Annotated in this window: 88 protein-coding genes and 1 pseudogene (2 of these 89 running past the window's edge); 30 read left to right on the top strand and 59 right to left on the bottom strand. The window is 71.6% G+C overall.

The genetic code is table 11. The features are described 5' to 3' along the window. The 6 genes from OG780_RS38220 to OG780_RS38195 all read right to left on the bottom strand — a co-directional run. Window positions 1-177 carry the 5' portion of a GntR family transcriptional regulator gene (locus OG780_RS38220; protein WP_328456029.1) on the bottom strand. 474 nt of this gene lie to the left of the window's left edge, so 177 of the gene's 651 nt are visible here — the first part of the coding sequence; its start codon is at window positions 175-177; its stop codon lies off the left edge, out of view. A gap of 347 nt (window positions 178-524) precedes the next feature. Beyond that, on the bottom strand, window positions 525-1,598 hold the full coding sequence (locus OG780_RS38215) for an Ldh family oxidoreductase (protein WP_328456027.1): 1,074 nt from the start codon (window positions 1,596-1,598) through the stop codon (window positions 525-527). A 20-nt stretch (window positions 1,599-1,618) separates the two neighbouring features. Then, entirely contained in the window at window positions 1,619-3,352 is a 1,734-nt protein-coding gene (locus OG780_RS38210) for a thiamine pyrophosphate-dependent enzyme (protein ID WP_328456025.1), read from the bottom strand. Between the two features lie 13 nt (window positions 3,353-3,365). Further along, a complete protein-coding gene (locus tag OG780_RS38205; protein ID WP_328456023.1) occupies window positions 3,366-4,226 on the bottom strand; it encodes an amidohydrolase family protein in 861 nt (286 codons plus the stop codon). 131 nt (window positions 4,227-4,357) lie between these two features. After that, on the bottom strand, window positions 4,358-5,569 hold the full coding sequence (gene lhgO / locus OG780_RS38200) for an L-2-hydroxyglutarate oxidase (RefSeq protein WP_328456021.1): 1,212 nt from the start codon (window positions 5,567-5,569) through the stop codon (window positions 4,358-4,360). 32 nt (window positions 5,570-5,601) lie between these two features. Beyond that, complete coding sequence (locus OG780_RS38195; RefSeq protein ID WP_328456019.1) at window positions 5,602-7,050, bottom strand: aldehyde dehydrogenase family protein; 1,449 nt, start codon at window positions 7,048-7,050, stop codon at window positions 5,602-5,604. A gap of 208 nt (window positions 7,051-7,258) precedes the next feature. Here OG780_RS38195 and OG780_RS38190 point away from each other — a divergent pair, with 208 nt between their 5' ends. After that, window positions 7,259-7,546 carry a putative quinol monooxygenase gene (locus OG780_RS38190; RefSeq protein ID WP_326789629.1) on the top strand — a complete coding sequence of 96 codons (288 nt, stop codon included), beginning with the start codon at window positions 7,259-7,261 and terminating at the stop codon, window positions 7,544-7,546. Window positions 7,547-7,597: 51 nt separating this feature from the next. On the opposite strand, the gene OG780_RS38185 is transcribed toward OG780_RS38190, so the two are convergent. The 12 genes from OG780_RS38185 to OG780_RS38130 form a co-directional block, all read right to left on the bottom strand. Beyond that, window positions 7,598-8,620 carry a methionine synthase II (cobalamin-independent)-like protein gene (locus OG780_RS38185; RefSeq protein ID WP_328456017.1) on the bottom strand — a complete coding sequence of 341 codons (1,023 nt, stop codon included), beginning with the start codon at window positions 8,618-8,620 and terminating at the stop codon, window positions 7,598-7,600. A 3-nt stretch (window positions 8,621-8,623) separates the two neighbouring features. Further along, on the bottom strand, window positions 8,624-9,211 hold the full coding sequence (locus OG780_RS38180) for a GlcG/HbpS family heme-binding protein (protein WP_328456015.1): 588 nt from the start codon (window positions 9,209-9,211) through the stop codon (window positions 8,624-8,626). Beyond that, window positions 9,208-9,990 (bottom strand): alpha/beta fold hydrolase, encoded by a 783-nt coding sequence (locus OG780_RS38175; protein ID WP_328456013.1) that lies wholly within the window; start codon window positions 9,988-9,990, stop codon window positions 9,208-9,210. Before OG780_RS38175 ends, OG780_RS38180 begins: the two co-directional genes overlap by 4 nt. Before the next feature lie 50 nt (window positions 9,991-10,040). Continuing rightward, window positions 10,041-10,412, bottom strand: a complete 372-nt coding sequence (locus tag OG780_RS38170) for a VOC family protein (RefSeq protein ID WP_326789625.1) — start codon at window positions 10,410-10,412, stop codon at window positions 10,041-10,043. Beyond that, window positions 10,409-11,206 carry a fumarylacetoacetate hydrolase family protein gene (locus OG780_RS38165; RefSeq protein ID WP_328456010.1) on the bottom strand — a complete coding sequence of 266 codons (798 nt, stop codon included), beginning with the start codon at window positions 11,204-11,206 and terminating at the stop codon, window positions 10,409-10,411. Before OG780_RS38165 ends, OG780_RS38170 begins: the two co-directional genes overlap by 4 nt. Window positions 11,207-11,211: 5 nt before the next feature. After that, complete coding sequence (locus tag OG780_RS38160) at window positions 11,212-12,660, bottom strand: NAD-dependent succinate-semialdehyde dehydrogenase (protein ID WP_328456007.1); 1,449 nt, start codon at window positions 12,658-12,660, stop codon at window positions 11,212-11,214. An 88-nt stretch (window positions 12,661-12,748) separates the two neighbouring features. Next, window positions 12,749-13,672: a VOC family protein gene (locus OG780_RS38155; RefSeq protein ID WP_328456005.1), complete on the bottom strand. Its 924-nt coding sequence runs from the start codon at window positions 13,670-13,672 to the stop codon at window positions 12,749-12,751. 151 nt (window positions 13,673-13,823) lie between these two features. After that, on the bottom strand, window positions 13,824-14,735 hold the full coding sequence (locus OG780_RS38150) for a LysR family transcriptional regulator (RefSeq protein WP_328456003.1): 912 nt from the start codon (window positions 14,733-14,735) through the stop codon (window positions 13,824-13,826). Window positions 14,736-14,961: 226 nt separating this feature from the next. Beyond that, window positions 14,962-15,927: a sugar ABC transporter substrate-binding protein gene (locus OG780_RS38145; RefSeq protein ID WP_328456001.1), complete on the bottom strand. Its 966-nt coding sequence runs from the start codon at window positions 15,925-15,927 to the stop codon at window positions 14,962-14,964. A gap of 110 nt (window positions 15,928-16,037) precedes the next feature. Further along, entirely contained in the window at window positions 16,038-17,051 is a 1,014-nt protein-coding gene (locus tag OG780_RS38140; RefSeq protein ID WP_328455999.1) for an ABC transporter permease, read from the bottom strand. Beyond that, window positions 17,048-18,628 (bottom strand): sugar ABC transporter ATP-binding protein, encoded by a 1,581-nt coding sequence (locus tag OG780_RS38135; RefSeq protein WP_328455997.1) that lies wholly within the window; start codon window positions 18,626-18,628, stop codon window positions 17,048-17,050. The genes OG780_RS38140 and OG780_RS38135 overlap by 4 nt, the downstream gene beginning before the upstream one ends. Further along, on the bottom strand, window positions 18,625-19,185 hold the full coding sequence (locus OG780_RS38130) for a carboxymuconolactone decarboxylase family protein (RefSeq protein ID WP_328458677.1): 561 nt from the start codon (window positions 19,183-19,185) through the stop codon (window positions 18,625-18,627). Before OG780_RS38130 ends, OG780_RS38135 begins: the two co-directional genes overlap by 4 nt. 233 nt (window positions 19,186-19,418) lie before the next feature. Between OG780_RS38130 and OG780_RS38125 the strand changes: the two genes are divergently transcribed. Further along, window positions 19,419-19,823 (top strand): cupin domain-containing protein, encoded by a 405-nt coding sequence (locus tag OG780_RS38125; protein ID WP_328455995.1) that lies wholly within the window; start codon window positions 19,419-19,421, stop codon window positions 19,821-19,823. Window positions 19,824-19,943: 120 nt separating this feature from the next. On the opposite strand, the gene fusA is transcribed toward OG780_RS38125, so the two are convergent. Both fusA and OG780_RS38115 read right to left on the bottom strand, forming a co-directional pair. Continuing rightward, complete coding sequence (gene fusA / locus OG780_RS38120; RefSeq protein WP_328455990.1) at window positions 19,944-22,046, bottom strand: elongation factor G; 2,103 nt, start codon at window positions 22,044-22,046, stop codon at window positions 19,944-19,946. 396 nt (window positions 22,047-22,442) lie between these two features. After that, window positions 22,443-24,452, bottom strand: coding sequence for a lectin (locus OG780_RS38115; protein WP_328455988.1), 2,010 nt, complete (start codon window positions 24,450-24,452; stop codon window positions 22,443-22,445). Between the two features lie 247 nt (window positions 24,453-24,699). On the opposite strand from OG780_RS38115, the gene OG780_RS38110 reads away from it, so the two are divergent. Next, complete coding sequence (locus tag OG780_RS38110) at window positions 24,700-25,449, top strand: MBL fold metallo-hydrolase (RefSeq protein ID WP_328455986.1); 750 nt, start codon at window positions 24,700-24,702, stop codon at window positions 25,447-25,449. A gap of 286 nt (window positions 25,450-25,735) precedes the next feature. Further along, the gene (galE, locus tag OG780_RS38105; protein WP_328455984.1) at window positions 25,736-26,791 is read left to right on the top strand and encodes a UDP-glucose 4-epimerase GalE; all 1,056 of its coding nucleotides are present in this window, start codon (window positions 25,736-25,738) and stop codon (window positions 26,789-26,791) included. Between the two features lie 187 nt (window positions 26,792-26,978). On the opposite strand, the gene OG780_RS38100 is transcribed toward galE, so the two are convergent. The 4 genes from OG780_RS38100 to OG780_RS38085 form a co-directional block, all read right to left on the bottom strand. After that, on the bottom strand, window positions 26,979-28,772 hold the full coding sequence (locus OG780_RS38100; RefSeq protein WP_328455982.1) for a glycoside hydrolase family 15 protein: 1,794 nt from the start codon (window positions 28,770-28,772) through the stop codon (window positions 26,979-26,981). Between the two features lie 119 nt (window positions 28,773-28,891). Next, window positions 28,892-29,869 carry a UDP-glucuronic acid decarboxylase family protein gene (locus OG780_RS38095; protein ID WP_328455980.1) on the bottom strand — a complete coding sequence of 326 codons (978 nt, stop codon included), beginning with the start codon at window positions 29,867-29,869 and terminating at the stop codon, window positions 28,892-28,894. Window positions 29,870-29,887: 18 nt separating this feature from the next. Further along, on the bottom strand, window positions 29,888-31,273 hold the full coding sequence (locus OG780_RS38090; protein WP_328455978.1) for a UDP-glucose dehydrogenase family protein: 1,386 nt from the start codon (window positions 31,271-31,273) through the stop codon (window positions 29,888-29,890). A 70-nt stretch (window positions 31,274-31,343) separates the two neighbouring features. Beyond that, on the bottom strand, window positions 31,344-32,663 hold the full coding sequence (locus OG780_RS38085) for a glycosyltransferase (protein ID WP_328455976.1): 1,320 nt from the start codon (window positions 32,661-32,663) through the stop codon (window positions 31,344-31,346). A gap of 324 nt (window positions 32,664-32,987) precedes the next feature. Here OG780_RS38085 and OG780_RS38080 point away from each other — a divergent pair, with 324 nt between their 5' ends. The 3 genes from OG780_RS38080 to OG780_RS38070 all read left to right on the top strand — a co-directional run bounded on the left by OG780_RS38080 (window position 32,988) and on the right by OG780_RS38070 (window position 39,250). Then, entirely contained in the window at window positions 32,988-33,737 is a 750-nt protein-coding gene (locus tag OG780_RS38080; protein WP_328455974.1) for a TetR/AcrR family transcriptional regulator, read from the top strand. A 415-nt stretch (window positions 33,738-34,152) separates the two neighbouring features. After that, entirely contained in the window at window positions 34,153-38,526 is a 4,374-nt protein-coding gene (locus OG780_RS38075) for an aminotransferase class I/II-fold pyridoxal phosphate-dependent enzyme (protein WP_328458676.1), read from the top strand. Beyond that, entirely contained in the window at window positions 38,510-39,250 is a 741-nt protein-coding gene (locus OG780_RS38070; RefSeq protein ID WP_328455972.1) for a class I SAM-dependent methyltransferase, read from the top strand. Before OG780_RS38075 ends, OG780_RS38070 begins: the two co-directional genes overlap by 17 nt. 72 nt (window positions 39,251-39,322) lie before the next feature. Here OG780_RS38070 and OG780_RS38065 read toward each other — a convergent pair whose 3' ends face one another. Next, the gene (locus OG780_RS38065; protein WP_328458674.1) at window positions 39,323-40,180 is read right to left on the bottom strand and encodes a GNAT family N-acetyltransferase; all 858 of its coding nucleotides are present in this window, start codon (window positions 40,178-40,180) and stop codon (window positions 39,323-39,325) included. A 351-nt stretch (window positions 40,181-40,531) separates the two neighbouring features. Beyond that, window positions 40,532-41,287, bottom strand: coding sequence for a chaplin (locus OG780_RS38060; protein WP_328455970.1), 756 nt, complete (start codon window positions 41,285-41,287; stop codon window positions 40,532-40,534). Window positions 41,288-41,555: 268 nt separating this feature from the next. Between OG780_RS38060 and OG780_RS38055 the strand changes: the two genes are divergently transcribed. Next, entirely contained in the window at window positions 41,556-43,133 is a 1,578-nt protein-coding gene (locus OG780_RS38055; protein WP_328455968.1) for an alpha/beta hydrolase, read from the top strand. A 92-nt stretch (window positions 43,134-43,225) separates the two neighbouring features. Continuing rightward, the gene (locus OG780_RS38050; RefSeq protein WP_328455966.1) at window positions 43,226-44,794 is read left to right on the top strand and encodes an FMN-binding glutamate synthase family protein; all 1,569 of its coding nucleotides are present in this window, start codon (window positions 43,226-43,228) and stop codon (window positions 44,792-44,794) included. Between the two features lie 29 nt (window positions 44,795-44,823). Here the strand turns inward: OG780_RS38050 and OG780_RS38045 are convergent, their stop codons facing one another. Both OG780_RS38045 and OG780_RS38040 read right to left on the bottom strand, forming a co-directional pair. Then, window positions 44,824-46,086, bottom strand: a complete 1,263-nt coding sequence (locus OG780_RS38045) for an arginine deiminase (protein WP_328455964.1) — start codon at window positions 46,084-46,086, stop codon at window positions 44,824-44,826. Further along, complete coding sequence (locus tag OG780_RS38040; protein WP_328458789.1) at window positions 46,083-46,298, bottom strand: hypothetical protein; 216 nt, start codon at window positions 46,296-46,298, stop codon at window positions 46,083-46,085. Before OG780_RS38040 ends, OG780_RS38045 begins: the two co-directional genes overlap by 4 nt. A gap of 202 nt (window positions 46,299-46,500) precedes the next feature. On the opposite strand from OG780_RS38040, the gene OG780_RS38035 reads away from it, so the two are divergent. Then, window positions 46,501-47,514 (top strand): Gfo/Idh/MocA family protein, encoded by a 1,014-nt coding sequence (locus OG780_RS38035; protein WP_328455962.1) that lies wholly within the window; start codon window positions 46,501-46,503, stop codon window positions 47,512-47,514. 72 nt (window positions 47,515-47,586) lie between these two features. On the opposite strand, the gene OG780_RS38030 is transcribed toward OG780_RS38035, so the two are convergent. Next, on the bottom strand, window positions 47,587-47,769 hold the full coding sequence (locus OG780_RS38030) for a hypothetical protein (protein WP_328455960.1): 183 nt from the start codon (window positions 47,767-47,769) through the stop codon (window positions 47,587-47,589). A gap of 240 nt (window positions 47,770-48,009) precedes the next feature. On the opposite strand from OG780_RS38030, the gene OG780_RS38025 reads away from it, so the two are divergent. Together OG780_RS38025 and OG780_RS38020 are read left to right on the top strand one after the other, a co-directional pair. Beyond that, entirely contained in the window at window positions 48,010-48,693 is a 684-nt protein-coding gene (locus tag OG780_RS38025) for a TetR/AcrR family transcriptional regulator (RefSeq protein WP_328455958.1), read from the top strand. Between the two features lie 282 nt (window positions 48,694-48,975). Beyond that, window positions 48,976-50,442, top strand: coding sequence for a PP2C family protein-serine/threonine phosphatase (locus OG780_RS38020; protein ID WP_328455956.1), 1,467 nt, complete (start codon window positions 48,976-48,978; stop codon window positions 50,440-50,442). A gap of 213 nt (window positions 50,443-50,655) precedes the next feature. On the opposite strand, the gene OG780_RS38015 is transcribed toward OG780_RS38020, so the two are convergent. After that, on the bottom strand, window positions 50,656-52,158 hold the full coding sequence (locus OG780_RS38015; RefSeq protein ID WP_328455954.1) for a DNA-binding protein NsdB: 1,503 nt from the start codon (window positions 52,156-52,158) through the stop codon (window positions 50,656-50,658). Window positions 52,159-52,217: 59 nt separating this feature from the next. Continuing rightward, complete coding sequence (locus OG780_RS38010; protein WP_158997174.1) at window positions 52,218-52,391, bottom strand: hypothetical protein; 174 nt, start codon at window positions 52,389-52,391, stop codon at window positions 52,218-52,220. Here OG780_RS38010 and OG780_RS38005 point away from each other — a divergent pair. The 3 genes from OG780_RS38005 to OG780_RS37995 all read left to right on the top strand — a co-directional run bounded on the left by OG780_RS38005 (window position 52,390) and on the right by OG780_RS37995 (window position 58,293). Further along, window positions 52,390-53,529, top strand: a complete 1,140-nt coding sequence (locus OG780_RS38005; protein WP_328455950.1) for an aminoglycoside phosphotransferase family protein — start codon at window positions 52,390-52,392, stop codon at window positions 53,527-53,529. The two genes, OG780_RS38010 and OG780_RS38005, sit on opposite strands and share 2 nt — an antisense overlap. Window positions 53,530-53,792: 263 nt before the next feature. Beyond that, window positions 53,793-55,763, top strand: a complete 1,971-nt coding sequence (locus tag OG780_RS38000; protein ID WP_328455948.1) for an N-acetylmuramoyl-L-alanine amidase — start codon at window positions 53,793-53,795, stop codon at window positions 55,761-55,763. A gap of 172 nt (window positions 55,764-55,935) precedes the next feature. Further along, window positions 55,936-58,293: a SpoIIE family protein phosphatase gene (locus OG780_RS37995; protein ID WP_328455946.1), complete on the top strand. Its 2,358-nt coding sequence runs from the start codon at window positions 55,936-55,938 to the stop codon at window positions 58,291-58,293. A 31-nt stretch (window positions 58,294-58,324) separates the two neighbouring features. On the opposite strand, the gene OG780_RS37990 is transcribed toward OG780_RS37995, so the two are convergent. The 7 genes from OG780_RS37990 to OG780_RS37960 all read right to left on the bottom strand — a co-directional run bounded on the left by OG780_RS37990 (window position 58,325) and on the right by OG780_RS37960 (window position 66,461). After that, complete coding sequence (locus tag OG780_RS37990) at window positions 58,325-58,822, bottom strand: hypothetical protein (protein WP_326789595.1); 498 nt, start codon at window positions 58,820-58,822, stop codon at window positions 58,325-58,327. A 125-nt stretch (window positions 58,823-58,947) separates the two neighbouring features. Next, window positions 58,948-61,839 carry an ATP-binding protein gene (locus tag OG780_RS37985; RefSeq protein ID WP_328455943.1) on the bottom strand — a complete coding sequence of 964 codons (2,892 nt, stop codon included), beginning with the start codon at window positions 61,837-61,839 and terminating at the stop codon, window positions 58,948-58,950. Between the two features lie 243 nt (window positions 61,840-62,082). After that, window positions 62,083-62,325: a DUF397 domain-containing protein gene (locus tag OG780_RS37980; RefSeq protein WP_037615767.1), complete on the bottom strand. Its 243-nt coding sequence runs from the start codon at window positions 62,323-62,325 to the stop codon at window positions 62,083-62,085. An 82-nt stretch (window positions 62,326-62,407) separates the two neighbouring features. Next, window positions 62,408-63,574 (bottom strand): thiolase domain-containing protein, encoded by a 1,167-nt coding sequence (locus tag OG780_RS37975; protein ID WP_328455936.1) that lies wholly within the window; start codon window positions 63,572-63,574, stop codon window positions 62,408-62,410. Beyond that, window positions 63,571-64,626, bottom strand: coding sequence for a thiolase domain-containing protein (locus OG780_RS37970; protein WP_328455934.1), 1,056 nt, complete (start codon window positions 64,624-64,626; stop codon window positions 63,571-63,573). Before OG780_RS37970 ends, OG780_RS37975 begins: the two co-directional genes overlap by 4 nt. Continuing rightward, a complete protein-coding gene (locus OG780_RS37965; RefSeq protein ID WP_328455931.1) occupies window positions 64,627-65,580 on the bottom strand; it encodes a Zn-ribbon domain-containing OB-fold protein in 954 nt (317 codons plus the stop codon). Window positions 65,581-65,660: 80 nt separating this feature from the next. After that, the gene (locus tag OG780_RS37960; RefSeq protein ID WP_328455929.1) at window positions 65,661-66,461 is read right to left on the bottom strand and encodes a crotonase/enoyl-CoA hydratase family protein; all 801 of its coding nucleotides are present in this window, start codon (window positions 66,459-66,461) and stop codon (window positions 65,661-65,663) included. A gap of 197 nt (window positions 66,462-66,658) precedes the next feature. On the opposite strand from OG780_RS37960, the gene OG780_RS37955 reads away from it, so the two are divergent. The 5 genes and pseudogenes from OG780_RS37955 (at window position 66,659) to paaK (ending at window position 73,264) form a co-directional block, all read left to right on the top strand. Further along, window positions 66,659-68,314 (top strand): acyl-CoA synthetase, encoded by a 1,656-nt coding sequence (locus OG780_RS37955; protein WP_328455927.1) that lies wholly within the window; start codon window positions 66,659-66,661, stop codon window positions 68,312-68,314. A gap of 481 nt (window positions 68,315-68,795) precedes the next feature. After that, window positions 68,796-69,172, top strand: a pseudogene (locus OG780_RS37950) (sulfatase); the annotation flags it as partial. A gap of 240 nt (window positions 69,173-69,412) precedes the next feature. Beyond that, window positions 69,413-70,372 carry a 5-dehydro-4-deoxyglucarate dehydratase gene (locus OG780_RS37945; RefSeq protein ID WP_328455925.1) on the top strand — a complete coding sequence of 320 codons (960 nt, stop codon included), beginning with the start codon at window positions 69,413-69,415 and terminating at the stop codon, window positions 70,370-70,372. Window positions 70,373-70,484: 112 nt separating this feature from the next. Then, window positions 70,485-71,819, top strand: coding sequence for an enolase C-terminal domain-like protein (locus tag OG780_RS37940; protein ID WP_328455923.1), 1,335 nt, complete (start codon window positions 70,485-70,487; stop codon window positions 71,817-71,819). Between the two features lie 137 nt (window positions 71,820-71,956). After that, window positions 71,957-73,264: a phenylacetate--CoA ligase PaaK gene (gene paaK / locus OG780_RS37935; protein WP_328455921.1), complete on the top strand. Its 1,308-nt coding sequence runs from the start codon at window positions 71,957-71,959 to the stop codon at window positions 73,262-73,264. 52 nt (window positions 73,265-73,316) lie between these two features. Here the strand turns inward: paaK and OG780_RS37930 are convergent, their stop codons facing one another. Further along, the gene (locus OG780_RS37930) at window positions 73,317-74,816 is read right to left on the bottom strand and encodes an acyl-CoA synthetase (RefSeq protein WP_328455919.1); all 1,500 of its coding nucleotides are present in this window, start codon (window positions 74,814-74,816) and stop codon (window positions 73,317-73,319) included. Window positions 74,817-74,956: 140 nt separating this feature from the next. Between OG780_RS37930 and OG780_RS37925 the strand changes: the two genes are divergently transcribed. Continuing rightward, complete coding sequence (locus tag OG780_RS37925; protein ID WP_328455917.1) at window positions 74,957-77,446, top strand: penicillin acylase family protein; 2,490 nt, start codon at window positions 74,957-74,959, stop codon at window positions 77,444-77,446. Between the two features lie 62 nt (window positions 77,447-77,508). On the opposite strand, the gene OG780_RS37920 is transcribed toward OG780_RS37925, so the two are convergent. Both OG780_RS37920 and OG780_RS37915 read right to left on the bottom strand, forming a co-directional pair. Further along, window positions 77,509-79,059: an acyl-CoA synthetase gene (locus tag OG780_RS37920; RefSeq protein WP_328455915.1), complete on the bottom strand. Its 1,551-nt coding sequence runs from the start codon at window positions 79,057-79,059 to the stop codon at window positions 77,509-77,511. Beyond that, entirely contained in the window at window positions 79,056-80,168 is a 1,113-nt protein-coding gene (locus tag OG780_RS37915; protein WP_328455913.1) for an NAD(P)H-dependent flavin oxidoreductase, read from the bottom strand. Before OG780_RS37915 ends, OG780_RS37920 begins: the two co-directional genes overlap by 4 nt. Before the next feature lie 171 nt (window positions 80,169-80,339). On the opposite strand from OG780_RS37915, the gene OG780_RS37910 reads away from it, so the two are divergent. Further along, window positions 80,340-82,145, top strand: a complete 1,806-nt coding sequence (locus tag OG780_RS37910; RefSeq protein WP_328455911.1) for a serine hydrolase — start codon at window positions 80,340-80,342, stop codon at window positions 82,143-82,145. 149 nt (window positions 82,146-82,294) lie between these two features. Here the strand turns inward: OG780_RS37910 and OG780_RS37905 are convergent, their stop codons facing one another. From OG780_RS37905 to OG780_RS37885, 5 genes are all read right to left on the bottom strand, one after another. Beyond that, window positions 82,295-83,860: a phytoene desaturase family protein gene (locus OG780_RS37905; protein WP_328455909.1), complete on the bottom strand. Its 1,566-nt coding sequence runs from the start codon at window positions 83,858-83,860 to the stop codon at window positions 82,295-82,297. Window positions 83,861-83,937: 77 nt separating this feature from the next. Next, the gene (locus tag OG780_RS37900) at window positions 83,938-85,083 is read right to left on the bottom strand and encodes an RNA polymerase sigma factor (protein WP_328455907.1); all 1,146 of its coding nucleotides are present in this window, start codon (window positions 85,081-85,083) and stop codon (window positions 83,938-83,940) included. Window positions 85,084-85,091: 8 nt separating this feature from the next. Further along, a complete protein-coding gene (locus OG780_RS37895) occupies window positions 85,092-85,499 on the bottom strand; it encodes a YciI family protein (protein WP_328458672.1) in 408 nt (135 codons plus the stop codon). Between the two features lie 163 nt (window positions 85,500-85,662). Next, entirely contained in the window at window positions 85,663-87,939 is a 2,277-nt protein-coding gene (locus OG780_RS37890; protein WP_328455905.1) for a serine/threonine-protein kinase, read from the bottom strand. A gap of 403 nt (window positions 87,940-88,342) precedes the next feature. Next, the gene (locus OG780_RS37885) at window positions 88,343-88,945 is read right to left on the bottom strand and encodes a TetR/AcrR family transcriptional regulator (RefSeq protein WP_328455903.1); all 603 of its coding nucleotides are present in this window, start codon (window positions 88,943-88,945) and stop codon (window positions 88,343-88,345) included. A gap of 100 nt (window positions 88,946-89,045) precedes the next feature. On the opposite strand from OG780_RS37885, the gene OG780_RS37880 reads away from it, so the two are divergent. The 4 genes from OG780_RS37880 (at window position 89,046) to OG780_RS37865 (ending at window position 94,075) form a co-directional block, all read left to right on the top strand. Next, on the top strand, window positions 89,046-89,675 hold the full coding sequence (locus tag OG780_RS37880) for a TetR/AcrR family transcriptional regulator (RefSeq protein ID WP_328455901.1): 630 nt from the start codon (window positions 89,046-89,048) through the stop codon (window positions 89,673-89,675). A gap of 162 nt (window positions 89,676-89,837) precedes the next feature. After that, complete coding sequence (locus OG780_RS37875) at window positions 89,838-91,496, top strand: isovaleryl-CoA dehydrogenase (protein ID WP_328455899.1); 1,659 nt, start codon at window positions 89,838-89,840, stop codon at window positions 91,494-91,496. 366 nt (window positions 91,497-91,862) lie between these two features. Next, a complete protein-coding gene (locus tag OG780_RS37870) occupies window positions 91,863-92,642 on the top strand; it encodes a hypothetical protein (RefSeq protein WP_328455897.1) in 780 nt (259 codons plus the stop codon). Between the two features lie 767 nt (window positions 92,643-93,409). Further along, complete coding sequence (locus OG780_RS37865; RefSeq protein ID WP_328455895.1) at window positions 93,410-94,075, top strand: DUF4389 domain-containing protein; 666 nt, start codon at window positions 93,410-93,412, stop codon at window positions 94,073-94,075. Window positions 94,076-94,219: 144 nt separating this feature from the next. Here OG780_RS37865 and OG780_RS37860 read toward each other — a convergent pair whose 3' ends face one another. The 6 genes from OG780_RS37860 to OG780_RS37835 all read right to left on the bottom strand — a co-directional run bounded on the left by OG780_RS37860 (window position 94,220) and on the right by OG780_RS37835 (window position 103,632). Next, window positions 94,220-96,838 (bottom strand): glycoside hydrolase family 78 protein, encoded by a 2,619-nt coding sequence (locus OG780_RS37860; protein WP_328455894.1) that lies wholly within the window; start codon window positions 96,836-96,838, stop codon window positions 94,220-94,222. Further along, a complete protein-coding gene (locus OG780_RS37855; RefSeq protein WP_328455892.1) occupies window positions 96,831-98,066 on the bottom strand; it encodes a family 1 glycosylhydrolase in 1,236 nt (411 codons plus the stop codon). Before OG780_RS37855 ends, OG780_RS37860 begins: the two co-directional genes overlap by 8 nt. A 50-nt stretch (window positions 98,067-98,116) precedes the next feature. Beyond that, window positions 98,117-99,100, bottom strand: coding sequence for an ABC transporter ATP-binding protein (locus OG780_RS37850; RefSeq protein WP_328455890.1), 984 nt, complete (start codon window positions 99,098-99,100; stop codon window positions 98,117-98,119). Beyond that, complete coding sequence (locus tag OG780_RS37845) at window positions 99,097-101,058, bottom strand: dipeptide/oligopeptide/nickel ABC transporter permease/ATP-binding protein (protein ID WP_328455888.1); 1,962 nt, start codon at window positions 101,056-101,058, stop codon at window positions 99,097-99,099. Before OG780_RS37845 ends, OG780_RS37850 begins: the two co-directional genes overlap by 4 nt. Further along, on the bottom strand, window positions 101,055-101,996 hold the full coding sequence (locus tag OG780_RS37840; protein ID WP_328455886.1) for an ABC transporter permease: 942 nt from the start codon (window positions 101,994-101,996) through the stop codon (window positions 101,055-101,057). The genes OG780_RS37845 and OG780_RS37840 overlap by 4 nt, the downstream gene beginning before the upstream one ends. Window positions 101,997-102,090: 94 nt before the next feature. Continuing rightward, complete coding sequence (locus tag OG780_RS37835; protein WP_328455884.1) at window positions 102,091-103,632, bottom strand: ABC transporter substrate-binding protein; 1,542 nt, start codon at window positions 103,630-103,632, stop codon at window positions 102,091-102,093. 129 nt (window positions 103,633-103,761) lie between these two features. Between OG780_RS37835 and OG780_RS37830 the strand changes: the two genes are divergently transcribed. Then, window positions 103,762-104,583 (top strand): IclR family transcriptional regulator, encoded by an 822-nt coding sequence (locus OG780_RS37830; protein ID WP_328455882.1) that lies wholly within the window; start codon window positions 103,762-103,764, stop codon window positions 104,581-104,583. On the opposite strand, the gene OG780_RS37825 is transcribed toward OG780_RS37830, so the two are convergent. The 7 genes from OG780_RS37825 to OG780_RS37795 all read right to left on the bottom strand — a co-directional run bounded on the left by OG780_RS37825 (window position 104,573) and on the right by OG780_RS37795 (window position 113,300). Beyond that, window positions 104,573-107,173, bottom strand: coding sequence for a family 78 glycoside hydrolase catalytic domain (locus tag OG780_RS37825; protein WP_328455881.1), 2,601 nt, complete (start codon window positions 107,171-107,173; stop codon window positions 104,573-104,575). The genes OG780_RS37830 and OG780_RS37825 overlap by 11 nt on opposite strands. Continuing rightward, the gene (locus tag OG780_RS37820; RefSeq protein ID WP_328455880.1) at window positions 107,170-108,132 is read right to left on the bottom strand and encodes an alpha/beta hydrolase; all 963 of its coding nucleotides are present in this window, start codon (window positions 108,130-108,132) and stop codon (window positions 107,170-107,172) included. The genes OG780_RS37825 and OG780_RS37820 overlap by 4 nt, the downstream gene beginning before the upstream one ends. Window positions 108,133-108,214: 82 nt before the next feature. Further along, on the bottom strand, window positions 108,215-109,696 hold the full coding sequence (locus OG780_RS37815) for a glycoside hydrolase family 43 protein (RefSeq protein ID WP_328455879.1): 1,482 nt from the start codon (window positions 109,694-109,696) through the stop codon (window positions 108,215-108,217). After that, entirely contained in the window at window positions 109,693-110,469 is a 777-nt protein-coding gene (locus tag OG780_RS37810; RefSeq protein ID WP_328455878.1) for an alpha/beta hydrolase, read from the bottom strand. The genes OG780_RS37815 and OG780_RS37810 overlap by 4 nt, the downstream gene beginning before the upstream one ends. Further along, on the bottom strand, window positions 110,466-111,749 hold the full coding sequence (locus tag OG780_RS37805; RefSeq protein WP_328455877.1) for an amidohydrolase family protein: 1,284 nt from the start codon (window positions 111,747-111,749) through the stop codon (window positions 110,466-110,468). Before OG780_RS37805 ends, OG780_RS37810 begins: the two co-directional genes overlap by 4 nt. Before the next feature lies 1 nt (window position 111,750). Continuing rightward, window positions 111,751-112,530, bottom strand: a complete 780-nt coding sequence (locus OG780_RS37800; RefSeq protein WP_328455876.1) for an SDR family NAD(P)-dependent oxidoreductase — start codon at window positions 112,528-112,530, stop codon at window positions 111,751-111,753. Window positions 112,531-112,541: 11 nt separating this feature from the next. Further along, the gene (locus OG780_RS37795) at window positions 112,542-113,300 is read right to left on the bottom strand and encodes an SDR family NAD(P)-dependent oxidoreductase (protein WP_328455874.1); all 759 of its coding nucleotides are present in this window, start codon (window positions 113,298-113,300) and stop codon (window positions 112,542-112,544) included. Between the two features lie 130 nt (window positions 113,301-113,430). On the opposite strand from OG780_RS37795, the gene OG780_RS37790 reads away from it, so the two are divergent. The 3 genes in view from OG780_RS37790 to OG780_RS37780 are tightly spaced (at most 10 nt apart) and all read left to right on the top strand, a layout consistent with a single transcriptional unit that may run on beyond the window. Then, window positions 113,431-114,006 (top strand): carboxymuconolactone decarboxylase family protein, encoded by a 576-nt coding sequence (locus tag OG780_RS37790; RefSeq protein WP_328455872.1) that lies wholly within the window; start codon window positions 113,431-113,433, stop codon window positions 114,004-114,006. After that, on the top strand, window positions 114,003-114,884 hold the full coding sequence (locus tag OG780_RS37785) for a fumarylacetoacetate hydrolase family protein (protein WP_328455870.1): 882 nt from the start codon (window positions 114,003-114,005) through the stop codon (window positions 114,882-114,884). Before OG780_RS37790 ends, OG780_RS37785 begins: the two co-directional genes overlap by 4 nt. Window positions 114,885-114,894: 10 nt before the next feature. Beyond that, window positions 114,895-115,343, top strand: the 5' portion of a protein-coding gene (locus OG780_RS37780; protein WP_328455868.1) for a fumarylacetoacetate hydrolase family protein. Its footprint extends 385 nt past the window's final position; the window shows 449 of its 834 coding nt (coding positions 1-449); its start codon is at window positions 114,895-114,897; its stop codon lies beyond the right edge, outside the window.

Genomic DNA, 115,343 nt, shown 5'->3' with positions numbered 1-115,343 from the left:
CAGCTCGATCAACGCCGCCCGCGCGCTGGCCCGGGTGACACCGAACTGCTCGGCGAGTTCGTTCTCCACCAGCCGCTGGGCCGGTGCCATCTCTCCGCGCAGAATCGCCTGCCGCAGCTGCACCAACGCGTGCTGCTTGGCCTGCTCGCCGGTGCCTGGACGGGCTTCCGTCTGCATTGCGCCCTCCCTGAGTGAGTGCCTGTCGAACGTAAATCTAGACCAACAAGATTGTCAACAATTTTGTTCGGCATGTTGCCGACCGTACGGCGGCGGAACCCTCGGGTCCGCCACCGCTCCGGAAGACGCAGGGTCCGTGCCGGAGCCGGGGCGGACCCGAGGCCGGCCGGAGGGGCGCTCATCTCGTGCGACGCGACCGCTGTGGGTCCGGCGCGTTCAGGTACAGGCCCGGCGCGTTCACGGCACCGGCCGGGCCGGGCGCCGGCAGCGGAGCGGCCCGGTGCCGCGGCAGACGGACAGCGTCTGCCGCGGCACCGGGCCGCCGGAGGTACGAAGACGTCCGGGAGCTACCCCCGGACCTCGGGCACGGTGATGCCGAACCCGGCCGCGCTCTCGGTCAGTTCGCGCCACACCTTGGCCGCCACGGGCACCCCCTCCCCCGCGCGCCGCGCCCCGACCGAGGCGCTGCGCTCCCCCGGGTAGAACACGCCCTGCGCTCCGTCCGCCGGAGTCAGCGCCTTGAGCGTGGCGAGCGTGGCGTCGACGGCCGCGGTGAACTCGCCGGCGTCACCGAAGGCCGCCGGGTCGATGGCGACGATCAGCGCGTTCTGGCGGTGCTTGCGGCCTTCGGGATCGTCGGAGTGGAAGGCGGCGAAGATGGGAGCGCCGACGAGGACGCTGGTCAGCAGCTCGAAGGCGAGCGACATGCCGGACCCCTTGGCGCCGCCCAGCGGCAGCGGCATGACCGCCTTGTCCGGATCGGTGGTGGGGGTGCCGTCCCCGGTGGCGGCGGCGCCTTCGGGCAGCGGGGTGCCGCTCGCCCGGGCCTGCCGGATCCTGCCCAGGGCGATGGTGGCGGTGGCCATGTCGAGAAGCAGCGGAGCATGACTCCTCGCCGGTACGGCGACGGCGAGCGGGCTGGTCGCGACCGCCGCGCCCTTGACCCCGGTGTAGCCCATGTTGGGCATGCCGGCGACGAACGCGATGCCGATCAGGCCCTGTTCGGCGATCTTCGAGACGTAGTAGCCGATGGCACCGGTGTGCACGGTGCGGCGCACTCCGACGGCCGCGACGCCGCTCGCCCGGGCCCGGATGACCGCCTCCCGGGCGGCGGCGGTGAGGGCCACCGGCCCTGGCGCTCGGTCGGCGTCGAGGACGGCGACGGCCGGGGTGCTCGACTCGACCGTGATCTCGGGACTGGCGTTGGCCACCCCCTTGGAGAGCAGCTCCAGGTAGGCGGGGACACGCGCGGTGCCGTGGGAGTCGACGCCGCGCAGCGCGGCCCAGACGAACACGTCGGCGGTGGTACGGGCGTGCTCGGGGCCGAGGCCGCCCTTCTCGAGGAGGGCCGCGGCGAATCCGCGGAGCTCCTCTGCGGGGACGAGCACCTTGCCCGGCTCGGGCGTTGGGGTGTCGGTCATGGTGGCGGGTGCCTCCTGGATCAGCGGGTGACGAGGACGTCGACGACGGCGGTGGTCCCCTCCGCCACCGCCTTGAGCGCGCGCTCCAGGGCGGGGGCGAGCGCGTCCGGCGCGTCGACGGTCTCGGTGTGCATGCCGAACGGCTCGGCGAACCGGGCGAGCCGGGGCAGCCGGCGCAGGTCGGTGCCGAGCCACTCGCCGGTCTCGGCCGCCGCGCCCTCGGGGTAGAACCGGCGATGGTTGAGGTTCATCGACTTGTAGACACGATTGTTGAAGACCACGATCAGCAGCGGCAGTCCGTACGCGTTCGAGGCGTCGTACGACGGGATGACCGGGTTGTACGCGAAGGCGCCGTCGCCGATCGTGAGGACCACGGGCCTTTCCCGCGCGGCGAGTTTGACGCCGAGCGCGACCGCGATGCCCTGGCCGAGTCCGCCCTGGACGTAGAAGTACGCGTCGGGCTCGGAGGTCTGCAGATGGCGTTTGACGACACGGCTGTGCGTGATCGTCTCGTCGACGACGATCGCGTCCTGCCCGTCCAGGAGCCCGCGCAGGGTGGCGGCGACGTGCACGGGGTCGACGCCCTCGGAGAGCGCCGCCTTCACCTCGGCGGCCGCGATGGCGGCCTGTTCGTCCGCGTGCCGCTCCTCGTGCTCCGAGCGGCGCGCGGTGACGGCGGCCGTGGCCTCGGGGTCCGTCGGCCGTGTGTGCGCCCGCTTGGCGAGCTGGCGCAGGGTATTGGCGACGTTTCCTTCCAGATAGCGGTCGGCGAAGAGGACTTGGTAGGCGACGTGCGGGCGTTGCGGAACCTCGTCGATGACGACGATCCGCGCCTTGGACGGGCGGCGCGACGGCGGATAGAAGGGGGCGCGGCAGTTGACGAGGAGGATGAGATCGGCCTCGTCCATCCAGGGGCCGATGTCCGAGCCCGCGTGCAGCGGGTGGGTGCGCGGGAAGTTGCCGCACACCGCCGAGTCGGGTTCGACGACCGGGAGGTTCCAGGCCTCGGCGAAGGCGACCAGGGCCTCGAAGCCGCCCGCCTCACGGCCCGCCGTCTCGGTGACGACCACCGGGACGGCCGCTTCGCGGATCAACTCGGCTACGAGGTCGGCCTCTTCGGGGGAACTGTGGGTCGAACCCGGTGGGACGACGGGCTTGGCCTCGCGGCCGTCCCACTCCTCCAGCAGGATCTCCAGCGGGACGTTGAGGTAGACCGGTCCGGCCGGTGCCCGCCAGGCCAGCTCGGCCGCCCGCGTGACCATGGAGGGCAGGGTGTGCACCCCGGCGGCCTCGTTGGACCACTTGGTGAACGGCCTTGCGACGCCGTGCGGTCCGCCCACGATGGACAGGTTGCGGTACCACTGGCCGCCGGGGTCCTGTCCGGGTCCGTCGCCGTAGGTGGTCGACTCCGAGGAGGCGACCACCATGGGGACGCCGGCCAGCAGGGCGCCGTGGACGGCCATGGAGCCCTGGAGCAGGCCGGGGGCCGCGTGCAGGAGCACGGCCTGGGGGCGGCGGGCGAGCAGACCGTAGCCGGTGGCCATCCCGACGGCGACCGTCTCGTGGGTGAGGTCCAGGTACTGGGGAGCCGGCTCGCCGTCGCGGTGGCGCCGGGCCAGGGACTCCCAGACCGGGGCCCATTCCGACCCCGACGAGCAGAAGACGTAGTCGGCGCCGACGGCGTTGAAGGCCGACACGAGCGCTTCACCGCCGTCCTTGCCGCCGGCACCCGGTGTGTTCTCGGTGTCCGTCATCTCCGGTACGCCCTCAGCCTTCGATCGGCCAGTCGAGGACCTCGGAGATGCCGCGGCCCAGAATCCACTCCAGTTCCTCGGGCGTGAAGTCCCAGTGCTGGGTGAACTGCTCGATGGTGTCGGTGTAGGTGATGCCGTGGCCCAGCAGACGGGTGATGTCGGTGCCGTAGAAGCACCGCCGGGGGCCCAGCTTGTCGACCATCTCGCGCACGTACTTCTCGATGTTCCTGTTCGGGAAGGGCTGCGTCGAGTAGCCGGGGAGCGCCGAGACCTTGACGTAGATGTTCGGGTGGACGGCCAGGTCGGCGGTCTCCTGGACCCAGTAGCCGATCGCGTCGTCCACGCAGCGGGCCATGATGCCCATGTGGTCGATGATGATCTTCAGCCCGGGGTGCTTGGCGGCGATCTCGCCGAGCTCGCGCTTCCAGATCGGGGCGTGGACCATGGTGGGGATGCCGAGTTCCTCGGCGATCGGCCAGTACCAGTCGTTGGTGCCGTCGATCATCCAGTTGCGGTCCTGCGGACGGTGGAAGGTGAGTCGGGTCCCCTTGATGTGCGGGTTCCGGGCGAAGTCCTTCAGCATCGCGGTGCCCTCGACGGCGTCGTCCTGCGGGACGCGGGCCATGATGCCGAAGCGGTCCGGGTGGGCCTCGCAGGCCTCGAGGGCGTAGTCGATGCGGTTGCCCTCCCAGGACGGGGGCAGGATCAGCGCCCGGTTGACGCCCGCCTCGTCCATCAGCTCGAGGGCCTCCTCGTAGGAGAACGGGTCCTCGCGGTGTCCGTTGAGGCGGATGCGCTCCCGTGCGCCGGGGACCCAGGGGCGGTCCGGGGTCTCTTCCTTCCAGATGTGGATCTGGGTGTCGACAACGAACATGTCATCTGCCGTTTCTCTGCGGAGGGGTACCGGGGTGGTGCGGAGGGAACGCTAGGTCGGCGAAAGGCCTTTGCCGAGCGCTGGGGGCGCAAGCAGTTCTTGCGCGGAAGTGCCCTGCGCACGGGGCATGTTCAGGTTGCGCGGGTGTCGCCGAGGACGGTGTCGGCGATGTGTTCCGCGATCGCCATCGAGGAGGTCGCGGCGGGCGAGGGGGCGTTGCGTACGGCGGTGACGCCACCGGCCTGGTGGATGACGAAGTCGTCCACCAACGAGCCGTCCCTGCCGAGCGCCTGGGCTCGTACGCCGGCCCCGCCGCGCACCACGTCGGCGGCGTGGATGGCGGGGACGTACGCCCTGGCGGCCTTCATGTAGGCGTCCACCGACAGTGAGCCGCGTATCTCCTTGACGCCGGTGCGCCAGTGTTCCCTGGCCAGACGCCACATGCCGGGGAAGCGGGCGATGCGGGCGAGTTCGCGGACGTCGATGTCGGAGCGGCGGTAGCCCTCGCGGGCGAGGGCGAGGACCGCGTTGGGTCCCACCTCCACGTCGCCGTTCACTCGGCGGGTGAAGTGCACGCCGAGGAAGGGGTAACGCGGGTCGGGCACGGGGTAGATGAGGCCGCGGACCATGTGCGCCCTGCTCGGGGTGACGGTCATGTACTCGCCGCGGAAGGGGACGATGCGCGGCTCGTCCCCGTCGTCGGCCAGCCGGGCGACACGGTCGCTCTGGAGTCCCGCGCAGAGCACCAGGCGGCCGGCGCGCAGGGTTTCGCCACCGGAGCCGACCTCGATGCCCCCGCCGTCGAGGCGGGTGACGCGGGTCACCGGGAATCCGAGCCGCACCTCGCCGCCGGAATCCACGACGTCCCGGGCGAACGACCGGGCGACGGCGGTGTAGTCGGTGATGGCGGTACGCGGTGAGTGCAGGGCCGCCCGGCCCACGGCGTACGGCTCGATCTCATGGATCTCGTCCGCGTGGACCCGGCGCAGGCCCGGCACCCTGTTCTCCAGGGACGTGGCGTACAGGGCCTCCAGACGCGGCACCTCGTCGTCCGTGACGGCGACGACGAGCTTGCCGCACTCGTCGTAGGGCAGGCTCCGGTCCTGGCAGTACGTCCGGATCATCGCCATGCCCTTGGTGCACAGACGGGCCTTCAGGCTGCCGGGTCTGTAATAGATCCCGGCGTGCACCACGCCCGAGTTGTGACCGGTCTGGTGGACGGCGACCTCGTGCTCCTTGTCCAGGACCACGACCCGCGTACCGGGCCGGCGCAGGGCGATCTCCCGTGCCGTGGCCAGACCCACGATCCCGGCGCCGACGACGGCGATCGTCTCGTCAGCCATCCGCTCTCCTCCTCTCACCGCTCACGGCCCCTTCAGGCACCGAAGTGGATGGCGACGGTCTTGACCCGGGTGTAGAAGCGCAGCCCTTCCTCGCCCTGCTCCTTGAACGGCGAGCCGGAGTCGCGGAAACCCCCGAACGGGTGGTGGACGTCCCAGCCGGAGGTGGTGGTGTTCACCGCGATCTGGCCGCACTCCACCTCGTCCGCGAACCGGTGGGCGGCGCCCAGGTCCTGGGTGAACACGGCGGCGGCGAGGCCGAAGACCGAGTCGTTGACCGCCTCGACCGCCTCGTCGAAGGAGTCCACCGCGCGCAGCGCGACGACCGGTCCGAACACCTCCTCGCGCCAGATGTCGAGGTCCGGGGCCACGTCCGCGAGCACGGTCGGGTTGACGTAACAGCCGTGGCTCAGGGCTTCGTCCGTGGGCCGGTCGCCGCCGGCGAGGACCGTCGCGCCCTGCTTGACGGCGCGCTCGATGTCGGAGAGGACGCCGTCCCGCTGCCGGGCGCTGACCAGCGGCCCCATCGTGGTGCCGGCGGCGAGTCCTGGTCCGACGCGCAGGGTGGCGGCCTCGGCGAGCAGCAGCGCGGTGAACTCCTCGTACACGGGCCGCTCGACGACGACCCTGCTGGTGGCCGTGCAGCGCTGGCCCGCCTGGGCGAAGCCGGCGGCGGCCACGGCCTTGGCGGCGGCCCCCAGGTCGGCGTCGGCGAGGACCACGGTGGCGTTCTTGCCGCCCAGCTCGCCCTGGAAGCGGACGTTCGTGTGGGCGAGCGCGGCCCGCAGGCCCTCGCCGACCTCGTTGCTGCCGGTGAAGGTGACCGCGGCGAGGCGCGGATCGCCGAGCAGTGCCCCGGAGATCTCCGCGCCGCGTCCGGTGACCACGCCCAGGACACCGGCGGGCAGCCCCGCGTCGTGCAGGGCGCGGGCCAGGTGCAGGGCGGCCTGGGGGGTGTCGGTGGCCGGCTTGAGGATCGCCGCGTTGCCCGCCGCGAGGCACGGGGCCAGCTTGCGGGCCGGGGTGATCAGCGGGTCGTTCCAGGGGGTGATCGCGAGGACGACGCCGACCGGCTCGCGCTGGTGGTGCGTGCGGGTGTCCGGGCGTACGTCGTGCACGAGCGTGCCGTAGCCCTGGCGGGCGAGACCCGCGTAGTACTCCAGGAAGTCGGCTGCCTTGAGGGTCTCTCCCGTCGCCTCGGCGCGGGTCTTGCCCATCTCGGTGCTGAGGTCCTCGGCGATCTCCGCGACGCGCTCGCGCAGCAGCCGGGCCGCGTCCGTCATGATCCGGGCGCGCTCGAACGGGCTGGTGCGCTTCCAGACGGAGAAGCCCCGCTCGGCGTGGTCGTAGGCGTCGGTGACATCGGCCGCCCTCAGCGCGGGAACGCGGGCCACGGGGGCGCGCAGATCGGCGGGGTCGTGGACGTCGATCCACGCGCCGGTCGCCACCCACTCCCCACCGAGGAGGGTTTCCAGGGTTCGCATCAAGATCACTTCTCTCGTCCGCCGCGGTGCGGGGCCGCGGTCAACCGGGTGGTACGGCCGCAGGGGCCGCACCGACAACACACGAGCGGGGGCCGGGTCGGCCAGTCCCGCGGCGGCAGACATTGCTTGCGCGCCGCGCGGGTCGCTCATCAGGGGATTCGTGCTGGAATCGGCGGGCCCGACGACCCCGCTCCTACGGAGGACACCCATGGCTCTCGCCGTCGTCGCCCACTACCGCTGCGCGCCCGCCGACGCGGACACCGTGCGCGCGGCGCTTCTGAAGATGCGCGAACTCACCCCCGGCGAGCCGGCGAACCTCGCCTACGAGGTGCACGCCGAGGTGGACCGGCCGGGGTCGTTCGTGCTCTACGAGCGGTACACGGACCGCGCGGGCTTCGAGGCGCACCGGGCGGCGGACCACTTCACGGAGTTCATCGTGGGCGTCGTCCTGCCGCTGCTCACGGAACGCACGGTGACGTTCGCCGAGGTGCTGTGAACCGCCGGCCGGGAGGCCTCTCGTGGCTCCCGGCCGGCATCGGTCACCGGGTCAGAACTCGTTGCCCCAGCAGTAGCGGGCGAGAGTCTCCACGAGGACCAGTTTGCGGCGCTGGTCCTCGGCGCCGAGGAGCGGTCGCGTCGCGACGTCGGCGAAGCCGCGGGACGGCGAGAGGGCCATGTCCTCGATGTCCTTGATCTCGGCGCCGGCGTCGATGCGGGCCAGCACCGTGTCGATCGCCTCCAGCTCGGGGGTGGTCGGGTCCACGACCCCGAGGCACGCGTCCCGGTCCTCCGGCAGTGCCCTGAGCAGGTCGAGTTCGGCGGCCGTCCCCTGGTCGTACGGGAGGATCCAGCGGTCGGCCGGGATGTCGCCGTACAGCCGCTCGGCCCTGGCCCGGTCCACCGTGCCCGGTGCCCGCCAGCCGGGGCAGACGCCGATCCGTACGCCCTCGGGGCGCTCGTCCAGGCGCACCGCGAGTGCCTCCACGGCGAGCGTGTCCTCGAAGGTCAGCGCGTCGGCGGTGGCCTGCTCGGCCCCGATGTGGCCGAGCAGCAGGGGGTTGTCGAGCTGGATCAGCCGGACCCCGCGGGAGACGAGCCGTCCGATCTCCGCGTGGATGATCTCCGCCAGTGCTTCGCCGAGTTCGCGGGCCGAGGCCGGACCGCCGGAACCGGCGAGAGCGGGGTCGAAGGTGGTGGCGGCGAGGTAGGCCGGGGACGGCAGGGACACCTTGGGCGCGATGACCGTCAGCTCGGCCAGCCGGGCCGCCCGGTCGGCCGGCAGGGGACCGTCGGCCTTGGGCAGGGACTCGGCCACCCAGCGGGACAGTCCGTCGGGTCCGGTGTCGCCGGTACGGCGGAAGCCGGAGACGGCGCCGAGGACGGCACCGCGGAAGTCCTCGCGCGGGAAGTCGCCGTCCGTGACGACGGTGGAACGCACCCTGCGCTGGAGGGCCACCGCCTCCTTGAGGGCGTCGTCCAGTGCCGCGGGGTCGTCGCCCCGGTCCGTGAGGCCGGCCGGGCGGACCAGGCTGCCGTGGTGGTCGATGCGGTAGTTGAACGTGTCAGCCATGGCTCAGGCACCCTTCTCGGTGTTCTCGGCGTTCCGTGCCCTCTCGGGGCCGTCGGCGTTCCGTGCCTGCCCAGCGCCGTCGGCGTTCCGTGCCTGCCCGGCGTGCTCGGCGCTCCGTGTCTTCCCGTGGTCGCCGGCCGCCGTGCCCGCGACACCCCAGGCCGCGAACTCCAGTTCGTAGCCGAGGGATTCGAGGACCTCGTCGGCGACCCGCTGGTCCTCGTCCGCGGTGCCGCCCGCGATGCCGAGTCCGCCGATGATCTCGCCGTCCTTCTTGATGGTGACGCTGCCCTCGGTGGCCATGATGGGCAGGGCGGCGCCCGGGAGCTGGGAGAGCTGCGCGAAGAAGACCGGCTGGCTCTCCTGCCACTTCTTCAGCATCTTTCCGGGGCGCTGCATCACGGCCGCGGTGTACGCCTTGGCGCGGGCGATGTCCGGGGTGAGGGGGCGGGCGCCGTCGCAGCGGCGGACACTGACGACGAAGCCGCCCGCGTCCACCACGGCGACGCTGACCGCCTTCCCGAGCGCCTGGGCCCGCTTCAGCGCGGCGGCGACGATCTCATCGGCGGCGTCGAGGGTGAGGCTGCTCATGCGGGTTCCTTCTGTCCGAGGGTGCGGCGCAGGTGCGCGACGGCCCGGTTGTAGGGGCCGGGTGTCTCCCAGTACATGGAGTGCGGGGCCTCCGGGACGATCTCCAGCCGGGAGCCCGGGAGCAGTTCGTGGGCGCGGGTCACGGTCTTCACGCTGAGCACCGCGTCCTTCTCGCCGAGCAGGAAGGCGATCTCGACGCCCGACGCCTCGATGTCCCGCAGCGAGGGGCCGTCCGTGTCGAGGTTGCGCAGGTCGGCCATCCTGGCGACGTTGAAGGTGCCCATCTGCTGGAAGAGGAAGGTGCGGTCGGCGTGCTCCCGCTGGAAGCGCCGGGTGAGCAGCCGGTCGATGACGGGCAGCTTGACGGCCTCGGCGCGGTCGGCCGCGGCCAGTTCGCGCAGTTCGGGGTGGCTGATGCCGCCGAGGGAATGGCCGAGGACGACGGCCCCGACCCGGTCGGGGCGCAGCAGGCCAGCGCGCAGGGCGGCCACCGAGCCGATGGACTGGCCCACCAGCATCACATCGGTGAGGTCCTCGGCGTCCAGGACGGCGAGGACGTCACCGGGGAAGTCCTGGCCGTCGAACTCCGGCATGGAGGAGTCGGACTTGCCGAAGCCGCGCAGGTCCATGGTGACGACGGTGAACTCGTCGCGCAGCGCGGCCACTTGCTGCCACCAGGCGGCGTGGTTGCCGCCGCTGCCGTGCACGAAGAGGATCACCGGACCGCTGCCGTGGCGCTCGTAGTAGAGGGAGGTGCCGTCGGAGTCGGCGAAAGGCATGGGAGGAAACTCCTGGAACTTCGGGGGAAGGGAATCCGGGCGGCGCGAACTCAGTCGGTGCGCCTGCCGTGGAAGACCAGCTCGATCATGGTGTGGTCGGGGTCGTGGATGTAGCAGAACTTGGACTGGTTCTCGGGGCGTTCGATCGGGCGGGTGTGCCGGATGCCCAGTTCCTTCAGATGGGCGAGGAACTCGTCCCAGTCGTCGACCTCGACGGCGAAGTGGTAGGGCGCCATGCGCTCCATCTCCTCGACCGGGGTGAAGTGGAGGTCGAAGTTGCCGCGGGTCATCAGGACGACCCGGGTGTTGGACTTGGGCATGATCCGCTTCATCCCGAAGACCTTCGTGTACCACTCGGCGGTGCGGTCGGGGTCGGTGGTGGGGAAGTTGACGTGGTGGATGTAGCGCGGGGCCTTGCTCATACGGAATTCCCTTCTGGATGTACGGGGTTGGAGAGCACGCCGATACCGCTGATCTCGATGTCGACGGTGTCCCCGGGCTCGATCCGGCAGGTCGACTCGGCGCCCATCCACAGCACGTCGCCGGGGCGCATGGTGACGTGCCGGGTGATCTCGACGATGTAGTCGTACGGGTCGAAGACCATGTCGCCGGTCGGGAACACGGCCCGTTCCTCGCCGTTGACCCGGAGTGTGGTCGTCTGCGCGAGGGCGTCGACGTCCGTCTCGATCCAGGGACCCATCGGCTTGAACGTGTCGCTGTTCTTGCTGCGCCAGAACGTGCGGTCCCGGTGCTGCCAGTCACGGGCGCTGACGTCGTTGCCGATCGTCCAGCCGAAGACCGAGGCGCGGGCCTCCTCGTACGTGGCGTGCCGCAGCGTACGGCCGATGACGGCGACGAGTTCGGGTTCGGCCTCGAACCGGCCGGACACGTCCGCCGGTTTGACGATGGGTGATCCGTGGCCGGTCAGCGCACTGTTGGCCCGGTAGCCCACTTCGGGGCGTGCGGGGACCTCGGCTCCGCAATGCGCGATGTGGCGTGGGTAGTTCAGGCCCACGGCGTAGAACACGGGCGGGACGACGACCGGCAGCCAGACGGCCTCGGCCCGGGGAACGGTGCCGATGACGGTGAGGCCGGGATCGTCGTACCCGTACCGGTCCATGGCCTTCAGGGGGGACCCGGACAGCAGCTCGATGTCCTCCTCCCCCACGCGGCCCCACACCGCCCGTCCACCGGCCGACACACGGGTGTACCTCATGGTGTTCAGCCCGCCAGGAGGTGGGAGACGCGCTTGGTGACCAGGTAGGCCTCCAGCGCCTCGGGCCCGCCCTCCCTGCCGTAGCCGCTCTCCTTGACGCCGCCCGAGGGCGCCTCGGGGACCGAGCCGCCGCAGTGGTTGACCGAGAGGATGCCCGCCTCCAGTTCGCGCACCAGGTGTTCGGCGGTGGCCGCGGACTCGGTGAAGGCGTACGCGGCGAGCCCGTAGGGCAGTTCGTTGGCGGTGCGCAGCGCGTCGTCGAGGTCGCCGAACGCGCTGATGGGGGCGAGCGGCCCGAACGGTTCCTCGCGCATCAGGTCCGTGTCCGGGGTCACGTCGGTGAGGACGGTCGGCGCGAAGAAGTAGCCCGCGCGGTCGAGCCGTTCGCCGCCGGTGCGCACGGTGGCGCCGCGGCGTACGGCGTCGGCGGTCAGCCGCTCCATCGCCCGCAGTCGGCGTTCGTTGGCGAGGGGGCCCATGGTCGTTCCTTCGGCCAGGCCGTCGCCGACGACGACCGCCTCGGCCGCCTTCACGAACTCGGCGGTGAAGTCGTCGACGAGGCTCTCGTGGACGAGGAACCGGCTCGGTGAGGTGCAGACCTGGCCGGCGTTGGCGAACTTGGCCTGGGCGGCGCGGCGGGCGGCGCGGGCGGGGTCGGCGTCCGCGCACACGATCACGGGGGCGTGGCCGCCGAGCTCCATCAGGGACGGCTTCATGACCTCGCCCGCGGCGGCTGCCAGGAGCTTGCCGACGGGCACCGAGCCGGTGAAGGCGACGAGACGGATGACGGGCGAGGCGATCAGGTGGGCCGACACCTCGGCCGGTTCGCCGAAGACGAGGTTGAGGACACCTGCCGGCAGGCCCGCGTCCACGAAGCAGCCGACGAGGGCGGCGGCCGTGGCCGGGGTCTCCTCGGAGGCCTTGATGACGATGGAACAGCCCGCGGCGAGGGCCGAGGAGATCTTGCGCATCGGTCCGCCCGCCGGGAAGTTCCATGGGACGAACGCCGCGACGGGGCCGATCGGTTCACGGCGTACGGACAGCAGGGTGCCCGGGGCGGAGGGGATGATGCGGCCGTAGGCGCGGCGGGCGTCGTCGGCGTGCCAGCGCAGGGTGTCCGCGACGCGGCGGGCCTCCCCGGTGGCCTCGGCCAGCGGCTTGCCCTGTTCGAGGGTCATGATCCGGCCGACCTCGGCGGCCCGCTCGGTGAGCAGGTCGGCGGCGGTGTGCAGGATCGCGGTGCGCCGGGCGACGGGGGTGTCGCGCCAGGTCCTGAATCCCCGCGCGGCGGCGTCGAGGGCGCGGTCCAGGTCGTCGGTGGTGGCGAGGGGGACCTCTCCGATCACCTCTTCGGTGGCCGGGTTGACGATCGGGGCGGTGCGTCCGGTGCCGCCCGGGCACCATTGCCCCGCTATGTGCAGGCGGACGGCGGGATATCCGTGGTCGGTGGTCATGGGTGGGAGCCCTCTCAGGCCGGCGGACGAGACGGTGGGAGCCCACGGCTCGGAGGCCGGGGCGGCGGGGCGGGAGGCGGAGCGCGGGTCAGGAGGCGGGGGCGGCGTCCTGCTGGTCGCGGTTGGTGCGCAGGGCCCAGATGTGGTGCGGCGGAGTGGCCGTGTGGACGCGCGTCTCGTAGGAGTCGTCGACGCGGTCCATGTCGGCGGCGTACTCGACGCGCCCGCCGCAGGGTGCGTGCACGAAGCGGAAGACGTTGGAGCCGACCGTGTGGCGGCCGAGTCTGCGGGCTTCGCGCCAGCCCCGGTCGATCATGTGGTTGCCGCCCTCGACGACGTCGTCGAAGCCGGGGACCTCGTAGGCGATGTGGTTGACGCCCGCCTTGTCGGGGCGGTGGCAGAGCAGCATGGTGTGCTGGTCGTCGTCGCCCGGTGCCCGCATGAAGACGCCCATGGGCTCGACGACGTCGGTCGGCCGGAAGCCGAGGCGGTCCACGTAGAAGGCGACGGCCTCCTCGCGGCCCTCCTTGGGGATGTTGAGCGCGACATGGCACATGCGGAGCGGGTGTACGCGGGTGATCGGCTCCAGCGCGGTGTTCCAGCGGGTGACGCTGCCCAGTGCGTTGGCGGGCCGGGGGGTGACGTCGGCGGGCCTGGGCCGGGCGAGGGTCAGACCGGCCCCGAAGCCGGTCTCGTCCACGGTGTGGAACACGCCTGCGGCGTCCTGCCGGACCGGGCGGTCGCGGCCGGCCGCGGCGACCAGGCGCTCCAGCTCCTGGGAGGTGTCGACGCCCCAGACCACCTCCCGCAGGGTGGGGCCGTCCTCCACCGGGGGCGGGAGCGGTGCGCCCGGCGCGGTGTCGAGGTGGAGGGTCTGGCCGGTGCGGGTCTCGAACACGGCGTGTTCGTCGGTCCGTTCCAGGAGGAAGAGCCCGAAGTCGTCGAAGAACCGGACGCATTCGCCGAGGTCGTCGATGCTGTAGGTGACCGATTCGATTCTCTGGATTCCCATGGGTTCCTCGTTTCGCGGGTCGCCTGGTGAGCGTAGGTTTCGGGCGGCAGCGGGTTCAACGGTCACGGCTCGACCGAATGCGCAATCGTTTCTTGCGGCCGGAGAACGCCGTGCGGACAGCTCCGTGCGGACAGCTCCGTGCGGACGCCTTCTAGGAACGGATCACCGGAATGGGATTCTGGGAGAACCAGGTGGTGAGGAAATCCAGGAATACGCTGACCTTGCGCGGAGTGCCCTGTCCGGGGCCGTAGATCGCGTACAAGGGACGGTCGGGGACCGCGAGTTCGGGCAGCAGGACCTGAAGGGCGCCCGAGATGAGGTCGTCGTACGCCGGCCGCTGGGGCAGCAGGGCGATACCGCGCCCGTGTACGGCGGCCTTCTGCAGGGCGATGTAGGAGTTCGACGAGAAGGCGACGTTGCGGATCTTGTGCAGGGTGGAGGCGTGGCCGTGGCCGATGCGCCAGACCGGGTCGTTGACGTGCACGAGGCACTCGTGGGCGGCGATCTCGTTGGGCTCGGTGAGCGGGCCGCCGCGTTCGAGGTACTTCTCGGAGGCGCACAGGACGAACGGCAGTGAGGCGATCTTCTTGAGCCGGACGCTGGAGTCCCTCAGGTCCCGGGTGTGGAAGGCCACGTCGAATCCGCTGTCGAGGAAGTCGTAGGTCCGGTCGGACATGCCCCCCAGTTCGAAGCGGACCTGGATCTTCGGGTGGGAGGCGGAGAACGCCGCGATGGCGTCACCGAGATCCAGACTCCCGATCCACTTGGGGCAGATGATGCTGAGCGTGCCCTCGGCGCGGTCGTGCAGCTGGGCTATCCCCGCGTCCTCGGCCTCGATCTCCTCCAGGATGCGCGCGGCGAAGTCGGCGTAGCGCTGGCCGGGTTCGGTGAGGCTGACGGAACGGGCCGTGCGGTTGACCAGCCTGACGCCCACCTGCCGTTCCAGTTCGGCGACATGGCGCGACACCAGGGAGCCGGAGGAGCCCAGCTTCTTGGCGGCGCCGTTGAAGCTGCCGACCTGCGCGACGGTGACGAAGCTGTGCATGAGGAGCAAGCGGTCCATGTTTCCTCCGGAGGCCCACTACGGCCAGGGGTGGGCCCCGGCGGCGGTGCCGGTCGTTCGGGTGTGCGGGCGGTGCTTCCTTCCCCGGGGCAGGCCTCACTGCGGTGCGAGCCTGGGTCGCGCCGGTCCGGAATGCCCTGACGAGCGGCTCGGTGAGGACATTCCAGGGACGACGGGACGGGCGGCTCGGGACGCACCGAGGAAGGCGCCGCTCACCGTGCGGGCGCTACGACGTGGGGCAGTACTGCGGGGCCTTGGTCAGGTTGTCCTTGGTGACCAAGAGAAGAGGAATGTTGGCAATCTTGTCAACCTTTTCTTTGCCCAGCAGACCGATGGCGCTCTTCACCGCCGTCCGGCCGATGACCATGGCCGAGTTGGCCACGGTGGCGGAGAAACGGCCGTCCTTCACGGCGGCCAGCCCCTCGTCGGTGCCGTTGACGGTCACGATCCGGACGTTCTTGGCGCCGGCCGCGTCGAACGCCTTGCGGACGGCGAAGCCCATCTCCTCGTTGGCGACGAAGGCGTAGTCCAGGTCGGGGTGCGCCTGGATCATGTTCTCGGCGACCTCCTGGGCCTTGACCGGGTTGAACATGCCGGGCTGGTTCGCGACGACCTTCACAGTGGACGGCAGCTCGTTGGTGAACCCGCCCACGAGAAGGTCGGAGGCGGCACCGGGCGCACCCGCGATCACACCGACCTTCACGTTCTCGCCGGCGGCGTCCTTGACGACCCAGTCGGCGTCCAGGGCGCCCACCTTCTGGAGGTCGACGACGGCCGCGCCCAGGATGTCGTTCGCGCCGTTGGGGGCGACCGAGGTCAGGTAGATCGGGACGCCGGAAGCCTTGGCCTTGGCTATGTCGCCGTCGAGCGAGTCGACATTGACGGTCTGCACGATCAGCGCGCTGACATTTCGGGAGATCATGTCCTCGATGTTGGACAGTTCGGTTCCCGCGTTCTGGTGGGAATTGGCCGTGTACACCTTGGCCCCTTCCGACTTCGCCGTCTCCTCGACGGCTTTCTGCAGACACGTGTGGAACGCGGTGTCGGCGCCATTGACGAATCCGATGGTGACGGAACCGGAACTCGCCCCGGCCGAACCGGTGTTGTCGTTCTTCGCGCAGCCACTCAGCACCAGGGTGGTGCCGGCGGCCGCGGCGATCAGTGCGCGGCGGGAACGGACGGAAAGTCTCATGGTCGTACGCCTTTCATGACGGGCGAGGGCAGGGGGGAGCGCATGCGGAAAACGGGGAGAGAGAAATCGCCCGCGGAAAACGGGGAGATGGATATGCGGTCGGGGCGGCGTCAGTTCCGCGCGGACCGGGACTTGTGGAACTCGTTGGCGACGGCCGCGACGAGCAGCACCCCGCCGACCGAGACCGGCTGGTAGTTGCTGGAGACCTGAAGGAGGTTCAGCGCGTTGGCCACGACGCCGAGGAGCACGACGCCGAGCGCGGTACCGGTCACGGTGCCGTGGCCGCCGGCCAGCGAGGTACCGCCGATGACCACCGCGGCCACGGCGGTGAGCTGAAGGGAGAGACCGCCCGTGCCGGGGCTGCTGGAGCCGAGCCGGGACAGCAGCATCAGGCCGGCCAGACCGGACAGGGCGCCGGTGAGGGCGTACAGCGTGAGCTTGCGCGCGGTGACGTTGATACCGCTGAGCCGGGCCACGTGCTCGTTGCCGCCGATGGCGTAGGCGTCGCGGCCGAACACGGTGAACCGCATGACCAGGGCCGTCGCGACAAGGACCAGGACGGCCAGGATCAACAGATAGGGGATGCCGAGGATCTTGTCGTTGCCCAGCGAGAACATCCTGGTGCCGATGGAGACGCTGACGCTGTCGAGCACCAGCAGCGCGACGCCGTCGAGCAGGGTGGCCGTGGCCAGGGTGACGACGAACGGGGCGACGTTCGTGAACGTCACCACCAGCCCGTTCACCAGGCCGATCACCGTGGCGAGAACGATCGTGGCGGCCACGGTGAAGACGGTGGAGTGGCCGTGCGACAACAGCTGCGCCCCGAGCGCGGTCGTGACGGAGACGTTGCTGCCCATGGAGAAGTCCATGCCGCCCGCGGTCATGAGCAGGGTCAGACCGGCGGCGATCACGGCGGTGACACTTACCTGCCGCAGGATGTTGATCACGTTCGTGTCGGTGGCGAACGCGTCGGTCCGCAGCACGGTGGCCACCACCACGACGACCAGAACGGCGGTCAGGCCGGTGTGCGGGGCGCGGCGCAGAGCACCGAGCCGGTCCCCCGGCCGCCTCCGGCCGTGCGGGTCGGCGACCCCCGGGGCATCGGGAAGTGTCTTGACGCTCACTGGGGTTGACCTCCGAGTGCGGTGGCGACGAGTTCGTCGCGGGTGATGGCGGTGATGTCGTGCTCGGCGACCGTGCGGCCCGCGCTGACGACGATCACCCGGTCGGCGAGCCGCATGACCTCCTCGGCGGACGAGGACGCGAGCAGCACGGCCGCGCCGCGGGAGGCCAGGTCGTCGATCAGGGCGTGGATGTCGGCCATGGCGGCGATGTCCACGCCGTTCGTGGGGTCTTCGAGGAAGCAGGCGACCGGCTCGGTCTGGAGCCACTTGGCGAGCAGCACCTTCTGCTGGTTGCCGCCGGACAGGGCGCTCACGGGCGGGTTGCCCGCGAGTGAGACGACTCCGTAGCTGCGCCGCAACGGGCGGGCGCGGCGGGCGAGTTCGCCACGGCGGTGCAGTCGCCTGCGGGCGAAGCGGTCGCCAGCGAGCATCAGGTTCTCGTCCAGGGACATGCCCGGGACCAGTCCGAGCGCCCGCCGGTCGCCCGTGACGCAGCGCAGACCGCCGGCGAGTGAGGCGTGCACCCGGCCGAACGGCACCGGGGCACCGTCGACGAGGAGTTCCCCGGTGTCGGGGCGGCGCCGGCCGGAGAGCAGGTCGAAGAGGCGGGACTGCGCGTCGCCGGCCGGTCCGAGCACCGCGACGACCTCGCCCCTGCGCACCTCGACGTCCAGGCCCCGGACGGCCCGGCCGTCGCGGAGAGCGCGCACCGCGAGGCCGATCTCGTCCTTGGGGGCGGGTCGTTCGGAGCGCCGCGAGACGACGTCCCGGCCCACCATGGCGCGCACCAGCGACTCCGGGTCGAGTTCGGCGGCCGGTGCGCTGCGCACGACGGCTCCGTCGCGGAGCACGGTGAGCCGGTCCGCGACGGCCATCACCTCGTCGATGTAGTGCGAGATGTAGACGACAGCGACGCCCTCGTCGCGCAGGGTGCGCACCAACCGCCTGATCTGCCGGGCGGCCTCCGCGCTCAGACAGGCGGTCGGCTCGTCGAGGACCAGGATCCGGCCGCCGCGGCGTACCTCGCGGGCCACCTCCACCATGGTCTGCTCGGCGACGGTCAGCGAACCCGCGGTCCGCTCCACGTCGATGCCGATGCCGAGCCCCGAAAGAGCGTGCGCCGCCTCGGACTTGAGGGTCCTCCAGTGCACGGCGCCGCGCCGGGTGGGCAGATCGCCCAGCATCACGTTCTCCGCGACGGTCAGGCCCATCGCCAGTTCGCGGCGCTGGGGGACCGAGGCGATGCCGAGCCGTCGCGCCCTGCGTACGGTCAGTCCGTGCTGGGCGTGGCCGTCGACCTCGACGGTGCCGGAGTCCGCCTGGTGCACCCCGGAGAGGATCTGCACCAGCGTCGACTTCCCGGCGCCGTTCATGCCCATCAGCGCGTGGACCTCGCCGGGGTACAGGTCGAGGTCCACGTCCGTGAGCGCGGCCGCCCCGCCGAAGCTCTTGGTGACTCCGCGGACGCGGAGCACGGGTCCGCGGGCGGTCCCGGCGTCGCCGGCGGGCGTCGTCGTCGGATTCCTCGGGGTCACGGCGGCGCCTCCTTGCGCGTCCCGGTCCGTGAGGGTGGTCACGGCCGCGGTCCGTCGTCGTGGCCGAGCCGCCCGTAGCCGCGGATGTCGGGGAACGGGGGCTCGCGGTCGGCCTGGAGGTCCACCTGGAAGGTGTTCAGGCACATCCCGAGCATGGTGAAGTTGCCGAGCGCGCCGATCGTGTCCACCAGGCCTTTGGAGCCGAAGTGGCCGAGCGCCCGGGCGAAGGTCTCGTCGCGCACGAAGTGCTCGTCGAGGACCTCCCGGCAGAACTGGTAGAAGGCCTGGTCGGCTTCGTCCTCGAAGACCGCCTCCCGCCTCTCGGCGACGGCCTTGACCGCGGCCTCGGGGACACCGGCCTCGATCGCCTGGTCCACATGCGCGTTCCAGGAGTACTGCGCGTCCCAGTTCCGGGCGGCCATCAACAGCGTGAGCTCGCGCAGGTGCTCGGGCAGACTGCAGTCGAACCGGGCAAAGGCGCCGAGGGATTCGGCGCGCTCGCACATCTCCGGGCTGTGCAGCCAGACCCGGAAGGGACCACGGACGGCGCCGCGCCGGCCGGCGATGCGGGCGGCCAGTTCCCGCTGGCGCGGTTCCATGTCCTCATCGGTCAGAACGGGGAGCCTCATGTGGCTGCTACCTGCCTTTTCTTTCCGGCGTGTTTCCGGCACGTACGGGAATGCCGTGCGATGCCAGCCGACGGTACAGCCGGGTGCGGGAAGCTCACCCTTCCCGGAATGCAAGGTAAAACTGCACGCCGGACGGCACCCGTTCACGGGGACGCGACCTAACGTCGGTCGACGCATCACCGTCGACGGGAGAGGAACTCCGGATGACCACGATCATCGAAGCCGCGTCCGTGCCCCTGCTGGACCGGGGCGGGGCCGTCGTGACGACGCCGCTCATCACGACACGCTCCGCGGGCGGGGAGAACCGCGTCACCAGCGGGATGAGCGTCTACCCGGTCGGCTCCGGAGCTCCTTTGCACTCGCACAACTGCGACGAGCACGTGACGATCCTGGAGGGCGAGGCGGAGGTGGTCGTCGACGGCGAGGTGACGAGGCTGAGGCGATTCGACACCACTTACGTCCCCTCCCCTGTCCCCCATCTCTTCAGGAACATCGGCGACCGCCCGCTGCGCATCCTGTGGGTCTACTCCTCGGGCCATGTGACACGCACCTTCACCGAGACCGGGAAGACGGTCGAACACCTCTCGGACGAGGACCAGATGGGCTGAGCGGCCGGAGGGGGATGCCGGCGGCCGCGCCCCGCGGGGTGCGGCCGCCGGCGGCAAGGGGCGGGGACGGCCCCGCCCTTGTCGGGGCGGGGCCGTCGTCAGGAGCGGGACCGCGCCGGGTTACCGGGCGGCCGCGCTCTGGGAGGGGGCCGGGGCGAGACCGGCGGGACGGGTGGTGAACACGCCCCGGCCCTGGGTCCGGCTGCGCAACCGGGTCGCGTAGCCGAAGAGTTCGGCCAGCGGCACGGTGGCGGTGATCACCGACGTACTCCCGCGGCTGAGCGAGCCCGAGACCCGGCCGCGCCGGGCCGCGAGGTCGCCGAGCACCCCGCCCACCGCGTCCTCGGGCACGGTGACGGTGACCTCGGCCACCGGCTCCAGCAGGACCATCGCACTGGCGCGCAGCGCCTCACGCAGCCCGAACCGGCCGGCCGCGCGGAACGCCGTCTCCGAGGAGTCCTTCACGTGGGTCGCCCCGTCGGAGAGGGTGACGCGCAGCCCGGTCACCGGGTGACCGCCGAGGGGACCCTCGGCGAGCGCGTCCCGGCAGCCCGCCTCCACGGCACGGACGTACTCCTGCGGCACCCGGCCCCCGGCCACCGCCGAACGGAAGACGAAGTCCGCCGCCGTCCCCTCCGGACCGCCGGGGTCCGTCCCCAGCGGCTCCACGTCGAGGACGACATGGGCGAACTGCCCCGCGCCGCCGTCCTGTTTGACATGCCGGTACACCAGACCCGCCACCCCGCGGGCCACCGTCTCCCGGTAGGACACCCTCGGCCGCCCGACGGCGACGTCGAGCCCGTGGGCGCGCCGGATCTTCTCCACCGCCACCTCCAGATGCAGTTCTCCCATGCCCGACAGCACCGTCTGCCCGGTCTCGGGGTCGGTGCGGACGACCAGTGAGGGGTCCTCCTCGGCCAGCCGGGCCAGCGCCGACACCAGACGGTCGGTCTCGGTGCTCCTGCGCGCCTCGACCGCCACGGACACCACCGGATCGGCGACGACCGGCGGTTCGAGGAGCAGCGGCGCCGCGGGGGCGCACAGGGTGGCGCCGGACCGGGCGGACTTCGGCCCGATCACGGCGACGATGTCCCCGGCCACCGCGCGCTCCAGCTCCGCGTGGCGGTCGGCCCGTACGCGCAGGATGCGGGCGATCCGCTCGGTGCGTCCCGTTCCCGCGTCCAGCACCGTCTGTCCCTTCTCCACCGTGCCCGCGTAGACACGCAGATACGTCATCCGTCCGGTGGCGGTGGCGTTCACCTTGAACACCAGCCCCGCGAACGGCGCTTGCGGGTCCGCCGCCCGTTCCTGCTCCGCGCCGTCGTGCGTGCCGCGGACGGCGGGCACGTCGAGCGGCGAGGGCAGGTAGGCCACCATGGCGTCCAGCAGCGGTTCGACACCGCGGTTGCGGTAGGCCGAGCCGCACAGCACGACCACGCCCTCGCCGGTTCGGGTCAGGTCGCGGAGCGCGGCCGTGAGGGTTCCCGCCGTCAGGGTGGAGCGGGTGCAGAACTCCTCCAGGGCCACCGGATGGAGTTCCGCCACCGCCTCCTCCAGCAGCCGGCGTCGCCGTCGGGCCTCCTCCAGCAGCTCCGGCGGCACCGGGATCTCCTCGGCCGACTCGGCGCCGTCGGCCCACACCAGCGCGCGCATCCGCAGCAGATCCACCACGCCCGTGAAGGCGTCCTCCGTTCCGATCGGCAACTGGACGACCAGGGGCGCCGGATGCAGCCGTTCGCGGATCGAGTCGACGGCGGTGTCCAGGTCGGCGCCGGCGCGGTCCAGCTTGTTCACGAAGGCGATCCGCGGGACGCCGTGCCGGTCGGCCCGCCGCCACACCGACTCGCTCTGCGGCTCGACGCCCGCCACGGCGTCGAACACCGCGACGGCTCCGTCGAGGACGCGGAGCGAACGCTCCACCTCGTCGGAGAAGTCGACGTGGCCCGGGGTGTCGATCAGGTTGATCCGGTGGCCGTCCCAGGCACAGGTGACGGCCGCGGCGAAGATGGTGATGCCGCGGTCGCGCTCCTGGGAGTCGAAGTCGGTGACGGTGGTGCCGTCATGGACCTCGCCCCGTTTGTGGATGGTGCCGGTGAGGTAGAGGATCCGTTCGGTCACGGTGGTCTTCCCGGCGTCGACATGGGCGAGGATGCCCAGGTTGCGGACGGCGGCGAGGGGGCTGGTGACAGAGCTGGTGAGGTGACGGTGCAGGTCGGTACGCACGGCCGAGGGCCTTTCGGACGATCCGGAATCGGGTCGGCGCGATTCCCGGACGACACACCTGGGATCAGGCGGTGGCGGAGCTCCGGCAAGCACGGGGCACGGCGACCGGGCGTGCGGTCGCCGCCGTGCGGGCGGAGGTCAGTGAGTCGTCGCGGGCGTCCGGTTCCGGCCGCGCAGCCGGTACCGGGCCCACGAGGACACGAGGATCACCTCGTACTGTGACGGGGGGACGACGACAGCGGTGCGGTAACGCACGGCCCGGCTCCCCTCGTTCGTCACGGCACACACGGCACTCGGAGTGCCGGTGTGTGATTCCTCGGCGAGTGTAGGGAACCGGGCGCGGTCCGGCACCGGGTTTTCCGGGAGCGGTCCGGTGGGCGGGTGCAGTGTGCCGGCTCAGTTGCGGCTCCACCGCTGGTTCGATCCGCCGTTGCACGACCACAGGACGACCGGTGTTCCGTTCGCCGTGCCGTTGCCCGACGCGTCGAGGCACAGGCCGGAGACGTTGCTGGTGACGGTGCCGCCGGAGGTGAGGGTCCACTTCTGGTTGGTGCCGCCGTTGCAGTCCCACAGGACGACCCGGGTGCCGTTCGCGGTCCCGCTGTCGTAGGCGTCCAGGCACTTGTTGCCGTAGACGACGAGTTCGCCGCGGGAGGTGGCGGTGAACGTCTGGTTCTGGCCTCCGCCGCAGTCCCAGAGTTCGGCCTGGGTGTTGTCGGCGATGGCACTCTTGAAGAAGTCGAGGCAGCGCCCGGAGCCGGTGCCGACGATCGCGGTGCCGTCGGTCCCGGGCAGGGCGCGGACCGTGACCGCGTCGATGTCGGGCACCGTGCCCGAAGCCGCCGCGAACTTCAGCGTGTTGGAGCCCTTGGCCGTCGAGGCGAGGACGGAGACGGTGCGGTACGTGCTCGACGACCCGGTGGGCGGGAAGGCGAGGGTCTGCGTGTACTGGCCGTTGACCTGGAGGGTCGCCCGGCGGGCCGTGGAACCGCCGTTGGCGTAGCTGATGTCGACCAGCCGTGTGCCGGCGGCGGACGTGCTGACGCCGGTGAAGGTGGGGGTCGTCGCCGAGGTGGTGTCCTCGTACGTCGTCCCGGAGCCCTCCGTGCCGCCGACGGTGAGCAGGACGGCCTCGCCCGCGGGCACGGCGGCGGTGTAACTCGTCGCGTGGGAACCGGCGTCGGTGGCGGTCCACACATTGCGGACGGTGGCGGAGGCCGCCGTCAGGCCCATGTCCGTCCAGCGTGCGGTGATGTTCGCGGCGGCGGACGTGCGGTTCAGCAGCAGGACCGCGCGTTTTCCGGTGCCGGAGAGGACCTTGCCGTAGACCTGAAGGCCCGTGGTGTCCTCGGCGACCTTGACGCCCTGGAGACCGCGCGGATCCTGGTCGACGGCGATGACCTCGGAGTTGGTGAGGACCGATCTGGTGGACGCGCTCATGGTGGCCAGGTTGTTGCCCGCGAGCAGGGGTGCGCCGGAGATGGCCCACAGTCCCATGTGGGTGCGGTTCTGGGCCGCGCTCAGACCCGTCATGCCGACGGTCATCATGTCGGGGTCGTTGTAGAAGCCTGTGTGCTGGGCGGCGGGGTGCAGCGACTTGTCGAAGTTCGCGAGGACGCTCGTCATCGAGGGGTTGTCGGGCCAGTAGACGATGTCGGTGCTGGTGCGCCACAGGTCTCCGGTGCCGGCGGCCCAGTTCCACGGGTTGCCCGTCCCCCATTCGCACAGGGACAGGACGAGCGGGCGGCCGGTGACCGCGGTGGCCGCGGTGTTCGCGTCGCGGATCGCCTTGTACGTCGTCTCCTGGTCGAGGCCCTCGGCGTCCCCGCCGCACCAGTCGACCTTGACGAAGTCGAAGCCCCAGTTCTGGAAGGTCTGGAGGTCCTGCTGGTTGTGGCCCTCCAGACCGGTGCCGGGGGTGGCCGGGGTCGTGGAGGGGGTCGGGTAGTAGTAGCCGCAGCCGTTCTTCCCGGCGTCGGTGTAGATGCCGGCCTTGAGACCCTTGCCGTGGATGTAGTCGGCGACGGCCTTCATGCCGCCCGGCCACTGGGCGGTGTCGACACTGATGTTGCCGCTGCTGTCGCGGGCGCCCTGCCACCAGCCCTCGTCGATGTTGACGTACGTGTATCCGGCGGCGGCCATGCCGGAGGAGACGAGGGCGTCGGCCTGGGCCTTGATGGTGGCGTAGTCGATCGCACTGGCGAAGCTGTTCCAGGACGCCCAGCCCATCGGGGCCGGGGTGACCGCTGCCTGGGTGGTGGCGACGGCGGCCGGAGTGGCCCGCAGCGGCGCGGCCGGGCGGCCGAGTCCGGTCAGCGCGGCGACGGTGAGCAGCAGGACGGCGCCATGGACACCGGCGCGTCTGAGGAGGCGTGCCAGACAGAGCATGTTCGAAAGAGGGGACATGCGGCTCTCCCTTGAGGGGTTTGTTCGCAGAGTCGAACAAAAGCGAACGCGGCTCGCCATATGGCAGCGCCTTGACCGCGCCACGTCAAGTCCCGTGCCGCACAAGGCCGTTCACCTCCGCACCTCCCTCCAGGGCTCGCAGTGGGGCGGGGAGCGACGGCCGTGCGCGGCCGGGAAGGCGCTCGCGATACCTTTCGCCCTGTCAGAGCCCCCTGGGCATCAGCAGTTGTCCGACGTCAGGATGGTCATGCGCGAGGAAGCGATCGTCGAAGCAGCGCCCGGAGTACATCTGGTGCACGGCAGCAACACGAACTGGGTGGTGCTGTCCGAGGGCGACTCGGTCACCCTGATCGACACGGGCTATCCGGGCGACCGCGAGAACCTCCTGGCGTCGCTGAAGGCCCTCGGGCACGCGCCGGAGGCGGTGACGGCCGTGCTCATCACCCACGCGCACAGCGACCACCTCGGCTCCGCCGAGTTCCTGAACCGCACCTACGGCACTCCGGTGCGGCTGCACGAGACCGAGGTGCCGCACGCGCGCCGCGAGTTCCTCCACCAGGTGAGCATCGGACAGGTCATGCGGCAGGCATGGCGCCCCGGCGTGCTGCCCTGGGCGGTGCACGCCATCCGCTCCGGCGGCACGGCGGACGTGGCCATGACGAAGCCCGAGGCGTTCCCGAACGAGGGTCCGCTCGACCTGCCCGGCCGGCCCGTCCCGGTGCACACTCCGGGCCACACGCCCGGCCACTGCGTCTACCACCTGCCGGAGGCCGGAGTGCTGATCTCCGGTGACGCCCTGGTGAGCGGTCACCCCACCTCGCGGATACAGGGGCCCCAGCTGCTGCCCAGGATGTTCGACACCGAGCGCGCCGGGGCGCTCGCCTCGCTCGACCGCATCGAGGCCCTCGCCGCCGATGTGCTGCTGCCCGGACACGGGCCCGTGCACCGCGCCCCGGTGCGCGAGGCCGCGCGTCGCGCCCGGGAGCTGGCCGGCTGACGGAGCCCGGCGGCGACGGGCGCCGCCGCCGCTTGACGCAAGGGACAGGCGGGGGCAGAGTGGTATATATACGTCGTAAACATACGTCGTCTGTCCATTGGTTTCACTCAGGAGCGTCGCACCATGGCGCACGGCAAGCCCAGTCGCGCGGAATCTTCCGGGAGCGGGGCCGCCGGAGCCGGGATCCCCGAGCACCGGTCCGCCCCTCCCCCGGGCACCGGGCCTGCCGTGCCGATGCGACGCTCGCCTTCCGATCGCCGCCCGCGCGCACGAAGGAGTCGGGCCCATGAGCGCCCCCTCGACCATTCTCGTCACGGGCGGCGCAGGATTCATCGGTAGTCACGCCTGCGTCGAACTGCTCGACCACGGTTACGAGTTGATCGTGGTCGACGACTATTCCAACAGCAGCCCCCAGGTCTTCGCCCGCGTGGAACGCATCGCGGGCCGTTTCCTCGGCACCGTCTACGAACTGGACATCCGTGATCGACGCGCCCTGTCGGCCGTCTTCGACCGCCACTCCGTGGACGCCGTCGTGCACTTCGCCGCGCACAAGGCCGTCGGCACGTCGACACGGATGCCCATCGACTACTACGACACCAACGTCGGCGGAACGACCGCGCTGCTGAACACCATGCACGAGCACGACGTGCACCAGCTCGTCTTCTCCTCGTCCTGCTCCGTGTACGGCGACGCCGGCCACGGACCGCTCGACGAGTCGACCCCGGCGCGGCCGACGAATCCGTACGCTGCCTCCAAGTTCATCTGCGAGCAGATCCTCGCCGACGTGTGCCACCGTCACCCCGAGTACACCGTGCTGTGTCTGCGGTACTTCAATCCGGCGGGCGCCCATCCCAGCGGGCTTCTCGGCGAGGACCCCGCCGGCTCCCCGGAGAACCTGCTGCCGAACCTGGCCCAGGTGGCCATCGGGCGACGGGAACGTCTCCGTGTCTTCGGCGACGACTACCCCACGGCGGACGGGACGGCGATCCGCGACTATCTGCACGTCATGGACACCGTCGAGGCGCATCGCGTCGCCCTCGACCGCCTCGCCGACGAGCAGGGCATGCGCGTGTACAACCTCGGTATAGGCAGGGGCAGTTCGGTCCTCGACGTGATCGCCGCCTTCTCCGCGGAGTGCGGCAGGCCCGTGCCCTACGAGATGGTCGCGCGCCGCCCCGGCGATGTCGCCGAACTCGTGGCGGACGCCTCGGCCGTGGGGCGCGCCTGGGGCTGGCACCCTTCGCGGGACCTCGCCGACATGTGCCGGGACGCGTGGCGGTTCCAGCAACTCAACCCGCAGGGCTACGCCGGGTCCGCCCGGCGCTCGTCCGGCAAGGGCTGACACCCGCCGGGATCCGACTCCGACTCCGCTGCTCCGGCTCCGACTCGGCGGCTGTGGCTCTTGCTCCGGCTCCGGTTCTCGTTCCGTGAAGGTGCTCCGGCTCTGTGGCTGTGGCTCCGACTCCGACTCCGACAGCGGGAATTCGGTCTCCGCCGGTCGCTCCGAGAGCGGGACCTCGGTCTCCCCGTCACTCCCCCGACAGCAGGAACGCGGTCTCCACCAGTGCGATGTGGCTGAACGCCTGCGGTGCGTTGCCCAGTTGGCGGCCCGCGTCGGGATCCCACTGCTCCGAGAGCAGACCGAGGTCGTTGCGGATCTCCAGCACCCGCTCGAACACCTCCGTCGCCTCTTCCCGGTGTCCGGTCGTGGCGAGCGCGTCGGCGTACCAGAGGGAGCACGCCACGAACGTGCCCTCGCCGCCGTGCATCCCGTCCACGCCGTGCGGGCCGTGCCCGTTCGGGGCGTACCGCCGCACGAACCCGCCGTGGGTCAGCTCCCGCATCGCCCGCACGGTGCCGAGCACCCTCTCGTCGTCGGCGGGCAGGAAACCCAGCCGCGGAATCAGCAGCGCCGAGGCGTCCAGCGCCGGCGAACCGTAGGACTGGACGAAGGACCCGCGTCCCGCGTCCCACCCCTCCCGGCACACCTCCCGGTGCACGTCGTCCCGCAGGGCCCGCCAGACGTCCGAGGGCCCGTTCCTGCCGAGCAGCTCTCCCATCCGCAGCGCGCGGTCGGCGGCCACCCAGGCCATCACCTTGGAGTGCACGAACTGCCGCGCCGGGCCGCGCACTTGCCACAGCCCCTGGTCCGGCTGACGCCACTGGCGGCGGAGTTGGCCCATCATGGCCTCCACCAGGCTCCACACATGGCCCGGCATGGGGATGCCGGCCCGCAGCGACAGCAGGAGCGCGTCGAGCACCTCGCCGTACACGTCGAGCTGGAACTGGCTCATGGCGGAGTTCCCGAAGCGGACCGGCCGCGAGCCCTCGTAGCCCGGCAGCCACGGCGCCTCCGTCTCCCGGAGCAGCCGCTGTCCGCCGACGCCGTACACGGACTGAAGATCGGCGGGTTGCCCCGCGATGGCCCGCACCAGCCAGCCCAGCCAGGCCGTCGCCTCGTCGCGGTAGCCGCATCGAAGCAGGCAGGACAGCGTCAGCGCGGAATCGCGCAGCCAGCAGAAGCGGTGGTCCCAGTTGCGTTCGCCGCCGATGCGGCCGGGCAGCGAGGTCGTCGGGGCCGCGACGATACCCCCGGTGGGCGCGTAGGTGAGCGCCTTGAGCGTGATCAGGGACCGCACCACGGCGTCGCGCCAGGGCCCTTGGTAGTGGCACTGGGCGGTCCAGCGCCGCCAGAAGTCAATGGTCTCCTTGAGCACCGTCTCCGGCGGAACGGACAACGGAGTGGGCGGCTCGGGCACGTACGAGGGCGCCCACACGAACGTCAGGGTCGTCCTGTGCCCGGCCACGATGGTGAAGTCGTGGACGATGGAGCGCTCGCCGCCGGGTTCCGCCTCCAGGTCCTCGGTGTTCAGCCAGACGGCGTCCGGCCCGGCGACCGCGACCGTGCAGGCCTCACCGACCTGGACCCACGGCACCACCCTGCCCTGGTGGAAGCGCAGCCGTAGCTCGCTGCGCATGGTCACGGAGCCCGACAGTCCTTCCACCATGCGCACGACGCACGGCAGTTGGCTGCGCGGCGGCATGAAGTCGGTGACCCGCACGACGCCCGTGGGCGTCTCCCAGCGGGACTCCAGGACGAGTGTGTCCGGCCGGTAGGCGCGGTCGGCGCAGGGAGCACGCACCGCTCGTGAGGCCGGCGCGATGCGCCAGAAGCCGTTGTCCTGCGTGCCCAGCATCGCGGCCAGACAGGCCGGGGAGTCGAACCGGGGCAGACACAGCCAGTCGATGGAACCGTCCCTGCCAACCATGGCAGCGGTTTCCAGATCGCTGATGAGGGCGTAGTCCTCGATGGGTGCGTTCATGATCGAAGCCACGCCGCTGTGTTCTTCGCCGCCTGTTCAGGATATGTCCACAGCACCGGAGTTCGCATCCTGACCAGGTGATTCATGAAGCGCGCTCCGCCGCGCGGGGCGAGTCCCTTTCATGATCTCCGCCCCACCGGGGACTGCTCCGAAGGCCGCAGGGGTCCCCGCGACTCCGCCGTGAACCAGTCGATCGTGTGCCGCAGCCCTTCCTCCAGGGACACCCGCGGGTACCACCCGAGCGCCTCTCGCGCGCGGGAGATGACAGGGCGCCGGCGGACCGGGTCGTCGACGGGCAGGGGGCGGAAGCGCAGTCCGCTGCGCGATCCGGTGATCATGACGACGAGCTCCGCGAGCTCCCGCACGGTCCGCTCGCCGGGATTCCCGAGGTTGAACGGGCCCGGCCGGTGTGAATCGATCATGGCGATCAGACCCCGGACCAGGTCGTCGACGTAGCAGAAACTCCGTGTCTGGCTGCCGTCCCCGAAGAGGGTCAGGGGTTCGCCGCGGAGCGCCTGCCGGATGAAGCTGGAGACCACCCGGCCGTCGTACGAACGCATGCGGGGGCCGTAGGTGTTGAAGATGCGGACGATTCCCACGTCGACCGCCCGGTTCCGCCGGTACGCCATGGACAGGGCCTCGGCGTATCGCTTGGCCTCGTCGTAGACGCTGCGCGGGCCGATGGGGTTGACGTGTCCCCAGTACGTCTCGTCCTGCGGATGCACCTTGGGATCGCCGTAGACCTCGCTGGTGGACGCCATGACGAACCGGGCGGAGTGACGGTCGGCGAGGCGCAGCATGTTCTCCGTCCCCCTGCTGCCCGCGGCCAGTGTCTCCAGCGGGAAGCGCTGGTAGTCGACGGGCGACGCGGGGCTCGCGAGGTTCACCACGGCGTCCACGTCGCCCGCGACGCTGAACGTCTCGGTGATGTCCCAGGCCTCGAAGGCGAACCGGGGGTCGTGCCGGAGCCCGGCGATGTTGGCCGGTCTGCCCGAGGAGAGGTTGTCCAGACAGCAGACGCGGTCACCTCTGTTCAGCAGGGCCTCGCACAGATGCGATCCCAGGAAGCCGCTTCCGCCGGACACGACGACACGCATGCTCTCTCCTCCCGCCGGTCAGGTGAGTCCCGGACGGCCCGGCGCGTGCAGCGCCCATCCCGCCGAGCGCCACCGGGCGGGGTCCAGTGTGTTCCGTGCGTCCACCAGGACCGGCGAACGCACCACCGTCGCGAGTGCGGCGGGGTCCACGTCCCGGTACTGGGGCCACTCGGTGAGGTGCAGGACGACATCGGCCCGCTCGCAGGCCTTGGCCACGTCCAGGGCGAACTGGAGCGCGGGGTAGGCCTCTCGGGCGTTGTCGATCGCCTCGGGGTCGTGCACGCGGACCTGTGCTCCGCGGCGGCGGATCTCGTCGGCGACCACGAGGGCGGGCGAGTCCCGGACGTCGTCGCTGCCGGGCTTGAAGGCGGCACCGAGCACCGCGACGCTCCGGCCGCCGAAGGAGCCTCCGAGGAGGCGTGCGGCGAGGCCGACGGTACGCAGGCGCTGCCGCGTGTTGATCTCGTCGACCTGGCGCAGGAAGGCGACGGAGCCGCCGAGTCCGAGTTCCTCGCCGCGGGTGGCGAAGGCCCGGATGTCCTTGGGCAGACAACTGCCGCCGAAACCGAGTCCGGGGGCGAGGAAGCGGGCCCCGATGCGGGAGTCCCGGCCCATCGCCTCGGCCAGGGTGAGGACATCCGCCCCGGTGGCCTCGCAGATCTCGGCCATGGCGTTGATGAAGGAGATCTTGGTGGCGAGGAAGGAGTTGGAGGCGACCTTGACCAGTTCGGCGGTGGCCGGGTCGGTGGCGATGAACGGGGTGCCCGCTTCCAGGATCGGTGCGTAGATCTCTCTGAGCCGCGCCACGGCCCAGTCGGTGCCGTTCTCCGCGGCGGCGCCCGTCCCGGTCCCGGTGGGCGTCCTGGTGCCGGTGCCTTGCCTCGTGCCGACCACGATGCGTTCGGGCCGCAGGGTGTCCCGGACGGCGCGGCCCTCCCGCAGGAACTCCGGGTTCCAGGCCACTTCGGCCCCCGGCACGGTGGCGCGCAGCCGCTCGCCCAGGCGGGCCGCGGTGCCGACCGGAACGGTGGACTTGCCGACCACCAGGACCCGTTCCTGACCGCTGTCGCGAAGCCGGGGTGCCAGGGCGTCGACGGCCGCCTCGACATGGCGCAGGTCCGCGGCGCCCGTTTCGGGGTGCTGGGGTGTGCCGACGCAGACGAAGTGCGTGTCGGCGAAGCGGGCGGCCTCGGCCGGTGAGGTGGTGAATCGCAGCCGGCCGGAGTCCACGGCTCTCACGAGCGTCTCCGACAGGCCTGGTTCGAAGAACGGGGGCGTGCCCGCGGTCAGGGCGGCGATCCTGTCGGTGTCGACGTCGACGCCGAGCACTTCGTGCCCGATGTCGGCCATGCAGGCGGCGTGCACCGCGCCGACGTATCCCGTGCCGATGACTGTCAGACGCATGTCGTTCTCCGTGGTCTGCCTGTGGTCGGCTTGTGACCGGCAGGCTGGTGGGTGTTCGTGGGGTGAGGGGTCAGGGGCGGGGGACGCCTCCCGGGGCGCGCCCGATGGCGGGCAGGCTCGGCAGGTTCGGCAGGCCTCGGCGCCCGGTGGCGGGCAGGCGCGGCAGGCCGCGGTAGCAGTCGTCGACGGCCCCGCGCAGGGTCTCGGGCGCGAGCGCGCCGCGGACCTGGCGGCTGCCCTGCCGGCCCATCTCCGCGGCCTCGCGCGGATGGTCGAGGAGCCAGCCGACCGCGCGTGCGGCGCCCGCCGGGTCCGCCGGTGCCACGAGCAGTCCCGTGGCACCGTGCTCCACCAGGTCGGGCACCCCGTTCACGGCCGTGGCGACGACGGGCCGGGCGGCGGCGAGCGCCTCGGTGAGCGCCCGGCCCGGCCCCTGGTACAGGAAGGTGGTCACGAAGACGTCCAGTCCGGCCACGAGCCGCTCGGCGCCCGGACGCTGTCCGGTGATCGTCACCTCGACGTCCAGGTCCGCGGCGAGCCGTCGCACCTCCTCCGCCAGCGGACCGTCCCCGATCATGACGAACGCGGTGCCCGGATGTTCCGCCCGGATCGCGGCCGCCATGCGGACGAAGGCGAGGGGGTCGTTCCGGGTGTCGACTCGGCCGACGGTGCCGACGAGTGCCGTCTCCCGGGGGACCTCGAGCAGGGCACGGGCGGCGGGGTCGAAGGTCTCGGGGACGGCTCCCAGCCGTACGGCGGAGGGCACCACGTCTCCCCGGCCCGGCGTGGCCGGACGCTCCTCGGCCGCCGCGGTGGCCCCGAGCGGGGCGGCCGCGAGGAACCGCGCGGCCAGTCGGCGTGTCACACGCCGCAGGCCGCGGTGCACCGTGCGTCGGGGGCGAGCGATGTACGGGTGGAAGCTCTGTCCGTGAAGGGTGTGCACGACCACGGGGGTACGGCACAACCGTGCCGCGACCCGGCCGAGAGACCCGCCCTTCGCGGAGTGGGTGTGCACGACCGTGAACCGCTCGCGGCGGATGAGCCGCACGAGCCGTCCCAGGACGAGCATGTCCGCGGGGCCCAGGGTGTGCCGGAACCCCGGTGTCTCGAGAGTCCTCACCCCCGCGGCCCGCGCCGGTTCCCACAGGTCGGCGCTCGGCACGCCGGCGACCCACACCTCGTAGCGGTCGGGGTCCATGCCCTCGGCCGCCAGCAGCGTGCCGTCCCCGGCTCCCGCCCAGAAGCGGGTGATGACGTGCAGAACCTTGATCCGCGGCAGGACCGGCGCCGGGGGCAGCGCCTCGACGGGTGCCACCCGCGGCGGCGTGGTCCCGCTTCCGGCCGTACCGTCCGGCCGCCCCGAGTGGGGGACGAGGGTCCTGTACAGCATCGACGATCACCACCGATGAACATGTGAGATGTACGTATATTTACGACGTATACGTACATCTTTACCCCTCGGATCGTTCCGGTCAATCCGGCCGGTCGATCCGGGCCGGCGGATCGCCCCGGCCGAGCCAGGACCGGAACGGCGCGCGGCGACCGCCCGGACCGCGCCGCCAGGAGAACCCCGACGCCACCCGCGCCCACATAGCCAGAACGGCGCCCTTTTCTCCATATACGTCGTATACGTACACTTGACTTCATAGACGACTTCGTCAACGCACGGAGTCGACGCGCAGGATTTCGGGCGGCGGGTCGTAGGGAGGCAGTCATGGCCGGGCAACGAACGCGGGACGAGGACGGCGAGGCGGCCGCGCCGGCGCGACGGGCCAGCGACCGGGGTCACTACGGTCGGCTGAGCCGAAAGCTCGTGCTCGCCGCTGCCCTCGGCCTGGTGGACGAGGAGGGCCTGTCGGCTCTGAGCATGCGCCGCCTCGGCGCCCGCCTCGGAGTCGAGGCCATGGCGCTGTACCGCTACGCGGACGGTAAGGACGCCCTGCTGGACGGACTGGTCGAGGCCCTCTACCTCGAACTGGAGGAGCACCTCACCGCCGGTTCCGCGCCGGAGGGCTCCACGACGCCCGGCCCGGCCGCGTGGCGCGACGAACTCCACCGGATCGCGCGGGCGAGTTACGAGGTCTGCCTCGCCCACCCCCAGGTCGTGCCGCTGCTCGCCACCCGCATGCTCGCCGTCCCGCTGGCCCGCAGACCGCCGGCCGTGCTCAAGGAACACGAGCGGGTGCTCGCACTGCTCCACGAGGCGGGGCTCGGCCATGCCCGCTCTGCGGCCGTCTTCCGCGCCTTCACCGGCTGGGTGCTCGGGTACGTGTCCGTGGAGCTGCGCGCCATGGTGGACAACCCCGACGAGGAGGACACCGGCTTCCGGCTGGGCCTGCACCGGATGCCGCCTCAGGAGCTGCCCCGGCTCCGCGAGATCGCCGCGACCCTCGCCGAGCGGGGCGGCCAGGACGGCCTGGACGCCGGCTTGGACGCCCTGCTGGACCGCTTCGTACAGGAGTGAACAGATGCGGCACTGGATACCGGGACGGCTTCGCACAGGACCGAACCCGGGCGCGCGCGGGACGCCGGACGGCTTCGCACAGGAGCGGACCCGGGCGCGCGGACGCCGAGGCGCTTCGCACAGGAATGAACAGTGGCCCGAGGACGCGGAATCCCGCAGCGGCCGTCCGGAAGGGCCCGGGCGAGCCCCCGGAAGTGCGACTCCGCCGCACGGCGCCGCCCGGGCTGAAGATGCACCGGTCCACCCCGCGTGCCTACGATCAGCACTGCCCCGTAACCCGGCGAACGGTCCAGTGCCGTCCGACGTAGGGAGGCGGTTCGGCTTGCTGCGGGTACATCGCCTCACCGGCGGCCTCCTGCGGCCACGACGCCTCGGTGCGTACTTCCTCCTGGTGACAGCCACCACCGTCGTCTACATGGCCGTTCGCACGACCCGGACCCCCCTGTGGGCGGTCATCGGACTCGGCGGGGTCGCGGCCATGCTCACGGGAATCTTCGTCAACCGCCCGAACCACCGCTGGCCTTGGCTCCTGCTGGCCGCGGGGCTGCTGGCGTTCGCGGCGGGCGACACGTCTTACAACGTGATGGAGTCGTACTTCAACTTCAACAATCCGTTCCCTTCCGTCGCGGACGCCTGCTACCTCGCCACGTATCCGCTGTTCGCCGCCGGTCTCTACGGCCTCGTCCGCTACCGCTGGCCGGGTCACGACCTGCCGAGTCTGCTCGACGCGCTGATCTTCGCGCTGGGGCTCGCCCTGCCGGTCTGGGTCTTCCTGGTGCAGCCGCTCGCCCATGTGCCGGGCCTGACGTGGCAGCAGCGCGCCATCAGCATCGCGTACCCGATCGGCGACGTCCTCGTCCTCGCGATGCTGGCCCGCCTGCTGTCCGCGAGCCCGGGCTCCGGCCGTATCCGCTCCCTGCAGCTCCTCGTGCTGGGAACCGCGACCCTGCTCACCTTCGACATCGCGTACGGGATTCTCCAGCTGAACGACCTGTGGCAGACCGGGACCGTGCTCGACTCCGGCTGGATCGTGTTCTACACCGCCTGGGGGCTCGCCGGACTGCATCCCTCGATGGTGGAACTGACCCGGCCCGTGGAGCGGCAGGAGTCCCTGCGGCCGACACGCCGTCGCCTGCTCATGCTCGCCGCGGCCACCCTGGTGGCACCCGGGATCCTGCTGTACGAGGGACGGCGGGGCGACGCGCAGGACGCCGCCGTGATCGCCGTCTTCTCCGCCGCGCTCTTCCTGCTGGTGATCCTCAGGCTCTCCGGGATGGTGGTGGCCCACCGCAATGCCGTGGCACGAGAGCAGGCGCTGCGCACGGCGGCCACGTCCCTCGTCGCGGCGGTCCGGCCACAGGACGTGGCGCGGGCGTGCGACACCACCGTCAGCACCCTGTTCGGGCCCAAGGTCGCGCACCGGAGTCTGGTCCTGCCGGCCGAGTACGCGAGCGGGCTGACGACACGCCGCTCGCACCTGGTCCCCACAGCGGAGCTCGGGGCGGACATCGCGGGCCGGCTCCACGGTCTGCCGACCACCCTGGTGTGCCCGATGATCCCGCCCGACGAGCCGGCCGGTGAACTGCCGGGCGTGCTGATGGCGGCGGGCCCCGAGCAGCAACTCCGCGAGATCCAGAGCTCGCTGGAGATCCTGGCCTCGCACGCCGGACTGGCCGTGGAACGGATCGCGCTGCGCCAGGAGATCATCCGCAAGGAGAGTGAGGCCTACTTCCGCACGCTGGTGCGCAACGCCTCGGACGTCATCCTGATCGTCGAGGACGACAACACGGTCCGGTACGCGAGCCCGTCCGCGCGAGCCGTCTTCGGCCAGGTGGAACTCACCGGGGCACCACTGCCCGAACTGGTGGACTCCAGCGACCGGACCCGGGTGGTCAGAGGACTCGCCGCCCTGCGGAACGGCGGGGCCCCCGAGACCCACGACCACTGGTGGGTGCTGCGTCACGGCAGCCGCATCGAGGTCGAGGTGCGGTGCAGCGACCTGCGCAAGGACCCCACCGTGGCCGGACTGGTCATCACCCTGCGGGACGTGACCGAGCAACGGCGCCTGGAGCACGAGCTGACGGAACGGGCGTTCCACGATCCGCTGACCGGTCTGCCCAACCGGACCCTGCTCCTGGAGCGGATCGAGCGCGCGCTCCTGCGCAGCCGCCGCGGGACGACGCTCACCTGTCTGCTCTTCATCGACCTCGACGACTTCAAGATGGTCAACGACACGATGGGGCACTCCACCGGCGACCACCTGCTGACCGCCGTCGGCGAACGGCTCTCGGGAGCCCTGCGCCGCACGGACACCGCGGCCCGGCTCGGGGGCGACGAGTTCGCCGTGCTGATGGAGGACGCGAAGAAGCCGCTGGACGCCGAACTCCTGGCGGCACAGGTGATCCAGGCGCTCAGCAGGCCGTTCAGCCTCCGCGAGGGCTCGGTCAGCGTGTCCGCGAGCGTCGGCGTGGCCACCGCCAGGGACAGCACGGACGCGGAGGAACTCCTCGGCCACGCCGATCTGGCCCTCTACGCGGCCAAGGCGGCGGGCAAGCGGCAGTGGCGCAGGTTCCTGCCCCGGCTCCGGGTGCGGATGGTGGAGCGGCACGATCTCCAGGCACGGCTCGACGGCGCGGTGGCCCGGTCCGAGTTCACCCTGCGCTACCAGCCGGTCGTCGACATCGGCGCGGGCGAGGTCGTCGGCTTCGAGGCTCTGGCCCGCTGGCCGCATCCGCATCACGAGCCGGTTCCGCCGGACCAGTTCATCGCCCTCGCCGAGGAGACGGGGCACATCACGCCGCTCGGCGCGTGGGTCCTGAGGAACGCCACCACCGACATGGCCGGACTCCAGCGGACGGCCGACGGGGCGGACCCGCCGTACGTCAGCGTGAACGTCTCCCCCCGCCAGTTCCGCGACAGCGGGTTCCTGGGCGAGGTGCGCAAGGCGCTGGAGACCCCGGGGCTCGCCCCGGGGTCGCTCCAGCTGGAGCTCACCGAGACGGTGCTGATGCGCCGGGACGCGCAGATCCAGGCGGTCCTGTACTCGCTGAAGGACCTCGGGGTCCACATAGCCGTCGACGACTTCGGCAGCGGCTACTCGTCGCTGCGGTATCTGCGGGACTTCCCCGTCGACGTACTGAAGATCGACAAGACGTTCATCGACGACATCGCGCTGGACACCCGGCAGGTCGCACTCGTCGAGGGAATCGTCGGTCTGGCCGACACCCTGGGCATCCAGGTGATCGCCGAGGGGATCGAGGATCCGGCGCAGCGGGATCTCCTGGCCGGCATGGGATGCCGGTTCGGACAGGGTTTCCTCTTCGCCCGGCCCATGACCGTGCAGCAGAGCGAGTTCCTGCTGCGGCAGCGCGACGGCGTTCGCGCCCCGGCTCGGTCCGCCACCGCGACGGCGGAGACCAGGTACGGAATGGGACGGATCGGGCCGCCGGCCGCGGACCCGGACAAGGAGCCGTCCGCGGACCCGGGCATGGAGCCGTCCGCCCCGCCCGAGGCGGCGGAGACCGACGGCACGCAGGCGGCGAGCACACGCCGCTCCAGGCGCTGGCGCGACCTGGAACACCTGCGGAAGACCAACCCCATGAGCGACGCCGTGCTGGACGAGGTACGCGGCCGGCACATCCGCAGCGGCGACCACTGGATGATCGACTTCGCCTCCTGCAACTACCTCGGCTTCGACTGTGACCCGGAGATCATCCAGGCCATCGAGCCGGCCGTACGGCTCTGGGGCACCCACCCCAGCTGGTCCCGGCTGATCGGCAGTCCCCGTCTGTACCCCGACATCGAGGAACGGCTCGCCGACCTGCTCGGCGCGCCGGACACGCTGCTGCTGCCCACGCTGACCCTGATCCACGCCTCGGTGATCCCCGCCCTCGCGGGCCAGGGCCATGTCTTCGTCGAGGCCACGGCGCACCGGACCGTGTTCGACGGATGCGTGGGGGCCCGCGGGCAGGGCGCGACGCTGCACCGGTTCCACGCCGAACGCCCCGACGAGCTGGCCGTCATGCTGGACGCGGTACCCGCCGACCTGCCCCGGCTGGTCTGCCTGGACGGTGTGAACAGCATGAGCGGGAACATCCCCGACCTGGCGAGGCTGATCGAGGTGTGCCGGCCGCGGAACGCCCTGATGTACATCGACGACGCGCACGGCTTCGGCGTCATCGGGGAGCGCGGACCGCAGGAGTCGTGTCCGTACGGGGACCGCGGCAACAGCATCGTGCGGCACGCGGGAGAGTCGTACGAGGGGATCGTGCTCGTCGGCGGCTTCTCCAAGGCGTACTCGTCGCTGCTGGCCTTCCTCGCGCTGCCCAGCTCGCTCAAGGACCGCCTCAAGACCGCCGCGGCCCCCTACCTCTACTCGGGTCCCTCGCCCACCGCCTCCCTCGCCACGGCGCTGGCCGGTCTCGAGGTCAACGACCGCCGCGGGGACGACATCCGGGCCGACCTTTACCGCAAGACCGGGTGTGTGCTCGACCACCTGGAGGAACTCGGGGTCGGCACGCTCAACACGGACCGTCTGCCGATCATCGAGATCCCCCTGGCCGACGCCGACGACCTGGACGCGGTCGGCGGGTTCCTGTGGGACAACGGCATCTACGTGACCCTGGCGGCCTACCCCCTCGTACCCCGAGACCGGGTCGGGTTCCGGGTCCAGCTGACCGCGCTCAACTCCGACGAGGACATCGAGCGGCTCAACGACACCCTCACCCGGCTCACCGAGCGCTATCGGCTGCGGCCGGGAGACGGAGTCCGCGATGGCGGTTCTCAATGACGACGTGGACTGGGACAGCTGGCCGGTCGAGGACTACCTGGCGGAGAACTACCGCGAACTGCATCCCTCGGACGCGGCGGTCATCACCCACCACTGCGCGTTCTACCGCGAGTTCGCACCGGGCGGCGTCGGTCGGTCCGTGGAGATCGGGGCCGGACCCAATCTCTATCCGCTGATCCTCGCGTCCGCCGCCAGCCGCCGCATCGACGCCGTGGAGGCGGGTGCCTCCAACACCGCTTATCTGGAGCGGCAGTTGAACGGGACACCGGAAGAAAGCTGGCTGCCGTTCCACACGTTGTGCCGCAGCCTCAACCCGGACATACCCGAGACCCTGGAAGGGGCGCTGTCCCCGGTGCGTCTGGTGCACGGCGACCTGAGGTCCATCGAACCGGGGAGCTACGACCTCGCCTCCATGCACTTCGTGGCCGAGGGGGCCACCGAGGACTTCGAGGAGTTCAAGGACTTCTGCCGCCGGTTCGTCCGGTGCGTGGTACCGGGCGGACATCTGGTCGCCGCCTTCATGGAGAACATGCCGACCTACCGGATCGGCGCCGCGTCCCGCTGGCCGGGCTGCCCGGTGGACACGGACGTCGTCACCGAGGTGTTCGCCCCGCTCACCGACCGGCTCGCGGTCGGCCGCATCCCCTCGGACCCGACCCTGCCGGACTACGGGGACTCCGGGATGATCCTGCTCACCGGGGCGGCGGCCTCACCTCCGCCGTGAGCCGCCGCCGCTCCCGTGCATGGCCGCGTGCGGGGCCGAACGCCGCGCCGGGCCGGCCGGGTTCGTGCCGGGCTAACCGAGTTCCAGTGAGGTCACCCCGTGGACCCGTTCCCGCGCGAACGCCCTGACCGGCCCGGTGTACATGCGGGCCGTCTCGAAGGAGGGGATCAGGCCGAGCTTCTCCACTAGGGCGACGGCCGCCGTGTTCGTCCGCGGCACGTCGACGGCGAGCGCGCTGCCGTCCGCGTCGGCGGCGAGCGCGGCGAACAGGGCGCGGGCGTCGTCGGCGGTGTCGGCGAACAGGGGGCCGATCCGCAGGGAGTCACGCGCCGGACGGATCACGGCGTACCCGCTCAGCCTGCCGGCGCCGTCGTGCCGGACGAAGGTGCGGTGTCCGGGGGCGGTCAGCCACGACTCCAGGAACACCGGCCGGTCGGCCGGACAGCAGGCGCTGTCGTACGCCGTGATCGCCGCGCGATCCGCCGGCCCGGCCGCCCGCACCCCCGACGGCTCCTCCCCCACGGGGGCCACACCGGTGAACCGGGCGGTCCGGTAGGCGAGTTCGAAACCCGACTTGCGGTAGTTGTCCTGCTGCGCGACCACGCCGTCGAGGCCGACGGTCCGGCCGCCCGCGTGGGCGAGGGCGGTCTCCCAGGTGGCGAGGCCGTATCCGTTCCCGCGCAGGTCGGGGCGTACGAGATAGAAGCCCAGGAAGGCGTAGTCGGCGCTGTAGTTGACCACCGAGACGGCCGAGACCGGCTCCCCGTCGACGCGTCCGATGAAGAAGCCCCCGGGATCCTGGGCGAAGAAGCTCGCGCTGTCGGACAGGCCGGGATTCCATCCCTCGTCCGCCGCCCAGCCGCCGACGACCTTCCAGTCGTCGAGGGTGGCCTGGCTGACGACGAGGCCGTCGGGTCCCGGTGAGGTCATGGGGCGCTCCAATGCGTACAGGTCGGGTGCGTGCCGGCGTTCGGGGCGCGCGGTGCGCCGGGCCGGTCGCTCGCGCAGCATCCTTCCCGATCTCCGTGCCGATCGCAGCGACGAGCGCCGCGCACGGGAGCAGATTCGGCCACTTCGGCACCCACGGCCGGCACGACGGTGTCACCGTGCCGCACGGACCTGGCGATGCCCCGGGCGAGCCGGGCCCGCGGCAGCGGGACGACGGCTCCCCGAGACCCCAGGAGCCCCAGCACGCCAGGACCCCGGACAGGAGGACGCGGACGGCGAGGAGGCTCCACCGGTCACCCGTCCGATGGAGCCTCCCGTCGTGACCGCCGCGGGTCAGCGCACCGTGGCGGGCCGGAACCGGCGGTACAGGACGGCACCGCCCAGCAGCATCGCCGCGCTCGCCGCGATGGCGGGCATCGCGGCGTCCGCGCCCGTGTGGGCAAGGGTGGCCACGGCCCCGCCGCGCGGCCGGACCCGCTCCGGCGCCGCGGTGACGGGAGTCCCGGCGGACGGGGCGGACGGCCTCGGGGCGGGTTTCACGTCGTGGTGCGCCCGCACGGGCTCGGCACCCGAGGTGTTGACCGATTCGTTGCCGACGGCCGCGTTGCCGAGGCCGACCGCCGTCACCGAGTTGCCGCTGACGTTGACCGGAAGATCCACCGGGAGTTGAAGGCCGTTGCCCGAGAGCACACCCGGCGAATCCTTTCCGCGACCGTGCGCGACCGCGCCCCCGCCGTCACGGCTGTCGGCGCCGTGGCCACCGGCCGTGCCGCCCCGGCCGGCGGCGCCACCGTGCGCTCCGGCTCCCCCGTGCCGCCCGCCGCCGGTCGCGGCGGCCCCGCCCCCGGCGCCCTGGTTGGCACAGCGGTTGCCCGCGGCGGGATTGAGCAGCCCGGCCACGTTCACCGTGTTCCCGCACAGGTTCACGGGGACGTGCACGGGGAGCTGGACGGTGTTGCCGGAGATCAGGCCGGGCGAGCCTGCCGCCGCGCCGTCCGCCGCGGAGTCGGCGTGCGCCGGCACGACAGCGGCCAGCGCGCCCGAGGCGGCGGCCGCGGCGATCAAACCATTTCGGGTCACCCGTTTCATACGTTCACTGCCTTCCTGACACCAACATGGGCACTCGCCCACAGTGCCAAGAACGCCTGCGGACCATCCGAGTTATGGCTTATCGGCCTTTCACCCCATCGAGCGTCCCGCATTTCGAACAGTCTCCGCACCCCCGGGGAGGGCCCGGCGCGGGGCGGGACGGGCGGCGACGGCCGGCCCCGCTCGCCCAGAGGCGTGTCACCGGGGCCGCGTCTATCGTGATCCGGGAGGTATCGCCGGTCCACCGCAGGCGACCCTGGAGGCAGGCATGCTGTCCGTGCACCAACGCTTCGCGGTCGTGGGAGCCGCCACCGCGACGCTGACCCTGCTGGCGGCGGGTCTGCCGACGGTGGCGACCGCCGACGAGGGGCCCGGCCTGTCCCGCTTCTACCGCCAGAAGGTCACGTGGGCGGCCTGCGAGGGCGACGGCATGCCCAAGGACCTCCAGTGCGGCAGGATCACCGTCCCCCTCGACTACGCGAGGCCGGGCCGCGGCACGCTCGACCTGGCGCTGGCCCGCTACCGGGCGACGGGCCGTTCACGGGGGTCGGTGGTGCTGAACTTCGGCGGTCCCGGCGGTGCGGGCGTTCCCGGGCTCGCAGCGGCCGGCAAGGACTTCATGGGCCTGACCAACGGCTACGACGTGGTGACCTTCGACCCCCGCGGCGTCGGCCGCTCCTCGCCCGTGAGCTGCGGAGACGGTGTGGACGAGATCTTCGGGGCGACGGCCGCCGACACCGACGTGCAGGCGGCGCTCAAGGCGGTCAAGAAGGCCGCCGACACCTGCGCCCGGCACTCGGGGGCCGTCCTCCCGCACATCGGCACGGTCAACGCCTCCCGGGACCTGGACGTGATGCGTCAGGCGCTCGGCGACAAGAAGCTCAACTACCTCGGATTCTCCTACGGGACGCGGCTCGGCGCGGTGTACGCGGCCCAGTTCCCGAAGAAGACGGGACGGATGGTGCTCGACGGGGTCGACACGCTCACCGAGCCGATCACCGAACAGGGCCGTATAGGCGCGGAGGGCCAGCAGACCGCGCTCGACGACTTCATCACCTGGTGCGCGAAGAACATGGCCTGCCCGTTCGGACAGGACCGGCGCAGCGCGAGCGAACAGGTGGTCGAGCTCGTGAAGTCGCTCGACCGGGACCCGGTGCCGTCGGACTACGGCCAGGCGTTCTCCGGACAGGACCTGGTGGGCGCGATCAGCCAGGCGCTCTACAGCAAGGAGATGTGGCCCGTCCTCGAACAGGCCCTCAGCCTGCTGGTCCAGGACGGCGACACCCACGGACTCACCCAGCTCTACGGCGGCGCCTCCCTGCCGGCCACCTCCACGCCCGTCCGGCAGGGGCCCCGGCGGAACGGCGGGCTCGTCGACGCCGAGGACGTCCCGCTCGACAACCTCCCGGCCGCCCTGATGGCCGTCAACTGCGCCGACGACCCCGACCGGCCCAGTGCCGGCCGGGTCGCCGAACAGATCGCCGGACTGCGTGCCGCCTACGAGGAGGCGTCGCCCGTCTTCGGCCGGTACCGGCTCGCCCAGGTGCTGATGTGCTACGGCCGCCCGAAGGGCACCGACTACATACGCGAGAAGGTCCGCGACGTACCCGCCTCGAAGATTCTGCTCGTCGGCACGCGCGGGGACCCGGCGACCCCCTACCGCTGGACCGTGGAGACCGCCAGGCGTCTGGGTTCCTCGGCAGTGGTGCTCGACAACAAGGGCGACGGGCACACCGGGTACGCGTCCTCGAAGTGCGTGCACCGCAAGGTCGACGACTTCCTGCTGTACGGGTCGCTGCCGGCCGGCGGCAGCTCCTGCGGTCCGCAGGACACGGACGGCTACTGACGGGCACCCCACCGGGTGAGCGTGACGGCCCGCGCGGGTGTCCCCGATCAGCGGCTTTCGCCTCCATGGGTTTGACTCCTGGTGTGCGCCGGATGCTCCCACTGCTGCTCGTCGCCCTCGGTGCGGCCGGGGCGCTGCTTCTGGCGGGCGCCGTCTCCGCGTGGTGGTGGTGCGCGGCGGGCCCGCTGCTGGCACTGACCGCGCTCGGCGGCCATGACCTGGCGCAGCGCCGCTACTCCGTGCTGCGCAACTATCCGCTGCTCGGCCGTCTGGGCTTCCCGCCGGAGGCGCAGCGCCCGGATCGCCGGCGACGCTTCGTCGGGCGCCGCGTCGACGGGCGGCCCTTCGACCGTGCGGTCCGCACCCTCGTGCACGAGCGGGCGAAGGGCGTCGAGGCCGGGGAGCCGTTCGGCACGGAGCGTGACGTGTACGGGGACGGCTATGAGTTCCTGGAGCCGTCGATGCGCCCGGTCGAGGTTCCGGACGAACCGCCCGTGGTCCGGGTGGGCGGCCCCGACTGCACCCAGCCCTATGACATGGCTCTGCTGAACGTCTCCGCGATGAGCTTCGGAGCCCTGTCCCCGAACGCCGTCCTGGCGCTCAACAGGGGTGCCGCGCTGGGGGGTTTCGCGCAGGACACCGGCGAGGGCGGTCTGTCGGACCATCACCTGCGCGGGGGCGGTGACCTCATCTGGGAGATCGGCACAGGGTACTTCGGGTGCCGTACCGCCGAAGGGGACTTCGAGGAGCGGGAGTTCAAGGACAAGGCCGCGCTGCCCGAGGTGAAGTGCGTGTCGCTGAAGCTCTCCCAGGGGGCGAACCCGGGGTTCGGCGGGGTGCTGCCCGGGGCGAAGGTGAGCGCGGAGATCGCGCGGGCGCGCGGGGTGCCCGAGGGTGTCACCGTGGTGTCGCCTCCGTACCACCGGGTGTTCTCGACCCCGAGGGAGCTGGTGCGGTTCGTCGCCCGGATGCGCGAGCTGGCGGGCGGCAAGCCGACCGGCCTGAAGCTGTGTATCGGCTCGCGGCGCCAGTTCCTGGCCGTCTGCAAGGCGATGCTCGCCGAGGGGGTGACACCCGACTTCGTCGTCGTGGACGGCTCGGAGGGCGGCACGGGGGCCGCGCCCGCGGAGTTCGCCGGCACGATCGGCACACCGCTAACCGAGGGTCTGATCACGGTGCACAACGCGCTGGTCGGCACCGGCCTGCGCGACCGGGTCCGGATCGGTGCGAGCGGCAAGGTCGCGACCGGCTCCGACATCGTCAGACGCCTTCTGCAGGGCGCCGACTACACCAACGCCGCCCGCGCGATGATGTTCGCCGTCGGCTGCGTCCAGGCCCGGCGGTGCCACACGAACACCTGTCCGGCCGGTGTGACGACGCAGGATCCGCGCCGGTTCCGCGCGCTGGACGTGGCCGACAAGGCCGAGCGGGTGCGGCGCTACCAGCGGGCCACCGTGCACAGCGCGAGCCTGATCATGGCCGCGATGGGCGTGCGGGATCCCGGCGAGCTCACACCTCACCGGCTGCTGCGGCGCGTCGGACCGACGACGGTGAGGTCGTACGCGGAGCTCTACGAGTGGCTCGCGCCCGGGGTGCTGCTGGCCGAGCCGCCCTCGGCCTGGGCGGCGGACTGGGCCGCCGCCGATCCGGACTCCTTCTGAGCCGACGAGCGGCCGGCCTGCGCCGGCGGTCAGAGGTCCACGGGGTCCCGCACGATGGGGCAGGTCATGCAGTGGCCGCCGCCGCGCCCTCGTCCCAGTTCGGACCCGACGATGGTGATGACCTCGATGCCTGCCTTGCGCAGCAGCGTGTTGGTCTGCGTGTTGCGGTCGTAGGTGAACACCACGCCGGGCTCCAGGGCGACGGCGTTGTTTCCGCTGTCCCACTGCTGCCGCTCGGAGGCGTACACGTCGCCGCCGGTCTCGACGATCCGCAGCTCGGACAGTCCGAGCGCCTCGGCGACGACGTCGGTGAACGCGCGGGAGCCCTCGTCGGTGAGTTCGACCCCGGGGGCCTTGTCACTGGGCCGCAGGGAGAAGGTGTGCACCGAGTCCATGATGGCCGGATAGAGGGTGACGAGGTCGCGGTCGGCGAAGGTGAAGACGGTGTCGAGGTGCATGGCGGAGCGCAGCTTGGGCATGCCCGCGACGACGATGCGCTCGGCCGCGCCGCTCTGGAACAGGGCGGCCGCGACCTGGCTGATGGCCTGCCGTGAGGTGCGCTCGCTCATGCCCATGAGGACGACGCCGTTGCCGACCGGCATGATGTCGCCGCCCTCGAACGTGGCCTGGCCCCAGGAGAGTTCGGGGTCGCCCCACCACACCTTGGAGCCCGTGAAGTCCGGATGGAAGGAGTAGACGGCCTTCATCAGGAGCGTCTCGTCGTGCCGGGCCGGCCAGTAGAGCGGGTTGAGGGTCACCCCCTCGTAGAGCCAGCACGTGGTGTCGCGGGTGTAGAGGGTGTTGGGCAGCGGCGGCATGAGGTATTCGCGCACGCCGGTCGACTCGCGGGCCAGCGAGAGGTAGCCGGTGCGGAACTCGTCGGGCAGGTCCGCGGTGGAGAGTCCGCCGATCAGGAACTGGGCGAGGTCGGCGGGTTCGAGGGATTCCAGGTAGGCCCGCGTGCCGTCGACGAGTCCGAGTCCGACCTCGTTCGCGGTGATCTTCCGGTCGAGGAGCCAGTCCTTCGCCGCGGGCAGGGCCATGGTCTGAGCGAGCAGGTCGTGCAGTTCCACGACCTCCACCCCGCGCCCGCGCAGCTTGTCGACGAAGTCGGCGTGGTCGCGCTGGGCGTTCTCCACCCACATGACGTCGTCGAAGAGCAGGTCGTCGGCGTTGGTGGGGGTGAGCCGGCGGTGGGCGAGGCCGGGTGCGCAGACCAGGACCTTGCGCAGCCTGCCGACCTCGGAGTGGACGCCGTACGCCGGACGGCTCGTGGTGTCTTCGCTGGTCACGGTGTGCCTTTCTCCAGGCCGGAGGCCGACGGGTCACAGACTGATCCGGCCCAGCGCCAGGGCGACGATCCCTGTGACGGCACCGGCGACCGAGACGACGAGGAGAACACCCCGGCGCCGACCATGGAGCCGACGACCATCATGGAGAGCGTGACCAGGGTCAGCTTGGCGGCCGCCGGTGCCGTCTCGGATTCCGTGTCGACCTGCGTCATGGGTGTCCTGCGGAGAGGGCATCGTCGTGCGCGACCACGATGCGGGCAACGTCATCTGGCGACGCGGTGAGATTAGCAATCAATTGCCCGGAATGCGCAACTAAAGGCCGTCGTCAGGGTGCTGCGTCATCGATCTTCGCGGCCGACAATCGGATCACCGGGACGGAACGGCCCGGGCAGTCGTCGGAGAGGTGCGCACCGCGTGAGTGAGCTGTTGGGTGTGGCGGTACTGGGTGCCGGCCACATGGGAGCCGACCATGTACGCCGCTTGGACCAGGTGGTGAGCGGTGCAAGAGTCGCCGCTGTGGCGGATCCCGACACCGGTCGCGCCGAGGAGGCGGCGGCCGGCATCGACGGCGTGTCGGTCCACGCCGAGGCGGCGGCCGCGCTCGACGCGCCCGGGGTGGATGCCGTACTGGTCGCCTCCCCCGGCCCCGCGCACGAGGAGGCCCTGCTCGCGGCGTTCGCCCGGGGTCTTCCCGTGCTGTGCGAGAAGCCGCTGGTGCCGGAGTCGGCCGGGGCACTGCGGGTGATGGAGGCGGAGGTACGACTCGGGCAGCGGCTGGCGCAGGTCGGGTTCATGCGCCGGTACGACGCCGAGTACCGGCGCCTCAAGTCCCTGCTGGACAGCGGCCGGCTGGGCCGCCCGCTCATGCTGCACTGCACCCACCGCAATGTGTCCTCGCCGCCCGGCTTCACCTCGGCGATGCTGGTCAACAGTTCCGTCTCGCACGAGATCGACGTGGCACGCTGGCTGCTGGGGCAGGAGCTCACGGCCGTGACCGTGCTGCGCCCCCGGTCGTCCTCGACCGCGCCCGAGGGGCTGATCGACCCTCAGTTCGTCCTGTTCGAGACGGCCGGCGGCGCCCTGGTCGACGTCGAGGTCTTCGTGAACTGCGGGTTCGGCTACCAGGTGGCGTGCGAGGCGGTGTGCGAGTCGGGGAGCGCGCGGATCGGGGACGAGCGCTCCATGGCCGTCACGACAGCGGGCGGCAGACACGAGGAGGTGGCGCAGGACTATCTCGTGCGCTTCGCCGACGCCTACGACCGTGAGGTGCAGGCCTGGGTGGACGCCACCCGGGCCGGCCGGGTCACCGGACCCGGGGTCTGGGACGGGTACGCGGCGTCCGCCGTCGCCGAGGCGGGAGTCCGGGCGCTGGAGAGCGGCGGCCGGGTGACCGTCGAACTGGCCCCTCGCCCGGACCTCTATGCCTAACCGGGCCACCGGCGTGCGGTGGCCGCGACACTCCCGGACAGGCCGGTCCACTGGACCGGCCTGTCCGCCGCGCTACCGCACCCTGCGGGCGTTGACGCCGTTGACCTCGAAGTCGTAGACGTACCGGTTGAGCCGGAGGCCGTCGCCGGCGCCGACCCACGCGTAGTCACGGCCCTTGTGCATCCCGGACGAGAGGACGGTCGGCGTGGCGCCGCCGTCGAGCGAGTCCTGCACGGGGTGATCGGTCCGGCCCATGACAGTGGCCGAGATCGTCCCGCGGTACGCAGGATCCCGGCCGAGCCCGGGATCCTCGTGATCACCGTGGCACGCGGTGATCACCACTGCATCCGGGACGAGTCACCCGGGGGCATATGCCAGTACGGGCCCTGACCATCGCGTATCGCGCGCACGGGACTCTTCCGTTACTGACTGTCTCTTTCGTGATAGGCTCTAACGCAACTTGATTTCCGCACCCCGACACGAAGAGGCGACGACGTGGCCGCAGACACCCGGAGCGGGACCGGCCCGCGCGACCGGTTCCGCGCGCAGGTGCGCGAGGAGGTGAAGACGGCAGCGCTGCGCCAGCTCGCCGAGGGCGGCCCGGAGGCACTGTCGCTCAACGCGATCGCCAAGCAGCTGGGCATGACGGGCCCCGCGCTCTACCGCTACTTCGCCAACCGCGACAGCCTGTTGACCGACCTCGCCGTCGACGCCTACGCAGACCTGGCGTCGGCGCTCGCCCGGGCGGCCGCCGAGGCCGGCCCGGCGGACCCGGCCGCCCGGCTGACCGGACTGGTCCACGCCTACCGGGCCTGGGCGCTGGCCGAGCCGCACCGCTACCGGCTGCTCTTCCGCGCACCGCTCCAGGGCTACGACGCCCAGGCCGCGAGCCTGGTCGAGGCCTCGCAGCCGGCCATGACCGTGCTCCTGGACGCGGTGAGCGCCCTGGCCGAGCCGGAGCCGCACGTCCCGCGCGACACGGCGGGGCAGTTCACCAAGTGGCGGGAGCGGCACGGCTTCGAGGACGTGCCGGAGGCGGTCGCCGCACGCTCCACGCTGCTGTGGGCTCATCTGCACGGCATCGTCGCCCTGGAGATCGAGGGCAACTTCACGTCGATGGGCATCGATCCGTCCCCTCTCTACGAGGCCGAGGTGGCGGAGTTCGTACGCTCGCCCTGAACGGGCCCCGAACACTCGCACAAATGCCCCTCGAACAGCAGAATGAAAGCCTCGCGCGGGGCCGCCTGTGACCGTCAAGTCGCGTACGGCGTCTACGACTTGAATCCGAACAGCGACTACCTCATCGGGACCGGTCGCCCGCTCCGGGAGGACTGCGGCATATACCAGAAGCATGACCGTATCGGGTGTTGCCAAACCACTTACAGTGCGTCGCGGGCTGTGCGACAGTCGTCATGGTCCTTCCGTCGCCCAGGTCGTACCGTCCCCGCATCGGAGTACGTCATGCCACCCCATCTCTCTGCGGACCGCCCCGCCGCCCAGCCGCCCCGGCGCGGCACGGTCGACGCGCTCATCTCGCAGACGCGGCGCCTGCGCGGTGAGGTGGACGCCGTACGGCGTGAGGCACCCGCCGACGAAGAGGACGCGCAGGGACGCTGGCAGCGCGCACTGTGCAATCTGGCGCTGCATCAACTGAACGACCTGGACGCGCACTTGGCTCAACTGCGAGACGGACCGACGGAGCTGCCCGTCCCGCCCGAGGCCACCGCCGCCGCCCGGACCGCGCCGGCCGCACCCCGGCAGGGCTCCCTGCTGAGCCGGGTCGGCAGCGCCGAGTGGAACCTGCTGACGGACGAGGCGAGCTGGTCCGGCGAGCTCTACCAGATCCTGGGCCGCGACGCCGCCGCTCCCCCGCTCACCCTCGACGAGCTGCCCTCACTGGTCCTCGACGAGGACCGGCCGATGCTGACGACGATGGTCACCGACTGCCTCATCGACGCCAAACCCATCGACGGGGAGTTCCGCATCGTGCGACCCGACGGTGGAGTGCGGACCGTGCACATGATGGGCGAGCCCGTGCTCGACGCCGGCGGCAGCACCGCCTCGATGTGGGCCGTGCTGCGCGATGTCAGCGAACTGCGCCGCAGTCAGCGGACGGTGGGCGAGACCCGGGAATCCCTCCAGCGCCGGCGGCACGTCGCACAGACCGAGCACCGGCTCGCGGTCGAACTCCAGGAGGCCGTGCTGCCGCCCTGGCGCGGCTCCCTGCGTTTCCCGCGCCAGGGACCCGGCGCGCTGGACGTGGCGGCCCACTATCTGCCGTCGTCGAACAGCGCACTGATCGGCGGAACCTGGTACGACGCCCTCGAACTCCCCGAGGGCGAGACCCTGTTGACTGTCGGCGACCTCACCGGCCACGGGGTCGGCGTGACGTCGGGAATGGCGATGCTGCTGGGTGCCCTGCGCGGCATGGCGGTGGCGGGCACCCGGCCCGGTCAACTCCTCTCCTGGCTCAATCAGTTGCTCGACGCCACCGTTCAGCCCGCCCTGGGCAGCGCCGTCTGCTGCCGCTACCTCCCCGCGACCCGCACCCTCAGCTGGGCGCAGGCAGGACACCCCGCCCCGCTGCTGTACCGCGACGGGACGGGGCGCGCGCTGGCCGCACCGGACGGCGTTCTGCTCGGAGCCACCTCCGGCGCGGTCTACGGGCAGGCCGAGGAAACCCTCCGCGCGGGCGACCTGCTGCTCCTGCACACCGAGGGGCTGGTTCCCCGGCGAGCAGGGGCCCCTCACCCGGACGAAACCGAACGTCAGGGAGCGGTGACGGCCGTCCAGAGGCTGCTTGACCTGGCCCCACGCTTCGGCGAGGCCCGTACGGCCCAGGACTGTATTCGGATGGTTGTCGAGGAATGCGGTGCAGCCGAGCGCGAGGACGACGCCTGCGTGCTCATCGCCCGGATCGGATCCTGACGCCGAGGATGCCGGGAACGCCTGGAACACCGGAGCCCGACGGCACCGGAGCCCAACGAGACGGAGCCGGACAAGACGGAGAGACGGCCGGTACCGGCATCCTCCCCTGACGGCGGCTGACGCCGTTGTCAGCCGAGCCGCCGCGGCGCGGCCGGCGCCGAACACCCGCTCGCGCGGGAGGCGTAGAGCACCAGGGCCCCCGCAGTCGGCGCCCTAGACTCGCGCGCCGTCGCCGCGCCGGGGCTTGAGCGAACCCTTCGGCAGCGCGAGTTTGATCTCCTCACGCAGATCGCTGATCTTCGGATAGCTGGAGTACTGCCCCGTGAGCCGGTACATCTCGCGCAGCCGGTCCCAGGTGCGATGGGAGGAGTTGGAGCCCATCGACGTCAGGGCCAGTCGCGCGTAGCGGTCGGCCTGTTCGGGATCGTCGGCGATGAAGCAGGCCGAGGCGAGCGAGATGTGGTCGAAGATCTTCGACCGGTCCCGCCCCGACTCCCGCAGCTTCAGCGCCTCCTTGGCGTGACGCTGCGCGGTCGCCGCGGCGGCCGGCTCGTGCTCGGCGAGCGTGCGGTAGGCGAGCGCCTGCATGCCGTGCATGTCGGCCTCGTCGAACAACTGCATCCAGCTGGGCGGAGGGACGTCACCCCGGTCGGAGACGAACAGGTCCTCCGCCACACCCAGGGTGCGCCGCATGGCCTGCCCCTTGCCCAGGGACGCCTGTGCCCAGGCCTCGATGGTGTGCAGCATCGCCTGGGTGCGGGGCAGCACCTCGTCACCGGATCCGGACTTGGCGAGCTTCATGAGGTCGAGTGCGTCGTCGGGGCGGCCCAGATGCACCATCTGACGGGCCGCCCGGGAGAGCGCCTCCCCCGCGCGGGGCCGGTCGCCGCCCTCGCGGGCCGCATGGGCGGCGATGACGAAGTACTTCTGAGCCGTGGGCTCCAGGCCGACGTCGTGCGACATCCAGCCCGCGAGGACGGCGAGATTGGCGGCGACGCCCCACAGGCGTCGCTGGAGATGGTCGGGGTGCCGGTAGGAGAGCATGCCTCCCACTTCGTTGAGCTGGCCCACCACGGCCTTGCGTTGCAGCCCGCCACCGCGGGCCGCGTCCCAGGCCCGGAACACCTCGACGGAGCGCTCCAGTTCCTCGATCTCCTGCGACCCGATGGGGGCGGCCTCGTAGCGGTCGAACCCGGCGGGGTCGGCATGCAGGGGGTCTTCGAACTTCGGAGCGTCGGCCGCGAGGGCCGGATCGTTGCGGAGCCAGTCGTGCATGGCAGGGCTGAGTGCGGATCCCGCGGCGAGCGCGGCACCCGCGCCCACCAAGCCGCGTCGGTTGAGCATGAGGTCCATTCCCGTGAATTCGGTGAGGACCGCGGCGGTTCGGTCGGGCGCCCACGGCACTCCGTCGGGATGTTCCGCACTCCCGGCGGCGCCTTGCCGTTTCCCCGCGCGCCCGTGCCGGACCAGACCGAGGTCCTCGATGGTCACGACACGGCCGAGACGCTCGGTGAACAGAGCCGCCAGCACCCGCGGCACCGGATCACGCGGGATCTCTCCCATGTCGATCCACCGCCGCACCCGCGAGGTGTCGGTCGCCAGCTGGGGGTGGCCCATGGCCGCCGCCTGCCGGTTGACCAGCCTCGCGAGTTCACCCTTGGACCAGCCGGCCAGGCCGAACAGGTCCGACAGACGAGTGTTGGGTTGTCCGTTCACGTCAAGCCCCCAGGTTCTCGGCTGATTTCGACAGTAACCGCCTGTCAGTTGCTGAGCGACTATTCGCCAGGGTTCGCCAGGGTGCGCCAGATGGTGTGCCAGTGGACGTCGGGTGTCAGGTAGGAACGCGCCACCCCGACCCGGTTGCCAGGGACATTCCCCAGGATGAACCAGGCGGCCGGGGCGGGCAGCGCGGCAACTTGCAGGCACACGAAGGGATCTGTTTCGCCCATGTACACAGCATCGTCCTCCGTGTCCGCTCCGCCCCGGTCGTTGCACTCCCGCCCGGTGGGCAGCGGCCCTTACCTCGACCCCGCACGTCAGGCGGCCCCCGTGCTCGGTGCCGGCCGGACGCGGCGCGTGCCGGGGCTCGGCACCCAACCGCTCAGCGGGAGACTCGACTTGTCCGGCCCTCAGGGCGCCCAGCTGCGCACGGCGATCGCGTCGGTGCACCGGATCTGTCCGGAGTTCGCTCCGGTCCAGGTGCTGCGCCGCAGCGGACGCTCCGTGCTCCTCGTCGGCACGACGGGACGCAGCACGGCCGTCGCCAAGTGCTTACTGGACCACTCCCCCGTCTGGGCCGAGCGGATCAGGCACGAAATAGCTGCATACCGTCTGTTCGTCCGGCACCGCCCGCCTGTTCGGGTGCCCCGGCTGATCGCGGCGGATCCGGACAACTGCACACTGGTGATCGAGCGCATGCCGGGCCGGGTGGCCGCGCTCCAGCGCCACCCGGTCGAGGCCCCGCCCCGCGCGGACATCCGCGCCGCGCTGAGCGCGATCTGCCGGCTGAACGCCTGGCGGCCGCCGGCCGGGACCTTCAACGCCCCGCTGGACTACGCGGAACGGATCTCCCGCTTCCACGAGCTGGGGCTGCTCACCGACCGGGACATGGGTGACCTCCAGAAACTGGTGCACGGCATCGCGACGTCCTCCGGCCGCCAGGGCATGGGCCAGTTCTGCCACGGCGACGCCCTCCTGTCCAACATGCTTCTCTCACCGGCCGGTCCAGTGCTGGTGGACTGGGAGCACGCGGGCTGGTATCTGCCGGGCTACGACCTGGCGACACTGTGGGCGGTCCTCGGCGACGCTCCCGTGGCGCGCCGTCAGATCAGCCAGCTCGCACAGTCGGCGGGCCCGACGGCTCGGGACGCCTTCCTGGTGAACCTGATGATCGTCCTGACCCGCGAGATCCGTACGTACGAGATGGCCGTGCAGCGTTCCCTGCACGACGCGGCCCCGGCGGCAGCGGGCCCCGCCCACCCGGCTGCTGCGCCGTCCGGCGAGGAACAGCGGCTGCTGCTGAGGCGGCTGCACGACGACTGCCAGCTGGCCCGCCGGGCCGTACGCGCGGCTGTCGGCACTCGCTGAAGAGGAAGGGAGGTCCGCGGTGGCGCCGACACACCGGCGCACCGCGGACCTCCCTCATGCACGACCCGCCGTTCGGAGCATTGGTCCACGCCACTGACGCCCCGCAGGCCGGGAGCCCTCCGCCACGAAACCCCCTTCACCCCACGCTGACATGGGAAATCGCCTCCTCCTGGGCATGATTGACGGATCGTCGGAGAGCGGGTAGCACTGACGCGTTCGGCTCTCGCACGCCCCACCGCGCCCCACCGTCCCAGGAGGCTGCATTGCACCGGTCCGCCACCGAACCCCAGGGCACCACCAGGCACAGACGCGCGCGCAGAACCGCAGGAGCCGTCGCCTCGGCGGCGCTGCTGCTGCCGCTGCTCGGCGCGGCCCCTTCGGGCTCGGCCGAGGAAGTGCCCACGACCCGGTTGCAGCAGGCTTTCGCCGCCGCGGCCGGCGAGTACCACGTTCCGCAGAGTGTGCTGCTCGCGGTTTCCTATCTCCAGTCCCGCTGGGACACGCACGACGGTGCTCCGAGCGTCACCGGCGGCTACGGCCCCATGCACCTGACCGACGCCCGGACGGCGATCGCCGCGACCCCGCATCACGGCGACGGCGCGGAGGACGCCCGCGGCGACAGTTCGCGCCCCGCCCTCCTGCCGGACGCACGGCTGCCCACGGACTCCCGGCTCCCGGCCCGGCTCACCACACTGGCCAAGGCCGCCGATCTGACCGGCCTGCCGCCCAAGCGGCTGCGCACCGACGCGGCGGCGAACGTCGCAGGCGGCGCGGCGCTCCTGGCCGCCGCGCAGCGGGACCTCGGCCGGCCCCTGAGCGACGACCCCTCCGACTGGTACGGAGCGGTGGCACGTTTCTCGGGTGCGGACGACAGCAGCACCGCTGCGGCCTACGCCGACGACGCGTACGACGTGATGCGCACCGGTGAGCGGCGCACCACGGATGCCGGCCAGCAGGTGACGCTCGCCGCTCGGCCCGGGCTGAGCCCGGACACGGCGCAGCTGCGCCGTGCGGGACTGCGGACGGCCTCCGCCGACGGCACCGAGTGCCCGAGGACCGTGTCCTGCGAGTGGATCCCCGCCCCGTACGAGGAGTTCGGCGAGGGCGACTACGGCAACCACGACCTGGGCGACCGCCCCGCCTCGCAGAGCATCAAGTACATCGTCATCCATGACACGGAGGGCACCTGGGACGGTGTGCTGAACCTCGTCCAGGACCCGACCTATGTGTCGTGGAACTACACCCTGCGCTCGACCGACGGGCACATCGCCCAGCATGTGAAGGCCAAGGACGTAGCCTGGCACGCGGGCAACTGGTACATCAACGCGAAGTCGATCGGCCTGGAGCACGAGGGCTTCCTGACCGCGCCCGACACCTGGTACACCGAGGAGATGTACCGGGCCTCCGCCCGTCTGGTGCGGTACCTCGCCCGGAAGTACGACATCCCGCTGGACCGGCAGCACATTCTCGGGCACGACAACGTACCGGGCCCCACCGCCTCCACCATCCCGGGGATGCACACGGACCCGGGCCCGTACTGGGACTGGCAGCACTACTTCACCCTCCTCGGGCACCCGTTCCACCCCACGCTCGGCAAGGGCGGTGACCTGGTGACGGTCCTGCCCGACTTCGACGCGAACCAGCCGGTGTACACGGGCTGCGTCACCAAGGGCGAGCCCTGCGCCGCACACGGCTCCAGCGAGGTACGGCTGTACTCCCAGCCGGACGAGAACGCGCCGCTGGTCCAGGACATCGGCCTGTACCCGAAGGGCGACGCCTCGACGACCGGGGTGAACGACGTCGCCTCGCGTGTCTCCACCGGACAGCGGTACGCGCTCGCCGGACGTGACGGCGACTGGACGGCGATCTGGTACCTGGGCCAGAAGGCCTGGTTCGAGAACCCGCGCAAGCAGCCGACCGCGGTGAGGGCGTCGGGGCCGGCCGTGACACCCAAGGCGGGCCTGGCGGAGATCCCCGTGTACGGCAGGGCGTACCCGGAGAAGGAGGCGTACCCGGCGGGCGTGCCCGTCCAGGCCGTCTCACCCCTGCCGTACAAGATCCTCGCCGGCCAGCGCTACGCGGCCGGCGACAAGGTGCCCGGCGAGTACTTCTACGCACCGACCTTCGACACCGCACCGCACCGGGTCGTGATCGGTACGGACATGTACTACGAGATCCAGTTCGGGCACCGGGTGCAGTTCGTGCGGGCGGCGGACGTGGACCTGGTTCCGTAGGGCGTCCGGCGGTCCGGGGCCGGGCCCGTACGGGGCGGGCCCGGCATCCGGATCGCCGAAGGCAATGACTGGCACCGGCAACCGGCCAGGGAAAGCGCCGTCGAGGACAGGTTCGGCCGCGGTCGGACCAGTTAACGACATGTAACGGCGCTGCTGCTCTCCGTGCGCTCTGATGGGCCGTTCACGGAACACGGGACACCCTGGGGCAGGCATGGGCAACTTCGTCAAAGAGACTTCAACGCGGCCGGCCGGTGCGGCGGTCCCCCAGCGATGCGAGTGCGGTGGCGAACCGCGCAACGACGCTCCGGCGGGGGCCGAGGAAAGGTTTCGGGGTCTGCTGGAGGCGGCACCGGACGCCATGGTCATCGTCGACGACACCGGAACCATCAAACTCGTCAACGCCCAGACCGAAGCCCTCTTCGGCTACACCCGCGAGGAGCTTCTGGGTCACTCGGTGGAACTGCTCGTACCGGGCCGCTTCCGCGGCCACCACCACCATCACCGCGACGGATACGCCGACAACCGGCAGGTCCGCCCGATGGGCGCGGGACTCGAACTCCACGGACTGCGCAAGAACGGCACCGAGTTCCCCGTCGAGATCAGTCTCAGCCCGCTGGAGACCACCGACGGGCTCCTCGTCTCCGCCGCCGTCCGCGACGTCAGCGACCGCAAGGCCGCTGAGGAAAGGTTTCGGGGTCTGCTGGAGGCGGCACCGGACGCCATGGTCATCGTCGACGACACCGGAACCATCAAACTCGTCAACGCCCAGACCGAAGCCCTCTTCGGCTACCGGCGCGAGGAACTGCTCGGACACCCCGTCGAGCTCCTCGTGCCCGGCCGCTTCCGCGGCCACCACCACCGCCACCGCGACGGATACGCCGACAACCGGCAGGTCCGCCCGATGGGCGCGGGACTCGAACTCCACGGACTGCGCAAGAACGGCACCGAGTTCCCCGTCGAGATCAGTCTCAGCCCGCTGGAGACCACCGACGGGCTCCTCGTCTCCGCCGCCGTCCGCGACGTCAGCGACCGCAAGCGCGCCGAAGCCCGGATCAACGAACTGGCCGGTCTCGTGGAGTCCTCGCAGGACGCGATCCTCGCCAAGACCCTGGACGGTCACATCACCTACTGGAACGCGGCGGCGCAGCGGCTGTACGGCTACTCGCGTGCCGAGGTGATGGGCAGGCACGTGTCCCTTCTCGCGACCACGGAACGGCGGAGCGAGATCGACCTGCTCCTCGACCGGCTGCGCAGCGGTGAGAAGGTCGAACACTTCGAGACCCTGCGGCTGACCCGCTCGGGCGCCCTGCTGGACGTGGACATCACGCTGTGGCCCACCCGTGACGCGGACGGCACGGTGATCGGCGCGTGCGCGATCGTCCGGGACATCAGCGACCGCAAGAAGGCCGAGGCGGAGCTGACCTTCCTGTACGAGCAGCAGCGGCACATCGCCCTCACCCTCCAGCGCAGCCTCATGGGCACCCCGCCCGCCATTCCCGGTCTGACCACCGCGAGCCGCTACCGGCCCGCCACGCAGGGAGCGGGCGTGGGCGGGGACTGGTTCGACCTGATCCCGCTGGGAGCCGGCCGGGTCGGGGTGCTGATCGGCGATGTGATGGGCCGCGGTCTGGAGGCCGCCGCCGTGATGGGCCAACTGCGGTCGGCCGCGCACGCCCTGGCCAAGACCGGTATGCAGCCTCGCCAGTTGATGCAGGCCCTGGAGGCCGTCGTCGGTGATCTGGACGTGCCCGACCAGCTTGTGACCTGCTGCTATCTGGTCATCTCCGCCGACGCGGGCGAGGTGACGGTCTGCTCCGCCGGGCATCTGCCGACCCTGGTGGCCACGCCCGGCGTCGGCGCCCGGCCGCTCCCCGCGCCGGTGAACGCGCCGCTCGGTGTCGGCGACATCCTCTACGAGCAGGCGACGTCGCTGATCCCGCCCGGGGCGACCCTCGTCCTGTACACCGACGGTCTCATCGAGACGCCCGGCAGCGACATCGAGGACCAACTCACCGAGCTCACCGCCACCCTCACGGGCCTGTTCGTCGCCGCGCCCGATCTGGAGGACGCCGCCGACCACGTGCTGTCGGCCCTGCTGCCGGACGCCGACGGGCACAACGACGATGTCACGCTGCTGCTCACCCGGCTGCCCGAGGGGCCCCTGGCCACCGTCGACACCGACCTGCCCGCGGTGCCCGAGTCGGTCCCGGAGGGCCGCGCCTTCCTCAGCAAGGCGCTGACCGCCTGGGACTGCGCTCCCGCGGCGGACGACGCCCGGCTGCTGCTCTCCGAGATCCTCACCAACGCCGTGCAGCACGCGCAGGGGCCCATCGGTCTGCATCTGTGCCGCACCGCGACCGACCTGACCGTGGAGATCAGCGACCGCAGCCCGCATCTGCCGCAGCCCCGGACGGCCGGCGAGGGCGAGGAGTCGGGACGGGGTCTGATCCTGGTCCGCGCGCTCGCCGACAACTGGGGTGTGCGTCCCACCGACGCGGGCAAGACCACCTGGTTCACCCTCAAGCTGTGACGGCCGGCGGGGTGTTGGGCCGCGTCGGGCCTCAGCCCTGCTGGAAGAGTTCTGCCGGGAGCGGCTTCAGGAGCGCGTACAGGTCGTCCGTGATCGGACGGTCCCAGGCGGCGATGGTCACCAGGACGTTGTCGCTGCGGTCGAACTGGACGCAGGAGATACGGGTCTCGGAGAGCTTCAGCCTGCGCACGATCAGAAGGTTGTCGCCCTGCATCACCGGCATGTCCTCGGTCCCGGTGACGGTGACCTCTTCGTTGTTCTCCAGCGCGATGAGGAGCTGGGCCACCTCGAAGGGGACCTCGTTCTCGGCGACGTCCCGGGCCTGGGAGCCCTCGGGCAGATTGCCGATGATCATCGCGGGACCGCGGCCGCCGAACAGGTCGTAGCGCAGGAAGACGCCCTGGCAGCTGCCGTCGGGGGCGGGCAGCAGGCCCGCACCGAGATTGCCGGGCCAGTCGCCCGGATCCATGGCCAGAACATCGAACTCGGGCCCGGCGGGCGTGGCACTGCGGCGGCGGAGGAAGGACATGCCGCAATGGTACGTGCACGGCCGCGTACCGGTCCCACGGGAGCCGTGCGTACCCGGCCCGCGGGTGTTGTGCGTACCGGTCCCACGGGAGCTGCGCGTGCGGGGCGGAGGACGGCCCGGCCGCGTCAGGACGTGGCCTGGTCCCCCAGGGCCGCTCCGAGTCCTCTGCGGTCGGTGCCGACCTTGCGGTAGACCGCCGACAGGAGCCGGGTCACGGCGTGCTCGTCGATGTGCAGTTCCTCGGCGATCTGGGCCGGGGTCCGGTCCCGTGCGGTGAGCGCGGCGGCGGTGCGCTCGCGGGCGGTGAGGGTGTCCGTCTCGGTGCTGTGCAGACGGCGCGGCCGCAGCCCCGCCGAGGCCAGCTCGTCGCGGGCGTCCTCGATCAGTCCGTCGGCACCGCACTGGACCGCCGCGTCGAGGCCGCGGTAGAGGTGCTCGGCGGCTTCCCTGGGGCGTCCGGCGCGACGCAGCTCGGTGCCCAGGGCGACCAGGGAACAGGCCAGTTCGTAGGCGGCTGGGGAACGCTCCAGATGACCGACGGACTCCTCGAGGAGCTGGACGCGGGCCGGGCCGGGGGAGACCTCGGCGGCGACGCGCAGAGCCTGGCCGATCGTGGAGGGGGCGCCGTACTGGCGGGCGCGGTTCACCGCTTCGAGTGCCGTGTCGACGGCGCGCTCCGGGGCGTCGTGGCTCTCGGCGCGGGCGAGGTGGAGCTGCCAGGGACACCAGGCGGGGTTGCGCATGCCGCGCCGGTCGAGCCGGCGGCCGGCGGACGCGAGCTCGTCGGCCGCGTCCTTGGCGAGGCCGCGGGCGAGCAGGAGTTCGCCGTACACGGTCTGGGCGTCGGGGAAGGTCACGGCGGCCGAGAAGGGTGCGTGGAAGGCGTAGGCCTCGCCGGTGCGCGCGGCCTCCTCGACCTGGCCCCGGGCGAGCAGGACCTGGATGAGGGTGCCCACCGCGTACCAGTGGACGGGCGTACCGGGCCCGACGCGTTCGGCGAGCCTGAGACCCGCACGGACGAAATCCTCGGCCTCGGCGAGACGGCCGCGGCGGAAGCGGACGTATCCGAGGATCGTGTAGCCGAAGGAGAGGTGGGCGCCGTGCCAGCCCTGGGATTCGAAGTCGGCGATCCCGGTCGCGAAGAGTTCTTCGGTCCGGCCCGGCCGGTCGGCGTACATGAAGGTCATGGCGACCAGGACCGGGACCTCGAAGCCGCGGTCGGCCTCGGCCCAGCCGAGGCCGCCGGCCAGGGCGCGCTCGGCGTGGTGGAGGGCGACGGGAGCCGGTTCGCCGCGCAGGGTGGCGTCCCAGGCGCGGAGCCCGATGACATAGCGCTCGGTGAGGTCGTGGCCGGTGAGCCGGTCGGCGAGGCGGGCCAGCCGGCGGGAGCGGGCGGGCGAGTCGGGTTCGTCGGCGCGGAAGGCGTCCCACATGAACTGCTCGGACTGCATGCGCAGACGTACCCGGGCGTCGCCGGTGACGGGGATCTCGCGGGCGAGGGTCTCGGAGGCCTCGGCGAGGCGGTCGCTGTGGGCGAGCACCTGGGAGAGACGGTAGACGATGTTGTGGCGCAGATCGGGGTCGGTGATCGGTTCCTCGAGGGCCGCGCGCAGATGGTTGACCGTGGTTCCCGGCTCGGTGAGCAGGGACGCGCAGCCCAGTTCGTACAGCACGGCGGCACGGTCCTTGAAGGGCGGCGGTTCGCGCAGGGCGCGCGCCAGATAGCGGCGGGCGGCGTCCGGGGCGCCGGCGCGCTGGGTCTCGCGGGCGGCGGCGCGCAGTTGCTGGACGATCAAGGTGTCGCCGTCGGGGTGGGTCTCCATGAGGTGGCGGGCGGCGGCGGCCGGGCCGAGGCCTTCGTCGATCACGCACCAGGCGGCCTGGCCGTGCAGGGCGACGCGGACGCTTCCGGGGATGTCCCGGTAGACGGCGGTGGCGATCAGCGGGTGGACGAATTCGAGGGGGTCGGCGCCGGTCAGGATGCGGGCGGTGCGCAGGGCGTCCGCGGCGTCGGCGGCCTCCTCGGAGCCGAGGCCCGCGACGGCGGCGGCGAGCGTCGGGTGGATCTCGGTGCCGAGCACGGCGCAGGCCCAGGCGAAGCGGACGGTCGCGGTGCCGAGGCGTTCGAGGCGGGCGACGATGCCACTGCCCTTGACGGCGGCGGCGAGGTCGCGCAGGAGGTGCGCTCCGTCCTCGGTCGGGGTCAGCCCGCGGTCACGGACCTTGGCGGTCAGCTCGACGGCCTCGAAGGGGTTGCCCGCGGTGACGGCCCAGCACTCGCGGCAGAACGCGTCGTCGGCCTGGGTGCCGAGGTCTTCGCGGACGAGCCGGGCGACGGCCGCCGCGCTGAGCGGTTCGAGGCCTATGGGGCGCTGTCCGGCACGACCGGGCAGTCCCCTGAACGCCTCGGCGTGTTCGGGGAGTTCGTCGGGGCGGTAGGCGACGACGAGCAGCAGCGGGAGTTGCTCGGCGCGGGGCGCGAACGCGGCCAGCCAGCTGAGCGATTCGGCGTCGGCCCAGTGCGCGTCGTCCAGGAGGAGCACCATGGGGGCGCGCTGTACGGCGAGGTGGGTGAGCACCCAGTCGAGTCCGGCGCGCAGGCCCTGCTGGTCGGGCGGGGCGCCCTCGGACGGTGCGCAGAGGCCGAGCGCGGGGCCGACGATGGCGTACCAACTCCCCAGGGAGGCACGGAGTTCGGCCTCGGTGAATCCGGCGAGCTGCGGTTGAAGGAGCTGTCGGGCGACGTGGAAGGCGACGCGTTGTTCCTGTTCTCCGCCGCGCGCGCTCAGCACGGTGCAGCCCTTGGCCGCAGCGCGCCTGCGGACCTCGCGGAGGAGGGTCGTCTTGCCGATCCCGGCACGTCCGGCGAAGGCGAGGAGCGCGCCGCGGGGGCGGCCGGGCGGCTCGCCGGGTTCCCGGCGCAGGCAGACGAGGTCGCTCAACGCCTCGTCTGCGGCCGAGAGTTCACTCTCACGCTCGAAGAGCGTCCGACGGCTGCGAAGGCTGCGTTGCCCCATGATCACCCCCTGCCACGATCACGCGTCCGCGCGGGGATGCGGATGCGCACCGTGACCTCCAGGCACCTCAGCGTACGCCCCGATCATCCACGGGGCAGCCCGTTCGGACGCTCCTGGTCAGAACCTCGTGAGTGACGGCGGAGCCGCGGGAGGACCGGCCGGTGGGCGGCGTTCCGGGCGCGGGGCCAGGGCCGCCGCCCACCTCTCGTCGAGGGGGCGGGGCGGGGCCCGGCGGTCGTCGGTTCAGGTCAGGTCGAACTCCCCTTCGCGGGCCCCCGATACGAACGCCCCCCATTCCGCGGGCGTGAAGATCAGAGAAGGGCTCTGGGGGCGGCCACTGTTGCGCATCGCGATGAAACCCTCGACGAAGGCGATCTGGACATCTCCGCGCCCTCGGCTGCTGGACTGCCAGTCGGCGTTGCTGAGGTCCAGCTCCGGCTTGTCCCAGCCCGCGAGCGGGTGCTGCTCGATGGTGCTCTCGGCCACGTCCTGCTCCTCCCGGTTCGTCGTCCGCGGCCAGCCTAGCGATCGGTCCGTGCCGCGCACAGGCCATGTGAGGGGGACGGTGTCAGGAGGTGGGCGGCTCGGCGCCGACCAGCCACATCGAGAAGAACTGGGATCCGCCGCCGTAGGCGTGGCCGAGCACCCTGCGCGCCCCTTCGACCTGGTGCTCTCCGGCCTGGCCGCGTACCTGGAGGGCCGCTTCGGCGAAGCGGATCATGCCGGAGGCGCCGATCGGGTTCGTGGAGAGGACGCCGCCCGACATGTTGACGGGCAGGTCGCCCTCCAGTTCGGTCACGCCCGACTCGGTGAGTTTCCATCCCTCGCCCTCGTCGGCGAAGCCGAGGTTCTCCAGCCACATGGGCTCGTACCAGGAGAACGGGACGTACATCTCGACGGCGTCGATGTCGCGGCGGGGGTCCGCGATCCCGGCCTGGCGGTACACGTCCGCCGCGCAGTCCTTTCCGGCCTGCGGGGACACGAAGTCCTTGCCGGCGAAGAGGGTCGGCTCGCTGCGCATGGCGCCGCCGTGCATCCAGGCGGGCGGGCGCGGTGAACGGGCCGCTCCCGCGCGGTCGGTGAGGATCATCGCGCAGGCCCCGTCGGAGGAGGGGCAGGTCTCCGAGTAGCGGATCGGGTCCCAGAGCATGGGCGAGGCCTGGACCTTCTCCAGGGTGATGCCGTGCTCATGGAGGTGCGCGTAGGGGTTCTTCAGCGCGTTGCGGCGGTCCTTGTACGCGACGAGCGAGCCGACGGTGTCGGGTGCGCCGGTGCGCCGCATGTAGGCGCGTACGTGCGGTGCGAAGAAGCCGCCCGCGCCGGCGAGCAGCGGCTGCTGGAAGGGGATGGGCAGGGACAGACCCCACATGGCGTTGGATTCGGACTGTTTTTCGTAGGCGAGGGTCAGGACGGTGCCGTGGACGCGGCCGGCGACGAGGTTGGTGGCGACGAGTGCCGTCGATCCGCCGACGGAGCCCGCCGTGTGCACCCGCAGCATGGGTTTGCCAGTCGCCCCGAGCGCGTCCGCCAGGTACAGCTCGGGCATCATGACGCCCTCGAAGAAGTCGGGCGCCTTGCCGATGACGACGGCGTCGATGTCGGCCCACGTCAACTCGGCGTCGGTGAGCGCGCGTTGGGCGGCCTCGCGGACGAGTCCCGCGATGGACACGTCCCGGCGTGCCGCCACGTGCTTGGTCTGGCCGATCCCTACGACGGCCACGGGCTCCTTGCTCATCGGGCGTCCCCTTCGAGTACGGCGACCAGGTTCTGCTGGAGGCAGGGGCCGGAGGTGGCGTGGGCGAGCGCCCGGTCAGACTCCCCGCGGTGGACGCGTGCGGCGGCCTCGCCGATGCGGATGAGCCCTGCCGCCATGATCGGGTTGGCGGCGAGGGCGCCTCCCGACGGGTTGACGCGCACGCTGTCGCCGAGCCGCAGCGCTTTGCGCAGGACGACTTCCTGGGAGGAGAAGGGGGCGTGCAACTCGGCCGTGTCGACAGGTCGTTCGAAGGCCCCCGCCCGTTCGGCGGCGAGCCGGGCGGACGGGGAGTCGGTCAGGTCGCGCACGCCGAGGGAGTGCGCCTCGATGCGGTGGTCGATGCCCCGGATCCAGGCGGGCCGCTCGCACAGTTCGCGGGCCCGGTCCCCCGCCGCGAGGATCACGGCCGCGGCCCCGTCGCCGATGGGCGGGCAGTCTCCTGTGCGCAGCGGTCGTACGAGGTAGTCGCCCTGCGGCACCGAACCCCTGAGCTGGGCATGGGTGTTGGTGTCCGCCGCGGCGCGGTTGCGGGCGGCGACCGCGGCGAGTTCGAGTTCGTCGGTCTCGCCGGCGTCGATGAGCGCCCGCGCCTGGAGTGCGGCGAGGGCGACCGAGTCGGGCCAGAGCGGGGCCACGTAGTACGGGTCCAGCTGGCGTGTCAGGACGTCGCGTACGGAGCCGGGCGAGGACTTGCCGTAGGAGTAGACGAGCGCGGTGTCGGCGTCGCCGGTCAGCAGTTTGGTCCACGCCTCGTACAGCGCCCAGGCCCCGTCCATCTCGACGTGCGACTCGGAGATCGGCGGCCACGCGCCCACGCCGTCGAGCGCCATGGTGAAGGAGAAGGCGCGGCCCGCGAGATAGTCGGTGGAGCCGGAGCAGGTGAAGTCGATGTCACCGGCCCGCAGGCCCGTCCGGTCGAGGACCTCGTGCAGGACCGGAAGGAGCATCTCCACCTCGGAGACCTCGTCGGTGGTGCGCCGGTGGTCGCTCTGCGCGAAGGCGACGACGGCGATGTCCCTGGCGGTCCGCATCTACAGCATCTCCTTGTACGTCTCGTAGTCCGCGTCCGGTTCTCCGGTGGGCCGGTAGTGGTCGGGATGGTGGCCGTCCTCGGACCACACGGGCTCCACGCGCAGGCCCATCCGGACCTCGTCGTAGGGGATGCCGCCGATCCGGCCGTGCAGCGCGAGGCCGGCGCCGTCGAGGGCGATGTGCGCGTAGACGTACGGGACTTCGATGTCGAGGTTCTTCGCCTTGATGTTGACGATGCAGTACGTGGTGACGGTGCCGCGCGGGCCGACCTCGACCTGTTCGGAGGTGGCCACCCCGCAGGTGGGACAGGCCCCCTTGGGCGGGACGTAGACCTTGTGGCAGGAGGGGCAGCGTTCGCCGAGGATCCGCCGTTCGGCGAGGCCCGCGATGTAGGCGGCCTGGGCGCGGCCCGGCGAGTAGATGTAGTCGAGCCGTGCGGGGGCGACGATTCCGGTGACCATGTCCGCGAACCGGCCGTCGTGGCCCGCGGGTTCGTCCGGGGGTTCGCCCGGGGCGCCGTCGCAGGGCTCGAAGCAGGCGATGTCGGTGATCGCGCCGGAGCGTTCGCGGGCCCAGCGGACGCGGACGCGCATCCCGGTGTGCACGGCCTCGGGGCCGGGGGCGTCGAGGGCGTGCAGCAGGGCGGTGTCGGCGCCGTCGAGCCTGACCAGGACCCAGGCGAAGGGGGTGGTGAGGGGCTGGCCGCGGCGGGGTTCGTGGTTCCAGGCCCAGGTGGTGACGGTGCCGGTGGGGGCGACCTCGACGAGGTCGTGTATCTCCTCGGCGGTGACGGGGTCGTACTCGACGGGCGGGACGAGGGTGCGTCCGTCGGCGGTCCGCACGCCGAGGACGACCTGTTCGCGCAGGCCCGTGAGGAAGGCGCTCTGCACGGGGCCGAGCGAGCGGGTGAAGGGGAACTCGACGACGAGGGGGGCTTTGAGGACTTCGGGCATCCCGGATCTCTCCTTCCAACGGCCAGGCCGTGCCGTGTCCGCGGGGCGGACGGGGCACGTCCGGGGGCCGGGCTTGCGGGTCAGGCCCGCCGGTAGACGGGCGGGCGCTTCTCGGCGAAGGCCCGGGAGCCTTCCTTGGCGTCGGCGGTGTCGAACACCGGCCAGCCGCGCCGCAGTTCGGCGGCGAGCCCGTCGGTCTCGGTCAGCTCGGCGGTCTCGTACACGGACGCCTTGACGGCCTCGACGGCGAGCGGACCGCAGGCGTTGATCTGCTCGGCGACGGCGAGCGCCTTGTCCAGCGCCGTCCCGTCGGGCACCACATGGCCGATCAGCCCGATGCCCGCGGCCTCCTGGGCGGTGTACGGGCGTCCCGTGAGGAGCATTTCGAGGGCGTGGGTGCGCGGGATCTGGCGTTGCAGCCGCACCGTCGAGCCGCCGATCGGGAAGAGTCCGCGCCTGACCTCGAAGAGCCCGAAGGTCGCGGAGGCTCCGGCGACGCGGATGTCGGTGCCCTGGAGGATCTCGGTGCCGCCCGCGACGCAGTACCCCTCGACGGCGGCGATCACCGGCTTTCGCGGGCGGTGGTGGCGCAGCATGGCCTTCCAGTGCAGATCGGGGTCGGCCTTGAGCCGGTCCCGGTACTGCTCGCCCTCCATGCCCCGGCCGGCCAGGGCCTTGAGATCCATCCCCGCGCAGAAGGCACCACCGGCGCCGGTGAGCACGATCGAGCGGATCCCGTCGTCCTCGTCGGCCTCGACCCAGCCGTCGTACAGACCGACCAGCATCGGCAGCGAGAGCGCGTTCCTGGCCTCGGGCCTGTTGAGCGTGAGCACCAGTGTGGCGCCTTCGCGTTGCACGGTGAGGTGTTCGGTCCCACCCATGGGCGTCCTCCCGTCTCGGATGCGAGAACAGGTTGCAGGAGCCGTCCATCCAGTACAAGGGTTTTCTGACAGACAGTCAGATTTCTTGTGCCGGGGCCCTTCCCACTTGGGTCGGGCTTTGCTCTGATGACCGTCGGGTCCGGGGCGGACACGCCCTGGCGGCACTCGGCCACGGACGTGCACGGTCAGGAGGAGCGGTGGAGTACAACCTTGCCGACCTGTTCGAGTCGGTCGTCGACGTGGTCCCGGACCGCGAGGCGCTGGTCTACGTCGACATCCCGGGCACGGGCGCCGAGCGCCGGCTGACGTACGCGGAGCTGGACGCGGCCGCGAACCGTATGGCGCACCATCTGATCGACAGCGGGATCCGCCCCGGCGAACACCTCGGCCTGCACCTGTACAACGGCGTCGAGTACCTCCAGACGGTGCTGGCCTGCCTGAAGGCGCGCATCGTCCCGGTCAATGTCAACTACCGTTACGTGGAAGAGGAGTTGTCCTACCTCTATCAGGACGCGGACCTGGTGGCCCTGGTCTTCGACGCGGAGTTCACCGACCGGGTGGCGGCGGCACGGCCACGGGCACCGCGGCTGCGTCATCTCGTCCGTGTGGGGGCCGCCGCACCCGGAGCGGGCGCGGTGGACGCGGAGGGCCCGGCGGGCTCCGAAGGTGCGGTGGACGCCGTGGAATTCGGTGACGCCGAGGCCGCCGGTTCGCCCCTGCGCGGATTCTCCCCGCGTTCCGCGGACGACCAGTTCATCATCTACACCGGCGGCACGACGGGGATGCCCAAGGGCGTCATGTGGCGGCAGGAGGACCTCTTCTTCGCCGGGCTCGGCGGTGGCGCGCCGACCGGCGATCCGGTGACGAAGCCGCAGGAGCTCGCCGAGCGCGTCGCGGCCGGGGGTGCCGGAATCACCTTCTTCCCCACTCCCCCGCTGATGCACGGCACTTCCACGCTCACCGCGTTCATCGCCTTCAACTTCGGGCAACGGGTCGTGCTCCACCGCAAGTTCGCTCCCGAGGACGTCCTGCGCACGATCGCGAAGGAGAAGGTGACCAGTGTGTCGCTGGTCGGCGACGCGATGCTGCGGCCCCTGATCGACGCGCTGAACGGCCCCCTGAAGGGCACGGACTGTTCCGCCCTGTTCAGCGTGTCCTCGTCCGGCGCGATCATGTCGGACACCGTGCGCGAACAGTTCCAGGCGCTCGTCCCGAACGTGATGCTGCTGAACAACTTCGGCTCCTCGGAGTCCGGCTTCAACGGCACCGCGACGGCCGACTCCGGACCCGAGCGCGGCTTCCGCATCCGCGTCAACGCCCGTACGCAGGTGGTGGATCCGGTGACGTACGAGCCGGTCGCGGCGGGCGAGCCGGGACGGGTCGCACAGCGCGGCCATGTGCCCCTCGGCTACTACAACGACCCGAAGAAGACTGCCGAGACGTTCTTCCGCAAGGGCGACGAGCGCTGGGTGCTCCTCGGCGACATGGCCACGGTCGACGAGGAGGGCATCGTCATCGTCCTCGGCCGCGGCTCCCAGTGCATCAACACCGGCGGCGAGAAGGTGTATCCCGAGGAGGTCGAACAGGCCCTGAAGTCGCATCCGGACGTGTACGACGCCCTGGTCGCCGGAGTGCCGGACCCGAAGTGGGGCAGTCACGTGGCGGCCGTCGTCCAGCTCCGCGAGGGCGCGCCGCGGCCGTCGCTCGACGACATCCAGACGCACTGCCGCGCCCGTCTGGCCGGGTACAAGGTCCCGCGCCAGTTGGTGATCACCAACTCCATCCAGCGTTCGCCGAGCGGCAAGGCCGACTACCGGTGGGCGCGGGAGGTGGCGGTGACGGCGGACCGGTAGCGGCCGGCGGTGACATCCGGGTGATCCTGCCGACGTACTCTGTGCGCGGTCGGCCTCCGCCGTCGAACCGGAGGTGACGGCCGGCCGTACGGGGGGGGTGACGGGAAAGCCTCCGTCGCTGCCAGCACCGGGTTACGCACGGAAGGACCTTCGGGTGTCGCACCACACACCTCCTCGTCGACTGCCGGATGCCGACGCGGGTCCGGACCCCGACGCGACGGCGCCGGACGCGACCCGGGGGGACTCCGAGACAGCCGAACGGACCGCGACGCACACCGGTTCCGGAACGGATGAGCGGGCGGAGGAGGCGGCCGGCGCCGAAGAGCGCCGCGAGACCCCCGTCGAAGCCGGCGTCCCGCACCCCGCCGCCCACGACGAAACCACCACGCACCCGGCCGACGACGAGGCCACCGTCCCGCACCCCGCCGACGACGACGATCCGGCGATGGGACCGGAGGTCGACGCGAGGCTCAAGGAGGGCGAGGGAACGAACCCCACGGAGGTCTGGAAGAGCTCGAAGCGGGTGCGGACCGAGTACCGCAAGGCCATCCAGTACTCCCTGGACAGCCTGACCCAGTGGGTCCAGCGCTACGGCGACGACGACACCGTCCTCGTCTTCCTCGGTGACCACCAGCCCGTCCCGACGGTCACGGGGGGGGCGGCACCGGCAAGGACGTGCCCGTCACCATCGTCGCCCGCGACCCGGAGGTACTGGACCGCGTCTCCGACTGGGGCTGGACGGACGGGCTCGAGCCCGCGGCCGACGCGCCGGAATGGGCGATGAACGAGTTCCGCGACCGCTTCATGACGGCGTACGGCCCGAACCCGGGCGCCGGGGCCGCGACGACGTCGCACTGACGGCCCCGAGCCCGGCCTGGTCCTTACCGCTCCTGCGGAGATCCCCGGCCCGCTCCGAACATCCGACCCGAACACAGCGGGCCCGCGACCTCCCCGGCCGCGGGCCCGCCGCGTTGCGCGGACACCCTCCGCGGCCACCCGGCACCGGATCCGCGGCACCCTCCCCATTGACCCCGAGGGTTCACGAATCTAACCTGAGTTCTCATACATAGACAGCATCTGCATACAGGGATGAGACTCATGGCAGGGTTCAGCACGGATCCGGGCGGCGTGGTCCAGCGGTTGCGGGACGGCATGGCGAGCGGGGTCCTGTCCTTCCCGCTCACGAGCTTCACGGCGGACGGCGACCTCGACCCGGAGTCCTACCGGGCCTACCTCGCCGACCGGCTCGCCACGGCCCCCGGCGCGGTGTTCCCCGCCTGCGGAACCGGCGAGTTCAGCGCGCTGGACGAGGACGAGTACCGCGCCGTCGTCACCGCCACGGTCGAGATCGCGGACGGCCGCATGCCCGTGGTCGCGGGCACCGGCTACGGATGGGCGCAGGCGCTGCGGTTCGCCCGGATCGCCGAGGAGGCCGGCGCGGACGCCCTCCTCGTACTGCCGCACTATCTCGTCGAGGCCCCCGAGTCCGGCCTGGTCGAGCAGCTGCGCCGGATCGCCGCCGGCACCCGGCTGCCGCTCATCGCCTACCAGCGCGGCCCGGTCGCCTTCACCCCCGAGGGGCTGCGGGCCGTCGCGGCGGTCCCGGGCGTCATCGGGCTCAAGGACGGACACAGCGACCTCGACCGGCTCCAGCGCCTCACGCTCGCCGCGCCCGACGGCTTCCTGTTCTTCAACGGGGCCGCCACCGCCGAGATCCAGGCCCGCGCGTACGCCGCCGTCGGCGTCCCCGCCTATTCGTCGGCCGTCCACGCGTTCGCGCCCGAGATCGCCGGCGCCTTCTTCACCGCCCTGCGCACCGGCGACGAGGCGACCGTGAACAAGCTGCTGCGCGACTTCTACGTCCCGCTCGTCGAGCTGCGCGACACGGTGCCCGGCTACGCCGTGTCCCTGGTCAAGGCCGCCGCCCGGCTGCGGGGTCTGCCCGTCGGTCCGGTGCGCGCGCCGCTCACCGATCCCGCCCCGGCCGATCTGGCCGCTCTGGAGCGGATCCTCGACACGGGACTGGCCCTCGTCGGAGCGGTGCGGCGGCCCGCCTGAGGCACGCGGGGGAACCGCCCCGCGCGGCTCGGGGCGGGCCGGCACCCGGCCCGGCCCGTCGCCGTCACCCTGGGATTCCCGGCCCCGGTCACCCACGTACGCAAGGAATGTGATGAAGAGTCAGCAACCGACGATCACCGAGTTCTCCGTCTACCCCGTCGCCGGACGGGACTGCATGGAACTGAACCTGTCGGGCGCCCACGGTCCCTGGTTCACCCGCAACGTCGTGGTCCTCAAGGACTCCGAGGGGCGGACCGGGCTCGGCGAGGTGCCGGGCGGGGAGAAGATCACCCGGACACTGCGCGACGCCGGGCCTCTGGTCCTCGGGGCGAAGGTGGGCGACTACCAGCGTGTCCTGCGCGAGATCGGGGACCGTTTCGGCGACCGGGACGCGGGCGGCCGCGGCGCCCAGACCTTCGACCTGCGCACGACCGTCCACGCCGTCACGGCCGTCGAGTCGGCCCTCCTCGACCTGCTCGGCCAGCACCTCGACGTGCCGGTCGCCGCCCTGCTCGGCGACGGGCAGCAACGCGACCGGGTGCGGGTGCTGGGCTACCTCTTCTTCGTCGGCGACCCGGACCGCACGGATCTGCCCTACGTACGCGAGAGCGGCTCGGACGTGGACTGGTACCGCCTGCGGCACGAGGAGGCGCTGACGCCCGCCGCGATCGTCCGGCAGGCCGAGGCCGCCCACGAGCTGTACGGGTTCCGGGACTTCAAGCTCAAGGGCGGCGTCCTGGAAGGCACCGAGGAGGTCCGGGCCGTGCACGCGCTCAAGAACCGCTTCCCCGAGGCGCGCGTCACCCTCGATCCCAACGGGGCCTGGTCCCTGCGTGAGGCGATCGAGCTGTGCGGACCGCTGGTCGGCACGCTCGCCTACGCCGAGGACCCCTGCGGCGCCGAGGACGGCTGCTCGGGGCGGGAGATCCTGGCCGAGTTCCGCCGGGCGACGGGGCTGCCGACGGCGACCAACATGATCGCCACGGACTGGCGGCAGCTCACCCACGCCCTGGCGCTCCAGTCGGTCTCGATCCCGCTCGCCGACCCGCACTTCTGGACCATGCGGGGCTCGGTACGGGTGGCCCAGCTCTGCAACGCGATGGGCCTGACCTGGGGCTGCCACTCGAACAACCACTTCGACATCTCGCTCGCCATGGTCACCCACTGCGGAGCCGCCGCACCGGGCCCGTACAACGCCCTCGACACCCACTGGATCTGGCAGGAGGGCCTGGAGCGGCTCACGGTCGCCCCGCCTCGCATCGTCGACGGCGAGATCGCGCTGCCGGACGCGCCCGGACTGGGCGTCCGGCTGGACATGGACCGGCTGCTCGCGGCGCACGAGCTGTACCTGAAGGAGGCGCTCGGCGCCCGGGACGACGCCGTCGCCATGCGCCACCTCGTTCCCGGGTGGGAGTTCGACCCCAAGCGCCCCGCCCTGGTGCGCTGAACGGCCGCCCGGTCCGCTCCGCCGAAAAGCGCCGCCGACCCCTTGCACTGGCGGCGGACACCTGAATTACTGTCCGGAACAGGGCGACCGAATGATCGGTCGTCCGCTATGGCACGGTTGGCGAGAGAGAGGGCGCGATGGCGGGCTCGACGGACCCGAAGGGCCTGCTCGACGCGGGCGAGCGGCTGGACGCGAAGGAGCTGCGGGCGCTCCAGCTGGAGCGGCTGCGCGCCTCGCTGCGGCACGCGTACGAGAACGTCCCCTTCTACCGCGAGTCCTTCGACAAGGCCGGGCTGCGCCCCGACGACTGCCGCTCGCTCGCCGATCTGGCCCGGTTCCCGTTCACGGTGAAGGCGGATCTGCGGGAGAACTACCCGTACGGGATGTTCGCCGTACCGCAGGACCGGATCCGGCGCATCCACGCGTCGAGCGGGACGACCGGGCGGCCCACGGTCGTCGGCTACACGGAGAACGACCTGTCCATGTGGGCCGACATGGTGGCCCGTTCGATCCGCGCGGCGGGCGGCCGGCCCGGCGACAAGGTCCATATCGCCTACGGCTACGGCCTGTTCACCGGCGGACTCGGCGCCCACTACGGCGCGGAACGCCTCGGCTGTACGGTGATCCCCGCGTCCGGCGGCATGACGGCACGTCAGGTCCAGCTCATCCAGGACCTGAAGCCCGAGATCATCATGGTGACACCGTCGTACATGCTGACCCTCCTCGACGAGTTCGAGCGCCAGGGCGTGGACCCGCGCGGCACCTCGCTGCGGGTCGGCGTGTTCGGGGCCGAGCCGTGGACCGAGGAGATGCGCCGCGAGATCGAGGAGCGGTTCGCGATCGACGCGGTGGACATCTACGGCCTCTCGGAGGTCATCGGCCCCGGGGTCGCCCAGGAGTGCGTGGAGACCAAGGACGGTCTGCACATCTGGGAGGACCACTTCTACCCGGAGGTCGTCGACCCCCTCACCGGTGAGGTGCTGCCGGACGGCGAGGAGGGCGAGCTGGTCTTCACCTCGCTCACCAAGGAGGCCATGCCCGTGATCCGTTACCGGACACGGGACCTGACGCGGCTGCTGCCCGGTACGGCGCGGGTCTTCCGCCGGATGGAGAAGATCACCGGGCGCAGCGACGACATGGTGATCCTGCGCGGGGTCAATCTCTTCCCGACGCAGATCGAGGAGATCGTTCTGCGGACTCCCGGGGTCGCCCCGCACTTCCAGCTCCGGCTGACCCGCGAGGGCCGCCTCGACGCACTCACCGTACGGGCGGAGGCCCGGTACGGCGCCACACCCGAGGCGCGCGAGGCGGCGGCGCGGACGATCACCGCGGGCATCAAGGACGGGATCGGTGTCTCGGTCACGGTGGAGATCGTCGAGCCGGAGTCCCTGGAACGGTCGGTGGGCAAGCTGAAGCGGATCGTGGACCTGCGCCCGCGCGCCTGACCGACCGCGGACAGGGCCGCGGGGGCTCCTGACACCCCCGCGGCCCTGTCCGCTACGCCCGGCCGAACCGGTCCCGCAGTTCCCGCTTGAGGATCTTCCCGCTGGCGTTGCGGGGCAGCTCGTCCACGAACAGGACCCGCTTGGGCGCCTTGAAGCCGGCGAGCTTCTCGCGTGCGTGGGCGATCAGTTCGTCCTCGGTGACCTCGCCCCGGGGGACGACGACCGCGGTGACGGCCTCGATCCAGCGCTCGTCGGGGAGCCCGACGACGGCGACCTCGGCGACCCCCTCGTGCGTGTACAGCGCGTCCTCGACCTGCCGTGAGGCGACCAGGACGCCACCGGAGTTGATGACGTCCTTCACCCGGTCCACCACGGTGAAGTATCCGTGGGCGTCGCGCACGGCGAGGTCTCCCGAGTGGAACCAGCCGTCGCGGAACGCCTCGGCCGTCTCCTCGGGCTTGTCCCAGTAGCCCTCGCACAACTGCGGTGAGCGGTAGACGACTTCGCCCGGCGTTCCGTCCGGCACGTCCTTGCCGTCCTCGTCGACGACCCGCGCGTCCACGAACAGCACCGGAGTGCCGCAGGAGTCCATCCGGCCCTTGTGCTCGTCGGGGCCGAGGACGGTGGCGAGGGGACCGATCTCGCTCTGGCCGAAGCAGTTGTAGAAGGCCAGCTTCGGCAGCCGTTCGCGCAGCCGTTCCAGGACGGGGACCGGCATGATCGACGCGCCGTAGTACGCCTTGCGCAGGCCGCTCAGGTCGCGTTCGGCGAAGTCGGGACGGTTCGACAGCCCGATCCACACGGTGGGCGGGGCGAACAGGCTGTCCGCGCGGCCCGCCTCGATCAGGTCGAAGATCTGTCCGCCGTCCGGCGCGTCGAGGATCGTGTTCGAGGCGCCGACCGCGAGGTAGGGCAGCAGGAACACATGCATCTGCGCCGAGTGGTAGAGCGGCAGCGAGTGCACCGGCAGGTCCCCGGCGCTCAGATCGAGGGCCGTGATCGCGCTCAGGTACTCGTGCACCAGGGCGCGGTGCGTCATCATCGCGCCCTTGGGCAGCGCGGTGGTGCCCGAGGTGTAGAGCAGCTGCACGAGCGTGTCGCCGCGCGGCTCGTCACCGTCGTACGGGCGTGCCGCCTCCAGTCGTACGAGGAGCGAGTCGTCGGCGTCGCGCAGCGGCAGGGTCCGTACGCCCTCCGGGAGCCGGCCGGCGAGGTCGGGGTCGGTCAGGACCAGGGCGCATCCCGACTGGCCGACGATGTAGGCGAGGTCGTCACCGGTCAGGTTCTGGTTCACGGGCACATGGACGAGCCCCGCGCGGGCGCAGGCGAGGAAGCCGATCAGGTAGGCGTCCGAGTTGTGGCCGTAGGCGCCCACGCGGTCCCCGGGGGTCAGCCCCTCGTCGAGGAGGACGGTCGCCGCGCGGGAGACGGCCTCGTCGAGTTCCGCGTAGGTCCAGGAGCGCTCCCGGTAGTCGACGGCGCGCCGCGCCGGTGTGCGCCGGGCACTGCGCCGCAGCACCCCGTCAACCGTACTGCCGTGTCCAGGCGTCATGTCACGTGATCCTCGGTCCACGGGAGGGGGAGGTCAAGTCACCGCACGCGAGCCGGGACGGAGCCGGACGGACACTCCGACGGCGCACTACCCGTTGGTACGCTCAACCGCCCCTTCCCTCAATGATGTTGGGAGGCACGATGCGCACCCGTGGAAGACGGTTACTCGTCGCGGCCGTCGCTCTGTTGACCGCCGCGACCGCGCTGCCCGCGGCCGCCGCCGAGCGGCACGCCGGACAGGAACATCCCTCGCACGGCGGCCTGTCGGCCGTGATCCGCTACACCGAGTACGGCATTCCGCACATCGTCGCCAAGGACTACGCGAACCTCGGCTTCGGCACCGGCTGGGCCCAGGCCGCCGACCAGGTGTGCACCCTGGCCGACGGGTTCGTGACCCTGCGCGGCGAGCGGTCCCGCTTCTTCGGGGCCGCCGCGGCACCGGACGGTTCGCTCTCCTCGGCGTCCACGAACCTCTCCAGCGACCTCTACTACCGCGGTGTGCGCGAGGCCCGCACGGTCGAGAAACTGCTCGCCGAGCCCGCCCCGCGGGGACCCAGCCGCGATGTCAAGGACCTGATGCGGGGCTGGGCGGCCGGCTACAACGCGTGGCTGGCGCAGAACCGCGTCACCGATCCGGCGTGCCGGGGGGCCGCCTGGGTCCGCCCGGTGACCCAGGTGGACGTCGCCGCGCGGGGGTTCGCGCTGGCCGTGCTCGGCGGCCAGGGGCGCGGAGTCGACGGCATCACCGCCGCACAGCCACCGGCGCCGACGACGGCGCCGACGACGGCGACAGCGACAGCGGGAACGGGAACGGGAACGGGAACGGGAACGGGAACGGGAACGGCCACAGAGGCTGTCACCGGTGTGCCCGACGTGAAGGACACCGCCGCCGCCGCCGCGCGTGAGCTGTTCGACACCGCCGACATGGGATCGAACGCCGTCGCCTTCAGCGGTGCCTCGACCGCGAACGGCCGTGGTCTGCTGCTCGGCAATCCGCACTATCCCTGGCAGGGCGGACGCCGCTTCTGGCAGGTGCAGCAGACGATCCCCGGCGAGCTGAACGTCCAGGGCGGCGCCCTGCTCGGCACGGCGACGGTGTCCATCGGTCACACCGCCCGGATCGCCTGGAGTCACACCGTCGCGACGGGCGTCACGCTCAACCTCCATCAGCTCACGCTCGATCCGGCCGATCCGACGACGTATCTGGTGGACGGCAGGCCGGAGCGGATGACGCGGCGCGGCGTCACCATCGACGTGCGGGACGGCACGCCGGTGACGCGCACGCAGTGGTGGACCCGGTACGGCCCCGTCGTCACCACGCTCGGCGCCCAGGTGCCGCTGCCGTGGACGGCCACGACGGCGTACGCGCTCAACGACCCGAACGCGGCCAACCTCCGGGCCCCGGACACCGCGCTGGGCTTCAGCAGGGCCCGCGACACGACGGGCGTCCTCGACGCACTCACACGGACCCAGGGGCTGCCGTGGGTGAACACGATCGCCGCCGACTCCGGCGGCCACTCGCTGTTCACCCAGTCACAGGTGCTCCCGCGCATCACCGACGAGTTGGTCCAGCGCTGCTCGACGCCGCTGGGCCGGGCCCTGTACCCGTCGTCCGGGGTCGCCGTGCTGGACGGTTCGCGCGGCGACTGCGCGCTCGGCAGCGATCCCGACGCCGTGCAGCCCGGCATCTTCGGTCCGGCCAGGATGCCGGTGCTGAAGGACGCCCCGTACGCGGAGAACTCCAACGACAGTGCCTGGCTGGCGAACGCGGACCGGCCGCTGACCGGGTACGAGCGGGTGTTCGGCACGATCGGCACGCAGCGCTCGATGCGTACGCGCGGCGCCGTCGAGGACGTGGCCCGGATGGCCGCGCGGGGGCGGCTGACCGTACGGGATCTCCAGGCGCAGCAGTTCGCGAACCGGGTGCCCGCGGGTGATCTCGTCGCCGCCGACGCGGCGCGCGCCTGTGCCGCGCTGCCGGGCGGCACGGCGACGGGCTCCGACGGCAGGGCCGTCGACGTGAGTGAGGCGTGCGGTGTGCTGCGGGCCTGGGACCGTTCGATGGACACCGGCAGCCGGGGCGCGCTGTTCTTCGACCGCTTCTGGCGGAAGCTGACGGCCACGGTGCCGGGGGCGCAGCTCTGGAAGGTCCCGTTCTCGGCGGCCGATCCGGTCCGCACCCCGAACACCCTCGACACCTCCGTACCGGGCTTCGCGACGGCGCTGGCCGACACGGTGACGGAGTTGCGGGCGGCGGGAATCGCCCTCGACGCGCGGCTGGAATCCGGCCAGTTCGTCGTACGGGGCGGCCGGCGCATCCCCGTACCGGGCGGCACGGAGTCCCTCGGGGTGTGGAACAAGGTGGAGATGCCGTGGAACCCGTCGGCCGGCGGCTACACGGAGGTCACCACGGGGTCCTCGTACATCCAGGCCGTCGGCTGGGACGGCGGCCGCTGCCCGGTCGCCCGCACCCTGCTGACGTACTCCCAGTCCTCGAACCCGAACTCGCCGCACTACAGCGATCAGACGCGGCTGTTCTCGGACGAGAGGTGGGTGACGTCCCGGTTCTGCGAGAAGGACATCCTGTCGTCGCCGGGGCTGCGGGTGGTCCGGGTGAGCGACCGGCGCTGACCTCGGGCGGCGGGCGGTGCGCGCGGTGTCCGGATCCGCTCCGGGCACCGCGCGCGGCCGCGTCACATCGTCCTGGTGCGGCCCTCCCAGTAGGGGTCGCGGAGGCGTCGCTTGTACAGCTTCCCGTTGGGGTCGCGGGGCATGGCGGCGATGAAGTCGACGCTCTTGGGCCGCTTGTACCCGGCGAGTTGCCGCTCGCAGTGGGCGAGGATGTCGGCGGCGAGCGCCGGTCCTGGTTCGTGGCCCGGCGCGGCCTCCACCACGGCCTTGACCTCCTCGCCCCAGTCGTCGTGCGGGATGCCGAAGGCGGCCGCGTCGGCGACGGCGGGGTGGGAGAGCAGCGCCGCCTCGATCTCGGCCGGGTAGATGTTGACCCCGCCGGAGATGATCATGTCGATCTTGCGGTCGCGGAGGAAGAGGTAGCCGTCCTCGTCGAGCAGGCCGAGGTCCCCGACGGTGAAGAAGTCGCCGATGCGGTTCTTCCGGGTCTTGGTCTCGTCCTTGTGGTACGAGAACCCGCCGGTGCTCATCTTCATGTAGACGGTGCCGAGTTCACCGGGCGGCAGCCGGTTGCCGTCGTCGTCGAAGACGGCCAGTTCGCTGATGGGCCAGGCCTTGCCGACGGTGCCGGGCTTCTTCAGCCAGTCCTCGGCGGTCGCGAAGGCGCCGCCGCCCTCGCTGGCCGCGTAGTACTCCTCGACGCTCTCCCCCCACCACGCGATCATGGCCCGTTTCACATGGTCGGGGCACGGGGCGGCGCCGTGGATGGCGTGCCGCATGGAGGTGACGTCGTAGCGGGCCTTCACCTCGTCGGGGAGGGCCAGCAGCCGGTGGAACTGGGTCGGCACCATATGGGTGTGCGTGCACCGGTGTACGTCGATGACCCGCAGCATCTCCTCGGGCGTCCACTTGTCCATCAGCACCAGCCGGTGGCCGATGTGCAGGGACGCGCCCGCGAACTGGAGGACCGCGGTGTGGTAGAGCGGCGAGCAGACGAGGTGCACGTTGCCGTCGAACGGCCGGATGCCGAAGATGGCGAGGAAGCCGCCGAGATACGACTCCTCGGGGAGCTTGCCGGGCAGCGGGCGCCTGATACCGCGGGGGCGGCCGGTGGTGCCCGAGGTGTAGTTCATGACCCAGCCGAGGGTACGGTCGGCGGGCACGGAACCGGGCTGTCCGTCGAGGAGTTCGGCGTACGGGCGGAAACCCTCGACGGCGCCGACCGCGTACCGCTGCGCCGGAGCGAGCTTCGCCTCGTCGGCGGCGTGCCGGGCGGCGTCGGCGAAGCGTTCGTGGGCGATCAGGACCTTGGCCCCGGAGTCGGAGACGATCCAGGCGATCTCGGGTCCGACGAGGTGGTGGTTGACGGGGACGAGGTAGAGGCCCGCCTGCGAGGCTGCGAGGTAGGCGACGAGGAACTCGACGCCGTTGGGCAGGACGACGGCGAAGGAGTCGCCGCGTTCGAGGCCGGCGGCGCGCAGTCCGTGGACGAGGCCGTTGGCCGCCTCGTGCAGCCGCCCGGCGGTCCACTCCTCGCCGGTGGGGGTGATCAGGACGACGCGCTCGGGGTCGGCGCCGGCCTGGGCCCAGAAGCCGTTGGGTGATGTGGTCATGCCTCTTCTCCCCTGCCCGCGATGCGGTTGATGCGGTCCACGGCGTGCTCGAAGCCCCGGGTCAGGTCGTCGAAGACCTCCTGGACGGAGCGTTCGCTGTTCATCCGGCCGACGATCTGCCCGACGGGGGTGCCGAGCAGCGGCTCCACCTCGTACTTCTGGATGCGGGAGACGGCGTCGGCGACGAGGAGTCCCTGGAGCGGCATGGGGAGCGTGCCGGGCCCGTCCGGGTCGTCCCAGGCGTCGGTCCACTCGGTGCGCAGCTGGCGTGCGGGCTTGCCGGTCAGGGCGCGTGAGCGGACGGTGTCGCCGGAACCGGCCGCGAGCAGTTTGCGGGTGACGGCCGGGGAGTGCATGTCGGCCTCCGTCACGGTCAGCCAGACCGATCCGAGCCACACTCCCTGGGCGCCGAGGCTCAGCGCGGCGGCCACCTGCGGTCCGCTGCCGATGCCACCCGCCGCGAGGACCGGCAACGGGCCCACGGCGTCGACGACTTCGGGGGTGAGCACCATCGAGGCGATCTCCCCCGTGTGTCCGCCGGCCTCGTAGCCCTGGGCGACGACGATGTCGATGCCGGCCTCGGCGTGCTTGCGCGCGTGCCGGGCGCTGCCCGCGAGGGCCGCGACGAGGACCCCGCGGTCGTGGGCGCGCCGGATCACGTCCGCGGGCGGCGAGCCCAGCGCGTTGGCCAGCAGTTTGATCGGGTAGTCGAAGGCGACGTCGAGCTGGCCGCGGGCGACCTGTTCCATCCAGCCGGTGATGCGCCAGCCGGACGCCTCGCCCTCGGCCAGTTCGGGGACGCCGTACTTGGCGAGGGTGTCCTCGACGAACTGGCGGTGGCCCTCTGGGATCATCGCCTCGACGTCGGCCTCGCTGACGCCCTCGACCTTCTTGGCGGGCATGACGACGTCGAGGCCGTAGGGCCTGCCGTCGACGTTCGCCTCGATCCAGTCGAGGTCGCGCTCCAGGTCCGTGGGGTCGGTGTAGCGGACCGCGCCGAGCACACCGAATCCGCCCGCGCGGCTGATGGCCGCGGCGACGGCGGGAAACGGCGTGAAGCCGAAGATGGCGTGCTCGACTCCCAGTTCCTTGCTCAGCTCCGTCTGCATGCGCGCAGAATGCCGCAGACGTCCGGACGAGGGAAGGCCTTTTCTGATACTCCGTCAGATATTGGAGGCTCACCCGGGAGGGTTGACACGCTCGCGCCTGACGGGAAAGTTTCACTCGGCACAGCAGACCCGGAAAGATATTTTCAGGCGACGCGAGCGAGAGGCTTCCCGATGACCGAAGGCCTGAAGGACCCGGCGAAAGACACACAGGACAGAGCGCGCGACGGGCTGACCCGTCGTCAGTGGGGCCGGGGCGTACTGGCGATGGGCGGGGCGGTGGCCCTCGCCCCCTTCCCCGCGGGCCCGGCGGCGGCCTCGACGGGGAACGGCCACCGGACACTCCAGCACGGCACACCCCGGCAGGCCGGGCTGCTCACCGGCCATCTTCGCCAACTCGTGCTGGACGCGCAGACGTTCCTCGCGCCCTCTCCCCAACACCCCTGGTACGCCGGTGCCGTCCTGCTCGCGGGCCGGGGCGGCATCGTGGCCCTGCACGAACCGATCGGCATGGCCGTGCGCTACGCGGCGTACGACGAGAAGACGGACACCGGCGTGGAGTTCCCCGCCGACCGCCAGATCCCGGCGTCGAGCGACACGGTCTACGATCTCGCTTCCGTGTCCAAGCTGTTCACCTCGATCCTCGCGGTGCAGCAACTGGAGCGCGGTGCCCTGGAACTGGAGACCGCCGTCGCCTCGTACCTCCCCGAGTTCGCGGGCGGCGGCAAGCAGAGCGTGACCATCCGTCAACTGCTCACCCACACCTCCGGGTTCCGCTCGTGGATCCCCCTGTACAAGGCGCCGACGCGCGAGGGAAAGCTCCAGCTCATCTGGAACGAGAAGCTCGCCACCGCGCCCGGCACCGCGTATCTGTACTCCGACCTGAACCTGATCTCGCTCCAGCTCGTCCTGGAGAGGATCACCGGCCGGACCCTCGACACCCTGCTGCGCGACGAGATCACCGGCCCCCTCGGCATGGACGACACCCGCTACAACCCGCCCGCCTCGTGGAAGCCGCGGATCGCCGCCACCGAGGACGCCCGGGCGCCCTGGTCGGGACTGGACCGGGGACTCGTGTGGGGTGAGGTCCACGACGAGAACGCGTACTCCCTGGGCGGGGTGGCCGGTCACGCCGGGGTCTTCTCCTCCGCCTGGGACCTGGCGGTCCTCGGCCGGGCGCTGCTGAACGGCGGTGCCTACGGCAGGGCGCGCATCCTGCGGCCGGAGTCGGTGGACCTGATGTTCACCGACTTCAACACCGCTTTCCCGGGCGACGAGCACGGCCTCGGCTTCGAGCTCTACCAACATTGGTACATGGGCGCGATGGCGACACCGCGCACCGCCGGCCACACCGGCTTCACCGGCACCTCGCTCGTGCTCGACCCGACGACCGACTCCTTCCTGATCGTCCTCGGCAACTCCGTTCATCCCGTGCGCACTTGGCGATCCGGATCCGCTCCCCGGGTCGCCGCCGGAAACCATCTCGCGCGAGCCGTCGCGGTGCGTCCGGCGCACGGGCGTACCTCGTGGTTCTCCGGAATGGCGAGCTCGTCGACGGCGACCCTGACCCTGCCCGCGCTCGACACCACCGCCGGTCCGACGCGGTTTCGCTGCGCGCTGTGGTGGGACACCGAACCCCGCTCGGACGTCCTGTTCCTGGAGTCCTCCACCGACGGCGGCACGACCTGGCAGCCGGTCCCCTTCACGACCCGGCGGCGGCCCGAGGACCCGGAGGAGCATCCGGCGGGCACGGCCACCGGCTGGTCGGGGCGCACGTGGCACCGGCTCGGCGCCGACCTGCCGAGCGCGGCGGTGCTCACGCTGCGCTGGCGCTACACCACCGACCGGCTGTACGTCGGCCGCGGCGCGTACGTCGGCGCGCTGCGGGTCGAGACAGGTGACCGCGTCGCCTTCGACGAGTCACGGCCAACGGACGCGGCGCGCATCGCGGCGGCGGGCTGGTCACCGTCCCGGGACTGACGGCAGAGCGGCGGGACGCGCCCGGCCCCCGGCAGGGGCGCCCGAGCAGCCGGCCGGAGCGCCCGACCGACCGGCTGGGGCGCGCCCGCGCACCACCGCCCTCAGCAGCCGCTCGCCCCGGCACCGCGCGAGGGCGGCGCGGCTCCGGCCTAGGCTTCCCGGCCCAGTGACTCCAGTACGGCCTTCGCGGCGTTGTGGCCCGGCACCCCGCTCACCCCGCCGCCGCGTACCGCGCCCGCCCCGCACAGGAGCACGTTCGCGTGCCGGGTCTCCACGCCCCAGCGGCCCGTGCCCTCCTGGGCGTAGGGGAAGGCGAGGTCGCGGTGGAAGATGTTGCCGCCCGGCAGGCGCAGGTCCCGTTCCAGGTCGAGCGGGGTCTTCGCCTCGATGCACGGGCGTCCGTCCGCGTCGGTGGCCAGACAGTCGGCGAGCGGCTCGGCGAGGTGCGCGTCGAGCTGGGCCAGCGTCGACTTCAGCAACTCCTCGCGTACGGCGTCGTTGTCCCGCTCGAAGAGCCGGGCCGGCGTGTGGAGACCGAAGAGCGTGAGGGTCTGATATCCCCGCTCGACCAGGTCCCGGCCGAGGATGCTGGGATCGGTGAGCGAGTGGCAGTAGATCTCGGAGGGCGGCGCGGCGGGCAGCTCACCGGCCGCGGCCTGCGCGTGGGCGGCCGCGAGCTGCTCGTACCCCTCCGCGATGTGGAAGGTCCCGGAGAACGCCTCGCGCGGGTCGACGGAGGTGTCGCGGAGCCTCGGCAGCCGCTTGAGCAGCATGTTCACCTTGAGCTGGGCACCCTCGGCGGGAGTGGGCGGCTCGTCTCCGGTGAGGTGCGCGAGCTCCTGCGGCGAGGCGTTCACCAGGACGTGACGGGCCGCTACGACTCCCTCGCCGTCGGCCGTCCGGTAGGTGATCTCGGCGGACTCGCCGTCCGTGTCGATCCGCAGCACCTCGTGGCCGGTCTCGATCACGGCGCCCGCGGCGCGCGCCGCGCCGGTGATCGCGTCGGTCAGGGCTCCCATCCCGCCGACGGGCACGTCCCAGGCTCCCGTGCCGCCGCCGATCACGTGGTAGAGGAAGCAGCGGTTCTGCCGCAGTGACGGGTCGTGGGCGTCGGCGAAGGTGCCGATGAGGGCGTCGGTGAGGACGACACCGCGCACGAGGTCGTCGGCGAAGTACTCCTCTACGGCCGTGCCGACCGGCTCCTCGAACAGGATCCTCCAGGCCTCCTCGTCGTCGACGCGCGCCCTCAACTCCTCGCGGGTGGGCAGCGGTTCGGTGAGCGTCGGGAACACGTTCTTCGCGACGCGGCCGGTCATCCCGTAGAAGCGCTGCCACGCCTCGTACTCGCGGTCCGAACCCGTCAGCCGGGCGAACGCCTCGCGGGTGCGCCGCTCGCCGCCGCCGACGAGCAGTCCGGTGGGCCGTCCGTCGCGCTCGACGGGGGTGTACGAGGAGACCGTCCGGCCCCGGACCCGGAAGTCGAGACCCAGGTCTCGCACGATCTTCCGGGGCAGCAGGCTGACCAGGTACGAGTAGCGCGACAGGCGCGCGTCGACCCCGGCGAACGGCCGGGTGGACACGGCGGCGCCACCGGTGTTCCCCAGGCGCTCCAGCACCAGCACGGACCGCCCGGCCCGCGCCAGATAGGCGGCGGCGACCAGTCCGTTGTGGCCTCCGCCGACGATCACGGCGTCATATCCCTCGTGTACAGGCATGCCTCTTCGTAGCACGTGATGATCTACGTCGGCCAGAGGTGCGCGGCAAGCGGCGGCACCCCGTACGGCGGGGTCCGTCAGCGCGGCCGAAGGGTGTTGAGGCGGGCGGCCTGGCGTGTCAGATGGTCCCGCTCGGCCAGGTCGGGCGCCTTGCGCGCCGCCTCCGCGTACAGCCGTGCCGCCTTCACCAGGTCACCGTCGCGCTCGTGGAGGTAAGCGGCCACCGCGGTGTGGCGGGGCAGCGAATCGTCCAGGGCCGCGAGCGCGGCCAGGCCGGCGCGCGGTCCGTCGGCCTCCCCGACGGCCACCGCGCGGTTGAGCCGGACGACGGGGCTGTCGGTCAGGCGCGCGAGTTCGTCGTACCACTCGACGATCTGGACCCAGTCGGTCTCCTCGGCGGTGAGGGCGTCGGCGTGGAGCGCCGCGATGGCGGCCTGGGCCTGGAACTCGCCCAGCCGGTCGCGGGCGAGGGCCGCCTGGAGGATCGCGACGCCCTCGGCGATGACCCGGGTGTCCCACCGGCCTCGGTCCTGCTCGGCCAGCGGCACCAGACTGCCGTCGGGCGCGGTCCGGGCGGCGCGCCGGGCGTGGTGGAGCAGCATGAGGGCGAGCAGCCCCGCCACCTCGGGGTGGTCGACCTGGGCCGCGAGCCGGCGGGTGAGCCGGATGGCCTCGGCGACGAGGTCGACATCGCCGGAGTAGCCCTCGTTGAAGACCAGGTAGAGGACGCGCAGCACGGTGGCGACGTCACCGTTCCGGTCGAAGCGCACGCCGGAGACGGTGCGCTTGGCCCGGCTGATGCGCTGCGCCATGGTCGCCTCGGGCACCAGATAGGCCTGGGCGATCTGGCGGGTGGTGAGCCCGCCGACGGCGCGCAGGGTGAGCGCGACCGCGGAGGACGGGGTGAGCGAGGGGTGGGCGCACAGGAAGTAGAGCTGGAGCGTGTCGTCCACCGCGGGCACGGGTCCCGGCGCCGGCTCCTCGTCGACGAGGTCCTCGCGCCGGCGGCGGGCGGTGTCCGCCCGGGTCGCGTCGAGGAACCGGCGCCAGGCCACGGTGACCAGCCAGCCCTTGGGGTCGCGCGGCTCGTCGTCCGGCCAGACACGGACGGCCTCGACGAGCGCGTCCTGCACGGCGTCCTCGGCCGCCGCGAAGTCGGCTCCGCGGCGGACGAGGACGGCCAGCACACTCGGTGTGAGGCTCCGGAGCAGAGCCTCGTCCATGGGTGGGGTCACTCCGTGACCTTGTGGTGGGCGGTCAGGAACGGACGCACCTCGAGCCACTCGTGGATCGGCTCGCCGCCCGCGCCGGGGGCGGCCGACAGTTCCCCGGCCAGCTCGACGGCGCGCTCGGGGCTGTCGACGTCGATCACCATCCAGCCGGCGATGAGGTCCTTGGTCTCGGCGAACGGGCCGTCGGTGACCGGCGGGCGGCCCTCGCCGTCGTACCGGACCCACTGGCCCTCGGGGGCGAGCGCCTGGCCGTCGACGAACTCGCCGGTCTTCTCCAGCCGGGCCGCGAAGTCGTTCATGTACTGCACGTGGGCCGTGATCTCCTCCGGCTTCCACTGGTCCATGGGTACGTCGTTGACCGCGGCCGGGGCGCCCCGGTAGTGCTTGAGCAGCAGGTACTTGGCCATCGTGATCTCCTCCGTACTGGTGCGACCCATTGTGGTCGCCTTCACTGCTGGGACGGAGCGGGCCACGGGTTCTCGACATCGCCGGCCAAGATTCTTTGGCTCTCGTGGAGGAACGGGGGTCAGCGGCCTTTCCGAGGGACGGCCACCGCACCCGATCGGGCGGTCAGCGCCCCGTGGCCGCCCGCCGCTGCCGCAGTGCGGCCACCCTGCGGTACAGCTCCGCCGCTTCCTGTCCGCGCCCGAGCTGCTCCAGGCAGTGCGCCTCGTCGGTGCGGCTCGCGAGGGTGTCGGGATGGTCGGCCCCGAGCACCCGCTCGCGGGCGGACGCGACACGCCGGTACTCGGTGAGGGCGTCGGCCCAGCGCCCGAGCCAGCCGAGTCCGACGGCGACCTCGCGGCGGCTGACGAGGGTGTCGGGGTGGCCGGCCCCGAGAGCGCGCTCTCGGATGGCGCACACGTCACGGGACTCGGTGAGGGCCTCCTCCCAGCGGCCCAGCCGGCCGAGGTTCACGCCGAGCCCGTGCCGGGCGCGCAGGGTCTCGGGATGGGAGGCGCCCTGGGCGCGGGTGCGGTCGGCGACGAGCGAGCGGTACAGCTCCAGCGCCTGCGTGCTGCGGCCGAGTCTGCCCAGGCTGATGCCCACCTCGTAGCGGGCGGCGAGGGTGTCCTCGTGGTCGGGGCCGAGCGCCCCCGCACGAGCCGCCGCCACCTCCTGGTACGTGTGCAGCGCCTCGGGCCAGCGCCCCAACTGGCCGAGTGCGTAGGCGACTTCGTAGCGGGTGACGAGCGTGTCCGGGTGGGCCGGGCCGAGCACCCGGGCCCGGGCCGCGGCGACCTCGGCCGCCATGCGGTACGAGTCCTCCAGGCGTCCGAGCCTGCTGAGGTTGAAGGCCAGGTTGTGGCGGCAGCGCAGGGTGTCGGGATGGTCGGGGCCCATCGCGCGCTCGCGGGCGGCGAGGACCGACGTGTAGGCCTGGTGCGCCTCGACGTGGCGGCCCAACTGGCCCAGCACATAGGCCATTTCCTGTCGCGCGGCCAAGGTGTCGGGGTGGTCGACGCCGAACACCCGCTCTCTGGCCTGGGCGACATGCGCGTACTCGCCGAGTGCTTCGCCGGGGTGCCCGGTGCGGCTGAGGGTGAAGCCGACCTCGTACCGGCTGGCGAGCGTGTCCGGGTGGTCGGGCCCGAGCAGTCGCTCCCGTTCGGCGGCGACCGAGCGGTGCACCTCGCCCGCCTCGGTCCACCGGCCGAGCCGTCCAAGACTCAGTCCGGCGTTGTGCCGCCCGGCCAGGGCGGTGACCGACTCCGTCGTGGGAGCGGGTCGTCCGCCGGGACCGGGGAGGGGCGGGACGGCGGTGGAGGGGCGGGCGGTCCACTCGCCGGTGAGTCCGGCGGAGGCGTCGGGCGGGGTGCCGCGCCATCCCGCGCCGGTGGCCTTGTGGCCGGTGGTCATGCCCTGGGTCCAGGACGGCAGCCGGGACGCACGGGAGGGCCCTCGATCGGGCGGGGACGGGAACCGCGGTGCCGTGGAAGGCCGTTCGGGGACCGGGTACGGCGGGGCCGGGGCGACCACGGTCGGCACGTACATCGGCGTGCTGCGCCCTGCGGTGATGCGGCGGGCGAGTTCGCGGGCGTCCTGCGGGCGCTGCTCGGGCTGTTTGGCGAGCAGGTCGAGGATGATCCGCTCCAGGTACTCGGGGATGTCGGCCCGGTGGCTGCGGGGCGGCTCGGGCACGGTGTCGCGGTGGCCGACGAGGATGGCCCAGGCGTCGCCGAGGTCGAACGGCGGGGCTCCGGTGGCGATCTCGTAGAGCACGCACCCGAAGGAGTAGAGGTCGCTGCGCTGGTCGACCTCCGAGCCGCTGATCTGTTCCGGCGACATGTAGTGCGGGGTGCCCATCGCGACGCCGGTGCCGGTGAGCCGCGAGGTGAACCCGATGTCGTGGCCGAGCCGGGCGATGCCGAAGTCGCAGATCTTCACGGTGCCGTCCGTCAGCCGCATGATGTTTGCCGGCTTCAGGTCACGGTGCACGATGCTCTGTTGGTGGGTGTAGGCGAGCGCGGCGGTCACCTGGTCGGCGATGTCGACGACTTCGTCGACCGCGAGCGGCTGCCGGTTCTCCTCCATCAACTGGCCGAGGTTGTGTCCCTCCAGCAGTTCCATCACCAGGTACAGCACCCCGTCGGACTCGCCGAAGTCGTGGACGACGGTCACTCCGCGGTGCTGCAGGGCCGCCGCGACCCTGGCCTCGCGCCGGAACCGTTCACGCAGGACGCGGGTGAAGGACGGGTCGTGGTGCGGGCCGAGCGGCTTCAGGCACTTGACGGCCACCTGGCGGCCCAGCGACTCGTCCCGCGCCCGCCACACCTCGCCCATGCCGCCGCGCCCGATCGGATCGAGGAGCCGGTACCGGCCCTGGATCAGCCTGCTCTCCGCCATCTCCTGTGATCGCCCCCGTCACTGCTCGGCCCCGAGCCCGCCCCCGGCCTCGTCCAGTATGACGAGCCGTCCGCCCACTTTGTACGGCGTCGGAGGCGAGCCGGGGCCGAGCCGTGACACGGCCGGGAGAATGTCTCCGGTCGGGGGTCGCCGGCACGGGCGCGCGGGGACACAGCGTGCCGTGGTGCCCATGACACGGCACCGGATCACGGCGGCGGGCGTCCGGTACCGCGCTGCCGCACAGCGCGTGAGCGCACGACGACAGGACGGGGCGCGCGAACCCGGCGCGCACACCCCCGACCTCGCCAGGCATGCCGAGGACACGCCGGAGGGGCGGGCGGCCAGTCGGCGTACGGGCGAGTCGGCCTCGGCGTTCGACGGAAGCCGGGCCGGTCGTTCGGCGTCAGGGCCGGACGGCCACCGCTCGGGCGATCATGTCCACCATCGACTCGACGAGCGTCTCGTCCGGCAGTTGCTGTTCCCCGATCATCCGGAAGACCAGCGAGGCCGCGACCAGGGTCGAGGCGTCCGCCAGATCGATGTCAGGACGCACCTCGCCCCGGGCGACACCACGCTCCAGCAGGTGTCGCGTCTGGCTCATCACCCGTGCTGTGTAGGCCCGGTAGGCGGCGGGCTCGGCACCCGCCTCGGCGGAGGCGCCGATCACCCCGGCGAGCAGCCGGGCGACACCGGGCTGCCGGTACGCCTCCATGCGCGCCGTCAGGACGGCCCGCAGCTCGGCGCGGAAGTCACCCATGTCCGGCACGCTCAGCGACCCGATCCGCGATTCGGCGGCCGCGATGACGAGGTCCTGCTTGGTGGGCCAGCGCCGGTACATCGCCGGCTTGCTGACACCGGCGCGGGCCGCGACGGCGTCCATGGTGAGCGCGCCCATGCCGCTTTCCGAGACCAGCGCCACGACGGCGTCCAGCACCGCCGCAGTGACATGCTCCTGCCGCGGCCGTCCCGGCCCCCGCCGTACGCCCTCCACCCGCTGTTCCGCCATGCCGCGACCCTAGTCGACTCGCCCGGGCCGGTTCCCCCGACGCCTCCCGGCGGCCGAACGGGCCCTGGCGGGAAGTTCTGAATGATGGTTCACTTCTTTCATGGCGTACCGCAAGACCCCTTCCGAGATCCGCCGGCTGGAAGCCGCAAGAGAGCACCTGATCACCTGCGCCACCTCGGTCGTCGCCGAGGTGGGCTGGGCCCAGACCTCGGTGACCGCGGTCGCCGACTCGGCCGGGATCTCGGCCGGCTCGGTGTACCAGCACTTCCCGTCCAAGGCTGCCCTCGCCGTGGAGGTGTTCCGACGTGCCGCGGGCCGTGAGGTGGAGGTGCTCGGCGAGGTACTGGACGGCGAGGGCGACCCCGTCGAACGGCTCGCCCGCGGCATCGAAGTGTTCGCGCGCCGGGCCCTGGAGAACCGCGGCCTGGCCTACGCCCTGCTCGCCGCCCCGGCCGAGGCCGCGGTGGGCGCCGAGCGCCTCGAATTCCGGCGCCGCTACCGCGCGTTGTTCGCCGAGGTGGTACGCCAGGGCATGGCCGCGGGTCTGCTGCCCGCGCAGAACGGCGAGATCACCGCCGCGGCACTCACCGGCGCGATCGGCGAGGTGCTCGTGGACCCGCTCGGCGCCCCGGCCGAGCGGACGCCCGACGAACTCCTCGCGGAGCTCACGGCCATGGCCCTGCGGTGCGCGGGCGCTCCCGCCGCGCGGGGCCCGTCCGACGAGCCTTAGGGCCGGGCGCCCCGCCGACCGGAAGGCGGTGCCGGGACCGGGCGCGGTCCGCCGACCGGAGGGCGGAGTCGGCACCGGTCACGGTCCGGAACGGTCCCGCCGACAGTCCCTCGCACCGCTTCCCCGTCCGTCCCAGCCGACCCGCACACCGGAGGTTCCCGCATGACCGCGACCACCACCGCGCACAGCCGTCCCACCGCCGTGACGCACGAAGTGACCAACCAGCCACCGCCGTTGACAGGTCACGACGCCGCGGCCGACCCCGTGCTGCTGGAAGGTGTGAACCGCGAGGGGGCTTCCTGGCACCTCGACGACCTCCACCGGTTCGGCCGGTTCGTCGGCAGCGCGGAGGCACAGACCTGGGCGGACCAGGCCAACCGCCACGAGCCGGAACTGCGCACCCACGACCGCTACGGCCACCGCGTGGACGAGGTCGAGTTCCACCCCGCGTACCACTCGCTGATGGACGCCTCCGTGAGCGAGGGTCTCGCGGGTGCCGCCTGGGCCGACGAACGCTCCGGCGCCCATGTCGCGCGGGCAGCGGGCTTCATGCTGGCCACGATGCTGGAGCCCGGCCATCTGTGCCCCGTCTCCATGACGTACGCGGTGGTTCCCGCCCTGCGCCACTCCCCCGAGCTCGCCAAGGCCTACGAGCCCCTGCTCACCAGCCGCGTCTACGAACCCGGACTGCGCACCCCGGCCGAGAAGCCCGGCCTGCTCGCCGGGATGGGCATGACCGAGAAGCAGGGCGGCAGCGACGTACGCGCCAACACCACCACCGCGACCGGGCAGAGCGACGGCACCTGGCGGCTGCGCGGCCACAAGTGGTTCACCAGCGCCCCCATGAACGACCTGTTCCTCGTCCTCGCGCAGGCACCCGGCGGGCTCTCCTGCTTCCTGGTGCCGCGCGTGCTGCCCGACGGCAGCCGCAACACCTTCCGCGTCCAGCGGCTGAAGGACAAGCTCGGCAACCGCTCCAACGCCAGCAGCGAGCCCGAGTTCGACGACACCGTGGCCTGGCTCGTCGGCGCCGAGGGCAAGGGCGTGCGCACCATCATCGAGATGGTGACCATGACCCGCCTGGACTGCGTCCTCGGCTCCGCCGCCGGTACCCGCGCGGCCCTCGCCCAGGCCGCCCATCACGCCCGTCACCGCTCCGTGTTCGGCGCCAAGCTGATCGACCAGCCGCTCATGCGCAACGTCCTCGCCGATCTGGCACTGGAGTCGGAGGCCGCCACGACCCTTGCCCTGCGGCTGGCCGGCGCCGCGGACCGGGCCCAGCGCGGCGACGGCCAGGAGCGCGCCTTCCTGCGCCTGGCCACGGCCGTCGGAAAGTACTGGGTGTGCAAGCGCCAGCCCGCAGCCGTCGCCGAGGCCCTCGAATGCCTCGGCGGCAACGGCTACGACGAGGCGTCCGGCATGCCCCGGCTGTACCGCGAGGCCCCGCTCAACAGCATCTGGGAGGGCTCCGGCAACGTCAGCGCCCTCGACATGCTGCGCGCCCTCACGCGTGAGCCCGACTCGCTGGAGGCGTTCCGCGCGGAGATCGAGGCGGCGACCGGCGCCGACCCCCGATTCGACGCCGCCTGGCGGGAGTTGAGGGGCGAACTCGTCCTCACGGAGGACGCGCCCCTGCGCGCCCGCCGGGTCGCCGAACGGGCCGCCCTCGTCCTCCAGGCATCCCTGCTCGTCCGCCACGCACCGCCCGCGGTGGCCGACGCCTTCTGCGCGTCACGGCTGGCCGGAGACCGGGGTCTGGCGTTCGGAACGCTGCCGCCGGGGGCGGACTTCGCGGGGGTGCTGGAACGGCTTCCGGTCTGACGTCCGCCGGGGCCCGGCGACGGAAACGGCGGCCTCCAGGGCCCGGCGACGGGAACGGTTCGGACGGGCTGCGACCAGGATCGCTGGTGCATCGGGTGCGCACCAACGTCTGGCGGTGCGCCGCACCCCACACACTCCGCTTCACCACGCATTACGGCCAGGGAGAACGGGGTACAGCCGGACGGGGGGCGCAGGTGCCACGGTACGAGTGCGTGCGGGAGGTGGCTAATCATCGGCCCGGCCGTCGGGATGTGCCCGTCAGGCCCTTGACCGGGTGCCGCTTCGACGGAGGATGGGGAAGAGAGCGGGTCTGCGTGGTGAAGTGTGGGCCTCTGATAACTCCGACAGCAGGGAGCGTTTCTTCCGATGACCGCACAGCCCGCACGCCCTGAGCGCAGCGGTCCCGAGACCGCCTCGGTCATGGATGTCTCGCCGTTCAAGCCTTCTCTCGTCAAAGCGGTGTTCAGGGACGTGACCCCGATGCACGTCTCTCGGTCGGCCGCGTGGGCCGCCGCGTCGGTGACGCGGACAGTGCTGACGGAGATCATCGACGGCGCGAGGAGAGCGGCGGCGGCGGAAGCCCGGAAGAAGCTGATTCCCGGGGACCTTCTCTCGGCGATCGACCGGAACGTCGAGCTCGAGGTGGGGGACAAGTGGTACGACCACAGCCCGACGTTTCAAGGCCTGACCGGTGTCCTGTACGACGCCGAGGGTGTCATCGTGCCTTCTCGTAAGCGGAGCAGGTCGCGCAAACCGAGTGCTGTGGTGGGCGCCCACAGGTTCGAGGCCGGGGTCAAGAAGCTGCTGCGGAGCCAGGGGGCGACGGCTGTTCCGGCGATGGTCCGCGACCTGGACGGAATCGCGAGCGTGTTCCTGACGGATCTCGCCCGGGACGCGGCCAGGGTCGTCCGCGAGGGCGGGGTCAAACGTTTCGGTACGGTCACCCCAGTGGTGTCGGGCGAACCGGCCCCACCTCCGTTCCTCAAGGATTCCCTCCGGGCCCTGTCCGCCCGCAGGGGGGACGAACGGACCATCGGCAGGGACGACATCCTGGCCGCCACCACGATTCAGTTGTTCGGCGGCAAGCTCAGGCAGCGAGCCCTCACCGAGGCACGCGAGGCGACACAGAACACTTCGGCCGGCTGAGCGGGTGCGACCGACATCGCTCGTCGTCGCCGACACCGGCAGGCAGCGCCTCGCTGCCCGCGACCTCCACTCCCAGGGGGAATCATCGTGACCAACTCACCGCGCAGCCTTCTCTGCTCCCTCCTCGCTGTGGGCCTGTTCGCGCCATGACGATCACGGCGGCGACGGCGGTCGGTGGGGGGTGCACGTCATGGCTCGGCAACTTCGGGACGACCGGGAACGTCACGTTCACGAACGGCGGCGGCGGCGGCGGCAGCAACGTGTCCGCGCACAAGACGGCGGACTCCCCGTGGGATCGCGCACGCGATTGCACGCGATCCGCGAGACCCGACTCCTTCTCGATGGACGCGGCCCCCTCGCGCACCGCATGCCGCGGCGGACGCGCGCAATGAGCCCGCGCAGATCCTCTTCCACCTCTTGAATCACTTCGGTACACCTCAGGTCGCAGGGGTGCTGAGGATTTCCCTCCGGATCACTTGATCGAGTCCGGTACAGCAGCCCCGGCTACCGCTTGCTCACCAAGGCTGACCGCCCAATGCTGGACCTGAGGAATTCACCCGGGCGCACCGTCCGGGTGAGCCGGGCGTGGCAGGCGGCCTTTTTCGGCTCCGCCGCCTGTCTGCGGGGCTGTGCCCCGAACCGGCGGCTGCGTGGTCCGACAGGCACCCGTACGGTCCCACACTGCCCTCGCGGCATCGGGCGGAAGCAGCCAGGCTGGTCATGAGCCCACTCGGCGACTCCATGCCGAGGTGAAGGAGCTGATCACCATGACGAACCTGGCGGGATTCCCTGAGCGCCCGGTCCGGGTGAACGCGCGTATCGACTCGCCACTGTCCCGATGGCTGTGGCTCGTGAAGTGGATCCTCGCCATTCCGCACTACGTGGTGCTGTTCTTCCTCTGGATCGCCTTCACCGTAGTGACCGTGATCGCGTTTTTCGCCATCCTGTTCACCGAGCGCTATCCCCGGGGCCTGTTCGACTTCAACCTGGGTGTGCTGCGCTGGAGTTGGCGGGTCTCGTACTACTCGTACGACGCCCTGGGCACCGACCGGTACCCGCCGTTCAGCCTGGGCGAGGAACCGGATTACCCGGCACGGCTGGACATCGCCTACCCCGAGCGGCTCTCCCGCGGCCTGGTACTGGTCAAGTGGTGGCTCCTGGCCATCCCGCACTACGTGGTCATCGGCTTCTTCCTCGGCGGCGCCCAGTTCGGATGGTGGTCCGGCGGGCTGATCGGCGTGCTGACGGTCATCGCGGCCGTGATCCTGGCCTTCACCGAGAAGTATCCGAAGGACCTGTTCGACCTGATCATCGGCTTCAACCGGTGGGTCCTGCGCGTCACCGCCTACGTCGCTCTGATGACGGACGCGTACCCACCGTTCCGCCTGGACCAGGGCGGCTCCGAGAACAATGCTCCGCAGCCATGGCCGTGATCACCGCGCTGGTGGCCGCATTCCCCGAGCGGCCGTGGCAGCACGTCGGCCAGGAACCGGAAGTCGGCGCGGCCCGGAACGGCGAACGCGCCGATGACTGCGTGTCTGTCACCGCAGCGGCGGCCGGGCCCGCGGCCTTGGCCGTCAGCGTTCTCCCTCGGCGGGCACGCCGTCTAGCGGAAAGGGCGGGGACGGGTGCCATTCGCGGTCGGCCTGCGGGCCCGGGTGCGGCACCACGAAGCGATGCCTGCCGCATTCGATCTCCTTGGGTTCGAGACCCGGCAGGACGACCGTCGCGACCGACCCGGTCGGTACGGTGACGTCGACGCGGAGTTCACCCTCGGCCCGCTCCCACGCGACCTCGGCCAGGCCGTAGGGAGTGCGGTGCGCCGTGCGTGCCCACGAGATCCGCCCCCCGGGTCGCGGCTCGATCCGCAGCGACCGGTACCCCGGCGAGCCGGGCCCGAGCCCGGCGACCACCCGATGCATCCAGTCGGCCACCGCGCCGAAGGCGTAGTGGTTGAACGACGTCATCTCCCCGGGGTTGACCGAACCGTCGGGGAGCATGGAGTCCCAGCGCTCCCAGACCGTGGTGGCCCCCATCGTCACCGGATACAGCCAGGAGGGGCACTCGGTCCGGAGCAGCATCTGGTACGCGTCGTCGATCGCTCCCGCGGACGTGAGGGCGTCGCAGATCACCGGGGTGCCGAGGAAGCCGGTGGCGACTCTGTGGCCCTTCTCCCGCACCAGCCGCACCAGTTGCCGTGCCGCCCGCGCGCGCTGTCCGGCGTCGGGCAGCAAGGCGAACTCGAGTGCCAGGGCGTAACCGGTCTGCCCGGAGTCGGCGATCCGGCCGCCCTGGGTCACGTACTCGTCGTGGAACGCCTGCCGGACCCCGCTCGCGAGCTCGCCGTACTTGGCCGCGTCCGCTTCCTCGCCGATCACCGCGGCGATCCGGGACAGCAGGCCGGCGACGTGCGCACGGTAGGCGGTAGCCACCAGGTGCGCGTCGGTCTCGGCCTGCCAGGGCGCGTCCGGAGGTGCCGCCGGGTCGAGCCAGTCGCCGAGCTGCAACGCCGGCTTGTCGAAGAGGCCGGCCGGCCCCAGCGACGCGGTCACGCCGTCGACCCAGGCCCGCATGCTCGGGTACTGGCGGCGGAGCAGCCCCGCATCGCCGAACCGCTGGTGGAGCACCCAGGGGACGATCACCGCGGCGTCACTCCAGCCGGCCGTCGGAGCCGGCTCCGCGAACGGGCCCGGGAAGTCGATCCGCGGCACGAACAGCGGGACGACGCCCTCCGCGGTCTGGTCCGCGGCGAGATCGGCCAGCCAGGAGGTGAGCAGGCCGGCGCAGTCGAAGAGGTAGGCCGCCGTGGGCGCGAAGACCTGGAGGTCACCGGTCCAGCCCAGGCGCTCGTCACGTTGCGGACAGTCGGTGGGGACGTCGACGAAGTTGCCGCGCATCCCCCACACGACGTTGTCGTGCAGACGGTTGAGCAAAGGGTCGGAGCACTCGAACCAGCCGGTCCGGCGCATGTCCGAGTGGTAGACGACCGCCGTCGCCTCGAGTTCGTCGTAGTCACCGCTCACCTCGGCGTAGCGAAAGCCGTGCAGGGTGAAGGACGGCTCCCAGCGCTCGCCGTCGGCGTCTCCGGCGAGCACGTACCGGTCCGTGGCCGTGGCCGTACGCAGCGGTCGCACCCCGAGTTCGCCGCTCTCGAGCACCTCGGCATGGCGCAGGGTGACGGTCGCGCCGCGTCGGCCGCACACCCGGATGCGGAGTCGTCCCACCAGGTTCTGGCCGAAGTCGAGGACGGTACGGCCCGAGGGAGTGGTGATCGTGTCGACCGGCACGCGCTCCTCGACGGCCCGGACGGGCGGCCCCGACGGAGCCACCAGGGTGGCGGGGTCGCGCTCGCCTCGGTGCACACCACCCCACTCCTGGTCGTCGAATCCGGGAGACGACCAGCCGGGGAGTGCCATCGTCGCGTCGTAGGTCTCGCCCTCGTAGAGATCCGCGGACCGGACCGGCCCGGTCGAGGAGCGCCAGCCCTCGTCGGTGGGGATCACCTGGCGCCGGCCGTCGGCGTAGTCGATCTCGAGCTGGGCGAGCAGGCCCAGCGAGCTGCCGTAGGTGTCGCGCCACCCGGGCACGAACCCGACCCGTCCTCGCCACCAGCCGTCGGCGACCTGCACCCCGATCGCGTTCTCACCGGCGCGCACCTGCCCGGTGACGTCGTAGGTCTGGTAGCGCAGCCGATGGTGGTAGCTGGTCCATCCCGGGGCGAGGGCGTCGTCGCCGACCCGCTCACCGTTGAGTTCGGCCACATAGAGCCCGTGCGCCGTGATGTAGAGGCGGGCGCGGGCGATCTCGCCGTCGGCGACGAAGGAGCGGCGCAGGAGTGCCGCAGGCCCCCGCTCGTCCCCGGCCGGTTCGATCAGCGTGGCCTTCCAGTCGTGGGCGAGGAGACCGCGTTCCACGCCGACCGGGTCGCTCCAGTCGGAGACCTCGCCGTCGGTGCCGATGACGCGGACCCGGACCTCGCGCGCTTCGCGGGACGCCAGCGGCCTCGCGGGCCACGGCACCAGCACGGAGTCGGCCGAGTCGACATGGAAGAACTCGTCGCCGATGGTCAGCTCGTAGGCGGCCTGTCGTCGGCCCTGCTGCTGACTCGCGACCTGCCAGGAGAGCCGCGGGCGGTCCTCCCCGATGCCGAGCGGATCGTCACGATGTTCGAAGCGGACGGCGGAGACCTCATCCACGGCGCAGCTCCGCGACCAGGTCGCCGTAGAGGCCCGCGCTCGGCTTCGGTGTGCGCTCGAAGGTGACGGGGTCGAAGCTGTGCAGCCCGAGCTTGGGCCCGAAGCCGAAGATCCACTCGAAGTTGTCCACAAGAGTCCAGTGGAAGTAGCCGAGCACCGGGACGCCGGCGTCCATCGCCTGCTGCAGCCCTGCCAGCGACGGCTCGATGAAAGCGGCGCGCTTCGTGTCGTCGTCCGTCTGCATGCCGTGCTCGGTGACCAGGACCGGCACGCCGCTCACCGCGTGGGCGTATTCCGCGCAGCTGCCGAGCGACGCCGGGTCGGTGCGGTTCATCACCCCGCCCTCGGCGGGTGTGCCGTCGGGGTTCACCGCACGCTTCGCGTCGTAGTGGTGCCGCTCGTAGTTCTGGACGCCGATGAAGTCGTCCTCGCGAGCGAGCTCGAGCCAGGGCTGGTAGACCTCGGCGCGCTTGCGGTCCCGCAGGGTGGGATCCGGGCCGTGGACGAGGTCGTCCACGATCGCGATCGACAGGCCGACGGGAAGATCCGCGCGACGCGCCTTGATCGCCGCGCGAGCCGCCCGGTGCCCCGCGGCCTGGCCCGCGAGCAGGGCGCCGGACTCCTCGGCGAGCGTGATGTTGGTGAGGCGGTAGCGCTCGACGCCGGCCGCCCGGGTGCAGGCCTCCAGCGTCTCCCGCTCCAGGTCCCGGACGAAGTCGGGCAGCCCGGCCCAGGCGAGCATCGGCGGCAGGTTGGGTTCGTTCATCGTCACCGCCACCTCGATCCGGTCACCGAAGGCCGTCATGATCCGGTCGCAGAACCGGGCGAAGCGTTCCGGGGCTTCGGCGTCCAGCCATCCGCCGCGCGCGGCGAACCAGTGCGGGGCGACGAAGTGGTGGAACGTGACGACCGGCGCCAGACCTCGCTCGACGCAGTGGTCGACGATCGCCTCGTAGTGGGCCAGCGCGGCGGCGGAGAACTCGCCCTCGACGGGTTCGACGCGCGCCCACTCGACGGAGAAGCGGTAGGCGTTGAGGTTCAGGGCGGCGGCCAGGTCGACATCCTCGCGCCACCGTTCCCAGCCGTTGCAGGCCTTGCCCGAGCGCTCTTTGAAGACGGTCGGTGTCACGTTCTCGGCGAACCAGCAGTCGCTGGTCACGTTGTCGCCCTCGGTCTGGTGGCCGGCGCTGGCCACTCCCCAGAGGAAGCCGTCGGGGAACTGGTGCATGGGATCTCCCTAGGTGGTGCGAGGTCAGTGGGTCGCAAGTGGTGCGAGAGTCAGTGGGTCGCGCGAAGCGCGGCGGCCTCGTCGAGGCGGTGGCAGGCCGCGGAGGCGTCACCGGTGCCGGTGAGCGGCGGGCGCTCGGTGCGGCAGAGGTCCCCCGCGAGCGGGCACCGGTTCACGAACGGACAGCCCGTCGGTGCCGCCGCGGCCGTCCCGGCCGCGCCGATGCCCAAGGCTTCGCGCGCGGCGCGACGGAGAGCCTGCTCGGCCGGATGGGGCACGGGTGCGGCCGCGGTCAGCGCCACGGTGTAGGGGTGACGCGGTTCCTGGGTCACCGACTCGACATCGCCCTGCTCCATCACCTGGCCGCGGTAGAGGACCACGACCCGCTGGGAGAGGAACCGGACGACGCCCAGGTCGTGCGCGATGAAGAGCAGGGCGAGTTGTCGCTGGTCACGCAGATCGGCCAGCAGGTTCAGCACATGCGCCTGGGTCGAGAGATCGAGAGCGCTGACCGGCTCGTCGAGCACGATCACCCTCGGGTCGCAGACCAGGGCGCGGGCGATCGCCACGCGCTGACGCTGACCACCGGAGAACTGCGCCGGATAGCGCTCGATCGCATCGCTCGGGAGACCGACCGCCTCGAGCGCCTCCCGGGCCCGCTGCTCCTGCTCCTGCTTCGGCACGCGCAGCACCCGTAGCGGCTCCACCAGGGTCTGGCCGATGGTCTGGGCCGGGTTGAGGGAGGAGTAGGGGTCCTGGAAGACCGCGCGCAGGTCGATCGCGCTGACCCGGCGCTGCCGCAGCGAGGCCGTGGTGATGTCCGTCCCGTTCAGTGCGATCGACCCGGAACTCGCCGCCTGCAGTCCCAGGATCGCCTTGCCGATGGTCGACTTGCCGGAGCCGGACTCACCGACGAGCCCGAGGGTCTCGCCCGGCGCGATGTCGAAGCTGACCCCGTCGACGGCGGGAGGCGTCCTGTGGCGACGCCCGTAGTGGACGACGAGATCCCGCACGCGGAGGGCTGACTGGTTCATCGGACGACTCCGGATTCGTTCGGCGTGGCCGTGCTCGGCGCCAGGGTCAGCGGACGGATGCAGCGCGCGGTACCCGCGCCGTGCGCCGGCGCCGCCGCGATCGGCTCGTGACATTCGGGAGTGGCCAGGGGACACCGGCTCGCGAACCGGCAGCCGGTGGGCCAGTCCTTCGGCGCCGGCACCGTGCCTGGAATCGAGGGCAGCCGGCCCGGGACCGCCTCCCCCTGCGGGATGTGGGGGTTCGCGCTCAGCAGCGCGCTCGTGTAGGGATGCGCGGGCTGGTCCAGGACCTCGGCCACGGTCCCGGACTCGACCACTTGACCGGCGTACATGACGGCGACGTCGTCGCACAGGTCCGCCACCACACCGAGGTCGTGGCTGACCAGGACGACCGACAGGCCGGTGCTGCGCACCAGCGAGCGCAACAGACTGAGGATCTCCGCCTGCACGGTCACGTCCAGAGCGGTGGTCGGCTCGTCGGCGATCAGGAGCTTCGGCGAGCCGGTGAGCGCGAGGGCGATGCATACGCGCTGGGCCATGCCGCCGGACAGTGCGTGAGGGTGGCTGCGCAGGATGCGCTCGGGGTCGACGATCCCGACCTGGGCGAGCAGGTCGAGCGCGATGCGGCGGGCCTCGTCGCGGCCGACCCGGCGGAAGCGGCGGATGGGCTGAGTGAGCTGATGGCCGATGGAGAACATCGGGTCGAGCGCGACCATCGGCTCCTGCGAGATCAGCGCGATGTCCCGCCCGCGGACGGCCTGGTACTGCTTGTCGGAGAGCCCGACCAGATCCCGGCCCTCGAAGAGGACGGAGCCGCCGCTGACCTCGACGCCGTCGGGCAGCAGTCCCAACAGCGACCGTGCGGTCATCGTCTTGCCGCACCCGGACTCGCCGACCAGGCCGAGCACGGTGCCGGACCGGACCGACACCGAGACACCGGTGACCAGTTCCGTGCCCTCCACGACGCCGACGTGCAGATCACGCACCTCGAGCAGGGCTCCATCGGTCCGGGGGGATGCCTCGCCCGCGGCCGGAGCCGCTGCCGGAGGCCGAATCGCTCGCCGCGCGGGGCGGCGGGCGGAGGCGGTCCGCTCCCGCTCACCGGCCAGGGCGTCGGCGATCTGGTTGGCCGCGATCACGGTCAGCGCGAGCACGACACCGGTGGGAACCATCATCCAGGCGTCGTCGTAGATGTGCTGCTGAGCGTCGCCGATGAGGCCGCCCCAGCTCGGCGCCGGTATGGCCGGCCCGTAGCCCATGAAGGCCAGGCCGGCCTCGATCAGGATGCCGAGCGCGAAGAGCTGCGCCGCCTGGACGGCGATCGTGGTCGCCATGCCGGGCAGCACGTGACGCACGTTCACCAGGAGGGAGCCGACGCCGTTCACCTTCGCCGCGTCGACATGGAGGCGGGTGCGCAGCGACTGGGCCAGCGCGAGCAGGATCCGGTACACCGGCGCCGCGAGCAGAAGTCCGAGAACGGCCATGATGGCCCAGACGTGGACCCCCACCGCGCCGACGAAGGCGAGCAGGATCACGGTGGTCGGCAGGGCCAGGAGCAGCTCGGCGACGCGGCTGAAGGTCCCTTCGACCCTGCGACCGTGCTCGGCCGCGAGCAGCGCCATCGGCACGCCGACGCAGAAGGCCACCGCCACGGACAGCAGTGCCGGGCCGATCGAGATCCAGCCACCGGTGACGATCCGGGAGAAGATGTCGCGGCCCAGTTCGTCGGTGCCGAGCCAGTGCCCGCCCGAAGGGCCTGCCAGTGCGTGAGTGAGGTCCTGCTCGCCGACCTGGAACGGCACCCACCAGCGCGCGGTCGCCGAGGCGATCACGATCGCGGCCAGCCATGCGATCGCGAGCACGGTGACGGGGCGGCGCAGCGGGGCCGGCGGTCGGCGCCGGCCTGACGTCGGCTCGGACGCCGCGGGCACCTGGACGGTTTCGGTGAAGGTGTTCACGCGGCACGAACCTTCGGGTCGAGGGCGGCGAGGACGAGGTCGAGGACCAGATTGGTGACGACCACGACCACGGTGGCGATGACGACGACGCCCTGGACCGCGGGGAAGTCGTGGGTGTTGATCGCGCCCTGTGCGGCCTGGCCGAGACCGGGCAGCGCGAAGAGCTGCTCGATGATGACCGAGCCGCCGAAGAGGGCGATGAACTGGATGCCGATCACCGACACCACCGGCGCACCGGCGAAGCGGAGCGCGTGCAGGTAGCGGATCCGCCAGACCGGCGTGCCGAGGGCCCGCAGGGTGCGGATGTGCTCCTGCCGCAGCGCGTCGGCCATGCCGGCCCTGGTCGTGCGCGCGATGATCGCGGCGCCGGTCAGCCCCAGCGCGAGCACCGGGAGAACCAGACTCTGGACGTACTGCGCCGGCGAGGTCATGAACCCGACGTAGCCGGTGGCGGGCAGCAGACGCGCCTTCACCGACAGGACGTACACCAGCAGGATGCCGAGCCAGAACTGCGGCAGGGAGAGCATGATCCCGCTGGTCACCGTGATCAGGCGATCGAGTCTGCCGCGGCGCACCGCCGCCACGACTCCGGCCAGGATCCCCAGGATCGCGCTGAACAGGGTCGCGAAGACGGCCATCGAAGCGGTGACCGGTACGCGCTGCATCAGGTCCGGCCAGATGCCGTGGCCATCGATCAGCGAGACCCCGAGGTCGCTGCGGACCGCGTGTCCGAGCCAGCTCGCGTACTGGGCGACGAGCGGACGGTCCCAGCCGAGCCGGACGTTCTCCGCCGCGATCTGGGCCCTGGTCGCCCCCTCTCCGGCAGTGATGGCTCCTGGGCTGCCGCCGGAGGCGTGCACCAGGAGGAAGCTCAGGACGGAGGCCACCAGGACGGTGACGACACCGAGCCCGACACGACGGGCGACGTAGGTGAACATGGCATGAGTTCCTTTCCGAGATCACGGCACCGGGCACGTTGTCCTGTCGGCCGGCCGGCGGTCCCGAGGACCGCCGGCCGACCGTCGGCAACGGTCAGGCGACCGGCTTGAAAGAGCTCAGCAGCGGGTAGCCGTCGGTGCCGGGATAGGTCGGCGCCTTGAGCACCTTGGCGTTGTAGCCGGCGTACGCGTACTGCTCCGCGACCGGGATCAGCCAGCCCTCGTCGATCAGCGCGCCGTTCAGCTTCTTCAGCGCGGCGGCGTGGTCCGTGCCGGAGGCGTTCGAGGCCGCCCCGAGCGCGGCCCCGATCACCGGGTCCTGCGCCTTGTGCGGGTTCGCGAAGCCGCCCACGAGAACCCCTGCGGTGACGCCGATCTCGTTGCTCATCGTCAGCGGGATGAAGCCGAGCGGCTGGGTGTTGACCGCGGCGAAGAGCTGTCCGGTCGAGGTGGTGACGTCGATCTTCATGTCGACGCCGATCGCCTTGAACTGGTTCTGCAGGAACTCCAGCGCGGCCTGATCGGTCGGGCTGGCGGTGACGGTGAACGAGAACCCGTTCGGGTGGCCGGCCTTCCTCAGCGTCTGCTTCGCCTTGGCGACGTCGTACGCGTACTTGGTGTTCAGCGCGGGGTCGTAGCCGGGCGAGGACTTGGGGAAGGCGTTGGCCGTCGGCTCGGCGCCCTTCGCCACGGTCTTGACGAAGGCGTCCCGGTCGATCGCGTAGCTCAGTGCCCGGCGGACGTCCTTGTCGGCGAACGGCTTCGAGGTGACCCCGGTCTTGTCGAAGACCAGCAGGTCCAGCATCGTGCCGCCGTTCTTGGCCAGCGAGACGCCGTTGGACGCCGCCGTCTGCTCGGTGGACGTGTCGATGAGCGACACGTCCGTCTGCCCGGAGATCTGCGCGTTCAGACGAGCGTTCTTGTCCAGGTACGGCTTGTAGGCGATCGTCCGGAACGGGTAGGTGCCCGTGTTCGTGCCGGGCCGACGGCTCATCGTGTAGCTGCTGCCCTTGACCGCGGCGTTCATCTTGTACGGGCCCGAGCCGTCCGGGCCCTGGTTGAGCAGGCTCGGGTCACTGATCGCCTTAGCTCCGACGATCGCCCCGGGGACGCCCATGAGGTTCGTCTGGAACGACCCCTGCGCGGTGGGGAAGGTGAGCACCACGGTGTCCGCGCTCGGGGCCGTGACGTCCTTGATCTCGGTCGAGCCGCCCTTGGCGAAACCGGAGTAGGCCTGGAGCTTGGAGTTGCTGCGACGGTCGAGGTTGTCCTTGACCAGCTGAGCGGTGAGCTTGGAGCCGTCGGTGAAGGTGACACCGGACTTCAGTTTCAGCGTCATCTGGGTCTTGGCCTTGTTGTAGCTGAAGGTCGAGACGAGCTCGGGGACGGGCTGACCGTCGGTGCCCTCCGCGAAGAGCGACTGGTAGACCGACTCGTAGAAGAGTCGCTGGCCACCGCCGTAGAGCAGCGGGTCGTAGCCCTGCGGTGCCGGGTCGGAGTCGTAGCCGATGGTGAGTGTGGTGCTCGAAGAGCGACCAGCGCTGTTCGTCGAAGAGCCGCACGCCGCCAGAGAGACGGTGGCTACCGCCAGAGCCAGCGTGCTGACTCCCAGACGCTTGAAGGTGAAGCCGGTCATCGAAGCCTCTCGGGTTGTCCAGGTCGGGGTCTTGGCCCGACTTGGGGAGAACAATGAGTGGCGCCAGTCACACAAGTCAGCAATGATTGCCATTGATTGAAACGCGCGCTTAATCGGAAGGTGTTATTCGTGAGCGAGACGGCTGCCGCCCCGGCCCCACGCCGGGGCAAGCGCCCACCGCAGGGAGAACCCGTCATCGACCGGGCGCTGTCGCTGCTCGACGCGTTCGACGTGACGCGGCGGCATCTGACGTTGCGCGAGCTGAGCGTGCTGACCTCCATTCCGGTCAGCACGACGTTGCGGCTGGCCAACCGGCTGCTCGACTGGGGTGCTCTCGAGCGGGACGAAGCCGGCCGGTACTCGATCGGCCTGCGGCTGCTGGAGGTCGCCTCACTCGCCCCGCGCGGTCACGGTCTGCGCCAGACGGCTCTGCCCTTCATGAGCGACCTGGGAGCGGTCACGCATCAGCACGTGCAACTCGCGGTCCGCGACGGTCTTGAGGCGACGCTGGTCGAGCGTCTCTCGGCGCACCGAGCGGTCCAGGTGCGGTACCGGGTCGGCGGCAAGATGCCCCTGCACGCGACCGGCATGGGGCTGGCGCTCCTCGCCTTCGCACCGGCCGAGGTGCAGGACGAACTGCTCGCGCGGCCGCTGCACAGCGAGCCGGACAAGGTGTTGATCCCGGCCGCGGCGATGCGGCGCACGCTCGCCGAGGTGCGCAGGGAGCGGGTGGCCATCTTCCGTCGTACCGAGCTGGAGACGCTGGTGGCGGTGGCGGCGCCGATCTTCGACGAGCGCGACGAGGCCGTCGCCGCGATCGGCGTGCTGCTCCCCGAACGGGAGGCGCAGCCACGCCGGCTCACCTACGCGGTGAGAATCGCCGCGCAGGGCATCTCGCGCGCCCTCGGCGCCCCCAGCGCGGCCTTGCCGGCGGCGGCACTCAGGACGTGAAGGTGTGCCGGCCGGGGCCGACCACGTCCGCTTCGCCGTTCGGCAGGACGACCTCGGCGGTCGTCCCCGGGGGCACGACGACCTCGAGAAGCAGCCGGCCACCTGTGAGCTGCCACGCAGACTCGATGCGTCCATGGGGCGACTCGAGCGCCGCGGAGGCCGCGGTGAGACCGCCGCCCGGAAGCGGGGCCACCCGGAAGCGGCGGTAGGCCGGATCGAGGGGCCGCAGCCCCGCGGTGTGACGGTGGAGGAAGCTGATCACCGCCCCCTTCGAGTAGTGGTTGAGCGACTCGTGGGGCGTGCCGTCGTCCGCGATCCCGTTCCAGCGCTCCCAGACCGTGGTCGCACCGCGATCGATCATGTGCAGCCAGGACGGCGGACCGTCCTGGAACAGGAGCTCGTAGGCAAGATCCGCCTGGCCGTGTTCGGCCAGCACCGGCAGGAGGAAGGGCGTCGCCAGGAAGCCGGTGCCGACATGGGTGCCCGCGGCCCGGACGAGGCAGACGAGCTGCGCCACGACGTTCGGCACGGCCTCCTCCGGGACGAGCCCGAAGGTCAGGGCCCGCACGAGGTTGGCCTGGGTGGCCGGGCGCACCGTGCCGTCGGCGGCGAGGAACTCGGTGCGCCAGGCGGCGGTGACGCGGTCGGCGAGCTCGGCGTACCGTGCCGACTCCGCCGGCTTGTCGAGCACCTCGGCGATACGGGCCATCAGCCCCGCCGAATGCGCGAAGTACGCCGTGGCGACATCGCTCTTGTCGGCGGCGACGAAGGCGCCGAAGTCGCCGACCTCGTTGCCCGGCTCCAGCCACTCACCCCAGTGGAAGCCCGTGTCCCACAGGTAGCGCTCGTGCGGCGCCTCGGGGCCGGTGCGCCCTGGGTGCCGGCCGGCGGCGGCCATCCGCTCGGCACGGCCGACCCAGCGCACCATGTTCGGCCACAGATCGGCCAGGATCCGCTCGTCGCCGTACGCGCGGTAGAGCTCCCAGGGCACGATGACGACGGCGTCACCCCAGCCGGCCGAACCCTGCAACGGCGCGGTGGGACCGTTCGGGCCCTCTGCCGGGCCGTGCGGCGAGATGTTGGCGATGGTGCCGTCGGGCCATTGCTCGATCGCGACGTCGCCCAGCCATTTGGCCGAGAATCCGGCGACGTCGTACAGGAACGCGGCCGTCGGCGCGTAGAGCTGCCAGTCTCCGGTCCACCCCGCCCGCTCCCGGTGGGGACAGTCGGTGGGGATGTCGCAGGCGTTGTCGCGGAAGCTCCACACGGCGGCCTCGTGGAGCCGGTTGATCCGCTCGTCGCTGCACGAGAACCATCCGGTGCGGCGCAGATCGCTGTGCACCACGACGCCCGTGACGTCCTCCGGCGTCAGATCGTCGGGATGGCCTTCGATGGTGACGTACCGGAAGCCGTGGGTGGTGTGCCGCGGCTCGAAGACGTCACCGGGCCGGCCGGCGGAGATGACGCGGTCGACCTGCCCGGCGGGAAGCGGCGCGGGCAGGAACGGCACCGCGGGTCTGAGGTGGTCGGTGGTGAGATCGCCCTTCGGATCGAGCGCCTCACCGTGTACGAGCGTCACCTCGCCGCCCGCCGGGCCGAGGTTGCCCAGACGGACCCAGCCGTTGATGTTCTGGCCCAGGTCGACCAGTTGCCGGTCGTCGCCCCGTCGTACCACCGACCTCGGCCGTAGCTCTTCGATGCGACGCGTCGGTGGCGCCGGCGACCAGAACAGCGTGTCGTAGCCCAGGCCGGCCGGCTCCACGGGGCGCCATCCGGCCGCGTCGGTGGCACGCCGGTCGTCGGACACGCCGTCGATCAGGTCGGCGCGGACGAGGCTCGACGGCCGTGACTCCCAGTCCGCGTCGGTACCGAACACCTCGGTGGTGCCGTCGGCGTACTCCACGTGCAACTGCGCGAGGAACGCCGTGCGTTCACCCCACTGATCGACCGCACGGAAGATCCCGACCTGACCGCGGAACCAGCCGTCGCTGAGCAGCGCCGTCCAGGTGACCGGCCCCGGCCGGAGCAGCGGGGTGGCGTCGTAGGCCTGAACCGGCACCCGGGCGGAGTAGTGCGTGTACCCGGGGGTCAGCTCGAGATCGCCGACCCGGACCCCGTCGAGGAAGGTCTCGTAGAGACCGTGCGCCGTCGCGTAGAGCCGGGCGCGGCGTACCGGCCCCCGGACGACCAGGCGACCGCGCAGCTCGTACGCGGGGCGCGGGGCCTTGGGGAGCGGGTCCGGTTCGCCGGGCCGGATCCACGAAGCGGTCCAGTCGCCGGCGGCGAGCAGGCCCGTCTCGAAGCTCGCCGCGGCCGACCAGCCGGACTCCCCTCGATCGGTCCGCACCCGCACCCGCCAGCTCACCGGCTGCGCCGACCCGACCGGATCGAACGGCCATGCCTCAAGGACGGTCCCGGCGGACTCGACCCAGTCCGAGTCGTGCACCGCACCACCGAACTCCGCCCGGATCCGGTACGCCGTCTGCGCGCGCGTGCCCTCCGGGAGCCGCCAGGACAGCCGGGGCGCGGGTTCACCGAGCCCGAGCGGAGAACCGAGGTGCTCGACGGCCGGTGTGGTCGGCGCGCTCATGCGTCGAGGGGCACGGGCCGGCCGACCGTGGCCGCGATCAGGTCCAGCGCTGCGGCGGTCGGCCCCAACGTGGCCGGGAGATTGAGGTAGCCGTGCATCATCGAGCGCACCATCACCTGGCGCACGTCCACGCCCGCGGCCGCGAGCGCCGCCGCGAAGGCCTCTCCGGAGACCCTCAGGTCGTCGTACTCGGCGTTGAGCACCAGCGTCGGGCACATCCCCCGCAGGTCGGCCAGGATCGGGAAGGCGTATCCGTCGGCCTTGCTGAGCGGGCCACCGAGGTAGTTCTGATTGAGGAAGCCGTGCGCCTCCGGCGGGAAGTGGAACACCTGGGGCACGTGGCTCATCAGCTCGGCCAGCTCGGGACCGAGCGGCGGGAGCACCGCGTGGGCGACGCCGTAGGCGAAGATCAGGTGGGCGGGGGGCAGGCGGTCCTCGTCGCGCAGCTTCAGGGCGGCTCCCGCGGCGAGGTTGGCGCCGGCGCTGGCCCCGCCGACCGAGATCCACTCGGGATCGACACCCAGATCGGCCGCGTTCTCGCGGACCCAGCGCACCACGGCCACGACGTCGTCGTGGGGCACGGGGTAGTGCACGCCGTTCTGACACAGCCTGTAGTCGACCGAGACCACGACCGCGTCGGCACGCTGCGCCACCTCCCGCGAGGTCCAGTCCGCCTCGGGCATGTCCAGGTCGCCCATCATGAAGGCGCCGCCGTGCATCCACACGAGTGCGGGGCGCCCGGTCGTTCCTGGACGCTCGCCGTAGACCCGTACCGGCACCGGACCGTGCGGCCCGGGCGCCTGTGCCGCGCGAACCGCGACGTCGGGGACTTCGTAGTCCGGCCAGGACTCGAACGCGACCCGCCGCTCGGCGTACTGCGGGTCCTCGAAGAAGGCTTGCATGCTGGGAACACCCTCGATGTGCGCGAAGCGCTGGAGGGTCTCAGGATGAATCGGCATGCGTCGCAGCGTTCCGGTCGCGCTGATCCACGTCACCTGGCCGCTCCATTGAATGGAACGCCAGGACCGACTGAACGGAACGTCAGGACCGGCCCGAGTACCGGAGCCGGCGGACCCGGACCGCGCCCTCGGTCGCGAACGGCCCGACGACCCGGCCCGTGAACGCCTTGGCGGTCTCGAAGCACCAGTGCCGGCCGTCCAGTTCGGCAAGCGTCACGTCGTCGTCCGCCACCCGGGCGGTCAACCGGATCCGGTCGCCCCCGACCGCACCGGCGGAGAAGTCGGAGGGCGGCGGCGCCGACGCGATGGTGAGCTCGACGTCTCCGCACGGCAGGGTGGCGTGCCAGGTCCGGTCGAATCCCGCCACCACCACCCGCGCCTCGACCTCGACCCCGGTCGCGGTGGCCCGGGCCTCCAGGGCCACCAGGTTGTCCTCCGCGTTGCGGAAGGCGAGGCCCCCGCGCCCCCCGCGCCCCTCCCGGACGTCGAAGACGGCGCTCACCACGGCGCCCAGATGCCGCTGCCGACGCCCGACGAAGGCCGGTCGCGGGCCGTCCAGCCCGGTGTGACCGGAAGTGCGCCGGATGAGGAGACCGTCGGGCGTGGGAGTGGCGACCGCGCCCGGCAACTGGCGTACGGCGATCCAGACCGGGTCGGTCAGCGCGTCCGGCGCGCCGAGGTCGTAGGTGACCTCCTCGTCCGGCGCCGGAGGCAACTCGGTCAGCCGCGCGCTCGGCCAGTCGTCGGCCCAGTCGACGTCGGCCAGGAAGGTCTCGCGGCCGAGGGGCGAGAACGACTGCCCCAGCCCCACCGGCCGGACCCCGAGGCAGACGAGCGCCGTCCCCGAGTCGGTCTCGACGAGGTCGGCGTGGCCGAGGTTCTGCTCCGGCCGGCCGGTGCCGGCGGCGGTGAGGACCGGATTCCCCGGGCAGCTCTCGAACGGTCCGTCCGGCCTTCGGGCGCGGGCCACCGTGACGGCGTGGCCGCGGTCCGTGCCCCCTTCGGCCACCACCAGGTACCACCATGCGCCACGGCGGTAGAGGTGCGGGCCCTCGGGGGAACAGCCGCCGCTGCCGGCCCAGACCGGCCGGGGCGTGTCGATGGCCCGGCCGGTCGTCAGGTCGACGCGGACCTGCTGGATCGGGTCGGGATGGCGGGCGAACGTGATGATCGCGGTGCCGTCGTCGTCCCAGGCGAGATCGGGGTCGATCCCGTCGACGGCGGGGATGCTCACGCCGTCGCTCCACGGCCCGGCCGGATCGGTCGCCGTGAAGACGACGCAGCCCCGGCCGCCGAGGAAGACGGTGACGACGAGGTGGAAGAGGCCGTCGCGGTGGCGCAGTGTCGGGGCCCAGACTCCGCCGGGCGTCGGGATTTGATCGAGCTCGACCTGCTCCGGCCTGGTCGCCACATGACCGATCTGACGCCAGTCCCGCAGATCGGTGCTGTGGTAGACCGGCAGCCCCGGCAGGTATTCGAACGACGAGGTGACGAGGTAGTAGTCGTCACCGACCCGCACCACGCTGGGGTCCGGGTTGAACCCCGGGATCAGCGGACGGGTCATGACGTGACGAGCTTCTGCAAGAAGGCGAGCGACTGCTCTTGCAGGGCGGTCACGTCCGCGGCGCCGTCCCAGAAGTGGCTCGCGCCGGGCACGAGCACCAACTGCGCGGACCCTCCCGCCGCGGTCAGGGCCGCGGCGAAGTCGACGCTCTGCGCGGTCGGCACCATCGTGTCGCTGTCGCCGTGCATGACCAGTACGGGCGGCGCGTCGGCACGCACGTGGTGGATCGGGCTGGCCTCGCGGGCGAGGTCCAGGACCTTCGCGGCCGGCGCTCCCAGGAAGAACGCCTCACGTGTCAGGGGATCGGCGGGGTCGGGCATGGCGGTCAGGTCGGTGACCGGGAACCACGCGACCGTTCCGGCCACGGCGGAGCCGGTCAGCGCGGCCAGCAGAGCGAGGTGCCCGCCGGCGGAGTCGCCCCAGAGGAACACCTGCCCCGCGCCGACCCCGTGGGGCGTCATGACCTCGGCCACGGCCGCGACCGCGGCGCGAACGTCGTCGGCCGCGGCCGGGTAGGTCGCCTCGCCGCTGAGCCGGTAGTCGATCGCCGCCACCGCGAAACCCGCCCGCACCATCGCGGGGTAGAAGTCCTCACCCAGGCGCGGCAGCGGATGACGACGCGAACCGCGTCGCCACCCACCGCCGTGCACGTGGACGATGACCGGCACCTCGACAGTGCCCGCCGCGGATACCGCGTCGGGCAGGTACAGGTCGAGCTCCAGCGGGCGGAAGCCCGGGATCACGGCGTACTCGACGTCGTCGAACCGCCTCATGCAGCACCGCGCGTGAGCTGCTCGGCGCCCTTGTGGAACCGGCCGCCCTGCACGATGGCGACGAGGTTCCCGGCGTCCTGCAGCACGGTCACGTCATTCGTCGGGTCGCCGTCCACGACGAGGATGTCGGCCAGGTACTCCGGCGCCAGGAGGCCGACCGGGAGGTCGAGGACCTGACCTCCGTGGAAGGTTGCCGCCTTGAGTGCCTCCAGCGGGCTGTAACCGAAGAGCTCGACGAAGAGTTCGAGGTCGCGGGCGTTGCGGCCTATCGGGTTGTTGGGGAAGCCGTAGTCGCCGCCCGGCAGCACGCGCAGTCCGCGCCTGCGGAGCTCGGGGTAGAGCTTCGTCATCGCGTCGAGCGCCTTCACCGAGCCCATCTTCCGGGCCATCGCGGTGTCGATGCCGAACTCCTCGCCTTCGTGGACGTTGGCCCACATGATGCCGACGGCGGGCGAGAGGAAGACCGAGTCCTTCGCCTCTTCGAGGAGGTCGATCGCCTCCTGGTCGGCGTAGGAGCAGTGATAGATCGAGCGGAAGCCGCTGGTGACCGCCCGCTTGATCGACTCGGGATTCTGGGCGTGGCAGTTGAGCCAGACACCGGACTCGCGCGCCTGCCGGCCGGCGGCCTGTGCCTCCTCGGCGCTGTACTGGGTCACCATCGACCCGCCCTCGAAGAAGACGTCGTCGTTGCTCATCAGCAGCTTGACGCTGTCGAAGCCGATCGCGGCCTGCTCGCGTATGAACGCGCGCACCGCGTCCGGCCCCGTCTTCTGCTCGCGGGGGCCGTCGGGGCCCATCTGCACCGGGTTGTTGTCGCGCTCGAACGACGCGGCGCGCATCCGGGGTCCCACCGCGGCGCCGGCCTTGATCTGGTCGCGGAGGATCACCTCGGTCGGTACGGGGGTCAGCGAGCCGGCCGAGTAGGCGCTGGTGAAGCCCTGGTCGAGCAGGATGCGCGCGTTGCGCTTCGCGATCTCGAGGTGCTCGTCCGGCGTCGGCATGTGGTGGAAGAAGCTGACGTCCAGCGGCGGGTTGAAGGAGGTGTCGAGGTGACCGACCGCCGAGGGGAAGGTCAGATGGCAGTGCGACTCGGTCATGCCCGGCATGACCGTCCTGCCGGTGCAGTCCACGACCTGGTCGCCCGGTCGCCTCTCCACGCCACCGCCGACGACGACCGCCTCGATCGTCTCGCCGCGGACGACCACATCGGCGCGGACGGCCGGGGTGCCCGAGCCGTCGAAGACGTTGCCGTCGACGAAGAGGATGCGCTGATCGGACATGTCAGGCTCCGATCATGTTGTAGCCGCCGTCGGCGACGAAGTAGCTGCCGGTGATGTGCTGGGCGTCCGCGGTCGCGAGGAGGAGCGCCGTGCCGGCGATCTCCTCGGGCTTCGGGATGTGGTGCATCGGGGTCATCTCCCGCAGCTTCTCGCCGCGTCCGTTCTTGTAGTCCTCACGGTTGAGCATGCGTTCGGTCTCCATGAATCCGGGCGCGAAGGTGTTCACCCGGACCTTGGGCGCGAACGCCTGGGCGTAGGACTTGGTGATGCCGAGGATGCCGTACTTCGCGGCAGCGTACTGCGGTGCCCTTGCACTGCCGCGGACGACGACCGTGGAGCCCACGTTGACGATCGAGCCGCCGCCGGGCTGCTCCAGCATCCGGGAGCCGAACTCGTGGGTGCACACCAAGGTGCCCTTGAGGTCGACGGCGAGTGTGTGGTCGACCGCCTCTTCGGTGATCTCACGCCACGACATCTGGTCACTGGCCATGTCGCCGACGTTGTTGATCGCCACGTCGACCCGGCCGAAGTGGCCCCACACCTCGTCGGCCATGCGCGTGATCTGCGCCCATTCGACGATGTCGGCCTGGACGAGGAAGGCCTTGCGCCCCTCGGCCTCGACCCGGTCGGCCGTACGGCGTGCGCCAGCCTGCGAGCTGCGGTAATGGATCGCGACGTCGGCACCCTCCTGGGCCGCCCGGACGGCGATCTCGGCGCCGAGGCCGGTGCCGGCACCGGTGACCAGGACGACCTTGTCGGTGAATCGCTGCGGAAGATTCATGGGTCTGCCTTTCAGACGAGGGTGCGACCGCCGTCGACGTACATGACGTGGCCCGTCACGAACGCGGACTGCGTGGAGCAGAGGAAGAGCAGGGGTGCGACGACGTCGTCGGCGGTGCCGAGCCGGCCGGCCGGAACGAGGCCGACCATGCCGTCGCGTATGCCGGGCTTGTCGAGGTAGGCGCGCGTCAGATCGGTCTCGGTGTAACCGGGTGCGACGGCGTTGACCGTGACGCCGTGCGGCGCCCATTCGCGAGCCATGACGCGGCAGAGCTGGTTGATACCGCCTTTGGTGGCGGCGTACGGAGCGTGGTTGGCGTGCGCCAGCAGTCCGGAGACCGAGGACAGCAGGACGATCCGGCCGTAGCCGCCGGACACCATCCGGGCGCCGGCCGCCTGGGCGCTCCACACGGCGCTCTTGAGGTTGACGTCGATGATCCGCTCCCAGACGTCGTCGGGCGTCTCGAGCACCGGGCGCCGGTCGTTGATGCCGACCGCGTGCACGAAGACGTCGAGGCCGCCCATCGTCTCGGCGCTCTCGTCGACCGCGGAACGAGCGCTCCGCGGGTCGGTGAGGTCGGCCGCACGGGTCGCGATCGAGAGTCCGGCCTCCACGGCCTGCTTGGCGAGGGCGGCGAGTCGCTCCTCGTCGACGTCCATGACGGTCACGCGGGCACCGTGCCGGGCCAGGCCGAGGGCCGCAGCCGCGCCGATGCCGCCGGCACCGGCCACCAGGGCCGCGCGATGATCGAGTCCGAGCCAGTCATCCATGCGAGGGATGAAAGGCGATGGTGTGTGATCCGCACTACGTTCGTTTCAATCATTGGAACGTGCGGAAGTGCGATGCCATTGCTCGGCACAGCTCTGCATGTACTCCGGCGCGCGCACGACACTCGGCGCCATGACTCGGTTGCCCCGCCTCACCCCAGGTGAACTCGACCTCGACCAACGCCCCCTCTACGACGCGATCACCGGAGGACCACGCGCCGGCGGTCCCCAGCTCTTCGCCCTCACCGACGCACAGGGAAGACTCAACGGCCCCTTCAACGCGATGCTGTTCGCACCCAGGGTCGGGGCGGCCCTCCAGGAGCTGGGCTCGGCGATCCGTTACCGGACCTCGCTCAGCGGTCGAATCCGCGAACTCGCCATCCTCGCGGTCGCGGCCCACTGGGACTCGGCCTTCGAGCGCTACGCCCACGAGCCGATCGGCCGGGCGGCGGGTCTGACCGACGCGGAGATCGCCGCGGTGAACGCCGGCACGGCACCTGAGCTCTCGGACCCCGCCGAAGCCGCCGCCCTGGAACTGGTGCGGGTCCTGGTCGCGCGTGGTGACGCCGACGACGCCGTCTTCGACCGGGCCGTTTCATTGAACGGCATCGAGGCGGTGGTGGAGCTCACCACCCTGGTGGGCTACTACGTGACGCTCGCGCTGCAGTTGCGCGTCTTCCGCGTCGGACCACCAGGAGACTCCGCATGAAACTCGTGACCTTCAACGACGGCCGGGTCGGCTACGTCGACGGCGAGGCCGTCGTCGAGCTCGACGTCCCGTCGATGCGCGACTACTTCGAGCAGGAAGGGAAGGTCGGGGAGACCGGGCGGCGCTTCCCCCTCGAGGAGGTCACCCTGCGGGCGCCGATCGTGCCGAAGAAGTTCTTCCACACCGCCGGCAACTTCACCGACCACCACGACGAGCTGACCGCCGTCGACTGGTCGCACCCGGTGCACAAGGGGATCGTCTTCTTCCAGAACGTCGACGCGATCATCGGTCCCGACCAGCCGATCGTGTACCCCGAGGGGCTCACGAAGGAGCTCGACTACGAACTCGAGCTGGCCATCGTGATCGGCAAGAGCGGCAAGTTCTTCGGGCCGGAGGAAGCCGAGGACTACATCGCCGGCTACACGATCTTCAACGACATCACCGCGCGTGACATCCAGCGCCGCGAGATGCAGTCGGGCGTCTTCTCCTTCTCGAAGGGGATCGACACCTTCTGCCCCATCGGCCCCTGGATCGTCACGAAGGACGAGGTTCCCGACCCGCACGCGCTCGCGATGGAGCTCCGGGTCAACGGCGAGCGGCGGCAGACCGGCAACACCGAGAAGATGATCATCTCGATCCCGCACCTGGTCGCCTACCACTCGGCCCAGGGCTACACGGCCGGCGACATCATCACGACCGGCACGATCTCGGGCGTCGCCGCGGTGCAGCCGAATCCGTTCGACTTCTACCTCCAGCCGGGCGACCGCATCGAGGCGGAGATCGAGGGCGTCGGCACGCTGCGGAACCACGTGGTCGGCTGGAAGGACGCGCACGACACCGAGCCGTTCTCCATCGACCTCTACGGCCCGGCGAACTGAGGCGGAGCAGATGCGCACAGCCACGCTGGCCGACCGCGCCGTCCTGCTCACCGACGACGGCGCGGTCGACATCGCCGACGCCTCTTCGGGACGCTTCGGCCCGGACCCCATGGACGTCCTGAACAACTGGACCGAGTTCCGGGCCTGGGCCGGGAGCGCCGAACTGCCCGCGGCGAGCCCGTACCGGCCCGCCGATCTGGACGCGCCGGTCCCGCGACCACGCCAGGTCTTCGCGGTGGCGCTGAACTACCGTCCGCACGCCGCCGAAGCCGGGTACGTCCCGCCCGAGATCCCTCTCCTCTTCACCAAGTTTCCCAGCTGCATCGTCGGCCCGGCCGCGGAGGTCGAACTGCCCAAGGGCAACGTCGACTGGGAGCTGGAGATGGTCGCCGTCATCGGTGCGCCCTGCCATCGGGTGCCGGCGAGCGAAGGCTGGGAGGTCGTGGCCGGGCTCACCGT

The sequence above is a fragment of the Streptomyces sp. NBC_00386 genome (genome assembly GCF_036063235.1).
Lineage (GTDB): Bacteria > Actinomycetota > Actinomycetes > Streptomycetales > Streptomycetaceae > Streptomyces.
Note: the sequence above shows the minus strand (reverse complement) of the source record. Positions and strands in the feature narration are given on the sequence as shown.

Excerpts from the sequence above, each read along its gene's own strand:
- OG780_RS38215 (WP_328456027.1), bottom strand. The coding sequence starts at position 1,598 with ATGACCGACACCCCAACGCCCGAGCCGGGCAAGGTGCTCGTCCCCGCA.
- OG780_RS38210 (WP_328456025.1), bottom strand. The coding sequence starts at position 3,352 with ATGACGGACACCGAGAACACACCGGGTGCCGGCGGCAAGGACGGCGGT.
- OG780_RS38205 (WP_328456023.1), bottom strand. The coding sequence starts at position 4,226 with ATGTTCGTTGTCGACACCCAGATCCACATCTGGAAGGAAGAGACCCCG.
- lhgO (WP_328456021.1), bottom strand. The coding sequence starts at position 5,569 with ATGGCTGACGAGACGATCGCCGTCGTCGGCGCCGGGATCGTGGGTCTG.
- OG780_RS38195 (WP_328456019.1), bottom strand. The coding sequence starts at position 7,050 with ATGCGAACCCTGGAAACCCTCCTCGGTGGGGAGTGGGTGGCGACCGGC.
- OG780_RS38190 (WP_326789629.1), top strand. The coding sequence starts at position 7,259 with ATGGCTCTCGCCGTCGTCGCCCACTACCGCTGCGCGCCCGCCGACGCG.
- OG780_RS38185 (WP_328456017.1), bottom strand. The coding sequence starts at position 8,620 with ATGGCTGACACGTTCAACTACCGCATCGACCACCACGGCAGCCTGGTC.
- OG780_RS38180 (WP_328456015.1), bottom strand. The coding sequence starts at position 9,211 with ATGAGCAGCCTCACCCTCGACGCCGCCGATGAGATCGTCGCCGCCGCG.
- OG780_RS38175 (WP_328456013.1), bottom strand. The coding sequence starts at position 9,990 with ATGCCTTTCGCCGACTCCGACGGCACCTCCCTCTACTACGAGCGCCAC.
- OG780_RS38170 (WP_326789625.1), bottom strand. The coding sequence starts at position 10,412 with ATGAGCAAGGCCCCGCGCTACATCCACCACGTCAACTTCCCCACCACC.
- OG780_RS38165 (WP_328456010.1), bottom strand. The coding sequence starts at position 11,206 with ATGAGGTACACCCGTGTGTCGGCCGGTGGACGGGCGGTGTGGGGCCGC.
- OG780_RS38160 (WP_328456007.1), bottom strand. The coding sequence starts at position 12,660 with ATGACCACCGACCACGGATATCCCGCCGTCCGCCTGCACATAGCGGGG.
- OG780_RS38155 (WP_328456005.1), bottom strand. The coding sequence starts at position 13,672 with ATGGGAATCCAGAGAATCGAATCGGTCACCTACAGCATCGACGACCTC.
- OG780_RS38150 (WP_328456003.1), bottom strand. The coding sequence starts at position 14,735 with ATGGACCGCTTGCTCCTCATGCACAGCTTCGTCACCGTCGCGCAGGTC.
- OG780_RS38145 (WP_328456001.1), bottom strand. The coding sequence starts at position 15,927 with ATGAGACTTTCCGTCCGTTCCCGCCGCGCACTGATCGCCGCGGCCGCC.
- OG780_RS38130 (WP_328458677.1), bottom strand. The coding sequence starts at position 19,185 with ATGGAACCGCGCCAGCGGGAACTGGCCGCCCGCATCGCCGGCCGGCGC.
- OG780_RS38125 (WP_328455995.1), top strand. The coding sequence starts at position 19,419 with ATGACCACGATCATCGAAGCCGCGTCCGTGCCCCTGCTGGACCGGGGC.
- OG780_RS38115 (WP_328455988.1), bottom strand. The coding sequence starts at position 24,452 with ATGTCCCCTCTTTCGAACATGCTCTGTCTGGCACGCCTCCTCAGACGC.
- OG780_RS38110 (WP_328455986.1), top strand. The coding sequence starts at position 24,700 with ATGCGCGAGGAAGCGATCGTCGAAGCAGCGCCCGGAGTACATCTGGTG.
- galE (WP_328455984.1), top strand. The coding sequence starts at position 25,736 with ATGAGCGCCCCCTCGACCATTCTCGTCACGGGCGGCGCAGGATTCATC.
- OG780_RS38100 (WP_328455982.1), bottom strand. The coding sequence starts at position 28,772 with ATGAACGCACCCATCGAGGACTACGCCCTCATCAGCGATCTGGAAACC.
- OG780_RS38095 (WP_328455980.1), bottom strand. The coding sequence starts at position 29,869 with ATGCGTGTCGTCGTGTCCGGCGGAAGCGGCTTCCTGGGATCGCATCTG.
- OG780_RS38090 (WP_328455978.1), bottom strand. The coding sequence starts at position 31,273 with ATGCGTCTGACAGTCATCGGCACGGGATACGTCGGCGCGGTGCACGCC.
- OG780_RS38085 (WP_328455976.1), bottom strand. The coding sequence starts at position 32,663 with ATGCTGTACAGGACCCTCGTCCCCCACTCGGGGCGGCCGGACGGTACG.
- OG780_RS38080 (WP_328455974.1), top strand. The coding sequence starts at position 32,988 with ATGGCCGGGCAACGAACGCGGGACGAGGACGGCGAGGCGGCCGCGCCG.
- OG780_RS38075 (WP_328458676.1), top strand. The coding sequence starts at position 34,153 with ATGGCCGTTCGCACGACCCGGACCCCCCTGTGGGCGGTCATCGGACTC.
- OG780_RS38070 (WP_328455972.1), top strand. The coding sequence starts at position 38,510 with ATGGCGGTTCTCAATGACGACGTGGACTGGGACAGCTGGCCGGTCGAG.
- OG780_RS38065 (WP_328458674.1), bottom strand. The coding sequence starts at position 40,180 with ATGACCTCACCGGGACCCGACGGCCTCGTCGTCAGCCAGGCCACCCTC.
- OG780_RS38060 (WP_328455970.1), bottom strand. The coding sequence starts at position 41,287 with ATGAAACGGGTGACCCGAAATGGTTTGATCGCCGCGGCCGCCGCCTCG.
- OG780_RS38055 (WP_328455968.1), top strand. The coding sequence starts at position 41,556 with ATGCTGTCCGTGCACCAACGCTTCGCGGTCGTGGGAGCCGCCACCGCG.
- OG780_RS38050 (WP_328455966.1), top strand. The coding sequence starts at position 43,226 with ATGCTCCCACTGCTGCTCGTCGCCCTCGGTGCGGCCGGGGCGCTGCTT.
- OG780_RS38040 (WP_328458789.1), bottom strand. The coding sequence starts at position 46,298 with ATGACGCAGGTCGACACGGAATCCGAGACGGCACCGGCGGCCGCCAAG.
- OG780_RS38030 (WP_328455960.1), bottom strand. The coding sequence starts at position 47,769 with ATGGGCCGGACCGATCACCCCGTGCAGGACTCGCTCGACGGCGGCGCC.
- OG780_RS38020 (WP_328455956.1), top strand. The coding sequence starts at position 48,976 with ATGCCACCCCATCTCTCTGCGGACCGCCCCGCCGCCCAGCCGCCCCGG.
- OG780_RS38005 (WP_328455950.1), top strand. The coding sequence starts at position 52,390 with ATGTACACAGCATCGTCCTCCGTGTCCGCTCCGCCCCGGTCGTTGCAC.
- OG780_RS38010 (WP_158997174.1), bottom strand. The coding sequence starts at position 52,391 with ATGGGCGAAACAGATCCCTTCGTGTGCCTGCAAGTTGCCGCGCTGCCC.
- OG780_RS37995 (WP_328455946.1), top strand. The coding sequence starts at position 55,936 with ATGGGCCGTTCACGGAACACGGGACACCCTGGGGCAGGCATGGGCAAC.
- OG780_RS37990 (WP_326789595.1), bottom strand. The coding sequence starts at position 58,822 with ATGTCCTTCCTCCGCCGCCGCAGTGCCACGCCCGCCGGGCCCGAGTTC.
- OG780_RS37985 (WP_328455943.1), bottom strand. The coding sequence starts at position 61,839 with ATGGGGCAACGCAGCCTTCGCAGCCGTCGGACGCTCTTCGAGCGTGAG.
- OG780_RS37975 (WP_328455936.1), bottom strand. The coding sequence starts at position 63,574 with ATGAGCAAGGAGCCCGTGGCCGTCGTAGGGATCGGCCAGACCAAGCAC.
- OG780_RS37970 (WP_328455934.1), bottom strand. The coding sequence starts at position 64,626 with ATGCGGACCGCCAGGGACATCGCCGTCGTCGCCTTCGCGCAGAGCGAC.
- OG780_RS37965 (WP_328455931.1), bottom strand. The coding sequence starts at position 65,580 with ATGCCCGAAGTCCTCAAAGCCCCCCTCGTCGTCGAGTTCCCCTTCACC.
- OG780_RS37960 (WP_328455929.1), bottom strand. The coding sequence starts at position 66,461 with ATGGGTGGGACCGAACACCTCACCGTGCAACGCGAAGGCGCCACACTG.
- OG780_RS37945 (WP_328455925.1), top strand. The coding sequence starts at position 69,413 with ATGGCAGGGTTCAGCACGGATCCGGGCGGCGTGGTCCAGCGGTTGCGG.
- OG780_RS37940 (WP_328455923.1), top strand. The coding sequence starts at position 70,485 with ATGAAGAGTCAGCAACCGACGATCACCGAGTTCTCCGTCTACCCCGTC.
- paaK (WP_328455921.1), top strand. The coding sequence starts at position 71,957 with ATGGCGGGCTCGACGGACCCGAAGGGCCTGCTCGACGCGGGCGAGCGG.
- OG780_RS37930 (WP_328455919.1), bottom strand. The coding sequence starts at position 74,816 with ATGACGCCTGGACACGGCAGTACGGTTGACGGGGTGCTGCGGCGCAGT.
- OG780_RS37925 (WP_328455917.1), top strand. The coding sequence starts at position 74,957 with ATGCGCACCCGTGGAAGACGGTTACTCGTCGCGGCCGTCGCTCTGTTG.
- OG780_RS37920 (WP_328455915.1), bottom strand. The coding sequence starts at position 79,059 with ATGACCACATCACCCAACGGCTTCTGGGCCCAGGCCGGCGCCGACCCC.
- OG780_RS37915 (WP_328455913.1), bottom strand. The coding sequence starts at position 80,168 with ATGCAGACGGAGCTGAGCAAGGAACTGGGAGTCGAGCACGCCATCTTC.
- OG780_RS37910 (WP_328455911.1), top strand. The coding sequence starts at position 80,340 with ATGACCGAAGGCCTGAAGGACCCGGCGAAAGACACACAGGACAGAGCG.
- OG780_RS37905 (WP_328455909.1), bottom strand. The coding sequence starts at position 83,860 with ATGCCTGTACACGAGGGATATGACGCCGTGATCGTCGGCGGAGGCCAC.
- OG780_RS37900 (WP_328455907.1), bottom strand. The coding sequence starts at position 85,083 with ATGGACGAGGCTCTGCTCCGGAGCCTCACACCGAGTGTGCTGGCCGTC.
- OG780_RS37895 (WP_328458672.1), bottom strand. The coding sequence starts at position 85,499 with ATGGCCAAGTACCTGCTGCTCAAGCACTACCGGGGCGCCCCGGCCGCG.
- OG780_RS37890 (WP_328455905.1), bottom strand. The coding sequence starts at position 87,939 with ATGGCGGAGAGCAGGCTGATCCAGGGCCGGTACCGGCTCCTCGATCCG.
- OG780_RS37885 (WP_328455903.1), bottom strand. The coding sequence starts at position 88,945 with ATGGCGGAACAGCGGGTGGAGGGCGTACGGCGGGGGCCGGGACGGCCG.
- OG780_RS37880 (WP_328455901.1), top strand. The coding sequence starts at position 89,046 with ATGGCGTACCGCAAGACCCCTTCCGAGATCCGCCGGCTGGAAGCCGCA.
- OG780_RS37875 (WP_328455899.1), top strand. The coding sequence starts at position 89,838 with ATGACCGCGACCACCACCGCGCACAGCCGTCCCACCGCCGTGACGCAC.
- OG780_RS37870 (WP_328455897.1), top strand. The coding sequence starts at position 91,863 with ATGACCGCACAGCCCGCACGCCCTGAGCGCAGCGGTCCCGAGACCGCC.
- OG780_RS37865 (WP_328455895.1), top strand. The coding sequence starts at position 93,410 with ATGACGAACCTGGCGGGATTCCCTGAGCGCCCGGTCCGGGTGAACGCG.
- OG780_RS37855 (WP_328455892.1), bottom strand. The coding sequence starts at position 98,066 with ATGCACCAGTTCCCCGACGGCTTCCTCTGGGGAGTGGCCAGCGCCGGC.
- OG780_RS37850 (WP_328455890.1), bottom strand. The coding sequence starts at position 99,100 with ATGAACCAGTCAGCCCTCCGCGTGCGGGATCTCGTCGTCCACTACGGG.
- OG780_RS37840 (WP_328455886.1), bottom strand. The coding sequence starts at position 101,996 with ATGTTCACCTACGTCGCCCGTCGTGTCGGGCTCGGTGTCGTCACCGTC.
- OG780_RS37835 (WP_328455884.1), bottom strand. The coding sequence starts at position 103,632 with ATGACCGGCTTCACCTTCAAGCGTCTGGGAGTCAGCACGCTGGCTCTG.
- OG780_RS37825 (WP_328455881.1), bottom strand. The coding sequence starts at position 107,173 with ATGAGCGCGCCGACCACACCGGCCGTCGAGCACCTCGGTTCTCCGCTC.
- OG780_RS37820 (WP_328455880.1), bottom strand. The coding sequence starts at position 108,132 with ATGCCGATTCATCCTGAGACCCTCCAGCGCTTCGCGCACATCGAGGGT.
- OG780_RS37815 (WP_328455879.1), bottom strand. The coding sequence starts at position 109,696 with ATGACCCGTCCGCTGATCCCGGGGTTCAACCCGGACCCCAGCGTGGTG.
- OG780_RS37810 (WP_328455878.1), bottom strand. The coding sequence starts at position 110,469 with ATGAGGCGGTTCGACGACGTCGAGTACGCCGTGATCCCGGGCTTCCGC.
- OG780_RS37805 (WP_328455877.1), bottom strand. The coding sequence starts at position 111,749 with ATGTCCGATCAGCGCATCCTCTTCGTCGACGGCAACGTCTTCGACGGC.
- OG780_RS37800 (WP_328455876.1), bottom strand. The coding sequence starts at position 112,530 with ATGAATCTTCCGCAGCGATTCACCGACAAGGTCGTCCTGGTCACCGGT.
- OG780_RS37795 (WP_328455874.1), bottom strand. The coding sequence starts at position 113,300 with ATGGATGACTGGCTCGGACTCGATCATCGCGCGGCCCTGGTGGCCGGT.
- OG780_RS37790 (WP_328455872.1), top strand. The coding sequence starts at position 113,431 with ATGACTCGGTTGCCCCGCCTCACCCCAGGTGAACTCGACCTCGACCAA.
- OG780_RS37785 (WP_328455870.1), top strand. The coding sequence starts at position 114,003 with ATGAAACTCGTGACCTTCAACGACGGCCGGGTCGGCTACGTCGACGGC.